Source organism: Kitasatospora sp. NPDC048286 (assembly GCF_043201735.1).
In the GTDB taxonomy this organism is placed as follows: domain Bacteria; phylum Actinomycetota; class Actinomycetes; order Streptomycetales; family Streptomycetaceae; genus Kitasatospora.
Genome location: NZ_JBICZE010000011.1, coordinates 144,786 through 247,636, shown reverse-complemented (window position 1 = coordinate 247,636; position 102,851 = coordinate 144,786). Strand labels below are relative to the sequence as shown.

Sequence of the window (102,851 nt, the reverse complement as noted above, 5' to 3'; positions counted from 1 at the left end):
CGGGCCCGGGGGGGCCCGTGGGGGGGGCGGGGGGGGGGCGGGGCGGCCCCCCCCCCCCCCCCCCCCGGCCCCCCCCCCCCCCCCCCCCCCCCCCCCCCCCCCCCCCCCCCCCCGGGGAGGGTGGTTCAGGGCCGCAGGGTCTGCCCCTGGGCGGGGCCCTCGACGGCGGTGAGGTAGGCGCGGGCGACGTCGGCGGCGGGGGTGCCGCCGGCCGGGTCCATGCCGAGGCGCTGCAGGGTCTCGGCGATCCAGCCGGGGCTGACGACGTTGATCCGCAGGCCGCGCGGCAGTTCGGCGGCGGCGTTGCGGACGAAGCCCTCCAGGGCGGAGTTGACGGTGGCGCCGAGTGAGGCGCCGGCCAGCGGGGTGGCGAAGTTGCCGCCGGTGAGGGTGATGGAGCCGCCGTCGCGCAGGTGGTGCTGGGCGCGCCGGGCCAGGGCGATCTGGCCGAGGAGCTTGCCCCGCATTCCGGCGAGGAACTCCTCGTCCGTCACGGAGGCGAGGTCGACCATCGGGCCGGAGGCGGCGCAGCTGACGACGGCGTCGAGGTCGGGCAGGTCGGCGAAGAGGGTGTCGAGGGTGGCCGGGTCCTCCAGGTCGACGGTCACCGGGCCGCTGCGCGAGGCCCGGACGACCTGGTGGGTGGTCTCCAGGGTGTGGGTGACGGCGCTTCCGAGGGTTCCGCCGGCTCCGATCACAAGTACCTTCATGCCGACGATCATCACAGCGACCGGCCCGTTCAGGCGGGCTTTTCGGCGAGGGTGTGGGCGACGAGGGCGTTGGCGTGGCCGTGGCCGAGGCCGTGGTCGGCCTTGAGCCAGGCGACGAGTTCCATGTGCCTGGTGAGCGGGGAGGTGCGGATGAGGTCCTTCCACTCCTCGATCGGGCGGCCGTACTTCTTCTCGATGGACGGGAAGTACGAGGCGGGGCCCTTCACGGCGGCGGCGGTCATGAGCGTGGTCCTCTCGAAAAGCGCGGTGCGGTCACGGGGGTAGACCGTGACCGCACCGCGAACTCATCGCCCCCGAAGGGTGATCCCGGTCACACCCCGGCGGTGGCCCGGCCGCGGCCGCGGCGCCGGCCGGCGGGCGGGGTGGGGTCGGCGTTCCAGGCGGCGACGGGGTTGCCGAGCCAGCGGGTGGCGCCGGGGACGTTCTCGCCGCGCATGACGAGGGAGGCGGGGCCGACGGTGGTGCCGGCGCCGAGGGTGGAGTTGAGCAGGACGATGGAGTGCGGGCCGGTGGTGGAGCCGGCGGCGAGGTGGACGGGGCCCAGGCGCATCACCCGGTCGTGGAAGAGGTGGGTCTGCAGGACGGTGCCGCGGTTGACGCTGGCGCCGGCTTCGACGGTGACGAGGTCGGTCTCGGGCAGCCAGTGGGTCTCGCACCACACGCCGCGTCCGATGCGGGCGCCGAGGCTGCGCAGCCAGGCGTTGAGGTAGGGGGTGCCGGTGATGGTGTGGCCGCCGAAGGGCATGGCGAGTTCCTCGACGAAGGTGTCGTAGAGCTCGTTGCGCCACACGAAGGAGGACCACAGGGGGTGTTCGGCGACGCGGAAGCGGCCGACGAGCAGCCATTTGGCGGCGGTGGTGACGGCGCAGGCGACGACGGCGGCGGCGGTGAGGACGAGTCCGGCGGCGGCGAGGGCGGTGCCGAGTCCGTAGTCGTCGCGCAGTTCCTGGAGGGCGGCGAGGACGAGGTCGCCGAGCAGGGCGGCGAGGACGATCGGCAGCAGTCGGCAGAGTTCGACGCCGGCGCGGGCCCACATCAGGCGCCGGGGCGGGTTGTAGGTGCGGCCTTCGGCGCCGGTGTCGGCGACGCGGGGCAGGGCGAAGGCGGGGCGGCCGAGCCAGGAGGAGCCTTCGGGGGCGTGGGCGGGGGTGTCGGACAGGACGCCGACGAGGGAGCCGGCGGGCAGGTGGCGGTCGGGGCCGACGATGCCGGAGTTGCCGACGAAGGAGCGGCGTCCGACGTGGGAGGGGCCGAGGTGGAGCCAGCCGCCGCGCAGCTCGTAGGGGGCGACGAGGGTGTCGTCGGCGAGGAAGGCGCCGTCGTCGACGCGCATCAGGCCGGGCAGGGCGAGCACGGTGGAGGCTTCGACGCGCCGTCCGACGCGGGCGCCGAGCAGGCGCAGCCACACGGGGGTGAAGAGGCTGGCGTAGAAGGGGAAGAGGGTGCGCCGGGCGGTGTCGCTGAGGCGGCTGACGGCCCAGGCGCAGAAGGCGACGCGGCCGGTGGCGGGGTGGAAGCCGGGGCGCAGCGGGCGGGAGAGGAGGCGTACGAGGAGCGCTATGAGGGTGGCGTAGCAGGCGAGGGTGAGGGCGGCGAGGGGGATGGTGGCGGGCAGGAGTCGGACGAGGGCGCCGGCGAGGGTGGTGTCGGTGTCGATCATCGGGTAGACGATGAACAGGGCGGGCAGGGCGGCGAGGATGGGGACGAGGCCGAGGACGGCGAAGCCGGCGCCGTAGGCGAGGTTCCAGCCGCGGGAGACGGGGGCCGGGGCTGACGGCCAGTCGGTGGGGGCGTCGGTGGCGGGGCGGGCCGGGGAGCCGGTCCAGTGTTCGCCCGGGGGGACGGTGGCGGTGACGCAGGAGCCGGGGGCGATCTCGGCGCGGGCGCCGATGCGGGCGCCGGGCATGAGGGTGGCGCGGTGGCCGATGCGGGCGCCTTCGCCGATGTCGAGGTGGCCGACGTGGAGGGTGTCGCCGTCGAGCCACCAGCCGGCGAGGTCGGCTTCGGGTTCGACGCAGGCGTTGGCGCCGAGGCGGGCGAGGCCGGTGACGGGGGGCAGGGTGTGGAGTTGGACGCCGGGGCCGACGCGGCAGCCGAGTGCGCGGGCGTAGCGGGGGGCCCAGGGGGTGCCGGCGAGGGCGGCGGTGGCGAACATGGCGGTGTGGCGTTCGGCGGCCCACAGGCGCAGGTGGACGTGGCCGCCGCGGGGGTGGCTGCCGGGGCGGATGCCGGCGGTGAGCAGGCGGGCGCCGGCGGCGGCGAGCAGGGTGCGGCCGGGGGCGCTGTAGAGGAGGAGGAGTCCGGCGGCGACGGGCCACCAGGAGCTGTGGGGGGCCCAGGCGAGGTGGCTGCCGGTGAGGTTGTCGAGGGCGATGAGGACGAGGATCCAGCGCAGTCCGGCGAGGGAGAACATGCCGAGCAGGAGCAGGGTCTGCCACAGGCCGGCGCTGCGGGGGGTGCGGCGTACGGTGCGGGCGCGGACGGCCGCGGTGGCGGCGGTGGCGGCGGTGGCCTCGGGTGGGGTGGTGGGGGTGAGGGTGTCGAGGTAGGCGGCGAGGTCGGTGAGGACGGGGTGGGCGTACAGGTCGGCGACGGAGACGCCGCCGTGGCGGGTGCGCAGGTCGGAGACGAGGTGGGCGGCGGTGAGGCTGGAGCCGCCGAGGGCGAAGAAGTCGTCGCCGGGGCCGGGGGGTGTGCCGAGCAGGCGTTCCCAGTGGCCGGCGAGCCAGCCGGCGGTGCCGTCGAGGGTCTCGGCCGAGGAGGTGGCGGAGGCGGTTGCGGTGGTGGCGAGCGGCCAGGGCAGGGCGCCCCGGTCGACTTTGCCGGAGGTGCGGGTGGGCAGGGAGTCGACGAGGGCGAGGACGGGCACCAGCGGGGCGGGCAGGCGTTCGAGCAGGTGCCGGCGGGCGCTGGTGAGGTCGGGGGTGGTGCCGGGGTGGGCAACGAGGTAGCCGACGAGGAGGTCGGCGCCGGCGGGGGTCTTGCGGACGGCCGCGGCGGCGGCGCGGATGCCGGGCAGGGCCTGGAGGGCGGCGTCGATCTCGCCGAGTTCGATGCGGCGGCCGCCGAGTTTGACCTGGTCGTCGGCGCGGCCGAGGAAGACGAGGCCGTCGGGGTCGTTGCGGACGAGGTCGCCGCTGCGGTAGACGCGGGGTGAGGCGAGGGCGGGGTGGGCGCTGAACTTCTCGGCGTCCTTGGCGGGGTCGAGGTAGCGGGCGGTGCCGACGCCGGTGATGAGCAGTTCGCCGGTGGCGTGCCAGGGGACGGGGTGGCCGGCCTGGTCGACGACGGCGATCTCCCAGCCGTCGAGGGGGGCGCCGATGCGTACGGGCCGGCCGGGGAGCATGCGGGCGGCGGTGGCGACGACGGTGGTCTCGGTGGGGCCGTAGGTGTTCCAGAACTCGCGGCCCTCGACGGCGAGGCGTTCGACGAGTTCGGCGGGGCAGGCCTCGCCGCCGACGATGATCAGGCGCACGGCGTCCAGGCACTCCTGCGGCCACAGGGCGAGCAGGGTGGGGACGGTGGAGACGGCGGTGATGCGCCGGGTGACGAGCCAGGGGCCGAGGTCGGTGCCGGCCTTGACGAGGGCTCGGGGGGCGGGGACGAGGCAGGCGCCGTGGCGCCAGGCGAGCCACATCTCCTCGCAGGAGGCGTCGAAGGCGACGGAGAGGCCGGCGAGGACACGGTCGCCGGGGCCGAGCGGGCGGGTCTGCAGGAACAGGCGGGCCTCGGCGTCGACGAAGGCGGCGGCGCTGCGGTGGGTGACGGCGACGCCCTTGGGGCGGCCGGTGGTGCCGGAGGTGAAGATGATCCAGGCGTCGTCGGCGGGGGCGGGCCAGGCGGGGCGGCCCGACGGGTGGGCGGCGGGGCCGGCGTGCAGGGCGCGGCCGGGGCCGAGGACGGCGCACACGGCGGCGTCCTGCCAGATCATCTCGGCGCGCTCGTCGGGGTCGTCGGCGTCGACGGGGACGTAGGCGGCACCGCAGCGCAGCACGGCGAGGATGGCGGTGTAGAGGTCGGCGGTGCCGGAGGGGATGCGGACCCCGACGCGGTCGCCGCGGCCGATGCCGTGGCCGGCGAGCTGTCCGGCGAGGGTGTCGACCTCGTGGAGCAGGGCGCGGTAGTCGAGGACGGTGTCGCCGGTGTCGAGCGCGGGCGCGTGGGGATGGGCGTCGGCGGTGGCGGCGATGACGTCGAGCAGGCTGCGGGGGTGGGCGGCCTGGGCCACCGGCCAGCCGGCCGCGGGGCCCTGGTGGGGGCGGTGCAGTGTGCCTGGGCCGGCCGTGTCGGGGCGTGCGTCCATGGATGGGTTTCCTTGGCTCCGGGGTCCTGGGGGCGCGTACGGGTGTACGGGTGTGGTGTCGGGTTGACGGGTGACGGGTGGTCACCCGCGGGAGAGCGCCCACTCACCATGACTCTGCTGGGAGTCGGCTGGATGCAGCGAGGATTCGATCAAAGGAAATTCTCATCATCGATGCCGCAATGGAGCGACGACGGTATGAATCGAATGACATTTCGCGGGTTTTCGCTCGTTTTCGCTGGTGCAGAGTAATCGCCGAATACCGGAGCAGCGCGACGGGAGCGGGAAGAGTGATGAACGCCATGGCGACCGGAACGGTACAGGTAGTGAGGGGGACACCGCCGAATCGGGGGGTTCTGGTCGGATCATCAGGCTGTTCACGGTTTTCACATCTTCATGTGGGAGTCTTTCGCACCCCGCACCGCGGAGCCTCGCTGTGAACGGCCCGGGAAAAGGCCGCTCCGGCTGGGATTCCACTGAAGACGGCGGCCCCCGGAAGAGTGCCGGCGGCCGGAACGGGAGCATGCTCGTCTGGTACGTGGCGTACGCCTCGAACCTGCACGCCGCCCGCCTCGCCTGCTACCTGCGCGGCGGGCGCCCGGACGGCGCCGCGCACGCCCAGCCCGGCAGCCGCGACCCCAGCCCGCCGCGCCGGACGGTGGCCACCGCACTGCCGGGCACGCTCTACTTCGCCGGGCGCTCGCTCACCTGGGGCGGCGGCTCGGCCTTCTACGACCCCGCCGGGACCGGTGAAGTTCCGTGCCGTTCCTACCTGGTGACGGTCAGTCAGTTCAGCGACATCGCCGCCCAGGAGATGCGCCGCTCCCCCGGCGCCGACCTCGACCTCACCGCGGCAATCGCCACCGGGCGCGCCGAACTGGGCCCGGGACGCTACGAGACCCTGCTGCGCGTCGGCGAGTCGGCCGGGCACCCGCTGCTGACCTTCACCTCCGCCCGGGGCGTGGCCGGCGCCGAGCTCAACGCCCCCACCCCGCCCTACCTGCGCACCCTGGCCGCCGGGCTGGCCGAGTCCCACGGCTGGGGCCCCTGGCGCACGGCCGGCTACCTCGCCACCCGGCCGGGCGCGGCGGGGCACTGGACGCCGCGGACGGTGGCGGCGGTGCTGGACTGAGCCGGCGGCCCCTTCCCCCCGGCCCCTTCCCCTTCCCCGGGCCCCTTGCCCGGGCTCAGCCCTGTTCGGCGACCCGGCACGGCTCGATGCGCGACGGGCACAACTGGGGCTGGAGGTAGGCGGATCCCGGGGTGTGGGCCGCCGGCGGGACCGACTGCGGGGACTGCTGCGGGGCCTGCGGGTCGCCCGCGGCCGGTGCGGGCTTCGCGTAGCCGTAGTGGACGACGGTCACCGCCTTCCCGCCGCCGAGGTCGAGCAGCCGCTGGTGCACCGGCCCGAACAGGTGGAGGTCGTCGCCCCGCAGTTCGACCGTCCCGACGTCGCCGGGGAAGAAGGCGAGGAGCACCAGCCGCCGGTAGTCGCCGATCATCATCGGTTGGCGCCGGGCCGTGAGGGACGCGACCCGGTCGCCGGTGACCTCGCTGGACAGCGCGCCGTCGACCCGGGTGATCGAAGCGAGGCACAGGTAGGAGTCGTCCAGGGGCCACAGCACGTCCGCCCGGTCCCGGCCGTCGTCGTCGTCCAGCACGACCAGGTTCGCCAACGACGGCGCGGAGCAGGGGTTGTCGCTGAGGTCCATCGTGCGCAGCTCGTCCACGATCCACTGCTTGGACGCCGGGGCGGGCTCGGGCAGCACCACCGGGTGCGCCGTCGGCGCCGTCGGCGCCGCGGACGCGGCGGGCACGGTGGCCGGCGGCGCCTGCCCGCCGCCGCCCTGCCCCGTACAGGCCGCCACCCCCAGCGCCAGCACCACCGCCGCCGCCGCGTACCCGCCCCGGACCGTCCGTCGCATCACGCCTCCCCCGTCGCTTCCCCGCTGCCCCGCTGCCCCGCTGCCCCGCTGCCCCGCTGCCCCGGGGAGCATGATCATGCCCGACCGGGGCCCGCGAGAGTGTCCGCGAACGGCAACAGCCCCGTACCGGAGCAGTAGGGGCGGCTCAGCCGGCGGGCGGCGCGGGCACCAGGCCGTCGGCGACCAGCCCGGCCAGCACCGCCTCGCCCAGCGCGTGCACGGCGGAGCGCGGACGGACCATCACCGTGAACTCCTTGATCAGGCCCTGCTCGTCGACGTGCAGCAGGTCGATGCCGTGGATCTCCCGGCCGCCCGCCACCGCCCGGAACACCAGCACGGCCGAGGGCGCCTCGCCGCCGTCCGCGCTGGTCTGCGCGGTGCCGGTGTGGTCGCCGACGTAGCGGAAGTCCTCGAAGACGCGCAGCAGCACGCCGAAGAGGCCGAGCACCATCGCCTTGCCCTCGAAGGGCGCGAACTTGACGGGGCTGTACAGGCGGATGTCGTCGGCGAAGAGGCCGTCCAGCGCGGCGAGGTCGCGGCGCTCGACGGCGGCGCGGAAGCGCTCGGCGGCGGCGGTCGCGAGGGCGGTGGAGGTGTCGGTGGCGGTGCCGGTGTCGGTGGCGGTCATGGGCTCACTCCCCGGTTGGACAGTCATGGATGTGACTACTCAGATTCATGACTACCATGGCAGACCTGACGGGCGGTAGACGGGCGAGGGAAGGAGAACGGGGCGATGGCACTGCGGCACGCCGTACTGGCCGCGCTGCTCGACGGCGAGACCAGCGGCTACGACCTGGCCAAGGCCTTCGACCTGGGGGTGGCGAACTTCTGGTACGCCCAACCCCAGCAGCTGTACGCCGAGTTGACGAGGCTGGAGAAGGACGGGCTGGTCACCGGGCGCGAGGTCGTCCAGGAGAACCGGCCCACCAAGCGGCTGTTCAAGGTGACGGACGCGGGGCTGGCGGAACTGGAGGCGTTCGCCGCGGCCTCGGCCAAGCCGTCCTTCGTCCGCGACGACCTGATGGTCAAGGTCCGCGCCGCCGACCGGCTGGACCCCGACGTCCTGGTCGAACAGCTCGCCGAGCGGGCCGAGTTCGCCCAGGCCAAGGTGGACCTGTTCGAGCGGATGCTGCACGCCATGCGCGCGGGCCGCGAGGAACGGGAGTTCCTGCGCGAGGGCGGGCGGATCGGCCCGTACCTGACCTGCCTGCGCGGCCTCGCCTTCGAGCGCGGCAACCGGGACTGGTGCCGGGAGGCGATCGCCGTGCTGCGCGAGCGGCAGGCCGCCCGTTCGGGGCGGTGAGCCCCCGCGCAGACGCGGCACCGAACAGCAGCCGGACGGCGGGGCGCGGCGCTGTCGGCGGGCGCCGCTACGGTGCCGCCATGACCACTGACCTCACCGCACCCGTGAACTCCCCTGCGCCGGAGGCCGACTGGGACCGCCGGCTCGCCGGGGCCTTCGCCGTCCTGCTCGGCCGGCCGCTGGAGGAGTACGACCCGAAGGCCGTCTACGCCGCCCGCGTCAGCGGCAACCTGATGGACGAGTCCGGCTTCGAACGCGACGCCGCCTGGGTGCACCCGGCCGCGCTGCGCGGCGAGCGCCCGGTCGCCGCGGACCTCTACCTGTTCGACGAGGCCGAGCGGACCCCGGACTTCGACGCGAGCCGGTCGCTCTTCGAGTTCCGGCCGTCCGACGCGCCGCGGGCGGACCTGCCGGAGGGCTTCGCCGCCGCCGTCGAGGCCGCCTGCTTCACCCGCGCCCTCGTGCGCGGCGCCGACCTCGGCGCGCTGGCCGAGCGGTACGGCGTCGACCTCGCCTCCCCCGCCCTGGCCGGCGCCTGGAGCGTCCACTTCGCCCGGCTCGTCTGCGACGGCACCCTCCTGGACGCCCTGCGCGCCGCCCTCGGCACCGGCCGCACCCCCGAGGAGCTGACGCCCTTCTCGGCGGAGCCCGAGGAGGACTGGGAGGAGGCCCTGGCCGCGATACCCCACCCCGGGCTCCGCGCCCACCTCGGATTCTTCTGCACCGACGGCGACGAGGGCCTGATGCCCCTGGCGCAGGACGCCACGGCGTACGGCCTGGAGGACGAGGGCTGCGAAGCCGTCGCGGGCTGGGAGGACGGGCACGGCCAGCTCGACATCACCGTGGTCCGCCTCAGCGACCTCGTCGCCGGCCCGCGCCGCTGACCTTGTCCCACCACGGCGGGGCCGGACGGCAGTTCGCCGGGCGGCCCCGCCGCGACCACCCGGCCCTGTGACGCAACGGCTCCGCGACACAACGACTCTGTGACACAACGGTCATGTTCCGGGAAGGGCGGGCTGATACCGCGTTCCTAGCGTGGCGGCTCCTTGATGTCGTTCGAAGGAGTTGCCGTGATCACCGAACCGATGGCGGGGCGCGCGCCGAAGGCCGCCCGACGCCGGGGGCGCGCGCGGGAGGGGTCACCGGGCGGGCGCCTGCCGGCGGTCGACGTGCTGCGGGCCCTGGCGATCCTCGGGATGGTGTGGATGCACTTCGTGCCGACGGGCTGGCTGGAGCCCACCCCGCCGGGGCACGACTGGCCCGGGGTGCTGGAGTGGCTGAACGGGTTCCTCGACACCCGCGCCCGCAGCGTCTTCTTCCTGCTGGCGGGCGTGTCCGTCGCGCTGATGACCGGCGGCGCACGGCCGTTCGCCGGGACGGCGTTGCGCCGGGCCCGTGGCCGGATCGCCGTACGGGCCGGGGCGCTGCTCCTGCTGGGCCTGGGCCTCGAACAGGTGTCCGGGACGCCCAACATCATCACCGCCTACACCGGCTGGCTGCTGTTCCTGCTGCCGTGGACGCGGATGCGGGCGCGCCTGCTGTTCGCGGCGGCGGGGGTGTTCGCGGTGGCGGCGCCGGTGTTCCAGATCGCCCGGGCGAACCACGGCCGGGGCTGGGGCTTCCTGCCCGAGGTGGGGCCGGGCGCGCCGGAACTGCCGCAGGGCCTGGCGGTGTTGGCGCACCCGGGCGACTGGCTCGCGGTGTTCCAGTCGTACGTGTTCAACGTGGACACCTTCTACGCGCTGCCGCTGCTGCTGGCCGGCCTGGCGATCGGCCGCCTCGACCTGCGCGAGCGCGCGGTGCGGGTGCGGATGGCGCTCACCGGTGCGGGGATCGTGGCCGGCGGCTGGCTGGCGTCGTGGCTGGTGCTCGGGCCGCTGGGGCTCGGCGCGGCGATCGACCGGTTCCAGGCCGAGCTGATGGCCCCGCCGCCGATGCCCCCGATGCCGGCGCTGCCCGCTGACGGCGCGCTGCCGGACGTGCCGCCGGAGCTGCCGGAGCTGCCGCCGATGCCGAAGGTCCCGTGGGCGGAGCTGTGGGCGATGTCCAAGCCGGGCCCGGGCATCGCGGAGTACAGCGCGCTGCAGATCCTCTGGCTGGTCGGCGTCTGCCTCGCCCTGCTCGGCGCGCTGCTCCTGCTGACCGAACGAGGCCCGTGGCAAAGGGTGTTGTGGCCGGCGGCCGCGATGGGCTCGATGGCGATGACCTGGTACTTCGTCCAGGACGTGATCACCAGCCGGTTCCTCGGCGAAGGCCCGGGCGGCTTCGGCCACGCGCCGCAGTCCCTCGTCCCGTACGCGCTGTTCGCGGTGGCGGCCCTGGTGGGCTCGGTGCTGTGGCGGCGGTTCTTCCGCCGCGGCCCGTTGGAGGCCCTGGTGCACCGGGCCACCACGGCGGCGGTGCCGCGCCGCTAGGGACCGCACATGAACGGGCCCGGTACGCCCGCTGCGGCATACCGGGCCCGTTCATGTGCGGGCGGTCAGCCGGTGCGGTGCAGGTCGCACTGCTGATGGATGGCGGAGGGGGCGTCGCTGCTGACGATGGCGACCTTCGGCACGGAGCCGGACTCGGCCGGGGCGTCCTCGGCGGTGCAGGCGAGCTGCTGGATGGCGGGGGCGGAGAGCAGCGCGGCGGACCAGTTCAGGCGCAGGGTGACCACCCCGGGGGTGGTGGTGACCTGGACGCGGCCGTAGGCGGGCAGGTCGCTGTAGAGGCCGACGCGGGTCTCGGCCGGGGCGGGGCCCGCGAGCAGGGTGTCCAGGGTCTGCTGGAGGTCCTCGCGTTGGGCGTCCGGCCGGATGGCGAGCTGGATGCCGTGCTGGCCGAGGAAGTAGAGCCGGGTGCCGGGCTGGATGCCGGTGGCCGGCCGGCCGCTCTTGACCGGGCCGGTGGCGGAGATCGAGCAGCCGCAGAGCGCCGGCAGCGCGGCGAGGGCGGTGAGGGCGGCGGCGAGCCGGTGTCGGGCGGTCACGGGGTTTTCTCCTCGACGAGGCCGCGGGGCAGGACGAGGGTGAACACGGCGCCGCCGGTCGGGGCGTTGGCGGCGTCGATGAGGCCGCCGTGCAGGCGGGCGTTCTCCTGGGCGATGGCGAGGCCGAGGCCGCTGCCCTCGGAGCGTCTGCGTGCCTTGTCGGCCTTGTAGAACCGGTCGAACAGGTGCGGGAGTTCGGCGGGCGGGATGCCGGGGCCGCGGTCGGTGACGGTCAGCAGGAGGTCGTCGTCCGCGGCGCGCAGGGCGACCCGTACGGGCGGGCGGCCGTGGCGCAGCGCGTTGCCGACGAGGTTGGCGACGATCACGTCGAAGCGGCGCGGGTCGAGGCGCACGGGCAGGGCGGTGGGCAGGTCGAGTTCGACCCGGTCGTTCCAGCCGCGCAGGTCGAGGGTCTCGCGGACGGCGGTGGCGGCGTCGACGGTCTCGGTGTGCAGGGGTGCGGCGCCGGCGTCGAGGCGGGAGATCTCGATGAGGTCGTTGACGAGGCGGGTGAGGCGGGTGGTCTCGTTGCTGATCATGCGCAGGGCGGTGGCGGTGTCCTCGGGGAGTTGTTCGGCGTCCTCGTCGAGGATGTCGGTGACGGCGAGCATCGCGGTCAGGGGGGTGCGCAGTTCGTGGGAGACGTCGGCGGCGAAGCGCCGGCCCTGGGATTCGATGGCGCGCAGTTCCTCGATGGTGCCCTGGAGGGTGCGGGCGGTGTGGTTGAACGTCTTGGAGAGTTGGGCGAGTTCGTCGTGTCCGGTGACGGTGAGGCGGGTGTCGAGGCGGCCCTGGGCGAGGTCGCGGGCGGCGTCGCCGAGGGCGCGTACGGGCCGCAGGACCTGGCGGGCGGCGAGCAGGGCGAGGCCTGCGGCCAGGATCGCGGCGAAGGCGCCGGCTCCGGCGGCGGCGGCGAGCAGGGCGTTGCTGGCGCTCTGCTCGCGGTCGAGGGGGAGCAGGGCGTAGACGGTGAGTCCGGAGGGGGCGTTGGGTGCGGCGGCGTTGGTGACGGGGATGCCGGTGGCGAGCCAGGGCCGGCCGTCGGCGGTGAAGCGCTGGAAGGCGGCGTGGCCGCGGTTGACGGTGGCTTCCAGGGCGGGCGGGAGGGCGACGGGTTGGGTCCACTCGGAGTGGTCGTTGCCGTGGGCGGCCAGGATGCGCCAGTCGCGGAATCCGCCGGTTCCGGACAACTGGCTTGCCAGGCGGTCGAGTTCGCCTGCGGTGGGTGGGAACGGCAGGGCGGGGGCGAGGGTGTCGACGCGTCGGCGCAGTTCGTCCAGGGTGGTGTCCTGGGTGAGTTCCAGGGTGGAGTTGGTGGCGGCCCGGTAGGTGAGTGTGGCGGTGGCGAGCGCGCTGAGGGCGGCGACGGCGACGAAGGCGGCCAGCAGGCGGGGCCGCAGTCCGGCGACGGCGCGGCGCAGCCGGATCCGGCGCGGGACGGGCTGCGGGGAGGCGGGCTGCGGCGGTTCGGACTGCGGGACGACGGGCTGCCGGGGTTCGGGCTGCGGCGGTTCGGTGGTCACAGCGGCCCGAAGCGGTAGCCGAAGCCGCGCACGGTCTGGATGTAGCGCGGCGCGGAGGGGCTGTCCTCGATCCTGGCGCGCAGCCGGTTCACTCCGGCGTCGACCAGGCGGATGTCCTCCTGGCGCCCCAGCCCCCAGACGGATTCCAGGAGTTGCTCGCGGCTGAAGACCCGCCCGGGGGCGGCGGACAGCTCCAGCAGCAGCCGCATTTCGCTGGGTGCCAGCGGCAGCGGGGCGCCGCGCTTGGTGACGGTCAGTGCCGCCCGGTCCAGGACGAGGTCGCCGTGGGTCTCGCGGTCCGCCTCCGGGCCGGTGCCGCCGCCGGCGCGGCGCAGCACGGCGCGGATGCGGGCGTCCAGGACGCGGGACTGCGCGGGTTTGACGACGTAGTCGTCGGCTCCGGCCTCCAGGCCGAGGACGGTGTCGAGGTCGTCGCCGAGGGCGGTCAGCATGATCACCGGGGTGGGTCCGGCCCGGCGCAGCCGCCGGCACACCTCGAAGCCGTCGATGCCGGGCAGCATCAGGTCGAGCACCACGAGCTCCGGCGGTTCCTGCCGGGCGCGTTCCAGTCCCTCCTCGCCGGAGGCGGCGGTGCGCACCTCGTGGCCCTGGCGGCGCAGGCCCAGGGCCAGGGCCTCGCGTACGGAGTCGTCGTCCTCGATCAGCAGTAGCCGTGCCATGGGCACCAGTATCCGGGCCCGACCTGCGGAAACGGGCCCGTGGCGCAGGTGCGGGCCTGCTTGTTGCAAAACGCTCATCTGCAGATCACAGCGCCCGTAACCGCGCGGCGGACAGTGGTGGGCACCGACACCCGAGCCCCGGACGAGGAGCACCGCCATGCGCGACCACCACGAGCAGACCCCCGCCGAGCAGACCCCCATCGGCGAGACCCCGCGCAGCTGGTACCCGCGGGCGGACCGGCTGGTCCGCCCGCCTGGGACGTCCGGGCGCCTGCGCACCGCCCTGGGCGTGGCGGCACTCGGGGCGGCGGCCCTGACCCTGCTGGGCGTCGCCGGCGCGGTGGACCGGCCCGCCGTGTCCGCCGCCGCGAGCGACACGGCCTCGGACCCGGCCCCGGCCCCGGCCCCGGGCCTGCCCGCGCCGGCGGTGGACATGAGCATCTCCCGCCAGTCCGAGGACCCGGGCAAGACCGTCAACCTGACCATCGACGACGGCCCCGACCCGCAGTGGACCCCGCGGATCCTGGACGTCCTGGCCCGCAACAACGCCAAGGCCGTCTTCTGCATGCTCGGCCCCAACGCCCGGGCCCACCCCGACCTCGCCCGCCAGGTCGTCGCCGCCGGTCACCGGCTGTGCGACCACAGCGTCAGCCACGACACCGCGATGGACCACAAGGACGTCGCGTACCAGGAGAAAGAGATCGTCGACGGCCTGCGGATGATCCAGGACGCCACCGGCGGCGCCCCCGTCCCCTACTACCGCGCCCCGGGCGGCGCGTTCACCCCCGAGAGCCGCCAGATCGCCGCCGCCCACGGCATGCGCCCCCTCGGCTGGAACGCCGACACCCGCGACTTCGAACGCCCCGGCGTCGAGAGGATCGTCGAGACGGCGAAGGCCCAGCTGCGCATCGGCCCCACCGTCCTGCTCCACGACGGCGGCGGCAACCGCGCCCAGACGCTGGAGGCCCTGGAGCAGCTGCTGCCGTGGCTGCGGGACAACGGCTACGCCTTCAGCTTCCCGCGCGTGTGAGCGGCCACCGGCCGGGCCCGCCGTCAGGGCCCGACCCTCCTGCCGCCACCGCCGCTGCCCGTCAGGTCAGTTGAGGAACGGCTCGGGCCCGAAGCGTCCCCAGGCCACGAAGGCGGCCAGCAGGACGTAGACCGCGTCCACCGCCACCAGCCGGTACTCCCGGCGGCGCCAGCGTACCGCCGCCGCACCGGCCATCAGCAGCACCAGCCCGACGGCCGCCCACGGCACCAGCACCGGCGCGATGCCGAGCACGGCGGGCAGCACCAGCCCCGCCGCCGCCAGCACCTCGACGGCGCCGATGGCCTTCACCCCGCCGGCGCTGAAGTCCTCCACCCAGTGGCCGCTGGCCCCCGCGGCGGCGATCCTCTCCTTCGGCGCGACCACCTTGAAGACCCCGCCCAGCAGGTAGACGGCGGCCAGCAGTCCGGCGACGATCCACAGTGCGACGTTCACGGCACGTCCTCTCCGTTCTCGGGTCCGCGGCCGCTCAGTGGCCGTACATACCCACCTCGTAGGTGCCGCCGGGCTGGCGGATCATCACGTTGGCCCGGTTGAAGGCGTTGATGATCGCGATCACGCAGACCAGCGCCGCCAGCTGCTCCTCGTCGTAGTACTTGGCGGCGTTCGCCCACGCCTCGTCGCTCACCCCGCCGGCCGCGTCGGCGAGCCGGGTGCCCTCCTCGGCGAGCTCCAGCGCGGCGCGCTCGGCGTCGGTGAACACGGTGGCCTCGCGCCAGACGGCGACCATGTTCAGGCGCGCCGGGTCCTCCCCGGCGTGCACGGCCTCCTTGAAGTGCATGTCGACGCAGGGGCCGCAGCCGTTGATCTGGCTGGCGCGCAGCCGCACCAGCTCCTGGACGGCGAGCGGCAGGCTCGACTCGGTGGTGGGCTTGCTGGCCGCGATCAGGTGCTTGACGACCTTGCCCAGGATCGGGTTGGTGAAGACGTCGAGGCGGGGTTCCATGGTGTGCTCCTCGGTCGGTGTTTTCCGTTGCTGTCATGAAGACAAGACAGCCCGCCGGTTTGTGACAGCCCCCGGCCGCCCGCGCACCGTGACCCGCGTCACACCACCCGCGCGCGGGCCGCGAACGGCCTCGCACTAGCCTGCTGGCCACGCACGGGACAGGGGGATTCCATGACGGGTGACACGGATGTGGCGGGCACGGCCGCCGGGTACCGGCCGCTGCTGTTCTCCATCGCCTACGGGATGACGGGCTCGGTCGGCGACGCCGAGGACCTCGTCCAGGACGCCTTCCTCGGCCTCGCCCGCGCCGAGCGGGCCGGCACCGCGATCGCCGCCCCCAGGGCGTACCTGACCACGGCCGTCACCCGCCTGGGCATCAACCACCTCACGTCCGCCCGGGTGCGCCGCGAGACCTACGTCGGCCAGTGGCTGCCCGAGCCCGTCGTCAGCACCGCCGAGCGCCCCGGCCCGGCCGAGCACGCCGAGCTGGCCGACTCGCTGTCGATGGCGTTCCTGGTGCTGCTGGAGGCCCTCTCCCCGGTCGAGCGTGCGGTGTTCACGCTGCGCGAGGCGTTCGGGTACGGCTACCCGGAGGTCGCCGGGATGGTCGGCCGCAGCGAGGCGAACTGCCGTCAGATCCTCGCCCGCGCCCGCAAGCGCCTGGCCCTCAAGGACGACGCCCCTGCTCCCCCGGCGCGCCGCGCGGAGGGCGAGGAGCTGGCCCGCCGCTTCTTCGCGGCCGCCGAGGGCGGCGACCTGGACGCCCTGCTCGGCCTGCTCGCCCCCGACGTCGCCTTCCGGGGCGACGGCGGCGGCAAGGCCCGCGCGCTGGCCCACTGCCTCACCGACCCGCGCCGCGTCGCCCAGCTGCTCGTCGGCGGGCTGCGCCGCCTGCGCCGCCTGGGCGCGCACCTCGTACCGGCGCGGGTCAACGGCCGCCCCGGCGCGGTGGTGTACGACGCCGAGTGGCGCGTGGCCAGCGTCATCGGGCTGGACGTCGACGCCGGCGGCACGGTGCGGGCCGTCCACGCCGTCTCCAACCCCGACAAGCTCGCCCACCTCGGCCCGCTCTCCGGCCTCGGACTGCTGCCGCAACCGCAGGCGTAGGCCCCGGCCCGCCGGACACGGAACGGCCCGGGCCCGAAGACGCCGGGCCCGGGCCGTTCGCCCGAGAGGTCAGGGGGTGGTGCAGACGGCGTTCGCCGACAGGGACTGGGCCGTGGTGCCGGTGTTGGTGCCGCGGATGACCCAGGAGCTGCCGCTCGGGTAGGAGTCGGTGAAGAAGATGTCGAAGCCGCTGGTCTGACCGCCACCACCGGTGGGCACCTGCCCGGACGGGCAGGTCACGGTGGCGATCCCGTGGCCACCCGCGGGCACGTCGACCGGGTTGCCGAAGACCGGGGTGTGCGCGGCCAGCAGGGCGGGGTCGGCGGCGGCCTGGTCGGCGGGGACGACGACGCTCGGCTTGACGGCGGACCCGCCGTCGGCGAAGGCGACGGCGGCACTCGCGGACAGGACGGTGACGGCGGTCAGAGCGGTCAGGGCGAGGGATTTCGTGCGAGCCACGGCGGCCTCCTGAGGGCGTGGGGGGGTCGGACTGGCGTCGGCGGGGGCTGCTCCCCGCACCGACCTCCGATACGTGCCCGAACCACCCTTTCCGTGGACGGGGGAACGGCTCCGGCGACCCGGGCGGGGGAATGCCGGTGCCCGTCCGGGCTAACCCGGGCTACACTCCCCGACTTGATCAACGAACCGCCAACGGGGGAAGCATGAGCAGCCGTCACATCGACCGGTTCCGCCGGCTCGACGCCGCCGCACGCGCCATCGGCCGGCGCAACGCCCTGCGCTACGTCGCGCTCGGGGTGGGGTCCGCGCTGGTCGCCGCCTGCTCCGGCAGCGGTGGCGACAGCGGCGGCGGCAGTAGCGCCAAGACGGACGCCGCTCCCCCGGCCTCGCCGACCGGCACTCCCGCCCCCACCGGCTCCCCCACCACCCCTACCGCCCCCGCCGCCAAGCCGACCGTCGGCGAGCGCATCTTCGACTCCTTCGTGACCGGCACCTGGGCGATCGAGTCCACCAGCACCCGCGGCGACAAGGCCCACGGGAAGATCACCATCGAGTCCAGCGGCCGCAACGGCGGCTGGACACTCGTCTGGAACGACCTCGACGGCAAGCCCGTCACCTGGCGCGGCAGCCTGCTGCTGCGCGGCGGGCACCTGTCGCTGAGCCTCTTCGAGGGCCCCAAGAAGCTGATGGCCGGGCACCCCGAGGCCCTCCAAGTGCCGGACGCCGTGGGCGACACCGTCCAGCTGACCTTTCCCTGGGCGCCGCCCGGCGCCACCGCCGCGAGCAGCAAGGACAAGCTGGACGTCAGCTACGCGAACAACGTCCTGACCATCGCCCACACCTCGGGCGGCAAGCCCACCACCCACGTCTGCACTCGCCTCTGAGCCCGGGTCACACCTGTGCGACAGGGCGGCGGGTACGGGTGAACCAGCAGGCCAGCAGCAGGTTGGGCACCCAGCACAGCCAGGCGATGGCCGTGTAGGAGGTACGGAAGTCCAGGTGCGAGGCGGTGGCGGCGAGCAGCATGAGGCGCAGGGTGACGGCGGCGAAGGTGAGCGCGAAGCTGCGGATCATCCAGCGGCGGTGGTCGGCGACCCGGCCGTCGAGGACGGCCCGCAGCCCGGCGCCGCCGGTCACCAGCCAGGCCACGGCCAGGCAGGCGAAGCCGGCCCCGGTGACGGCGCCGCCGTACGCGACGGGCGCCAGCAGCAGCGCGCCGATGGCGCCGACCAGGCAGGCGAGCAGGTAGGTGGCGCCGGTGCGGCGGTGCAGGCGCGGGTGGCGCTCGCGCAGGCGGCGGGAGAACTGCCAGGGCCCGACGGCGAGGGCGGTGATGGCGCCGAAGACGTGGAGGTAGAGCGGAAGTTGGTGGCTCAGGTAGGTGGCACGCTGGTGGCGGAAGAACGTCGACGGGTCGAAGCTGAAGTACTTGGCGGAGATCGCGACGATGAACAGGGAGAGCACCGTCATGACGGCCCAACCGGCCCGAGTGATGCGCATGCGTCAAGTCTCGGGCCCGGCAGCCCCTACGGCATCCGGGTCGAACCCGGATAGCACCCTCAGATAACCCCCATCTCCCCTACACACCAAGGGACTTGACCGCTCAAAGGGCCGACTCGGACCGGCACCGGATCGAGCACGAACGCCCGGGCCGGCCCGGTGGCCGCGAAGGCGACCGACCAGGACCGGCCCGGGCGTTGCACCGGCAACCTGCCGATCGGAGCCGACCATTGGCATCAGCTGGGGCTGTCCGGTGCGGTCCCGCCCCGGCGCCGGCTACCAGGTGATCAGCGCGTAGCCGGGTCCTCCACGCTGTGCGGCCGACCCGGATGTGCCGCCGGCTCCGGCGGCACCGTTGTTCCCGCCGCTCAAGGCGCTGCCGCCGCCGTTGCCCCCGTTACCGCCGTTGCCGCCGGTGCCGGCATCGCCGCCACGGCCGCCGACGCCGGTTCCCCCGGGCGGGGTGAACATCGTGCCGGCGGGTGCGGCGCCGCCCGCACCGCCGGCGCCTCCCGCCCCGCCCCTCCCGCCGGCTTCGCCCTGGCCCGCGACGCCTCCGCGGCGGCCTTCGCCGCCGGTCACGCCTGCGGCGCCCGCGCTGCCGTTCTGGCCGGCGGACGCGGGCCCGCCGGACACGAGGGTCTCGTTGGAGCCGCGACAGTAGCCGCCTCCCCTGTTCAGGTTGCCGGCGGCGCCGCCGCTGGACGTACCGCCCGGCGTCCCGCCGGCGCCGCCGGGGCTCCTCAACTCGGTGACCTCTGCGCCCTGTCCGCCGCTGCCGCCGCCTCCCGCCGCGCCAGCAGTTCCCGGATTGCCCGTACTTCCGCCGAACGCTCCGGCGGTGACGTAGGTGTTTTCGTCGGTCACGTCGACGCTCGTGCCGACCGCAGAGCCGAAGCCTGCAGAGCTGCCCTGGTGCCCGGCGCGGCCCGACGACCCGTTGCCCATCACGCCTCCGCCGGAGCCACTACCGCCTCCGGTGCCGCCACCGCCCGGCGCGGACACGGAACTGGAGGTGAAGAAGCTGACCGCGATGGGGTCGCCGGGGGCGACGGGAAGCATGCACACGGCGTAGCCGCCACCCTCACCGCCACCGCCGCCACCACCACCGCTGCCGCCCGCCCCTCCTCCGCCGCCGCCACCACCCAGCGTGTCAGGGATTCCCAGGTTCGCCCCACCGCCGCCGCCACCACCGCCGCCGCCGCCCGCACCGCCACCGGCAGCACCGTCGCCTCCCCCGCCCCACAGGTACAGGGTCAGCGACGTCACGCCCGTCGGGACGGTGAAGTTGCCGCTGTCCGTGAAGGCCATCTGGCCGTGGGCCGCCTGACGGGCGGTCCCCGGGCCGCGCCCGGTGGCCGCCTGCGCGGTGAACGGAGCGGTGGCCACCGCGGCGGTGGCAGCCAGGGCGACGAATGCCGCCGAGACGGCACGAAGCCGTCGTGCCGCCCTCGGGGTCGTTGATGCGAGCAGGATCTTCATCGAGACTCTCCTTACTGCGGCCGCACTCGTCGCGCAGCCGCGTCTCGTCGATCGCACCGCGCCGTGGCCTGGCTGACATCACGCAGGCCAGGCTGTGCAAGTCCTTCTCCGGGGGGGGAGAGCCGAGAGAGACGCCCAGGGGCATGGGTGTCCGTAGCCGGTCCCAGGATCAGCCGGCGACACCCCGATTGTCGCTGCTCCGACGGCTCTCGTTCCCGCCCAGTGGCATTCCCGCCGTCAGCCGAAGGATGCAAAGTGCCACACCTTCGAGTGATACAGCCATAAGCGTTGACGTCATGGATCGCCGATCACCGCACAGCGGTGGGGCATGCCCGACCGGGAATCGCCCCGCAGGGCGGCGCCGTTCGCGCACGTGGTCGAAGGGCGTCTCCGCAGCGGTCAGGTGCTCACACTATCGGGTGATCAGGCTAGAAAGGAGTACGCCGGAGGAGCTCGGGCCGGGCAGCGTCGCACTGTCCCAACTGTCCTTTCATGGAAGGAAGTTCAGCATGCGTCGACGACTTCACCGGGCCCTGGTCTCGGCGGCCGGCACCGCGGCCGTGCTCGCCGCGACGGGGGTGGTGGCAGCGCCTGCGGCCCACGCCGAGGCCCCCGCCCCGGCGGTCGCGCAGACCAAGGTGTTCAGCTCGCCGGGCACGGTCGACTTCCCGGTCCCGGCCGGGGTCACCAGGATCGCGGTCGCCGCCCTCGGCGCGGGCGGTGGAGGCGGCGGGGGCGGCGGCGCGGAAGTCGCCGAGTACGGCCGCGGCGGCGGGGGTGGCGCGGGAGGCGGGGGCGGCGCCCTGGTGAGCTGCGTCCTGGACGTCAGCCACGCGAAGACCCTGAGGATCACCGTCGAACCCGGCGGGCGCGGCCGGGGCGGCGGGACGGGCGGGCTGTTTCCCACGAGCGGCACGAACGGCAAGGGCGGTGACCCGTCGACGGTCCGGGTCGACGACTCGAAGAAGGTCTCCGCCGACTGGGGCGGCGGCGGCGAAGGCGGCCGCAAGGGGATCACCGGCGGCTCCGGCGGTAGCCCCGCCGCCCCCGGGCAGAAGGCGGACAGCCGCTGCGACGGCGCCGACGCCGATCTCCAGGACGGCGGACGGGGCGGCCACGGCGGGAAGGGCGCCCTGGCCAAGAAGGGCGGCCACGGCGGCGACGGCGGAAACCCCGGCGCCAGCCACCCGCCCGCGGGCTGCCCCGGGACGGCCGGCCGTGGCGGCCACGGCGGCCCGGGCGGCACCATCGCCGCCGGTGACATCAACGACGGCAAGTCGGGGCTCGCCGGCCAGGCCGGCTGCGTCGTGCTGACGTACAGCGCCGGGCCTTCCTGACCGGCAGGACCCGTACAGGCCCACACAGGAGCAGCGGGAACACCTCGGCCCGGTGCGGGAGCCCCGCGCCGGGCCGGGGCACGTCCGGGCGGGGAGCGCGTCGCGGCGGGCGCACGACCGCCGTTCAGGTGGACCGACGGGCCCGCGGTGGGGCCGGTTCCGGGACGGGGTAATCCGTCGCCGGGAGCGATGGGGCGCCGGCCGGTCCGGGGCCTCGGGGCTCCCACCGACGAACGCCCACCCAGTACGGGAGTCTCCTCATGCGCATGCGCTTCAGCCCCCGCGCCGTCCTCGCGGTCACCGCCGGCGTCCTCGCCCTGTCCCTCGTCAATGTCTCGACCGCCTCGGCGGCCCCCGGCGTCGTGATCCAGGAGAACGGCAGCCAGTTCACGCAGACCCGGGATCCGAAGGCCGGCCAGTGCTACCCCGGCCTCGGCGCCGACATCGCGGTCGCCAACCGGACCGGCGGCACCATCCTGCTGTTCCCCGACGGCAACTGCCAGACGAAGATCCTCAACCCCCTGGGGCCGGGCGAGTTCCGGCCGGACGAGCACGTCGGCAGCTTCCTCGCCCTGGACTGACCTCGGCTTGAACGCCTCGGCCCGGCGCGGGAGTTCCGCGCCGGGCCGAGGCGATGTGCGGGTTCGGGCGGCTCGCCGGCCGTGGCGGAGGACGGGCAGGGGGCGAGGGATCCCCCGGGCGGCCCGCGGGATCACCCGGCGGACGCCTCGCTCGGGTCGGCCGGCCGGGTCGGCAGCGCAGGTGCGGGGTCAACGCCTCCGGGGCACCGGCCTCGCCCCCGCGCCGAACCGGTGCGGGGCGGGGCGGGGAGAGAACGAGGAGGTGTCGAGGGTCAGGGCAGGCGGGCGGCGACGGCGACGTTCACGGTGCCGGTGGTGCTGCGGCCGAACACGTCCGTGACGGTGTACGTGAAGGTGTCGCAGCCGGTGAAGCCGACCTGGGGGGTGTAGCGGACCTGGCCGCTGACGGTCTCGGCGGTGCCGTTGGCCGGGGCGGACACCGCGGTCAGGGACAGGCCCCTGGAGTCGGTGCGGCCGGCGTTGGTGTCGTTGGCGAGCACGTCGACGGTGGTCGCGGTGCCCTGGACGGTGGACGCGCCGTCGGTGCGGGCGATCGGGAGCTGCGGCACCTGGGTGCTGCCGTAGTAGGTGAGGACGGAGTAGGTGCCGTCGCCCTGGTCGACCAGTTCGAGGCTCTGGGGCACCACACCGGTGTACGGGCCGGAGCTGACGGCGCCGGTGTTGGAGTAGACGTTGAGGGCGTCACCGGAGTAGGTGTTGCGAATGCCGGTGGAGCCGTCGCCCTGGGGGTAGAGGTTGAAGCTCTGCGACGGGGAGCCGTCGTAGGGGGCGGCGTTGACGCTGCCGTTGTTGGTCGCCAGGACCAGGTTGCTGGCGGGGTTGCGGAGCCCCCAGGAACCGTCGTTCTGGCGGACGAGGGCGAACTTCTGGGCGCCGTTGCCGTTCTGGTACGGCGTACCGGCGAAGCCGTTGCCGGAGACGGTGAGGGCCGTGCCGCTGATCTGCTGCGCGGTCAGGTGGTTGACCGCGGAGACCGCGATCCGGACGGTCGCGGTGGACCGCTGGCCGAAGATGTCCTCGATGGTGTAGGTGAACGAGTCACAGCCCGCGAAGCCCGAGTTGGGGGTGTAGCGGATCTTGCCGTTGACGACGTTGACGGTGCCGTTGCCCGGGGTGGAGATGCCGGCGATCGTCAGGTCCAGCGGCTGGGTGGTGCCGGTGCCCGAGTCGTTGGCGAGGACGTCGATGTCGACGGACTGGCTCTCGGCGGTGGAAGCGGCGTCGTTGCGGGCCTGGGGAGCCTGCGGGACGGTGCTCGGGCCGGGGTAGAAGGCGCGGATGCCCCAGGAGCCGTCGGCCTGCCGGACGAGCTCGAAGCTCTGGTTCTGGGTGCCCTGGTACGCCTGACCGGAGACCGTGGGGTTGGTCATGGTGAGGACGACGTTCTGGTAGAAGCCGCGGATGCCGAAGGAGCCGTCGGCCTGCTTGACGATGCTGAAGCTCTGCGGCTGGGTACCGGCGTAGGGCTTGCCGGCGACGGAGGAGCCGTTCATGTCCAGGACGGAGTTGGTGCCCTGGTAGAAGCTGCGGATGCCGAAGGAGCCGTCGGCCTGCTTGACGATGCTGAAGCTCTGCGGCTGGGTGCCGGCGTAGGCCGCGCCGGTGACGGACGAGCCGTTCATGGTGAGAACGGTGGCGGTGGACGCCGCGGCCGGGGAGAGCGGCACGGCGATGCCGATGACCGCGGAGCAGAGGAGGGCGGCGGTTGCGCGCGTGCGGCCGATGAGGGTGGTCATGTGGCCCCGTCCTTGGAGAGGGATGTGGGTGGGGTGGGACGCACGCCGGCCTGCCGAGCGGGAGGGCGAAGATCCGCCCCGACCCAGCCACGAGCATCGACCTCGGATATGTCCCGGCCCGCGAGCGGCCCAACGAGCGACCCCGAAAGCCGTCACTGCACGCACCGTTGCAGTACTGGCCGGCCTCGTCGACCCGCCGGCTCTCACGCAGTCCGGGCCGGTGTCACCGCAGGTCGTGGCCCCGCCGCCGCCCTGTCGACGCCGGCAGTGCCCCGGCCCGGCGCGGGGCTCGCGCCGGGCCGAGGGGGCGCACCGGTTCAGGCCGCGCGCTGGCCGTGGAGGAGGACGGGCAGGGAGCGGTGAGCGAGGGCCTCGGTGGCACGGGCGGCCTGGGAGGGAGCCATGAAGTCCGGCAGGTCCGGCGCCGGGACGAAGCGGGCGCCGAGCAGGCCGCTCCGGCGCTGCGACGAGACGGTGATCCGGGTGCTGTCCGGGACGGTGCCGCCGTCGAAGACCAGGTTGAGGCGCTGCAGGTAGCGGTCGGCCGGGGTGAAGTCGACCGCGAGGACGTCGGTGAGACGCACGATCAGCCCGGTGTCCGCGTGGAGGTGGCGGGCGGCGGCCAGGTGCGGGGGCTCGTTGGGACGGGCGGAGCCGCCCGGCAGGATCATGCCGTCCATGTAGTCCGGGTCGACGAGCAGGACGTCGCCGCGCTGGTTGCGGATCAGGACGAGGCAGCCGAGCCGGCAGACGGGGGGCTTGGCAAGAAGGCGGGGGTCTTGCATCGGGGGTCGCTTTCAGACGTCGAAGGTGAGGCGCTCGTAGCGCAGGCCCTTGCGGAGCAGGTCGACCATGCGCAGGAGGTCGACGGGGCGGGCGGTGAGGTGCAGCAGGTAGCTGCACGTCAGGCGGCCGGTGTCCCAGTCGACTTCGAGGGTCGGGAGGTGGACGCGGCCGAGGGCGAGGACGGTGGTGAGGTCGTCCAGGACGTCCGCGGCCTTGCGGCGCTGCTCGGCGGTCGCGCGGGAGAGAGTGGACATCTCACCGCTCCCCGGGGCGCTTGTGGACCTCGAAGGTGCGCCAGGCGCTGTAAGCGTCGCCGAAGAAGACGAAGGCGGCGAGGTCACCGCCGGGCCGGCGCAGCCACTCGCCGGTCATCTCGTTGCGGACCCGGTAGCGGTCGGCCTCCGGGTCCCAGCGGACGCCGTAGCCGTGGAGGCGCGGGAGTTGGTCGTGGGGCATGGAAATGGAACCCTCTGCGATCGGAGTTTCACGTTCTGTGCACATGGTGGCGCACGGTCCCCTAGGATCAGAAGTGGCTTGCTACTTGCCATGAGGCACCACGGGAGTTGAGGGCTGCCATGAACAAGAAGAAGATTGACCCGGAGTCGAGCCCCTGGGCGCCCTTCGGAATCCAGCTCAGGGCCTTCCGAGAGGCCAGGGACCTCCTCCAGGAAGAGCTGGCCCCGCTCATCGGGTGCTCCCCCTCGCACCTCTCGTACATCGAACTTGCGCACCGGCCGCCGACTCGCAAGCTCGCCGAGCTGTCCGACATCGCGCTCGACACGGGCGGCACGATGTTGCTGATGTGGTATCAGCTGAAGAACGCCGCGATCCTGGAGGGCTTCCCGGAGTTCTCCCGCTACGAGGCCCTTGCCGAAGAGATCAGGATCTTCGAGGCCACCGTCATCACCGGACTGCTGCAGACCCGCGCGTACACAACCGCGCTCCAGATGGGTAGCGTCAACCTGGGCCTCTCGCCCCAGAAACTGGCCAACGAGCGCATCGAATTCAGGATGGCCCGGCAGCAAGTCCTGCAGCGGACCCCTCCCCCAGTCCTGCACGTGGTGCTGGACGAAACCTGCCTCAGGAGGGTCGTCGGCGGACGTGACGTCATGGTTGAACAGCTGCTTCATCTTGAGGAGTTGTCTGCTCGACCCAACGTGATTATCCAGGTGGCCCCGTTCACCTTGGGCGCGAACCGGCCGTTCACCCACATGGCGACCCTCCTTACCATGCCGAACCGCAAAGTTCTCGCTTACGGCGAGGTTGAGCAGCGCGGTTACATCGACCGCGATTCCAAGTCGGTTGCCGAGCTGGCCAAGAGCTACGATCGGCTGGCGGTCGAGGCCCTTGGTCAGACCGAATCGTTGACTTTCATGCGTGCGGTGAGGAGGGATCTGGAGTGGATGTCGACCTGACGGAGGCTTCCTGGCGGAAGAGCTCGTACAGCGGCCCAAACGGCGGCCAGTGCATCGAGGTGGCCGACGGCTTCCGTGGCGTCATGCCGGTACGCGACTCCAAGGACCCCTCCGGCCCGGCGCTCCTCTTCCCCTCCGCCGCCTGGCAGGCCTTCGTCATCGCAGTCCGCACCGGCGAGTTCGACACCCACTGACCGTAACCACTGGCCCCGCCACCCCATCCCCGGGACGGCGGGGCCGAGCTGTGCGCACCCGCAGTCACTCACCCGAATGGAGTACACGGGCCGCCTGCTCCCGGCGCGCGTCGGCGTGTGCGGATTCCTACGGTGGAAGAAGGGGGCAACCGGGACCGAGGATACGGGCGACCGCTACGGCTGTCTCTCCGGTGCGAAGGCGTTGCCGCGGCGTCGCAGCGAGGACGGAGCGACCCCATGACGACCGCATCCACATGGCACATGCCCGCGGAGACCGAACGGCAGGCGCGGACCTGGATGGCCTGGCCCGTCGCCGACTACGGCACGCCCGCCGAGGAGGCGCGCCGGGCCTGGTCGGCGGTGGCCAACGCGATCACGGAGCACGGCGGTCAGCCGGTCACCATGCTGGTGACGGCCGAGGAGGAGCCGTACGCCAGGAAGTTGCTCGACGACGAGGTCACGCTGCTCGTGACCGGGCTGGACGACGGCTGGGCGCGGGACACCGGGCCGACCTTCGTCGTCGACGCCCAGCGGAGCCGCCTGGGCGCGGTCGACTGGGTGTTCAACGCCTGGGGCGCGCAGTCGTGGGCGAGTTGAGCCTGGGACGCCCGGGTGGCGACCACGATCGCCGACGAGGTCGGCGCCGAGATCATCCCGTCCGAGATGGTCGCCGAGGGCGGGGGCTTCCACACCGACGGCGAGGGGACGTTCCTCGTCACCGAGACCGTGATGCTGGACCCGTACCGCAATCTGGGTTGGACCCGGGACCGGGTCGAGAGGCACTTCCGCCTCGCGTTCGGTGACTGCAAGCTCGTCTGGCTGCCCCAGGGGCTGACCCGCGACTACGACCAGTTCGGCACCCGCGGGCACGTCGACCTCGTGGCCACCTTCCCCGAGCCCGCCCACGTCCTCGTGCACACCCAGGGCAACGCGCAGCACCCGGACCACAAGGTGTCGCAACGCGTCATCGAACTCCTGAAGCAGGCGACCGACTTCAAGGGCCGGCAGCTGACGGTGACCGAGGTGCCCGCACCGAGGACCCTGCACACCCCGGACGGGGGCTGGACGGACTACAGCTACCTGAACCACGTGGTGTGCAACGACGCCATCATCGCCTGCAACTTCGCCGACGACACCGACCACGAGGCCAACGAGATCCTGCACGCGGCCTACCACCGCCCGGTCGTCCCGGTCGACGCCCGGCCGCTGTTCGCCCGGGGCGGCGGCGCCCACTGCATCACCCAGCAGGAGCCGGCCATCAGCTAGGCGCGGCAGCGCAGAGTCCGGAGCCCGGAGGACGGAGATGAACAACAAACCCGATCTCTCCAAGAAGATCAGCGAGTTGAAGAAGCAACTGGTCGCCGACCTCATGGATCTGGTCAAGATCCCGTCGGTCTACGACGGCGAGACCTTCAAGCTCCAACCGGTGAAGGACGCCGCCAACAAGTGCGTGGAGCTGTTGAAAGCGGCGAAGGTCACCGACGTCGAGCAGAAGTGCATCGGTGACGAGAAGAAGAACGCCCCCCTCGTGTACGCCCGGTGCGGGCCCGCCAACCCGCCGAAGGACACACCCACGGTGCTGCTGTACGCCCACTACGACGTGGTGAAGCCCGGCAGCTGGAGCGAGGCCTTCAAGCCGGTGATCAAGGGCAACCGCGTGGTCGGGCGTGGCGCCGCCGACGACAAGTCGGGGGTCATGATGCACGTCGGCGTTCTGCGGGCGTTCGACGGCAAGCCTCCGGTCAACCTGAAGGTCGTCCTGGAGGGCGAGGAGGAGTCGGGCGACACCCTGGAGACGTACGTCCGGAAGAACCCCGACCTGTTCAAGGCCGATGTCATCGTCGTCGCGGACGCTGGGAACTACAAGCTCGGCGAGCCGACGTTCACCACGAGCCTGCGCGGTGTGGTGGACGTCGACGTCACGGTCAGCACCCTGGGGATCCCCAAGCACAGCGGCGTGTACGGCGGCCCGGTGCCGGACGCCTTCATGGTGCTGGTGCGCATGCTGGCCAAGCTGCTCGACGACGCGGGCGACGTCGCGGTGCCGGGCCTGGTCCGGGAGCACTGGCAGGGCCACGAGCCCGACGAGAACGGGTTCCGCAAGGAGGCCGGGGTGCTGGACAGCGTGCGCCTGATCGGCACGGACACGCTCGGCAGCAGGCTGTTCGACAGGCCGTCGGTCAACGTGGTGGGGCTCGACGGCGTCCCGTCGATGAAGGACGCCGTCAACCTGCTCCGGGACACGGTGACGGCCCGTGTCAGCCTGCGCATCGCCCCGAAGCAGAATCCGGCGGACGCCGTCTTCCTGCTCAGGCAGTTCCTGGAGCAGGGCGCGCTGAACCCGTGGGGCGCCGAGGTCACGGTGAAGGCCGTCGACGCGGGCGGTGCGGGCTTCGAGGCGGACACCACGCTGCCCGCGTTCACGGTGGCCGGCAAGGCCATGAAGCACGCCTATCCCGGCAAGGAGGTCGCGTTCACCGGCGACGGCGGGTCCATTCCCCTGGTCGCCCAGCTCCAGCGGATCAACCCGAAGGCGGCGCTGCTGCTGATCGGCTGTCAGGAGCCGACCTGCCTCATCCACTCGTACCCGGAGAGCGTCGACATCGACGAGCTGGCGACGATGACGCTCGCCGAGTGCTACCTACTGGACCTGCTGGCTCCGGGGGCGAAGGCGACCGGACTGGAGGCCATGGCGCCGACGGCCGTCCCCGCGGGCACGGTCTGACGTCCACGGCCTCCGCAGACCTCGCAGGTCGGAAAGGACATCCCATGGCACTCATCGCCCCCGCAGTCGCGGGTGAATGGCTCCCCTCGGACCAGGGCTTCCTGAGGGACTGGCTGGACGACCAGATCGAGAGCATCGATCCGAAGGCCCTGCTGAAGCCGTCCGTCGAGGCGTTCCGCAAGCTGATCGATGACGACCCCCAGGTGTACATGCTCTTCAACGACATGCTGATCCAGCTGTCCCACCGGGAGACGCCGACCGGCTCGCCCCAGGTGAAGTCGGTCGACGACCTGCTGCAGCTGTTCAACCAGAACATCCAGGACGCGCCCAGGTTCAACGAGACCGGGCTGGTGGGCTTCCCCCTCAACGCGATCCTCAACTGGGCCATGGGCACCCAGGCGGGCTTCGCCGCGTTCCTCGACGACAAGGTCAACGCCTGCTTCAAGGACATGCTCGACGAGTGGGACGCGTACCTCACGAGCGAGGCCTCGAAGGACGTGCTGGACAAGGAGGACCCGGACGGCTGGTTCGGCAAGAAGGCGCTGGAGGCGATGCCGGGCTTCGAGGAGACCTTCGTGTGCGACCCCGAGGACCGGTACTACGGGTTCACCTCCTGGGACGACTTCTTCACCCGCAGGCTCCGGCCCGGCGTGCGGCCCGTCGCCACCGGTGTCGGGGAGGTCGCCAACGCGTGCGAGTCCGCCCCCTACCACCTGGCCAGGAAGAAGGCCCAACTGCGCGACACGTTCTGGCTGAAGGGCCAGCCGTACTCCCTCGCCCACATGCTCGACTCCGCCCACCGGACGTCGGCCGAGCCGGCCGCCGAGGACTTCGTCGGCGGCACCGTCTACCAGGCGTTCCTGAGCGCGCTCAGCTACCACCGCTGGCACAGCCCCGTCGACGGCACGGTGAAGGCCGTGCGCAACGTCCCCGGCACGTACTACTCCCAGACGCCCGTGGCACTGTGCGACGTCGCCTCGCCCGACCTGTCCCAGGGCTACCTCGCCCAACTCGCCGCCCGCGCGGTGGTCTACATCGAGGCCGAGGAACCGAACGTCGGGCTGATGGCCTTCGTCGCCATCGGCATGGCCGAGGTCTCCTCCTGCGAGGTCACGGTGGACGTCGGCCAGGAGGTCAGGCGGGGCGAGGAGATCGGCATGTTCCACTACGGCGGCTCCACCCACTGCCTGGTCTTCGGACCGGACGTGGACCTGGACTTCGTCCCCACCCAGTACCCGGGCGGCTCCAACCTCCTCGTCAACTCCAAGGTCGCCGGCCTGGAGTAGGCAGCCCGGCCACAAACCCATGTCACTCGATCGGGTGAATGCACGTATGCCAATGGATCTACGTGGGCAGCGTGGACCCGACAATCGAACCCGCCCCCTCTGCGCTGAAGGCATGACATGACCTTTGAACTCAAGGACCGCGTCCGGACCACCGACACGATCAAACTCACGTCGCAGAGGGTCCTTACGTATGTCACCCGCCAGACGGCCACCAACGGTGTCGAGGGCGTTGACGACGAGGCCTTCGTGTCCGCGCTCGCTCTGGCGAAGGGGCAGGAGGGCACCATCACCGCCATCCGGACGAGCGACGACGGCGGCGGCTACTACGAGGTGACCTTCGACAACGGCTTCGTGCTCGACGCGGTCTTCCTCTCCAACAACGACCGCCACCGCACCAACGTCGTCGAGAAGATCTGACGAGCCGTTTCCCGAAGGGCCCCGGGCCGCCCCGGCCCGGGGCCCTTCGCCTCGTCCCCTCCCGTCTCGTCTCGTCCCGCACGGCGCTCAGCCCTCGGGAAGGTCGGCATGTAGGAGGCCGGTACGCTCCCGGGATGACCGACCACGGCATCGCCCAGCCCTCCTTCCGCCTGCAGGTCGTCCAGGCGGTCTCCGCGCTGGCCGACCCGGCGTTACCGCGTGAAGTGCGGCTCGACCCCGGCAAGTTCGAGGACCTCGACTACACCGCCTGCGTCCTGTTCGACGACTTCTGCGACGCCGACGAACCCTTCCCCTGGCTCGGCCGGAGCCTGCGCACCGAGGAGGAGGTCGAGCTGATGGCCGCCCTCGGCGTCGCCTACACCGCCGTCCAGGACGCCCACGGCCCCTCCACCGCCGGCGCCGGCTACCTCGACGCCCCCGGCTGGCCCGCCGTCACCGCCGCGGCCGCCCGCCTCGCACCGCTGCTCGCGGCCAACGACGCTGCGGCGTAAGGGCCGTGTGCGCCTGTACGCCCGTGCGCGCCGTGTGCGTGGGAAGTCGGCCGGGCCGACTTCCCACGCCCCACCCGCCAGACTGCCCGCCGGAGCGCGCCCGTAAATCCGGTGCGCCATTCGCTACGCGCCGGTAGCCTGCCCCTCCATGGCATCGGAACTGAAACGCCCCCCGCTCCTCGCGGACGAACGCACCGCGATCACCGGCTGGTTGGACCTGCAGCGCAGGATCCTGCGCTGGAAGTGCGAGGGGCTGAGCGACGAGGACGCGCACCGCTCCGTCCTCCCCGACTCGCCGGCGATGACGATGGCCGGCCTCCTGTCGCACATGCGCTGGACCGAACACCTGTGGCTGGAGGTGCTGTTCCTCGGCGGCGACGAGAAGCAGAACCCGTCGTTCGACGAGTCGACCGAGGACGCCGACTGGCACACCGGCGGCCGCCCCCTGGCCGAACTGCTCGCCGAGTACGAGGCGCAGTGCGCGCGCAGCGACGAGATCGTCGCGGCGGCCTCCCTGGACGACGTCGGCCAGCACACCGGCTACCGCTCCGGCGGCGCCAACCTGCGCTGGATGCTGATCCACCTCGTCGAGGAGACCGGGCGGCACGCGGGGCACGCCGACATCGTGCGGGAGCTCCTGGACGGGGCGAAGGGCTACTTCTAGGGGCGACTGTTCCCGGGCCCGGAGGCGTCAACTCGACGTCCTCCGGGCCCGGTTCGTTGTGGGCGCGGCGCGCGGTGTGGCTGGTTCTCGCTCTGGTGACGGCGGTCACGGGCTGACATGATCTGTGCGCCGACCAATTACGTTGAGCATCTGTTCGATTTCGCTCCGTGATCGGTCGGCTCGCAGTCGCACGGGTACCCCAGTCCGCGCCGGGCCTGCTCCCGGCCGTACGAGAGGAACAGACCCTTGACCGATTCCACGCCCCGCGAGCCCCAGCCGGCGACGTCGCTGACGGCGGATCTGAACGCCGCGGTCGTCGTCCCCTCCCCGGACCAGGACCCGGAGGCGGCGTTCGCCGCCCAGGGCCTGATCGAGGCCCTGTCCGCGGACTTCACCGTGGACCGGGCCGGCAGCGACCTCCCGGCGTGGAGCCTGGCTCCGTACGCGTTCCTGACCGGGCCGGCGCCCGACACCGTCAACCCGAGCCTGTGGCGCAACGCGCTGCTGAACATGAACACCGGCCTGTTCGAGGTCGTCGAGAACGCCGTCTACCAGGTCCGCGGCATGGACCTGTCCAACATCACCTTCCTGGAGGACCCCACCGGGGCCGACCCGCGGATCGTGGTGGTGGACCCGCTGGTCAGCGAGGAGTGCGCGAGCGCGGCCCTGGACCTCTACCGCGCGCACCGCGGGCAGGACCGCGAGATCTGCGCGGTGCTGTTCACCCACTCCCACATCGACCACTACGGCGGTGTGCTCGGCCTGTTCCCCGACGGTGTGGTGCCCGACGGGGTGGAGATCATCGCCCCGGACGGGTTCCTGGAGCACGCGGTGAGCGAGAACGTCTACGCCGGCAACGCGATGCAGCGCCGGGCGCTGTTCATGTACGGGTCGCTGCTGGAGCGCTCCGCCCACGGGCAGGTCGACGCCGGGCTGGGCAAGACCAACTCGAACGGCTCCTCCGGCCTGCTGGCGCCCACCTTCAACGTCGACTCCACCGTCGCCGTGCAGGGCCAGGTGGTGGCCTTCGGCCCGGTGAACCTGGAGTTCCAGCTCACCCCGGGCACCGAGGCGCCGGCGGAGATGAACTTCTACCTGCCCGACGTGCGGGCCCTCTGTATGGCCGAGAACGCCACCCCGACCCTGCACAACCTCTACAGCCTGCGCGGCGCCCAGGTGCGGGACGCCAAGTCCTGGTCGGAGTACCTGCGGCAGTCCATCGAGTGGTTCGCGGACCGCTCCGACACGCTGTTCGCCAGCCACTTCTGGCCGCGCTGGAACAGCACCGAGAACCCCGATGTGATCGTCTCCTTCCTCACCAGCCAGTCCGACCTGTACCGCTACCTGCACGACCAGTCGCTGCGGCTGGCCAACCAGGGCCTGACCATGACCGAGATCGCCGAGGACCTCGACGGCAACCTCCCCGAGGGCCTCGCCGGGCAGTGGTTCAACCGCGGCTACTACGGCACCGTCAGCCACGACACCAAGGCCGTCTACCAGCGCTACCTGGGCTGGTACGACGGCAACGCCGCCCACCTGCACACCCTGCCGCCCGAGCAGGCCGGCCCCCGCTACGTCGACGCGATGGGCGGCGCCGCCAAGGTCGTGGACCTCGCCCGGCAGACCTACGAGAACGCCAAGGGCGCCGAGGACTACCGGTGGGCGGCCGAACTGCTGAGCCACGCCGTGTTCGCCGACCCCACCGACACCGACGCCCGGGAGCTGGAGGCCGACGTCCTGGAGCAGCTCGGCTACCAGGCCGAGAGCGGCCCCTGGCGCAACTTCTACCTCGCCGCCGCGTTCGAGCTGCGCAACCGGCCCGCCGACGGCGCCCCGCCCGGCCTGCCCAACCCGCAGCTCATCACCCCGCCCGTCCTGGCGGCCATGTCGCTGGAGATGCTCTTCGACTACGTCGGCATCCGCCTCGACGGCCCCGAGGCCGCGGACTCGCCGCTGGCCATCGGCTTCACCGTCACCGGCGGCCTGGCGGGCGACCCGGACCAGTGCACCGTCCGGCTGCGCAACGGGGTCCTCGTCTACACCCCGGCGCCCGCGGACGACGGCACCGACGCCACCTACACCGTCACCCGCGACGGCCTGAACCGCCTGGCCGTCGGCGACGCCACGCCCGCGCAGCTCCTCGCGGACGGCGACCTCACCGTCGTCTCCGGCACGATCGACACCCTCGACACCCTCAACGGGCTGCTGGAGACCTTCGAGTACTGGTTCGGCCTGACCACGCCCTGACGCGAGGCCGCGAGCCCCTGCCCCGTTCCCCGCGGATTCCGGCCTGCCGGAATCCGCGGGGAACGGGCGCCCGCGTTTGCTGATCAAGCGTCACATCGCCTTGGAAACACGGTGGTTGACCTACCAGGATAGCTAAACGGAAGATCGTCTTCAGCACTTCGGGAAACCGCTCCCTCCTGCCGATCGCGCTGCCACGATGGCCGCAGGCGTCACGTCCGGGCCGCCGGCCCGGCGGGCGCGTCATGTCCGCTCTGGGGAGGGACCCTTCGATGTCATCGGATACACGCACGGGCCTGCGGGGCCGAGGAGCCCGGCTGCGCCGCCGCGCGGCGGGGCTGGGCGCGGCCGCGCTGCTGGCCGCGGCCGGGCCGCTCGGCGCGGGGGCGGGTGAGGCCGCCGCCTCGGCGCCCGCGCCCGCCGCTCCCACGGCCGCCACGGCCGCCGGCGCGACGCACCCGTTCGTCTACGTCGCCAACAGCGGGAACAACACGGTGACGGCGTACGACACCGTCACCGGCACGGTCGTGGCGACCATCCCGGTCGGCGCGACCCCGTACGCGGTGGCCGGCAGCCCGGACGGCGCCCGCGCGTACGTGCCGAACCTCAACGGCAACACGGTGTCGGTGATCGACACCGCCACCGCCACCGTGACCGCCACCATCCCGGTCGGCGTCCGGCCGGACAGCGCGACCGTCTCCCCGGACGGCAGCCGGCTGTACGTGGTGAACTTCGGCTCCGCCTCCGTGTCGGTGATCAGCACCGCCACCAACACCGCCACCTCCACCATCCCGGTGGGCCGCAACCCGTACACCGTCGCGATCAGCCCGAACGGCGCGAAGGCGTACGTGTCCAACGAGTTGGACAACACCGTCTCGGTGATCGACACCGCCCGTGGCGCGGTCACCTCCACCGTTCGGGTCGGCACCCTGCCGGTCGGGATCGCCTTCACCCCCGACGGCGCGAAGGCCTACGTCGCCAACCACAGCAGCGACAGCCTCTCGGTGCTCGACACCGCGACCGACACCGTCAGCGCGACCGTCCCGCTCGCCTCCGGCAGCGTGCCGATCGGCGTGGCGGTGAGCCCCGACGGCGCGAGCCTCTACGTGACCGGCAACGGCTCGGGTGCCGTCTCGGTGCTCAACACCGCCACGAACGCCGTCACCGCCACCGTCCGCGTCGGCTCCGGCCCGCAGTTCGTCGCCCTCGACCCGGCCGGCACCTCGGCGTACGTCACCAACCGCGGCTCCAACAGCGTCTCGGTGATCAGCACGGGCACCAACACCGTCACCTCCACCCTCACCGGGCTGAACTCGCCGGTCGGGCTGGGCTTCGTCAACGTGCCCCAGCCCGTCGTCACCGGCCTCGACCCCGCCTCCGGGCCCAGGACGGGCGGCACGCGCGTGACCGTCACCGGCTCCGGCTTCACCGGCGCGAGCGCCGTCAAGTTCGGCTCGGCCCCCGCGGCCTCCTTCACCGTCGACAGCGACACGCAGATCACCGCCGTCGCCCCGCCCGGGGCCGTCGGCACGGTGGACGTGACCGTGGCCAAGCCGGCCGGCACCAGCGCCACCGGCCGCGCCGACCGGTACACCTACCTCCCGTTGGCGCCCGCCGTCACCGCCGTCGACCCCGGCCACGGCCCGCGCAGCGGCGGCACGACCGTGACGATCACCGGCACCGACCTGGCCGGCACCACCGCCGTCGCCTTCGGCGGGGTCCCCGCCGCCTCGTTCACCGTCGTCTCCGACACCCAGCTCACCGCCGTCACCCCCCGACACGCCGTCGGCACCACCGACGTCACCGTCACCACGCCCGTCGGGACCAGCGCCACCGTCCCCGCCGACCGGTACGCCTTCGACAAGGTCGCCTCCCTCGGCACGGTCTACACCGCCGACAGCGGCGACGACACCGTCAAGGTCTACGACTCGGCCGCCGGCGCGGTCGGCGCCAGCATCCCGGTCGGCTCCAAGCCGTACGAGGTCAGCGCCAACCCGGCCGGGACCCAGGTGTGGGTGTCCAACTCCGGCAGCGGCACCGTCTCGGTGATCGACACCTCCTCCAACCTCGTCATCGGCACCGTCCCGGTCGCCACCACCCCGACCGCGATCACCTTCAGCCGCAACGGCGCCACCGCCTACGTCTCCAACTCCGGCAGCGGCACGATCTCCGTCGTCGACACCGCCACCCGCGCGGTGACCGCCACCATCCCCCTCATCGGCGAGCCGCGCGACTCCGCGCTCACCCCCGACGGGTCGACCCTGTACGTGGTCGAGCACACCTACGGGCTGGTCGTGTCGATCGACACCACCCTCAACCTCGTCAAGGGCGCCGTCCCGCTGTTCCAGACCCACCCGGCCGCGCTGGCCGTCACCCCCGACGGGCGCAGCGTCTACGTCGCCGACGACGGCGGCAGCACGGTCAGCGTCATCTCGACGGCGACCAACCTGGTGACCGGCACGGTCGCGGTCGGCTCGCGTCCGAGCGCGGTGGTGATGACCGGTCAGGGTGCCGCGTACGTGGTGAACAGCGGCAGCGACAGCGTGTCGGTGGTCGACACGGCGCGCGGCACGGTGACCGCGACCGTGCCGGTCGGCGCCGGCCCGCTCGCCGCCGCGGCCAACGCCGCGGGCAGCACGGTGTTCGTCACCAACGGGACGGACAACACCGTCTCGACGCTCGACACGGCCACCAACACCGTCACCGAGTCGGCGGCGGGCTTCTCGACGCCGCGCGGCGTGACCGTCCTCGGCTGATCCGGGCGGATGCTGCGGTAGCCGCACGGTGGGGGCGCGGATCACCCGATCCGCGCCCCCGTTCTGTTCGCGGGCCCTGCTCGCCGCCGGAGTCGAAGGCGGTATTCCTCCAACCTGTCCTGCGCGCAGTGCACTTGCCGCGCCATAAAGGCTCGCCTGCGGTCCCGATCCGGTGCGGGGTCGCGAGAGGCCGGGGGGCAAGGGGTGGACTGGGCCGAGGCTGCGGGCTACGGGGCCGTCGGTGGCGTGCTCGTCGAACTGCTGGTGGCCAACGGGCGGTTGCTGGCCTGGCAGGCCGACCGGCACCGGGCCCGCAGCGAGAAGCGGCGACGCATGCCCAGGCTGCGGACGTACATCGACCCGCCGTCGGACATCGCGGCGGTCGCCGCCGGGGCGTCCGCTCCCGCGATGCTCCGCCAGATCGGGTCGTTCACCAGCGTGCAGGGGTTGATCCGCGGGGAGGAGGCCGCCGGAGCCGGCCCGCCCGCCGCCGAGGAGGCGGTGGAGTCCGGCGGCGCCGCCGACCGGGAGGTGCGGCCGTGAGCTTCGGCCGGCGGTACCTGGAGTCGCTGCTCGCGGTGGACCGCGGTCGCGCGGGCGCACGGGAGCCTTTCGTTGCGCGGGTGGAAGTGCCGTGGTGGCGCCGGTACCTGGCCTCGCTCGTCGACGTGCGGCCGGCCGGCCCCGGCCGGCTCGACGGAGCGGTGGCGGTCGGGTCTGACCGCAGGCCTGCGGTTGGGCCCGACCGAAGGCCCGCGGCCGGTTCGGGCGCGGCCTGGGGACGCGCCCTGCCCGTGCCTCGGCAGCCGAGCCCCCGCCCGGTCGCCGCAGGGCCGGCACCGTCGCGCCGCCGGAACCCCGGCCGCCGCCTGGTCGGGGTGATCGCCGCCGAGCTCCTGCCCAGCGGGGTCTCCTACACCTTGATCCCGAGCACTCACGGCAGACCCGCCCCGCTCCCCTCCGGTGACTGCGCCGGCAGCTCCCGGACGAGGATCACCAGCGCGAAGACCGGCCTGCCGCTGGGGTTGGCGGACGCCGACCGGTCGGCGGGAAGCCCGGTGGTTCTGGACGGCATCGCGCGGTACGGCTGGGTCAGCACCCACAGCGGCCCGCACTGGCGCTACAACGCATGCACGGCGGACGGCCCGTCCCTCGTCCAGAACGCGGACGACACCGTGTCGTTGGGCCGGGGAGGCCCCGAGCCGGACATCTGGACGGTCGAGCCGGCGGCGGACCCCGGCACCTACACCATCGTCGGCCGGGGCGGCTGTGTGACGGCCGGCATTCCTGGCCGACAAGTCAAGGTGCAGGAGTGCGTCGCCGGAGATGCGGCGCAGCAGTGGAGGTTGTCGGACATCGGGTGAGGGCCCGGGTACGCCTGCGCCGGCGGTCCGGAGTGGGAAGTCGGCCGGGCCGACTTCCCACTCCTGTGCTGCTGCCGCTGTTGCGGGCTCAGCAGGCCGTAGCAGCGTCCGGCGTGCGGCTCGGCGCGTCGGACGGGTTCTGGAGCGGGTCCGACAGGTAGTGCCCCTGGTTCTGCCTCGCCTGCGCCGGTGGCTGCGCGGGTGCGGCGGGTCCGTGGGCCTCGTAGGCGGCCGTGACGGGCGCCTTCTGCTCGGCGGCGTGCGACGGCGTCGCGTAGCCGAGCATCGCGGTCGCCACGGCGGCACTCGCGACGGCCATCTTCGCGAGCCCTCCGGTCATCTCCGGCATGTGGTATCTCCCCCGTTCGTCACCCGCCCCACCGGCGGGCGCTGACCCGGACAGCGAACCACCGCCGGGGACGGGCGACAACCCTCCCCGGCGGCGTACTGCCGGATGAACTCTCCGGCAGCCCGTGTCGGTTCGGCCACTCGGCACCTGCCGCGAGGTGGCACGCGAGGGCCGGAGTAGGAAGTCGACCAGACCGACTTCCTACTCCTCCACTGCTGCCGTCAGCCCGTCTCCATCAGCAGCTGCGGACTCGTGGACCTGGTAGGCGGCCGTGACGGGCGCCTTCTCTTCGACGGCATGCGACGGCGTCGCGTGGCCGAGCAGCGCGGTCGCCACCGCAGCGCTCGTGACGGCCGCCTTCGCGAATCCGCCGGTCCAAGACGGCATGTGATACCTCCTCCATTCGTGACCCGCCCCACCAGCGGGAGCGGGTGACAACCCGCTCGCAGCGTGCTGCCGGATGAACTCTCCGGCGACCCACGCCGGTTCGACTGCCCCGAGGCGTCTGACGCGAGGTAGCGCGAGAGCCGGAGCAGCCGTCAGTCCGCCTCCGCCAACGACTGCGGTTGCTCGGGCTCGTGCGCCTCGCTCGCGGCGCTGACGGGTGCCTTCTGCTCCGCGGCGTGCGACAGCGTCGCGTGGCCGAGCAGCGCGGTCGCCACAGCAGCACTTACCACGGCAGCCTTCGCGAACCCGCCGGTCATGTCCGGCATGTGATACCTCCCCCGTTCGCCACCCGCCCCACCGGCGGGCGCTGACCCCGACAACCAACCACTGCCGGGAACGCCCGACAACCCTCCCCGGCGACGCACTGCCGGACGAACTCTCCGGCAACCGGTGGCGGTTCGGCCGACCCGACGCCTGATGCACAGGAAGTCGGCCGGGCCGACTTCCTGCTCCTCCACCGCTGCAGCCGTCAGTCCGCCTCCACCAGCGGCTGTGCGAGCGCGTTGGGCTCGTGGGTCTCGTAGGCGGCGGTGACGGGCGCGTTCTGCCCGGCGGCGGGCGCCGCGTGCGACGGCGTCGCGTGGCCGAGCAGTGCGGTCGCCACGGCGGCGCTCACGATGGTCGCTTTCGCGAACCCTCCGGTCCACTCCGGCATGTGGTGCCTCCCCCGTTCGTCGCCCGCCCCTGCGGCGGGCGTCGGCCCCGACAGCGAACCACCGGTGGGGCCGGGCGACAACCCTCCCCGGTGGCGTACGACTTGATGAACTCTCCGGCAACCGGGGGCGGTTCAGGCACCCCGACCCCAGAAGTCTACAGCTGTATACTTTCGGGAGGGGCACTTCACACGGGAGGGAAGCACGAGATGGATCTCAAGCTGATCGGCAGGCGCGCGCTCGTCACGGGTTCGAGCGCGGGTCTCGGCAAGGCCATGGTGAAACTGCTGGCGGCAGAGGGGGCGGCGGTCGTGGTGCACGGCCGGGACGAGGACCGCACGGAGGGCGTCGCGCGGGAGGTCCGCGAGGCCGGCGGGACGGCGCACGCGGTGGTCGGCGACCTCGCCGACGACGGTGGCGCCGAGGAGGTCGCCCGCGCCGCCACGGCGGACGGGCCCGTGGACATCCTGGTCAACAACGCGGGCTTCTACCGGCACCTTTCCTGGGCCGAGGCCACCCCCGACGAGTGGTGCGAGACCTACAACGCCAACGTCGTCTCGGGCGTGCGCATGATCCGGCACCTGGTCCCCGCGATGCGCGAACGCGGCTGGGGCCGGGTCGTCACCATCGGCGGCGGGCTCGCCTCCCAGCCGGCGGACGCCTTCCCCCAGTACAACGCCAGCCTGGCGGCCCGGCACAACCTCGCCGTCTCGCTCGCCCGCGAGCTCAAGGGCACCGGCGTCACGTCCAACGTCGTCTCCCCCGGGGCGATCCTCGTGGACGCCACCCGGGACCTCATCACCCGCATCGGACCCGACCACGGCTGGGGCGAGACCTGGGAGGAGATCCGGCCCAACGCCGTCCGGGCCATGATCCCCAACGACCAGGAGCGCTTCGGTGAGCCCGAGGAGATCGCCGCGGCCGTCGCCTACCTGTGCAGCGACTACGCCCAGTACGTCAGCGGGGCCACCATCCGCGTCGACGGCGGGCTCATCCGCTCCGCGTTCTGAGCACCCGCCCCCGCGCCCGGGAGGACCGCGGTGACGAAGGCGCGAAAGCGCCAACCACCCTGGCCCTGGCGGGAGTTACCCTCCGATGACTCCCGGACACCGACACACCGGCCTCCGACAGTCCGGCGGCGGACGGAAGCCGCCGACGGCAAGTCGGAAGGCCAACCGCCCTGGCCCTTGCGGGAGTTACCTGCCGGCGGCAGGCACCTTCGCGGCCGACGGCGCGGCGACGACCGGTTCCAGCATGCCCGCGAGCAGTTCGGCCAGGCGCCCGTCCTCGGCCGTGGCGAGCGCGGTGGTGCCGACGACGCTGCGCAGCAGCCAGGTGCCGGCGACCAGGGCGAGGGCGAGCTGTGCGCGCACGTCGGCGTCCGGTCCGTCGAGCAGCCGCGCCAGGCGGGCGCCCACATGGGTCTCCACGCCCCGACGCAGGATGGCCGCGGCCTCAGGGTCCGGTGCGGAGCGCAGCAGCAGGAGGAAGGGGTCGAGCGGGTCGGCGCCGGCGGCGGTGCGCCGGGCGAGGGTGTGGGCGAGGGTGTGCGCGAGGGCGGCGTTTTCGTCGCCGACGACGGTCGGGGGTGCGAAGGCGCGGTCGACGGCCTGGGTGAACAGGCCTTCCTTGGAGCCGAAGTAGCGGTTGATCATCATCGCGGTGACGCCGGCCCGTTCGGCGATCTGGCGCACCCCCGCCGCGGCGTAGCCGTGTTCGGTGAACTCGACGACCGCGGCCGCGAGGATCGCCTCGCGGGTCGCGGCGCCGTCGCGCTTGCGGGTGGGGGGTGCGGTGCTCATGGGCAGGAGCATACGGGGCCGGGTGTGGCGCGCCGCGCGGCGCTTACGCGTCCCGGTCCCAGGCGGCGCGCGGGTCGAGGACACGCGGGTCGCCGTCGAGCTTCAGGGCGTCGACGGGGTTGCGGCTGGTCAGGAACTCGTCGACGCCGTCGAGGGCGACGTCCTCTGGCAGCGGTTGTGCGGCGCCGGCGGTGAGGTGGGCGTCGTGGTGTGGAGCGCGGTCTCCTGGAGCTGGTGGCGGGCGGCGGCGGCGTTCCGGGGGGCTGGGAGGTGTCCCAGCAGGTCCAGCGGCCGCCGTCGGGGCCGGCCTGGCCGGCGGGGCCTCGCGCTCGCGGGGCTCGGCCGGGGCGTCCTCGGGGGCGGGCTGGGCCGTCGGGTGGCGGCCCTCGCCGATGTGCCGGGCCGGGTCGCACAGCGCCCACTCGGGGCAGGTGGGCACCTGGGTGTCGAGGGCAGGCGGCGCGGTGGCGATCGCGGTACGGAACGGAAGGCGGTCAGGCGGTCAGGCGGCGAGGCGGTCAGGCGGGGACGGCGTCGTCGGGCAGGGCGGCGACAATCGCCTCGACGGCCGCCGCGGCGCCGTCCACCTCCTGCAGCCGGCCGTCGTGGAACCGGATGCGGTAGGTGTGGTCGCCGGTCGGCATGACCCTCGGCAGGTCGCGGCAGATCGGCGGCGCCGCCCGGCGGCTGAAGGTGATCCAGGACATGCTCTGGCCCGGGGACAGGGCGCGCAGCCTCGGGTGCGCGTAGGCGGCCTCGACGAGTTCGCGCAGTGCGGGGACGTTTCTGTGGCGTGCCGTGGTCCTCTCGTCCGCGGTGTGTTCGCGCAGCTGGCGCCACCGTACGGGGATGGCCTCGCCGCGTTCGTGGGCTTCGGCGAGTTCGGAGGTGTGTAGGAAGGGCCGGCGGGCGAGGAGTTCGGCGATGCGAGCCCCGCTGTGCCAGGTGTGCATCGCGCCGGTCACTTCGGCGAGGTCGTCGGTGCTGCCGGTGGCCGTGCGGATCTCGCCGGTCCAGCAGCTGACGCTGAAGCTGCGTACTCCCGGTGCCATCCAGACGTGCGTCGACCGGTCCCCGGCCCTCACGTGCGCCTCCCTCCGGCTCCGGCCCGGCGAGGAGTCCGGCGAGGAGTCCGCCGGGGTGTCGGGCTCGACGGCGAGCCGGTGGCCCGCCCGGTCGGCCTGCGCCCGCAGGGCGTTCGTCAGTGAACCGGCCGACGCCACGTCGGGATAGTGCGTCGCGTACTCGCACTGGGCGTCGTCGGGGGCCGCGCCGGTTTTCTGTTCGGGCATGCGGTCGAGTCTGCCAGGGCCCGGCGCCGTCGCGGCGGGCGAAGCCGGGAGGAGTAGGAAGTCGGCCGGGCCGACTTCCTACTCCTCCCGGTCCCTCCCCCGGTCGGACTGCCCGCCGCGATCGTCGGGCAGGCCGAACAGCGGCAGGCAGGGCGTGAGCCCGTCGAGTGTGACGGGGACGCTGTGCCGCTGCTGCCAGCGTTCGCGGGTCAGCAGCAGGCGGCGTTCCGTCACCGCGCGGCCGCGGACGGCGTGGTGGGTGGTGCCGTCGGGTTCGTAGCCGTGTTTGCGGGAGACGGCGTAGGAGGTGGGGTTGTCCTCGAAGGCGCCGGATCTGGCGTGCCGGGCGTCGAGGCCGGCGAAGGCCAGGTGCAGGACGGCGGCGCGCATCTCGGTGCCGATGCCCTGGTGTTGGTGGCGGGCGCCGAGCCAGGAGCCGGTGGAGACCTGCCGCAGGACGGCGAAGTCGCGGGCGGCGAGGGTCTGCAGGCCGACGACCCGGCCGTTCTCGAGGACGGCCAGGTTGAGGGCCCAGTCGTGCGGGGACCAGTTGCCCAGGCGCAGCCAGTGGTGCTGGACGACGGAGCGTGCCCGCCGGGCGGGGGGCTGGTCGGTCCACGGCACGATGAAGGGCATGCGGTCCGGTTCGTGGACGCCCGCGGCCGCGAGGTCGGCCAGGGCGGCGAGTTCGTCGTCGTCGGGCAGGCGCAGTTCGAGGCGGGGGGTGTGCAGGCGCAGGCCCAGCAGCGGCCAGTGGTCGGTCAGCATGGGCCATTGTCGGAGGTGGTGGCGGTGGCGGTCATCCGGATTTTCGGGCCCCCTGCGCCGCACGCCCCCCTGCTGCGGAGCGGGAGGTCGGCCGGGCCGGCTTCCCGCTCCGCAGCGGCCGCACGGCGCTCTACTCGACGACCTGGGCCTTCACGAGGACCACGTCCTCCTTGGGGACGTCCTGGTGGCCGGACTTGGAGCCGGTGGGCACGGCCTTGATGGCGTCGACGACGTCCTGGCCCTCGACGACCTCGCCGAAGACGGCGTAGCCCCAGCCCTGGACGTTCTTGCCGCTGTGGTTGAGGAAGTCGTTGTCGGCGACGTTGATGAAGAACTGGGCGGTGGCGGAGTGCGGCTCCCCGGTGCGGGCCATCGCCACGGAGTACCTGACGTTCTTCAGGCCGTTGTCGGCTTCGTTCTGGATGGGGTCGCGGGTCTTCTTCTGCGTCAGGCCGGGCTCCATCCCGCCGCCCTGGACCATGAAGTTGTCGATGACCCGGTGGAAGACCGTCCCGTCGTAGAAACCGTCCCGGACGTACCGGAGGAAGTTCTCCACCGTCGCCGGGGCCTTCTCCGCGTCGAGGCGGAGGACGATGTCGCCGTGGTTGGTGCTCAGCTTGACCTTCGACATGACTACCTCACTGTCTGCATGGTTGCGGCTACGGAACGCTCACGGGGCATTGTGGCAGGAGGGACTGCCGTGAACCGGTGCGACCCGAGGACGCCATGGCGTGCTGTTTTGCGGGTGATGGTGAAGACAAACCACATTTGTGTGCCTACCACCCATTCGGATGATCTGTCACGGTATCCACGGCTGCCCTCCGTATGTCCCGCCCATCCTGTTCGCGGGCGTGCGCTCCCGCACGGCCCGCGTTCGGCAGCCGGCGGTCTCGGCCGGCGCGGCGAGGAGGAGAAGAGTCCATGACGGTGATGCGGACGGGTTCGGGACGGGTCTCGCGAATGGTCGCGGCCGCGGGAGCGGTCGCGTGCGTCGCGGCCCTCGGCCTGCCGGGGGCCGCCCAGGCCGCCTCGGTGCGGGCGGACAGCTTCAACTGGCACTGCGCCGACGAGTCGGGGTGGCACTACCCGGAGAGCACCTTCGAGGTGCGCACGCTGCTGTGCCTCGGTGAGAGGTTCGGGCAGCTCACGCCGACGCTCACGTGGGAGTGCAAGGTCAACGGGAACTGGGGCTGGGCTCCGGCCTCGTGCGACGCCAAGGACATGCGCTTCCGGCTCACCGATCCGAACGGGCAGGTGTTCAACGGCTCCATGCCCGACGGCACGGCGTACAACAAGGACAACTTCGGGACGCCCGAGGTGCCGTGCGTCGTCGGGGACTGGAAGTTCGAGCAGTCCTCCACCCACCGCAGGTACGGCGACAGCCCCACCTGGAACCCGCCCGGCCCGTGGGGGGACACCTCCTCCACCAGGACCGTGCACGTCAGCGCCTGCACCTGACGGGCCGCGCGGTGGGAGGCCGGGCCCCCTCGGGGTGCCCGACCTCCCACCGGTACGGGAACTCAGTGGGCCAGACTGAAGTCGCCGCCGACGGGGGCGGCGAGCTTGTCGATGCCGGTGAGTGCGGTCAGGGTGGGGACCGGGGTGGTGCTGTCGGTGGTGGTGCCGTCGCCGAGCTGGCCGGAGCCGTTGCTGCCCCAGGAGTGGACGGTGGCGCTGCCGGACAGGGCCACGGTGTGTTCGCGGCCGGCGGCGACCAGGCGCACGCCGGTGAGGCCGGGGACGGTGACGGGCAGGATGCGGAAGACGGTGGTGCCGTCGCCGAGTTGGCCGGCGGTGTTCTGGCCCCAGGCCTTGAGGCGGTGGTCGGTGTCGACCACGGCCATGCTGTGGTTGCAGCCGGCCGCGATCCGGGTGACGCCGCCGGTCCAGGTGGCCTGGGTGGTGACCGGGGTGAAGCGGTTGATGGTGGTGTTGTCGCCGAGTTGGCCGGTGGCGTTGTAGCCCCAGGCCTTCACCGTGGCGCCGGCGCCCGGTGCGCCGACCAGGACGAGGTTGTGGCCGGCGCCGGCGGCGATACGGCTGACCCCGGTCAGGCCGGCGACCGGGGCGGCGCTGCCGCGGCTGGACGAAGTGCCGTCGCCCAGCTGGCCGTTGCCGTTGTAGCCCCAGGACCAGACGGTGCCGTCCTCGCGCAGGGCCAGGCTGTGGTGGAGGCCGGCGGCGACGGCGACGATCCTGCTCAGGCCCTCGACCCGGACGGGGATGCCACTGTCGGCGGTGGCCCCGTTGCCGAGCTGGCCGTGGTCGTTGCGCCCCCAGGCCGCCACGGTGCCGTCGGCGAGCAGGGCGAGGCTGTGCGCGCCGCCGGCGGCGATGTCGGTGACGTCGGCGAGGTCGAGCACCTGGCCGGGCGCGTTGTGGCTGAACACCGTGCCGTCGCCGAGCTGGCCGGAGCCGTTGACGCCCCAGGACTGCACCGTACGGTCCGTGAGCAGGGCCAGTGCATGGCCGGTGGCGGCGCCGAACCCGCCGGCGGCGATCTTCACGACGTCGGTGCCGGTGAGCCCGTGCACGGTGGTGGCCGTGGTGCGGAGGTCGGTCCAGGTGCCGTCCCCGAGCTGGCCGGAACGGTTGTTGCCCCAGGACTTCAGGCGCTTCTCTGCCATGCGACGATGCCTCTTTACCTGTACGACAATAAGTCAAATCGTCGATACGTCAGTCGGGTTGACGATTCCACGATCATGAACCGACGCTACCCACGCACCCGTCACCGGCACGGGAAACAGCCGCCGGCCACCCGATCGGGTGACGGGGCCTGCCCAAGGCCGGAGACGGGCAGGAGGGGCAGGAAGGGGCGGCAGCGGGCGGCATCGGGCCGCGCCGCCCCCGGGGGCACGCTCCCGGGGCGCTCCGGGGGCCGTGCTCCCAGAGCGCTCCCGGGGCGCTTCCGGCGGCGCTACGCCGCGCCGAAGTGGCGCTTGGTGTCGGCGATCAGCGTGCGCAGGAACGCCGCCCCGGGTGCGTCGGTGAGTGCCGCGGGGCGGCGCAGGAACCGGGCGGGCTCGTAGGCGAAGGTCCAGGTGAAGCGGGTGCCGCCGGCGGCGAGGGGCTCGACCAGGTAGTCCTCGCCGAAGCGCCGGTAGATCGGCAGGCTGGCCTGGGTGACGCAGAACGCGTGCCGCCGGGCTTCCTCCTTCTCCTCCCAGTGCACGAACTCCTCGCGCAGCCGCAGCAGCCGAAGGGCCGTGACCTCCCGGGTCGTGCCGACGCCGTGCGGGGCCGGCGAGGTGTAGCGCCCGCCGGCCAGGCCGCGGCACCAGGACAGCGGGGTCCGTCCGGCGAGCCCCTCCCACACGGTGTGCGGCGCCACCGGCAGGTCCATCCGGAAGCGGTGGCGGTGCGGCGCGGTGTCGAAGAAGGACGCGTCGAAGCGCTCCAGCGCGAACCAGGGCATCGGGGGCCTCCTTTGAGCCGGGAAACGGTCCCGAGCGTATCGGGCCCGGGAAGAGGGCCAGGGAAGAGGGCCCGGGCGGCGGGCGTCGTATCAGGCCAGGCGGTGGGCCAGGCCCGGGTAGTCGGCGACCAGGCCGTCCGCGTCCAGCAGCAGCTCCGCCCGGTAGTCGCCGGCGGCGTAGCGGACGGTGGCGCCACCGTCCGGGTGGCGGCGCAGGTGGGTGTACGTCTGGCGGGAGGGCACGACGACGAGGTCGGGCACGCGGATCCAGGCCATCAGGAAGTGGTGCTCGCCGGGGCCCTGGTGGAGGGCGTGGCGCAGGACGGGCGGGGTGTTGGTGAGCGGGGACAGGCCGAGGTCGCAGTCGAGGGCGCCGTCGAGGTCGGGACGCGGGGTGCCGTCGACGCTCCAGCGGCCGGTGGCCTCGTCGCGGCGCAGGTCCAGGGTGCGGGTGGTCTCGGGGGTGCGGGCGGTGACGTGCATGCGGCGGGTGGTGAAGCCTTCGCCGGTCTCGAGTTGGCAGTCGAGCCAGTAGGGGGCGGGTTCGGCGGCGGCGGCGCGGCCGTGGGCGGTGAGGGTGGTGGGGCGGAGGTCGATCCAGGAGGTCTCCAGGCCGGCGGTCTCGGTGACCCGCCAGGGTCGGGACGGCGGTGTGAGTGGTGTGGGTGGCCTGGTCGCTGCGGGCGGCCCGGTCGGTGCGGTCGTTCATTCGTGCACGGTACTGCGGGCCTCCGACAGCGGCCCCGGCGGGCCGTCAACGCGGGGCGCTGCTCGGTCGTTCCTTCGTACGGGTGAGCGTGGGGGCGGGGCGTGCCTCGTGGCGGGCGGAGCGGGGGCCGGGGCGGCGGCGGGGCCGGTCGCGGGCTCCCCATAATCGCGTGGTGATCACATCCTGTGACGAAGCGTCGGCCCGTCTGCGGGCCGTGCCCGGGCTGTCGTGCTGCGCCCGCCCCCTGTTCCTGCTGCCCCTGCTGCGCACCGGCTGCCTGTCCGAGGTACTGACCGTGGAGGGCGCGGACGCGGGCTGGGCGGGCGAGTTCGGGGCGCGGTTCCACGCGCTGGAGCCGTACCGCGCGGTGCGCGACCACACCTCGCTGGGGGCGGGCGTCCACGAGGTGCTGCGCCGGATCGCCGAGGGCGACCGTACGCACGGCGGAACGGACAGCGGAACGGACGGCGGCAGGGACCCCGGCACGGGCGTCGGCTGGCGGGGCCGGGAGCTGGCGCTGCTGCCCTACACGGCGATGAAACCCGAGTGGCGCACGGCACTTGACGCGCTCGGCGCCCGCCTGGCGGAGCCGCCGGTGCAGCCGGCGCTGCCGGTACTGGGCGACAAGCGGGCGCAGCGCGCGTGGCTGCGGTCGGTGGGGGTGCTGACGCCGCGGGACGCGGTGGTCCCGGTGCTCGACCACCGGGAGCTGCGCCGGCGTTTCGGCGAGCGCTACGTGGTGCAGACGCCGCTCGGTTCCAGCGGCAAGGGCACCCACCTGGTCGCCGAGGAGGCGGACCTGGCTCCGATCCGCCGAGTCGGCGGCGGGCCCTGGCTGGTGAGCGGTTACGTGGAGGGCGCGGCGGTCAACGTGCACGTCCTGGTGTCGGCGGACGGCACGGTGCGGGTGCTGCGCCCGTCCGTCCAGCTGACCCGGGTCGAGGGGGTCGGCGCGCCGTTCGGCACGTACTCCGGCTGCGACTTCGCGGCGCCCGCGCTGCTGCCGGCGCGGGCACTGTCGCGGGCAGGTGTGGCGGCCCGGCGCGTCGGGGAGTCGCTGGCGGCGCTCGGCTACCGGGGGCTGTTCGGTGCGGACTTCGTCCTGGCGGGTGAGGAGGCGCTGCTGCTGGAGCTCAACTGCCGGATGCAGGGCTCGACCTGGCTGCTGGGCGAGCTGGAGCTGGCGGAGGACGCGTTGCCGTCGGCGCTGCGTCACGTGCTGGAGCTGTACGGCCACGCCACCGGCGGCGAGCCGCGCACGGATGCGGCCGGCGCGGTGCAGCTGGTGGTGCGGCACACCGGGGGCCCGGTGCGGGTGGCGGGTGCGCCGGGCGGCGGGCTGCACCGGCTCAAGGACGGGCTGCTGCAGTACTGCGGGGCCGGGTTCGGGCTGTTGGAGTGCGGTCCGGACGACTGTGTGCTGCTGCAACTTCCCGTCCCGGGAACGGTGTTGCATCCGGGGGTGCCGCTGGGCCGGATCGTCGCCCGGTACTCGCTGACCACCGCGGACGGCACCGCGCTCACCGAGCAGGGGCGGCGGCTGGTGGAGGCCCTGCGGGCGGGCTTCACGTTCGAGCCCGTCGAGGGGCTGCTGCCGTGCGCGGTGCCGTCCGCGGTGCCGTCCGCGGTGCCGTGCTGACGGCGCCGGGAGCGCTGTACGTCCGCCCGGCGGTGGCCGCCGACCTGCCCCGGTTGGCGGCGCTGCGGGCGGAGGCGGCCGCGTGGATCGCGTTGGAGCACGGCTCGGCCCAGTGGTCGTCCCCGTACGACCCGCAGCGCGGGCTGGCGCTGATCGCCCGGGGTGCGACGGTGGTCGCCGCGCTGGCGCCGCGGGGCGAGGCGGTCGCGACCGTGACGCTGCGGCCCACCGGCAGTCCGCGGCTGTGGAGTGGGGATGAACTGGCCTTTCCGGCGCGCTACTTGAGTTCCTTCACGGTGGACCGCCGGTACGCCGGGCAGGGTATCGGCGCCCGGCTGGGTGACTGGGCGGCCTGGCGGGCCGCGCGGGCGGGCGCCGGGCTGGTGCGGGTGAACGTGTGGAGCGACAACGCGGCCCTGCACGCCTACTACCGTGCGCGGGGCTGGCGTTGGGTGCGTACGGTGGCCGGCAGCCGCAGCGGCGCCCTGTTCGAGCGCGCCACGGTCGCGGTGGCGCTGCCGCCGCGGGTCCGGGAGGCGGACGGCCTGCGGGTGTGAGCCGGGCGGGGCGGGCCCGGCGGGCGGCCGTCCGGGCGGGGCACGCCCTCTCGACGCGGCCCGGCGCGGGCGAGCATCCTCGTGTCCCGGTGCGCGGCGTACGGCCGCGCGCCGCCGTCGCCGTGTCGAGTGGAGGAACCCGTGTCGCAGCAGGAGCCCGTGGAGCGTCTCGTACTGGACCCGACCGGCCGCGCCCGCGACGCCGAGAGCGCCGAGCTGTCCGCGCGCGGGGCGGCCACGCCCGTGGACATCCTGGGTGTGCGGGCCTGGTCGGTGTCCGACCCGGAGCTGCTGGAGGAGCTGACGAAGGACCCGCGCATCTCCAAGGACGGCTCGCAGCACTGGCCGGAGTTCGCCGAGGTGGTGCGGACCTGGCCGCTGGCGATCTGGGTGAGCGCGCACAACATGTTCAACGCGCACGGCGCCGACCACCGGCGGCTGCGCCGGCTGGTGGGCGGCGCCTTCACCGCCCGCCAGGTGGCGACCATGACCGCCGGTGTCGAGGAGCTGACCGACGCCCTGCTGGACGGCCTGGCCGCGGCCGCCCCCGGCGAGGTGGTGGACCTGCGCGACCGCCTGGCCTACCCGCTGCCGATCCAGGTCATCTCCCGGCTGCTGGGCCTGCCCGACGAGATCACCGGCACCTTCCGGAGCATGGTCGACAAGGTGTTCTCCACCGTCCTGTCCCCCGAGGAGTCGGCGGCCACCGTCACCGCGTTCCTGGCCCTGCTGGAGGAGCTGATCGCCGCCAAGCGCCGTGAGCCGGGCGAGGACATGACCTCGGCGCTGATCGCCGCCCGCGACGCCGAGAGCGACGGCGCCGCCGGCGCGCTGAGCGAGGAGGAGCTGCGCGACACCCTGCTCCTGATCGTCTCGGCCGGCTACGAGACCACCGTGAACCTGATCGACAACGGCATCACGGACCTGCTCACCCACCCCGACCAGCTCGCCCTGGTACGCGCGGGCAAGGCCGGCTGGGACGACGTGGTCGAGGAGGCGCTGCGCCGCGACGCGCCGGTGGCGCACCTGCCGATGCGCTACGCGGTGGAGGACGTCGAGCTGCCCGGCGGGGTGACGGTGCGCAAGGGCGAGGCGATCCTCGCCGCCTACGCGGCCGCCGGGCGCCACCCGGCGCGCTACGGCGACAGCGGCGCCGACTTCGACGTCACGCGGCCGGCCAAGGACCATCTCGCGTTCGGGCACGGCGTGCACTTCTGCCTCGGCGCGCCGCTGGCCCGTCTGGAGGGGCGCACGGCGCTGCGCCGGCTGTTCGAGCGCTTCCCGGACGTCGCCCTCGCTCCCGGGGCGCGGCTGGAGCCAGTCGACTCGCTGATCTCCAACGGGCACCGCGCGTTGCCGGTGCTGCTGGGGCCGCAGGCCTCCTGACGCCCGCCCGGGCCCGCCCGCCCCCGGCCCCGTGCCCCGCCGTGCCGTCCTCGCCCGGGTGGCGCAGCGGGGCGGGCCGGGGGTGGGCGGGCGTGTTAGCAATGGCCGGTGGGGGCGGGGGTCCACGCGGACACGTGCGAAGCACTCGCGGAGCACTCGACATCCGGAGGCCGTCTTGTCGCACCACCTCAGCGGACCGAACCTGCGCTCACCCGAGGGTGACGCGCGCCTGGACCTCGGGGTGCGCACCCGTCGCTGACGGCGTACTTCAACGAGGAGGACGTGAAGGACGCGTACAACGCCGGTGAGCCGGTGGACGACTGGGCGACGTACCGGGGGCGCGCCTGCTGTGCCGTCGGGCAAGCAGGCGCGCCCCTGTCGGATGTCAGGGACCGTTGCGGGCACCGGATTCCTAGGCTGGCGGGCAGTGGAGGGGCGGATCGTCCGTCCTCGTACCAGTCAAGGGAGAACCATCATGCGCAGGATCACCCGTGCCGTCGCCGTCCTGGCCGTGGCCGTCGCCGCCCTGACCACGACGGGGGTCGGCGGCGCCGGCGCCGCGGACGGCTCCTGGGCGGGCTGCCCGTCCGGGGCGGTCTGCGTCTACCCGCAGAACCAGGACCCGGCGTCCTCGCCCAGCGATGTCTACTGGAGCTACGGCGCGCACAACCTGAGCGGCCAGTACGGCAACCACTGGGTGCTCAACAACCAGAGCGGCGGGGCGCACGCCCACCTGTGCCGCGGTTCGGGCGGCGGCGACTGCGTCTACGACATCCCGGCGGGCAAGGGCGTGTACTACGACCTGGGTCCGATCAACTCGATCACGCTCGACCGGCCCTGACGTTTCGTCGGGTCGCAGGGGCGGGGTGCCCGCCGCACGAGGGGAGCGGCGGGCGCTCCGTCATGCCGTGCCGCTTGCCGCCCGGTTGCCGAGGCGTGTTCACGAAGATAACGAATAGTGGTGGATTTCCGGGAGGCTGGTTTTACTTATTGACGTCATGTACGCGTCCAGGGTTGACTCCCCCCACCCCGCCGCAACGCCGCGGCGACCCCAGGGAGAGGCCAACCGTATGAACGCCGTCCTGCGTCGCGCCCTCGTCTCCGCCGTGGGCCTCGCGCTGACCCTGTCCATGACCGCCGCCTGCGGCAAGGCCGGCGGCGCCAAGAGCGAGTCCACCTCCGCCGGCGACCCGAACGCCATCGGCCTGCTGCTGCCCGAGAACGCCTCCTCGGTGCGCTACGAGTCCTTCGACCGCCCGTTCATCGAGGCCAAGGTCAAGTCCCTGTGCGCGCAGTGCAAGGTGCTGTACAACAACGCCGAGGGCAGCGCCGCCAAGCAGAAGCAGCAGTTCGACACCCTGCTCACCCAGGGCGTCAAGGTGATCATCCTGGACCCGTACAACGCCGAGTCCACCCAGGGCTGGGTGCAGGAGGCCGCCGCCAAGGGCGTCAAGGTCGTCGCCTACGACCGCCTCGCGAGCGGGCCGGTCGCCGCGTACACCTCCTTCGACAACGAGAAGGTCGGCGAACTCCAGGGCCAGGCCCTGCTGGACGCGCTCGGTGCGCAGGCCGCCGAGGCGAACATCGTCATGATCGACGGCGACGAGGCCGACCCGAACTCCGCGCAGTTCAAGTCCGGCGCGCACAAGGTCCTCGACGGCAAGATCAAGAAGGTCGTCTACGAGCAGTCCGGGCAGTGGGACGCCACCATCGCCGGGCAGAAGATCTCCGCCGCCGTCACCGAGTTCGGCAAGAACGGCTTCCAGGGCGTCTACTCCGCCAACGACGGCATGGCCGCCGCCATCATCACCCAGCTCAAGGGCGCCGGCATCAAGATCCCCGTCGGCGGCCAGGACGCCGGCCTGGACGCGATCCAGCGCATCGTCAACGGCGACCAGGCGTACACCATCTACAAGGCCTACCGCCCGCTCGCCGAGACCGCCGCCGAACTGGCCGTCGCCCTGCTGCAGGGCAAGGACGTCAAGGCCGTCGCCGGCGCGAGCGTCGACAGCGCCACCGACAAGAACATCCCGGCCAAGCTGCTGGACGCCAAGGTCGTCACCAAGGACAACATCGCCGCCACCGTCCTGGCCGACGGCCTCTACAAGGCCTCCGACGTCTGCACCGCCGACTACGCCGCCGCGTGCGCCGCGGCCGGCCTCAAGTAGCCGCCCCCGGCCGCCACTGAAGCATCCCTTCACGTAGCCGACCAAGCAGTCGATCAAGTCGCCGCTCCCCCAAGGTGGTTGTTCCCGTGACAGGCGTACCCGTCCTGCAGCTGCGCTCGGTCTCCAAGCGCTTCGGCGCCGTCCAGGCCCTCACCGACGTCGACCTCGCCGTCCACGCCGGCGAGGTGCTCGCCCTCGTCGGCGACAACGGCGCCGGCAAGTCCACCCTCGTCAAGACCATCGCCGGCGTCCACCCCGTGGACGAGGGCACCCTCGCCTGGCACGGCGAGGCGGTACGCCTGGCCAGACCCCAGGACGCCGCCGCCCTCGGCATCGCGACCGTCTACCAGGACCTCGCCCTGTGCGACAACCTCGACGTCATCGCCAACCTCTTCCTCGGCCGCGAGAAACGCCGCCGCGGCCTGCTCGACGAGGTCGCCATGGAGCAGCAGGCCCGCCGGCTGCTGGACACCCTCGCCATCCGCATCCCCGACGTGCGCACCCCCGTGGCCGCGCTGTCCGGCGGGCAGCGGCAGGTGGTGGCCATCGCCCGCGCCCTGGTCGGCGAGCCGGCGCTGGTCGTCCTGGACGAGCCCACCGCGGCGCTCGGCGTCGAGCAGACCGCCCAGGTCCTCGACCTGGTGGAACGGCTGCGCGAACGGGGCCTGGCCGTCGTGCTGGTCAGCCACAACATGGCCGACGTACGGGCGGTGGCCGACACCGTCGCCGTGCTGCGCCTGGGCCGCAACAACGGCGTCTTCCCGGTGGCGGGCACCACCCAGGAACAGATCGTCGCCGCGATCACCGGCGCCACCGACAACGCCCACGCCCGCCGGGCCCGCCGCACCACCGAGCACACCGAGGAGGCCGAGGCCCTGTGAGCGCCCCCGACGCACCCGTCAGCCCCACCGCCGCCCAGCCCGCCGGTCCCGCCGTCGATCCGCGGCTGCAGCAGACCGCGCCGGGCCTGGCCGGCCAACTGCAGGCCGCCCGTCGGCGCCTGGCCTCCGGCGAGCTCGGCTCGCTGCCGGTCGTCGTCGGCCTGGTCGTCATCGCCGTCGTCTTCCAGTCCGTCACCCACCACTTCCTGCAGGCCGACAACCTCACCAACATCACCCGCTTCATCGCCGGGCCCGGACTGATCGCCGTCGGCGTCGTCTTCGTGCTGATCCTCGGCGAGATCGACCTCTCCCTCGGCTCGGTCGCCGGCGCCAGCGCCGCCGTCGCCGCAGTCCTGACGGTGCGTCAGGGCTGGAGCGAATGGGTGGCCATCCTCGCCGCCCTCGGCGCGGCCTGCGTCATGGGGCTGCTGCACGGCCTGTTCTTCGCCCGCGTCGGCGTGCCCGCCTTCGTCGTCACCCTCGCCGGGATGCTCGCCTGGAGCGGCCTGCAGGAGTACGTCCTCGGCGACGGCGGCACCGTCAACAACCACCACGACGGCATCGTCGCGAGCCTGGACAGCACCTTCCTCGGCGACGGCGACATCGCCTACGCCTGGGCCCTGGCGATCCTCGCCCCCGCCCTCTACCTGGCCGCCCGCCTGCACACCGCCCGCCGCCGCCGCGCCGCCGGCCTCACCGCGGCCCCCGCCGCCGACAGCGCCATCCGCGCCGGGGCGCTGGCGGTGCTGTGCCTGGCCACCGCCTACGCCCTCAACCAGGACCGCGGCCTGCCGCTGTCCCTGGTCGTCCTGCTCGGCGCCGTCCTCGCCACCGACTTCGTGCTGCGCCGCACCCGCTACGGCCGGCAGGTCTTCGCGGTGGGCGGCGGCGTCGAGGCGGCCCGGCGCGCGGGCGTCAACGTCGCCCGGGTCCGGATCTCCGTCTTCGTGCTCTCCGCCTTCCTGGCCGGCCTGGGCGGCCTGTTCTACGCCTCCCAGCAGGGCTCCGCCGACAAGCAACTGGGCGGCGGCAACGTGCTGATGAGCGCGATCGCGGCGGCCGTCATCGGCGGCACCAGCCTCTTCGGCGGGCGTGGCAAGACCTGGTCCGCGCTGCTGGGCATCCTCGTCATCCAGTCCATCACCACCGGCCTGGACATGGTCCACGCCGCCCAGGCCATCCAGTACATGATCACCGGCGCCGTCCTGCTCGCCGCCGTCGTCCTCGACTCCCTCACCCGCCGCACCCGCGCCACCGGGCGCGGATAGCCCTGGCACGCACCGCAGGGCCCCCGGCGCGCGCCGGGGGCCTCGGTGCGTGCCGGGGACCTGTTCAGGCGAAGGTGATCTCCAGCCAGGGGCTCATCATGATCCCCCGCGCGCCGTCCGGCTCCTTGGCCAGATCCCCCTGGGCGGCCTGCAGGTTCTGGCCCGGGCCCTGCCAGAACCGGTACGGCCCGCCGGAGTTCTCGGGCGGGATCAGCGCCCAGTACTGGTAGTGCGTCAGGGTGAGGTAGACGCGCTTGTTGACGTAGTCCAGCACCACCTTGACGTTGTGCTCCCAGTCGCTGCCCGTACCGGTGTACTCGGCGAAGCCGCGCGGGGCCGTGGCCGCGTTCTGGACCGAGGAGCCCGCGCCGGACTGCGAGTTGGCGCCGTAGTGGGCGTGCAGCGGCCCCGCGTGCGCGGGCACGGCCGCCGGGTCGAACCCGTTGTCGGGCAGCCGGCCGTAGTCGTCCTGGTGCCAACTGCGCAGCGTCCCAGGCTGGTTGGGGCTCTTGTCGCGCACCGCCTGCTGCGCCGGGCTCCGCTCGTCGATCACCGGCCGCTGCTGCCCGGGGTCCGGGTCCTCCAGCTGGTAGCGCACGTCGAAGATCAGGTTGAGCAGCGGGCGCGGCAGCATCTCGACGGCCTGCCTCAGCGTCAGCTTCTTCAGCGGCAGGTTCGCCCCGCCCCGTGGGTGGTTCTGCAGCCGGGGCTGCTCCTGCCGGGCCTGTCCCCCGGCGACGACCGGGCCGAGCGAGCGGGCGGTCTTGTCCCGCATCGTGTCGTCGTTGCCCCAGTACGGCTCCGTGTTCCCGGACAGGGAGGTGTGGTAGTAGCCGGTGTCCGCGGTGTTCGGCTCGGTCGCGTACCGGGTGTCCGCGTTCGGCACCGGCACCATGGCGCCCGGCCCGTCCTCGTGGTCCGGCGGGTTGTGGTCGGAGACGTAGGCCTGCTGGGTCTCCAGGAAGGTGTTCACGGCGGTGACGAGCGCGGTGGTCAGCCGGAGGGCCTCGGGCACGTCGAGGGTGGCCGGCTTGAGCCGCTCCCTGATCGCGGTGAGCCTCGCCTTGAACCCGCCCTGGGGGTCGAGCTTGTGGGCGCGGTTCACCTCGTCCTGCACGGCGATCGCCAGGTACCGCACGAGCTGGGGCACGGTCAGCGGCTGTTCGTCGGTGGCGCCCACGCCCCGCGCGTACATGCCGGGCGTGATCTTGACGATCCGCTGCACGGCGGCGGCCGGTTCGCCGGCCTGCGCGTCGCGTACGGGGGCGCCGTGGTCGTGCGCTTCGTCCGAGTGCCCGGCCATGACGCGCCGCGCGGTGGCCTCGGCCTCCCGTTCGAACCTGTCCGCGGGGTCGGAGACCTTCAGGCCGGCCCCGTTGTCGGTCCCGGCGACGGCGCCCCGGCGCTGCTGGATCACGTGCGCGAGCTCATGGGCCAGGGTGTGCCGGTCCGCGCCGCCCGCGCCGACGACGACGTGACTGCCCGAGGTGTACGCCAGGGCCCCCACCTCGGCCGCGGAGGACCGGGCCGCCGGGCCGCTGTGGATCCGCACGTCGGAGAAGTCGGCGCCGAACCGGGCCTCCATGTCGGCGCGCACGCCCTCGTCCAGGGGCCGCCCGGGGGCGCGCAGCACGTCGTGGACGGCGGAACGCTGCACCTCGGGCAGCTCGTCGTGCCCCTGGCCGGCCCGGCGCAGCATCTGCACGACGGCCCGGTTCCCGGCGGCCGCCTGCTGGGCCATGGGGCTCCAGGGCGCTGCCGTCGCCGCCCGTGGCCCGGTCGGCTGCCGGGCCGGTTCGCGGCTGGTGGTGGCGGCGCCGGTCGTCCTGGCCCTGCTGCGGTCGTGCATGCGCTCCCCATCCGATGGCGGCCTTCGGCTCGTCTCGCTCCTGCCTACCGGGCCGGGGGCGCCCGGACCAGAGCTGCCGGGGCAGTCCCGGGGACGGACCGGTTGCCCCGGCGCACCGCTGTTGCCGTCGGCGTGGCGCAGCGGCCCCGAACACCCCGCCCCAACCAGCCCCCGCGCACTGGAAGTCGGCCCGGTCGACGTCCTGCGCCATGGCCCGGTCACCCGAACAGCACCAGCCCAGCCATCGCACACGAGAAGTCGGCGGATTCGACTTCTCGCGCGCACGACACAGGCCCTCACGCACGGACCGCCCAACCCCAACCAACCCCCACGCACAGAAAGTCGACAGGCTCGACTTCCCACGCGATAGCCCGACCACCCGGACACCACAAGCCCAGGCAACGCTCTCCCAACCCACCGCCGGAACGCGCGGGAAGTCGGCGAGGTCGACTTCCCGCGCACGGGCCACAGGCCTTCAGGCACGAACGGCCCGAACAACCCACCCCAACCAGCCACCGCGCACAGGAAGTCGGCGGCGTCGACTTCCTGCGCGTGGGTGGGTTCAGGGCCACTGAAATGCGGTTGTACAGCCGGCCGAGACGGAACCTCGCCGCCCACCTGGCCTACCCGGTGGACTGAGCGGCCATCACCGCGGCTGCCAGGTCCCGAGCGCGCGGGCGAGCTGCCTGCTCTGCGCGGGTGTGATGCCGTGGGCGAGCTGCCGGGCGAAGCGCGGGCTTCCCGGGGCATCACAGTGGAGGATCCCGGCGAAGGCGCGCTTGCTCCCCGCCGCCCAGGGCCGGCCCCATCGCCGGCGGCCTTGCGGTGCGCTCCAGCGGGCGGGTGCCCAGAGCAGGTGCCGCAGGACGAAGGCCGCGAGGCGCGCCGCGTTCTGTGGCGGAGTCCCGACGGCGACCAGCGCCGCCCGCACCACCTCGGCGGCGTCCGGCGGAAGGCGGGCGTCGCCGAGCGTCGGTAGGAGGAGCAGCAGCCGCACAGACGGGTCGTGGACACCGGGCGCAGTGTGGTCCGGCGTGTCGGCGAGGTGGACCAGCTCCCGCCAGGACAGGCCCGGCCCCTGCTGGCGTTCCGGCTCCGGGAAGCGGGTGTCGACGGCGGCGAGACGGCCCCGCACCCGGCCCCAGCCGGGGTGGAGGACCAGGTACTCCGTTCCCCAGTCCGTCGGCAGGTCGCAGCTGTAGAGCAGCACCGTGTGCCCGCCCCCGAACGGCAGGCGCGCCTCCAGTCCCTCCAGCATCGCCGTCTCCCAGGCGGCGTCGGCCTCGGCGACGTCGGTGCCGAACCACCCCGCGACCAGCTCGCGCTCCGTGTCGGCGACCGCGCAGTGCCGGGTCAGGTACGCGGCCCACCACTGCGGTCGGGCCACTGTCCGGTTATCTGGTCCGTCGTGCAGCACCGGGCCAGGCTTTCACACCCCGTCACGTAGGACCGGTGCCCGCCATGGACCACCGGCCCCGGGCGGCTACCGGCCCGGGCGACCGTGCGGGGCCGGTGGTCGCACACAGGCGGCCGTGTCGGCCGCCGTCCGCTCAGCGGTGTGTCCCCTCGGGCGCTGTGCGCCGACGCGCAGCGGCAGCGCGTGGTCGGCTCCTGCCGCGCTGCACAGGAAGTCGGCAGGGCCGACTTCCTGTGCACGACACAGACCTTCAGGCGCGGGCCGCTCGGCCGGAGCGGCCCGCGCAACCCGACCACCGCCCCACCAACCCCCGCCGCGCGGGAAGTCGGCGGGGTCGACTTCCCGCGCGGCGGGGGGTTCAGGTGCGGGTGGCTTGGGTGCGGCAGTGGGTGAGGGCGTACTTGAGGCGGGGGTCGGGGTTGGGGGTGGTGGTGAGGAGTTCGCCGGCGGTGGTGAGGGTGGTCCAGTAGGTGGTGGGGTCGCCGGTACGGGGCAGGGGGTGGGTCGCGGCGAGGGAGAGGTACGCGACGGTGAGGTTGCCGGTGGTGAACCAGCGGGTGAGACCGTGCTGGTGGCCGGGGCGGATGCCGCCCAGGGCCTCGATCGCGGTGAGGAAGAGGTCGACGACGGCCAGGCCGGTGGCGTTGAGGGCGACGGGGATGTCGAAGACGCCGAGGGCTTCGAGGAGTTCGCCGGTGTCGGCTTCGGAGTTGGGGCGGGGGTCGGCGAGGAGGGCGTCGTGGCAGTCGGCGAGGCGTCGGGTGGTCTCGGCGTGGGGGATGTCGAGAGCCAGGCAGACGGCGCGGGCGACGGGCAGCGGCTGGTGGCCGAGGCGGGCGAGGAGGGCGTAGGTGGCGGCGGGGGTGGCGCCACGGGAGAGGGTGTGACGGGCGAGGGTTGAGAGGTTCATGGGGTTCGGGCTTTCAGACGGTGACGAGGGCGGGGACGGGGATGGGGGCGACGAGCACCCAGACGAACTTGCCGATCCCGCCCGGCCGGGAGGCGCAGCCCCAGCGCTCGGCGAGCTCGTTGACGAGGAAGAGTCCGCGTCCGTGCTCGTCGTCCGGGGTCGGCACGTGGAGGGCGGGGTGCCCGGAGCTGGCGTCGTGGACTTCGATCCTCAGACGGGAGTTGACCAGGGAGAAGCGGACCTCGATGTGCCGGTCGTCGGGCGCGTCCGAGTGCTGCACGGCGTTGGCGAACAGCTCCCCGAGGAGCAGTTCGGCGGTGTCGGCGTAACGCTCGCCCGAGGGCAGCCCGGAGAGGTAAGCGCGGAGCATGTACCGGGCCAGGGGCGTGGATTCGACGCAGGAGTCGAGGCGCGCGACGAACATACGGGGGCGACGGGCAGCGAGCATGGGGACCTCAGAAGAACGGAAGGGAGGCGTACGAAAGCGACTTGGGCGCAGGTGGTGGCCGCCGCTCGGGATTCCGCATGTCAGACATGGGACCTCCGCTGGTCGCACTGTGTCTCTGGCGAATCACCAGGCGTAGCCATGGTGGCGTGAGAGGCCCTACGATTGCCAGCGTCTTACCTTTGACAGCAATGTCATGTGAAGGAGCCGAAGGATCATGACTGAAGCCGTTGTTGACGCCCAGGCATCGCCACAGGTCCGCTTCGGTCAAGAACTTCGCAGGTCACGCCGGGCAAGGCGATGGTCGCAGACCGAAGCAGCCAAGCAGCTGGGGTACTCGGGCGCGCACATCTCATATGTCGAGAACGGGAAGCGTTCACCAACACGCTCTTTGGCTGTTAAGGCCGATGAGGTGTTCGGATCGGGCCAACGATTCTTCGAGTTGTGGCGGCGATTCAGCCGGGCGGCGCTCCTTGAGGGGTTCGCCGAGTTCGCTGATGCCGAAGCCCGGTGCCGACGGCTGCGTACGGTCGGCCTGATCATCGTTCCCGGTCTTCTCCAGACCCCTGCGTACGCAAAGGCACTGGCGCAGGCGGCTGTCCGGCGTGGTGCGATCACTCCGGTCGAGGCGGATGAGCGCACCGATTATCTGGCCCTGCGGCAAGAGATCCTCGACCAGAAGAATCCTCCGACGGTTCACGCGGTGATCGAGGAGGGGGTGTTGCTGCGCCCTGTCGGCGGCCCTCAGGTCATGGCCGAGCAGCTGCGGCACCTTGAGGACTTGGCCAAGCGTCCGAACATCACCGTGCAGATCGCCCCGTTCAGCATGGGCGAGAACCTCTCCTTCACACTGCCGGTCGTTCTGTTGAACCTCCCGGACCACACGGTCGTGGGGTACGCGGAGTCGACGGCGAGGGGTCACCTTGAGCGGTCACGCGCGACGGTTGCGGGATGGGAAAGTGACTACGATCAGCTTCTGGTGGAAGCGCTGCCGACGGCCGCATCCCAGGAGAAGATCCGCAGGGCCCGAAAGGAATTCCTCTCATGACCGACCGCGTAGACCTGTCCAGCGCTTCCTGGGCCAAGTCCTCGTACTCCAACAACGGCGGTGACTGCGTGGAGGTGGCCCCTGACTTCCCCGGTCTGATCCCCGTCCGTGACTCGAAGGACCCCGAGGGCCCCACCCTGGCCTTCCCGGCCGACGCCTGGTCCAGCTTCGTCGCCGCTGTCTGCAGCGGCGAGTTCGGCGAAGTCTGAGCCCTCGGTCCGGTATCCGCGGGCCCGGGCCGTTCGCGGCCCGGGCCCGCGATATGGTCCTTCGCTGTCTACCTGTTCAGCGACCTGCCCGGCGATGGAATCGCCTACACCGGCCAGCACCAGGCCTTCACGGACCGTCTCGCGAATCTCACCCGTCGCAGCCGCCCGTTCGAGGTCCTCATGCCCAGGCGGCTCAACCCCGCAGCGACCCGGTCATACTTGCAGGAAACCCTGACGCACAAGCCGAGTTGGGGACAACGGAGAGGATGACCATGCACGACGGCACCACCCTCGACCAGGGCGGCTACAGCTGGGCCAAGTCCAGCTACTCGGCCGGTGAGAACGGCAACTGCGTCGAGGTCGGCCGAACCCCGGCCGGCACCATCCCGGTGCGCGACACCAAGCAGCACCGGCGCGGCCCCGTCCTGGAGTTCACCCCCGCGGCTTTCCAGGCCTTCCTCGACGCCGTCAAGGCGGGCGAGTTCCCGGTCGAGCCGTAGCGGGTGAACGACGGGTGGGTGGACCCTGGCGCATCGGCCGCCGGAGCCACCCATGCCACCGACCGACAGCCCGGCCAAGACCGGCACCACCCGGCAGGGCGCTACTGGTTGTATTCGAACCAGGTCAGGATGGCCTTCACCCTGCGGTTGTCCTCGCCGGGGGGCATGCCGAGTTTCACGAAGACGTTCGCCACGTGTTTGCTCACGGCGGCGCCCGAGAGGACCAGCTGTGCCGCGATCTCCGCGTTGGAGCGGCCTTCGGCCATGAGGGCGAGCACCTCCTGTTCGCGGGCGGTGAGCCGGGTGAGCGGGCCCCGGGGCGGGTCGGCGCGGGTGACGTGGCGGACCACCTCGGGGTCGATCACCACTCCGCCGCCGGAGACCGTCTCGACGACCCGCAGGAAGTCGGCCACGCGGCCCACCTTCTCCTTGAGCAGGTAGCCGACGGCCCCGTCGGCGCCCGGGCCGTTCAGGAGCTCGCGCACGTACGGGCCCGTGACGTAGGCGGAGAGGACCAGGACCGGCAGGTCCTGGTGCCGCGACCGGATGTCGATCGCGGCCCGGAGCCCGTCATCGGTGTTCCCGGGCGGCATGCGGACGTCCGTGATCACCAGGTCGGGGGCGGCTCCGGCGGCGGCGAGCTCGTCGACGGCGGCGACCAGTTCGTCAGCGTCCTCGCATTCGCGGATCACGTCGTGGGCACTGGAGACCAGGATCTCCCGGATTCCGGCGCGTATCAGCAGGCTGTCGTCCGCCAGGATGATTCTCACGATCGATTTCCCATCGTTTTTCCCTGTTCAAGCTTTTCCCCGTCGATTTCCCGGTCGATTTCCGTCACCACGGGGGTTGGGCCGGGGCGGATGCCACGACCTCCGTTCCGCCGCCCGGCGGGCTGATGATTTCGAGGTTTCCACCGACGCTCCGCATGCGCTCGCGCAGCCCGGAGAGCCCGGATCCGGTGCTGATCAGCGCGCCGCCGGCGCCGTCGTCGCGCACCCGGACGCGGACGCCGCTCTCGGTGCACCGCAGGTCGATCCGGGCGCTTGCGACGCCCGCGTGCTTGGCGATGTTCGTCAGGGCCTCGGAGACCGTGAAGTACACGGCCGCGGCGACCGGCGAGGAGATCCAGGTGTCCGTACCGGTGCCGGTCAGTTCGACCCGCAGCGGTGATCTCGCCACCAGTTCCCGGACGGCGGCGATGAGGCCGAGGTCGCTCAGTTCGCTGGGGTGGATGTCGCGCACCGTCTCCCTCAGCCGTTCGAGCGCGCGCTCCGCCTGGGCCTGGGCCTGGCGGGCCAGCTGGACGATCCGTTCCTGGTCGGCGGCCGAAGCCGCCGAGGCCGGCGCCGCCGTGGCCGAAGCCGCGGCTTCCAGGATGCCCAGGCGCATGACGAGGGCGACGAGTTCCTGCTGGGCACCGTCGTGCAGGTCGCGTTCGATGCGTCGGCGCTCGTTCTCGAAGGCCGCCGTCAGCGAGGCCCGGCTGGTACGGAGTTCCTCCAGTTTCGCGAGCAGGTCGGGATTCCGGCTCCCCGAGAAGGCCCGCAGGAGCAGGTCGCGGAGCAGGGAGATACCGGCCAGCGCGCCCGCGGTGACCGCGCCGAGGGCGATTCCTGCGGGCACCGCAAGGAGGGATTCCGACAGGGAGGCCGGGGTGAACGGGCCGACTTTCGCGGCGATGCCGAAACCCCAGAAGACGGGGGAGAAAACCAGCGCGAGAGCACCGACGAATCCGAAGAATCCCACCAGCAGCGACAGCGCGGACAGGAGCGTGGCGGTGACGAACACGGGGAGGTCGGTCCTCCACACCGACCGTGCGCGCAGCCGGCCGGCCACCCACTGTGCCCAGCTGCGGTCGGCGGGTCGCAGGGGCATCGTCCGGACGCCGCACCACTGCGCCCTGGAGCGGTCCAGTTCGGCCACCACGGGAACCGAGACCGGCGCGGCGAGAACGGAAATCAGGAGAATCGGAAAGGCGGCCGCGGCGGCGGATTCGGTCAGCAGCCTCCGGGCAACATGAATCTGCGCCATGATCAATATTTTCGCACAGTTCGTATCGGTCGAGAGGTAGAGCCAGGTCTACCTCCAATCCCAGTACAGGCTCCCGTGCACTCCCCCACCCGGACCTGGTTGCCTTGATTCATGCCTTTCTCCACTACCGATTCCGTGCCGTGCATTCGTTTGCGCGGTCTTCGGACGGACTTCCCCATTCCCGGCCGCCGGGGCGAGACGACGCGCGTCCTGCACGACATCGACCTGGACATCGCCGAAGGCCGGCTGACCGCCGTCGTCGGCCCCTCCGGTTCGGGCAAGTCGACGCTCCTGCTCTGCACGGCCGGCCTGGAGCAGTCGACCGCGGGGTCCGTCGAGATCCTCGGGACGGACGTCCGCTCGCTCAGCCCCCGCAGGCAGGCCGCGTTCCGCAGCGAGAACATCGGCTTCGTCTTCCAGGAGTACAACCTCGTCAGCTCGCTGACCGTCGAGGACAACATCGCCCTGCCGGCGCGGCTGGCCGGCCGCCGGGTGCCCAGGGCGCGGGTCGAGGACGCCATGGCGCGGCTCGGCATCGCCAAGCACGCGCGGCGGCGCCCCGACCGCCTCTCCGGTGGCGAGCGCCAGCGCGTCGCGGTGGCCCGGGTGGTGGCGAACCAGCCGCGGATCGTCTTCGCCGACGAGCCGACGGGCGCGCTCGACCTCAAGTCGGGTCATGTGGTGCTCGACTGGCTGCAGGCGCTGCCCGCGCAGGGGAGCACGGTGCTCATGGTCACGCACGACCCCCATGCGGCCGCGCGGGCCGACCGGGTCGTGGTGATGGGGTCCGGGCGGGTGCACGCCGTCATCCCCGGTGGCGACTCCCGTGCGGTGGGCGACGCCGTCCTCGCGGCGCAGTCGGCGGACGAGGCGGGCGGGGAGGAGTCGTGATCCGGCTCGTACTGTCGGACATCCGCCTGCAGGCGTCGATGTGGTGGTGGACGCTGCTGTGCGCCACGGTCGGCGCGGCGTGCTCGGCGGGCTCGGCCATCGCGATGTTCAGCGCCGTCTCGGCGGCGCGGGCGGCGGGTGACGCGCGGATGGTCTCCGCGTCGATCGCCCTCGGCGGCAACATCGTCTTCTTCACCGTGCTCGCCGCCGTGGGCATCGTCGCCTCCGCGGTCGGTCTGACGTTGACGACCCAGCGGCGCGAGCACGCCCTGTGGGTGATCCTCGGGATTCCGCGCCACCGGGTCAGGCGCATCCTGCGCACCGAGCTGGTGGTGCTGGGCGCGCTGGCCGGCGCACTGGCCGCACCGCTCGCCCTGCTGGTCGCGGATGTCGCCCTCGCGCAGTGGAAGGGGACGGGCCTCGACCTGCACGGGGCCTCGGTCGGGTTCCGGTTCTGGTACGTCGGCGTGAGCGTGCTGTTCGGCATGGTTCCGTGCCTGCTCGGGGGCTGGGGCGTCACCCGGCGGGCCGCCAGGACGCCGGAGATGCGCGCCTTCCGGGACCACTCCGATGCCCCGGCGCGCCCGGGCGTCGTCCGCTGTGTCCTCGCCCTGTGCCTGCTCGCCGGTGTGGTCGGGATGTGGATCCCCGGCCTGGGCCTCGAACTCGCGGGCGGACTCGCGCAGCGCACGGCCTTCGCGTTCGCCGGGAACCTCTTCCTCGTCTGCCTGCTGCTGCTGATGGGGCCGTGGGTCCTCACTCCGCTGATGAGGCTCTGGACGGCGCTGGTGCCCTCGCGCGGCGTCGCCTGGCACCTCGCCGTGCAGTCGTGCCGGGCCCGCGCGACGAGGAGCGTCACCACGGTGCTGCCCTTCGCGCTCTCCCTGTCGTTCGTCGGCCTCTTCATGGTGATGGGGAACGTCATGCCCGGAGGCAGCGCCGGGCTGGACGACGTCCTGGTCGTGCTGGGCTGGGTCTTCGTCGTGTCCTGGGTCGGGGGCCTCGCCGTGATCGCCCTCGTCGGGCGGGAGCGCGCCCGGGACAGCGCCGTCGTGACGGTGGCCGGTGCGCGGCCGGGCGTGGTCACCCGGTCGATGGTCTACGAGGGGGCGATCTACGCGGGGACGGCGATCGTCTTCGGCGCGGTGTTCGTCGCCGTGTCGAGTCTGACCATCGCCGTGGGAGCGCGGACCGACGTCCTGCGGGTCCTGGCGGGCCTTCCCTGGGCCACTCTCGGGGCGCTCGCCGCCGGGACGCTGGTCACCACCTGCCTCGCGCTGGTCCTGCAGGCGGCCCGGGTGTCGCGCACGGTCGCGGTCCGGGCGCTGCGCTCGTGACTGGGGCACCGGAATCCACATCACTGGTTCGTTGGCGAAGGAAGAATTCGATGGAACTGACACCGCGCACGCTTCTCACTCTCGGCGGAGCCGCGCTCCTCGGCCTCGCCGCCACGGCCTGCACCACGGACGGCGCGTCGGCCGACGCGACCGTGGAATCGAAATCCTTCGATTTCGGCGGTGGCAGCCTGACCGTCAAGTCCGGTTCCGCCGACCTCGCGCTGGTGGCCGCCGACGTCGAGGGCGTTCAGGTGGAACGACGGGTCAGCGGCAGGAAGGCGGGCGGGGCGGTGGGGTCCGGCTGGCAGCTCGAAGGGGGCACTCTCACCCTCTCGCTGGACTGCACGGGGATCTCGGTGGACTGCGCCGCGAAGTACACCGTGAAGGTGCCGCGCGCCGTCGCCGTCACCGCCGAGAGCGGCAAGGGGCGCATCGAGGCCACCGGCTTCACCGCCGACTTCTCGGCCAGGACCGGCGGCGGCGACGTGCGGCTGTCGGACCTCCACGGCGCCAGGCTGGCCCTGGAAGGCGGCGACGGAAGCATCAAGGGCGACGGGATCTCCGCCCGGTCCGTCAGCGTCACCTCGCGCAACGGCGACGTCGACCTGGGCCTGGCCGCCGTGCCCGACCTGGTCGACGTGCAGAGCAGGGACGGCAACGTCGAGCTGGGCCTGCCGGAATCGACGTACGCGGTCCACACGGCCGCGAAGAAGGGCGACGTCACCGTGAGCGTCGCGAAGGACGACGCGAGCGGCCATTCCGTGGCCGTCCGGACCCGCAACGGCAGCATCGTCATCGGCACGGGCGGGAAGTCCTAGGGCCCGTCTCTTGGACCCTTGCCGCCGCGCAGCAGCCACGCCGGAAGCGTTCGATCGAGCGCGAAAGTCGAACAGGAAAGAACGAATGTCAAGCAACTCCCCCTCCGGAATCAGGGCACCTCGGGTGCGGCGGCGCGCGGCCCTGGCACTCGCCGTTTCAATAACGGCCGCCGTGGCGATGACGGCGTGCTCCCACAACTCCACGGACAGCTCGGCCTCTGCGGCACCGGGTGCCACCCGGGTGAGCGCCGGCCTGCAGAAGCTCATGAGTACCGCACCGTGGTCCTCGGGCCAGTGGGGCCTGCAGGTCGCCGATCTGCGGACGGGGAAGGTCGTCCAGTCCAAGAGCGCCGATTCCCAGTTCATGACCGGTTCGACGGCCAAGACCTTCGCGGTCAGTGCCGCGCTCGACGTCCTGGGTGACGACCACCGCTTCCGTACGCCCGTCGTGCACTCCGGTACGGTCTCCGCGGACGGGCGGCTCTCCGGCGACCTCATCATGGTCGGGAGCGGCGATCTGGCACTCGGCGGGCGGACCACCGCGTCAGGCGGACTGGACGTCCCCGACTTCGACCACTACGACGCCAACGCCGTACCCGGCATGGCGACCGTCACCGGAGAGGATCCGCTGGCGGGTGTCGACGAACTGGCCCGACAGGTCGCGGCCAGCGGAGTCCGCCATGTCGACGGCGACGTGGTGATCGACAACCGGCTCTGGGATCCGGTGTCGATCGGCGGGGTGCCCATCACTCCGACCATCGTCAACGACAACCTGATCGACGTGCTCGTCACGCCGGGCGCACCCGGCGAGCCGGCCAAGGTCGACTGGCGCCCGAAGACGGCCGCCTTCGGCGTCGACGCGCAGGTGACCACCACGCCCGCCGGAAGCAAGCCGGCGGTGACGACCGAAAGCGTGAGCCCCGGTCACATCCGGGTGCGGGGTTCCGTACCCGCGGACGCGAAGGCTCCCTTCGTGACGACCTACCAGGTTCCCGACCCGGCGGCGTTCGCCCGCACCGTCCTCATCGAGGCACTCGCCAGAAACGGCGTCAGCGTGTCCGCCCCCGCGCTGGGAGCGAACCCCGACAGCAAGCTGCCCGCGTCGGCGGAAGTGAACTCGATGCCCGTGTCGGCGACCTACACGTCCCCGCCCTTCAAGGAGTACGCCAAGCTGATCAACAAGGTCAGCCACAATCTCGGGGCGAACCTCCTGCCGCCGCTGATGGCAGCACACAACGGGCAGCGAACCTATGCCGACGGCATGAGGATCGAGAAGGAGTTCCTCACGCGCGCGGGTGTGGATCCGCAGGCGGTGAGTCTCGTCGACGCCCAGGGCCTGCCCGGCGACAAGGCGACGCCGAGCGCCCAGGTGGCGTTGCTGCGGCACCTGGCACGACAGGACGACTTCGACGTCTTCTACGACTCCATGCCGAGCATGGGCGTCGACGGTTCGCTGGCCGACGTCATCGGGCGCACCGATCCCGCCGCGGGACACATCCGCGCGAAGACCGGCACCCTGGTCAGTTCCTACCAGGGCAAGCTGGCCCTCGGCACCAAGGCACTCGCGGGCTACATCGACGCGAAGGACGGCCACCGCTACGCCTTCGCGATGTACGTGAACAACATTCCGGTGCCCAGTGGCTCCGTGAGCGATGCCATCGACCTCGCGCTCAAGGCCAACAGGCAACTGGGAGCGATGGCCGCCGCCGTCTACGAGTCGCCCAAGGCGTGACGGGCGGCCCGGTGACGTGATCGGTTCGGCGGCCGGAGACGGGCGCCGGATGCCGGCCGTCCGCCGCGGGGCGCGACCGCCTCCACCCGGTCGGCGACGCTCAGCTCGCTCCGGCGTCGGACGCGGTGATCGCGCCCGGTCCGGGGGTGCGGCGGACGTCGTGGGAGGCGAGGTGGCCGTGCCCCGCGGCGCACTCCAGGACGACCCTGACCGGGGCGTCGCACGGGTTCGTGTCGTCGGCGGGCCGGTGGCGGACGACGACCGACGGGCCCTGGGGGTCGGCGAGGTAGGTGTCGCCCCACTCCAGGAGCGCGATGAGGGTCGGGCGCAGCGCGTGGCCCTGGTCGGTGAGCTCGTAGGCGTAGCGCCGGCGGTCTCCGGGTTCGCGGTAGGGGACGCGGCGCAGGACTCCGGCGGTGACCAGGGTGTCGAGTCGGTTGGCGAGGAGGTTCTTGGCGATGCCGAGGCGGGTGTGGAACTCGCCGAAGCGGTGGGCGCCGTCGAGTGCCTCGCGGACGATCAGCAGGGACCAGCGCTCCCCCACCACCGAGAGGGCGCGTGCCACCGAGCAGTTCACCGGGTCGATCCGCCGTGTCTCCATGGGTGCGAGCCTAACGGTCTGGGTTTACGAACTGTACTCAGCGGCGGTAGCCTCCGGTCGGCGTCTGAGTTTAAAAACTAAACCCACAGGGGGTTCGGCCATGCCCATGCTCGACGTGTACGTTCCCGACGGTGCGCTGCGGCCCGATGCGGAGGCGGCGCTGATGGAGCGGATCACGGAGATCCTGATCCGCCACGAGGGGTTCGACCCCGCCGATCCGGTGGCCCGGTCCGTGTCCTGGCTGTTCCTGCACCGGCCGGCGGCCGTGTTCGTCGGCGGAAAGCCCGCGGACGCGCCCCGCTACAAGGTCGTGCCGTCGGTGCCCGAGGGGCAGCTCGACGAGCGGAAGCGGGCCGGTGTCATCGCCGAGGTCACCGAGGCGATCCTGGACGCCGAGGACGGCGCCTGGCCGCGCGATGCCGGCCGCGTCTGGGTCTTCCCCACGCAGATCCCCGAGGGCCACTGGGGCGGCTGGGGGCGGATCAGGCCGCTGGCGGCGATCCTCGCCCGGCTCGGCGGCGACGGCGACACCGGGCGCGCCCGGGCGCTGGCGCGTGAGCGGATCGCCGCCAGCCGCGCCGAACGCGCCCTGCTGCCCTGACCCCGGCGCTGCGGGCCGCGCCGTGCACAGGAAGTCGGCGGGGTCGACTTCCGGTGCACGGCGGGCCGCTCGGTGCTGCGGCCCGCCCGCGTCCGCCGGGGCGGTCAGGCCGGGTGGACGAGGCGGCTCTCGTAGGCGAAGACCACGGCCTGGATCCGGTCGCGCAGGTCGAGCTTGTGCAGGATCCGTCCCAGGTGGGACTTCACGGTCGCCTCCGCGAGGTACAGGGCGGCCGCGATCTCGGCGTTGGACAGGCCGCGGCCCACCTGGACGAGCACCTCGCGTTCGCGGGCGCTGAGCCGGGCCAGCCGTTCGTCGTTCTCGGCGCTGCGGCCGCCGGGCAGGTGCGGGCGGACGTTCTCCAGCAGGCGGCGGGTGATCCGCGGGGAGATCACCGCGTCGCCGGCGGCGACGTTGCGGATCGCGGTGAGCAGTTCCTCGGGCCTGGTGTTCTTCAGCAGGAAGCCCGAGGCCCCGGCGTTGAGGCCGGCGAAGGCGTACTCGTCGAGGTCGAAGGTGGTGAGGATCAGCACCCTGCTGCCCGGGCAGGCGCTGACGACCTGGCGGGTCGCCTCGATCCCGTCGGTGCCGGGCATCCGGACGTCCATGAGGACGACGTCGGGGCGCAGCTGCCGGGCGAGGTGGACGGCCTGGGCGCCGTCGGCGGCCTCGCCGACCGGGGCCATGTCGGGCTGGGCTTCCAGGACGGTGGCGAAGGCCATGCGCAGCAGTGCCTCGTCGTCGGCGATCAGGATGCGGATCGTCATGCGGGCACCGCCGCGCCGCTGTCGAGGGGGTCGGCGGGGGCGTGGGGGTCGAGGAGCAGGCGGGTGTGGACCGCCCAGCCGCCGCCGGGCCGGGGGCCGGCGCGCAGTGTCCCGCCGTAGGCGGCGGCGCGTTCGCGCATGCCGGGGATGCCGTGGCCGCCGGACGGTGCGCAGGCGGGCGCGGAGGCCGGGGCGGGGGCGGGGTGTGGCGGGTGGGGGCCGTCGTCGGTGACGTCCACGGTGACGGCCGCGGTCGTGCACCAAAGGCGCACCCTCGCGCGGGTGCCGGCGGGTGCGTGTTTGAGGGTGTTGGTCAGGGCTTCCTGGACCAGGCGGTAGACGGTGAGCCCCGCGGTGGCGGGGATGTGGGTGTGGCCGCCGTGGACGTCGAGGCGGGTGGGCAGTCCGGCGGCGCCCATCTGGTCGGCGAGGTCCCGGAGTTGGGCGATGCCGGGCAGTGGGTGGCGCTGCGCGTCGGGTTCGTCGGTGCGCAGGACGCCCAGGGAGCGCCGCATGTCGGTCAGGGCCTGCCGGCCGGTCTCGGAGATGCGGAGCATCGCGGTGGTGGCCCGGTCGGGCGAGCGGTGCTGCGCGTAGAGGGCGGCGTCGGTGAGCGCGACCATGACGGACAGGTTGTGGGTGACGATGTCGTGCATCTCCCGGGTGATGCGGGCGCGTTCCTCGGCGACGGCCAGTCGTGCCCGCTGTTCGCGGTCCCGTTCCAGGCGTGCGGCGCGTTCCTCCAGGGCGGCGAGGTAGGCGCGTGTGGTGCGGGCGTTCACGCCGAGGACGGCGGCGGCGACGGTCGTGGCGGTGAGGGCGACGAGGGGGGTCAGGAACGCGCCGTCCGGTGCCCAGCGCAGGCAGGCCAGCAGGACGCCCGTCTGTGTGACGGCCGCGGCGAGGAGCGTGCCGCGCCGGCCGGCGTGCGCGGCCACGGTGTAGAGGGCCACCAACAGGGCGATGTCGGCGGGAAGTTGGACGCCCGTCAGCCACTGGACGAGGGCCGCGGCCGCCACCGCGCCGAACACGGCCAGCGGGGCCCGGCGCCGCCACGGCAGGGGCAGGACGAGAGCGGCGGTCAGGGCGGTGGCCGCCGGCAGCTCGTGCGGCGCGCGGGTGGTGACGGCGTTGAGGAGCAGGAGCGCGGGCAGCAGCGCCTCCCCCACCGCGGGCGGCAGCCGGGAGGCCCGGCGCCCGGCCGCCGCCACCGGGCGCGCCGCGCGGGCGCGGGCCCGGTCGGCGCAGCCCGTCAGCCGTGGGGCCGTCCTCGCCCAGCGCGCCCGCGCCCGCGCCCGTGTCCGGTCCCAGCGGTGTAACCGGCGCGCCCGGTGGGCCTGATGGGGCTGCTGGGCCTGGCCGGGTTCGGCGGCCGCCTCGGTCATCACACGTCCCTGTCGATTCGGCGTCATGGCTCACGGCCGCCCCCACCGGGCCGGCCGCCGCGAACAGCCGGCCCCGGACCGGCCGGGTACGGGGACCGTACGCCGCGCGCGCCGCCCGGCACGTACCGCGGCTCTGTCACGGTAGGCCGCGGGAGCGCGCGGCACATGATCCCACCGTCGGAACGCACGGTGCCGGGGTACGACCGCAGGAGGAGCCCGGCCACCTCCCGTGGTCGCAGCCCGGCCGCCGCCGCGGCGTGCCCGGGTGCCGCCGCGGTCGTACGGGCCCTGCCGTACGCTGCGCCCCCGGTCGCAGTGCGGCGGCCACCGGTGGGCGATGCGGCGGCGCGTGCCCGGCGCCGAGCATGACCGGGTGACCGAGAACACCGCGGGACTGCCCATGTCCCCCCTGGAGACCCTCGCCCTGCTGGGCGCCCTCGCGCTGGTGGCGGCGCGCTGGCTTGCGCCCGCCGCCCGTCCGCGCGCCACGATCGCGGCGGTGGCGGTCCTCGTGCCGTGCGCCGTCGCGCTGGGCATGACGGGGATCCGCTGGCAGCTGCTGCCGGTGCTGGCCGGCGCCGCCCTCGCGCTGCCGTTCGCGCTCCTGCCCCTGCTGCGCCCGCTGCGGCGCCGCCGCGGGCGGCCGGCGTGGCGGGCCCGCTGGTGGCTGGCGCTGCCGGGATCGGCGGCCTGCGCCGGGCTGATCGCCGCGGGCCCGCTGGCTGCCTGGGCCTTCCCCGTGCCCGTGTTCCCCGAGCCGTCGGGCGGCTTCGCGGTGGGCACCCGCGTGGTGCAGTGGACCGACCAGGGCCGCCCCGAGACCTTCACCGCCGATCCGGACGACCGGCGCACGGTCGTGGTCCAGCTCTGGTACCCGGCGCGCAGGAGCCCCGCGGGCGCGCCGCGGGCCCAGTACCTCGGACGCACCCGGCAGGAGGCGCGCACCGTCGCCGGGGCGCTGGCCGGCGGCGTCGGCCTGCCGGGCTTCCTGATGGACGGTGTCGCGCGGGCCCGCAGCCGCTCGGTCCTCGACGCCCCGGTGGACGGCGGGGGCGGGCGGTTCCCGGTGGTGCTGTTCTCGCCCGGATCGGGCGGGGTGCGCACCCAGAACACCGCCTGGGCGGAGGAGTTGGCCAGCCACGGCTACGTCGTCGCCGCCCTCGACCACCCGTACGACTCCGCGGCCGTCGTCCTCGCCGACGGCCGGACGCTCACCTCCGAGACCTCCTCCAGCGGCGACCGCGACAAGGACGAGGAGCTGGCGGCCGGCTGGACGGCGGTGAGGGCCGCCGACCTCGGCTTCGTCCTGGGCCGGCTGGAGGCCCTGGACCGGGGCGAGGGCGCCGACCCGCTGACCGGGCGCCTGGACACCGGCCGGGCCGCGGTGGCCGGCCACTCCATGGGCGGCGCGGCCGCCCTGCAGGCGGCCCGTCAGGACCACCGCTTCCAGGCCGTCGTCGACCTGGACGGCTTCCCCCACGGCCCCGCCTCCCCCGCCCTCGGCCGGCCGGTGCTCGCGCTCACCCAGGCGCTCACCCCGGCGACCGACCCGCGCTACCTGCCCCGCCTCACCGAGGCGCTCGCCTCCGGCACCGCGACGAGCTACCGGCTCACCGTCCCCGGCGCCGCCCACCTCACCTTCATGGACGGCCCCCTGTACCTGCCGCCGGTGCCCTCGCTCATCGGCTCCCTGGGCCGCACCGAGGGCCCGCGCGTCGTCGCCGCGGCCACCCTCGCCTTCCTGGACTCCGCCCTGCGGGGCGACCCCGGCGACCCGGCCGGCGCCCTGCGGGCCTACGGCAGCCTCAGCGTCGTGCGCCCGGACGGGGGCGGGTGAGACCCGGGTGACGGGCGGGGCCGGACGTGCCGGGGCCCCGTCGACGGGCGCGCCGCGCCGCTCTGCAACGGAGTCCAGACCCCGGACGCGGTGGGCCGGGCCCCGGCGGGGGCTGCGCGGAAAAAGTGGAATCGGGCACCCCGGGGGGTCGCGAAACGGCCCCGTACGGGGCTTCGGCGGGGGCCCGGGCGCACCGCGGCACAGGCCCGAGGCAGCCGGGGCCGCCGCCCCGGGGCAGGCGCTCACGCGGCCGCCCACGCCCTCGATAAACAGGCCCTGACCTGGTGTTATGCGGAAATTCGCCTAGGCTGTGGAGCTCCGCCGGCCACCTTCTGGAGGGGACCTCGTGAACCTGGACACCAACCCGTACGACGGCATCCGCATCGAGGTGCTGGAGGGGTGGGAAGCCGTCAGGAAGCGGCCCGGGATGTACATCGGCTCGACCGGTGAACGCGGCCTGCACCACACGGTGTTCGAGGTCGCCGACCGGGCGGTGAACGAGGTCCTGGCGGGCCGCGCCGGCCGCGTCGACATCACCCTGCTGCCCGACGGCGGGGTACGCGTGGCCGACGACGGGCCCGGCGAGGCCGACCCGGAGGCCCTGCTGACCCGCATGGACTCCGCGGCGGGGCCCCGCGGCCGCCACAGCGTGGCGCCCCACGGGGCGGACGTGGGCCCGTTCGTCGTCAACGCCCTGTCGAGCCGGATGACGGCCGAGGTGCGGCGCGGGGGCGTGCGCCGGGAGCAGGAGTACGCGCGCGGCGCCGCTCTCACCCCGCTCACCGACACGGGCCCGGCCACCGGCAGCGGGACCGTCATCACCTTCTGGCCGGACGCCGGGATCTTCGAGACCACACGTTTCTCGTTCGACGCCCTGGCCGACCGCTTCCGCGAACTGGCGCTGCTGAACCGGGACTTGGATGTCTCACTGACCGACGAGCGCCACCCGGACGGCGTACGGTCGGTCCGCTTCCGGTTCCCCGGCGGCGGGGCGCGGGAGTTCGTCGCCCTCCTCGACGGCGACGGCGAGGGCGACGGCGAGGGCGAGGGCGAGCACGCGGCGCCCGCCGTCACGGACACCGTCGGCTTCGAGGCCGAGGACCCGCGGATGGCGGGAACGCTGGAGGTGGCCCTGCGGTGGCGCGACGGCGGCGAGGAGCGGGTGCGCGGCTTCGCCAACAGCCACCCCACCACCGGCGGCAGCCACGAGACGGGCCTGCGCGAGGGCGTGGCGGCCGCGCTCGACGCCTACGCGCGCCGGCGGCTCCTGCCGGCCCCGCCGGTCGGCGGGCCGGTCGGCGCGGGTCTGACGGCGGTGGTGTCGGTGAAGCTCGACGATCCCGAGTTCGAGGGCTCCACCCGCTCCGTGCTCGGCAACGCCGCGGTGCGCGGCTGCGTCGCCGAGGCCGTCCGGGAGCATCTGGGCGCGTGGCTGGAGGAGCACCCGGAGCAGGCCGCGGCCGTCGTCGGCCGCGCCCGCCCTGGGGGTGCCTGAGCCCCGGGCGTGTGAGCGCCGCGCCCCGCCGCTGCCGCCGGCCTTCGAGGAGGCCGACGGCAGCGGCAGGGCGTCTGCCGCGTCAGGCGGGGCGGATGCCCGGGTTGCCGGCCTCGGTGGTGAAGGAGGCGGCGGTGGACAGGGTGCCGCCGGGGCGGGTGATGTGGGAGACCACCCGGTAGTCGGCGCGGGCGCGGTGCTGGTCCAGGGTGAGCACGGTGTAGCCGCGGCGCCCGTCGTAGAACTTCATGTGGGCGTTGGCGGACATGAGGTTGTTCCAGTTGGACGGCTTCTCCTCGCCGTCGCCGTCGCTGCTGATCGAGGTGCCGACGAACTCCACGCCCACGGTGCGGGAGGTGGGGTCGTCGAAGTTGCGCTTGACGTCCAGGGCGTAGGCGACGTGCACGTCGCCGGTGAGCAGCACGAGGTTCTCGACGCCGGCCTGGTCGACGGCCTGCAGGAAGCGCTCGCGGGCGGCGGGGTAGCCGTCCCAGGCGTCCATGGAGAGCTTGGAACGGTCGGCGGTGGTGTTCTTGCGGCGGGAGAAGACGACCTGCTGGGGCACCACGTTCCAGGTGGCCTTGGAGTGGCGCAGCCCGTCGGCGAACCAGCGTTCCTGGGTGGCGCCCATCAGGGTGCGCTTGGGGTCGTCGGACTCGGGGGTGGGGTACTGCCATCCGTCGCCGTTGGCCTGGTCGTCGCGGTACTGGCGGGTGTCGAGGATGTCGAACTGGGCGAGGCGGCCGAAGTGGACGCGCCGGTAGAGGGTCAGGTCGGTGCCGTTGGGCTGGGGCATGCGCAACGGCTGGTTCTCCCAGTAGGCGCGGTAGGCGGCGGCGCGGCGGGCGACGAAGGGGGCCGGGTCCTGGTTCTTCTCGGGGATGCCGGCGGCGTAGTTGTTCTCCACCTCGTGGTCGTCCCAGGTGACGTACCAGGGGTGGGCGGCGTGGGCGGCCTGGAGGTCGGGGTCGGTCTTGTAGAGGGAGTAGCGCAGCCGGTAGTCCTCGAGGGTGGTGGTCTCGTGGTTGAAGTACGCCGGCAGGGTGCGGTCGGTGTACTTGCGGTCGCCGCCGACGGCGTCGATGCCGTACTCGTAGATGTAGTCGCCGACGTGGAAGACGGCGTCGAGGTCCTCGTTCGCGAGGTGGCGGTAGGCGGTGAAGTAGCCGTCCTCGTAGGCCTGGCAGGAGACGAAGGCGATGCGGGCGCTGTCGAGCTTCTTGCCGCGCGGCGGGGCGGTGCGGGTGCGGCCGACGGGGCTGGTCCAGGAGCCGACGGTGAAGCGGTACCAGTACGTGCGGGCGGCGTCGAGGCCGTCGGCGTCGACGTGGACGGCGTAGTTGAACTCGGCGTGGGCGCGGGCGGTGCCGCGGCGCTCGACGCGGCGGAACTTCTCGTCGCGGGCGATCTCCCAGCCGACCTTGACGGAGCCGGCGGGCGGCATGCCGGAGCCGGGCTCCAGGGGGCGCGGGGCCAGGCGGGTCCAGAGCACGACGGCCTCGGAGGTGGCGTCGCCGGAGGCCACGCCGAGGGTGAAGGGGTTGTCGCCGATGGCGCGCGGGGCGATCTCGTTGTCGGCGGCGTGCGCGGAGGGCAGGTTGACGCTGAAGGCGAGCGCGGCGGCGGCCGAGGTGACGGTCAGGAAGCGGCGCCGGTCCAGGCGGGCGGCGGCCTCGCGCAGCATCCGGTCGGGCGTGGGTCGGTCGGCGGGGCGGGTCATGGGGGTGGTGGCCTTTCGCGGCTCGGGGGTGTGCGAAGGGAATTGGAGTGGACCACCCCGTACTGCGGGGGTCGGGATTCCGGCAGCAGAGTGAGCATCTGATGGGAGACCCGTGAAGGTCCGGCACTTCGCCCCGAAGCGGATGAACCGTCATGTTCCGGGCTTTCCCCCGTGGCCGGGCCGGGTTCGCCCGGCGCCACCGCCCCGCCCGCGGGCCGTCCTGGGGCCGCCGGGGGCCCGGTGGGCGGTGTTCGCAATGGGCAGGTCAAGGCGCGCGCCCCGGGCCGCGTCGGGCGGGGTGCCGGGTGGTCAGACGACTTCGAGGTTGGCCATCATCCCCATGTCCTCGTGCTCGGCGTTGTGGCAGTGGAACAGGTAGCGGCCGCGGTGGCCGTCGAAGCGGGTGATGATCTCCACCGACTCCCCCGGGCGCAGCGAGACGGTGTCCTTGAGGCCGGCGTCGTGGGGCAGTGGGGGTTTTCCGGCGCGGCTGAGGATGCGGAAGCCGACGAGGTGGAGGTGGACGGGGTGGTGGACGTCGGCGATCAGGCGCCAGATCTCGGTGTCGCCGAGGGGGACGGTGACGTCGGTGCGGGCGGGGTCGAAGGGGCGGCCGCCGATGAGCCAGCCGTGGCCGCCGTTCGTGCGGCCGGCGCGGAAGGCGAAGTCGCGGGTGCGGACGGCGTCCTGGCGGTGCCAGTCGGGCAGGTCGGTGGAGAGGGTGGGCGGGATGCGGCTGTCGTCGGCGGCGGGGCGGCGGGTGATGCGGAAGGCCATGACGTCGCGGGTGCGGCCGGTGCCGAGGCGGTTGACGATGCGTACGAGGGAGCCGACGGGGGCGGTGGTGAAGTCGACGACGAGGTCGTGGCGTTCGGCGGGGGCCAGGGGCAGGGTCCGGTGGGTGACGGGGGCGGTGAGCAGGCCCTGGTCGGAGCCGATCTGGACGAGGTCGAGGCGGCGGCCGTCCTCGGTGCGGGCCTCGAGTTCGTAGTGGCGGGCGTTGGAGGCGTTGAGCAGGCGCAGGCGGTGGCGGGCGGCGTCGGTCTCGTGGACGGGCCAGGGGGCGCCGTTGACGAGGATGACGTCGCCGAGGACGCCGGCGAGGTGGGGTTCGGTGACGCCGGGGCGCTCGCGCAGGGTGGGGTCGAGGGAGGGGTAGGTGAGGGCGCCGTCGGCGCTGAAGGCGCGGTCGGCGATCATCAGGGGGATCTCGCGGGGGCCGGCGGGCAGGCCGAGGGCGTCCTCGGCGTCGTCGCGCACGATGTGCAGGCCGGCGAGGCCGCGCCAGATGGCGGGGGCGGTGAAGTCCATGCGGTGGTCGTGGTACCAGAGCAGGGTGGGGCGCTGGTCGTTGGGGAAGGTGTAGTCGCGGGTCAGGCGGCTGGTGACGGCGCGGGGGTCGGCCATGGCGCCGCCGCCCATGCCGTCCATACCGGGCATGGCGTCCATGCCGTGGGCGGCGGCCTGGGGCCAGGTGGCGGGCAGGACGAGGTCGGTGGGGTAGCCGTCGAAGGCGGCGGGGGTGCGGCCGCCGTGCAGGTGGACGACGGTGGGCACCGGCAGTTCGTTGCGGTGGGTGACGGTGACGCTGCGGCCGCGGCGGGCCTCGATGGTGGGGCCGGGGAAGGTGCCGCCGTACGTCCACAGGCGGGTGGTGAGGCCGGGCAGGATCTCGGCGGCGGTCTCGCGCTGGACGATCTCGTAGCGGTCGCCGGTGCCGTCGGTGGCGACGGGCTTGAGGACGGCGGGTATCGGCAGCGGTACCCGGTGGGGCGGGGGCAGTTGGGCGGTGCTGCGCAGGTGGGCGCCGGTGGTGGCGGGGCGGCGGGCGAGGGTGGCGGCGGTGGCGAGGCCGGTGGTGGTGAGCAGGCCGAACGCGCCGCCGAGGCCGAGAATCTGACGCCTCGTCAAACCGTCGCGGCGGAGGCGGGGTTCAGGCACGGTCGTCCTCCGTGGGGGCGGGGCGGCGGCGCGCGGGCAGCGGGGTGCGCCACAGGGCGATGGTGAGGACGACGGTGGCGGCGATGGTGGCCACGCCGAGCGGCAGGTGCAGCCACAGGGCGCCGTCGAGGCCGGCGAAGTACTGCGCGGTCTCGGCGGCGGCGACGGCGAGGGTCGCGGCGGCCGGCCAGCCGCGGCGCAGCCGGGCCCACAGGACGAGGGCGGCGATCAGCTGCAGGTAGCCGAGGGTGGTGACGGCGTCGGCGCCGGCGGCGTGCCAGTTCAGGGCGTCGTAGTCGCCGCTGAGGTAGACGCCGGCGAAGACGGGCTGGCCGAAGACGGCGGCGGTGTGGACGGTGGCCAGGGCGCGCAGGGTGTGTCCGGCGGGCCCGGTCCGCTCCCCCGTGGCGGACCGGGCCGCGGACCGGGCCGCGGGCTCGGGAGGGGTCCTGTCGGCGGCGATGGCCATGGGCGTCCTTCCTCACACTGGCTGGCGTCGGGCCGCGCGGTTCGGCGGTGTGCGGCCCTGCCCATGACGCTATGACCGTGCGGCTATCGTGTCTAAGATCAATATCGCTATGGCGTTATGACGCGTTGGGTATGGGGGCGTCGGTGGACCTGAACACGCTCGGGCAGTTCCTGGTGGTGGCGCGGCTGGAGCACCTGAGCCGGGCGGCCGAGGAACTGCGTGTCGCCCAGCCGTCGTTGAGCCGCTCCATCGCCCGGCTGGAGGCCGAGCTGGGCACCCCGCTGTTCGAGCGCGGCGGGCGGCTGCGGCTGAACGCGGCCGGGCACCTGTTCCGCGGCTACGTGGAGCGTTCGCTCGGCGAACTGGAGGCGGGCCGGCGGGCGGTGGCCGAGGCCGCCGGGCAGGGGCTGGGCACGGTGCGGCTGGCCTCGGAGACGTTCCTGGCCTTCAGCGGGCCGCTGGCGGCGTTCAAGTGCGCCCACCCGGGGGTGGAGATCGAGCTGCACCAGCTGCCCGCGCGGGAGATGGCGCGGCGGCTGCGCTCCCAGGACGTCGACCTCGCCGTCGCCTCGCAGCCCGTCACCGCCGAGGGCCTGGAGTCGGTGCTGCTGCTGGAGGAGGAGGTGGGGCTGGCCGTCCCGGTGGGCGACCCGCTGGCCCACCGCGCCCGGCAGGGCGCCCGGGTGGGCATCGAGGAGCTCGCCGGGCGGCCGTTCATCGCCGCCCGCCCCGGGCACTGGCAGCGCCGCCTGCTGGACCGGCTGTTCGCCGCCCGCGGCCTGGTGCCGCGGATCGTGTGCGAGAGCGACGAGGCGGGCGCCATCGCCGAGCTGATCAGCGCGGGCCTGGGCATCGGCCTGGTGCCCGACGTCGCCCGGCGCACCGCCACCCGCCTGCCGCTGGTGTGGGTCGGCGTCGACAGCCCGGACTGCCGGCGCTCCCTGACCCTGTTCTGGGACGCGCAGGTGCGCCTGCCCGCCGCCGCCCGCCTGCTGCGCGAGGCGATCGCCGGCTGGGACTGGACGCGGGGCGCGGCGGACGGGCCGGCGGGCGGTCAGGCTGACGGTACGGCGGACGGTCAGGCAGGCGGGGGCTTCTGACCGGGGCCCCGGGGCCCTACAGCTTGGCGGCCGAGAAGGTGTCGCACTGGGCGAAGTCGCCGCTGCGGTAGCCGGTGGTGAACCAGGCCTTGCGCTGCTCGGCGGAGCCGTGCGTCCAGGCCTCCGGGTTGATCCGGCCGGTGGCCTGCTGCTGGATCCGGTCGTCGCCGACCGCCGCGGCCGCGTCCAGGCCCTGGGCGATGTCCTGGTCGGTGAGCGAGGCGATCAGCGGACGGCCGGTGGAGGGCTGTGGGGTGGTGGTCGCGTGGTGCGCCCACACCCCGGCGTAGCAGTCGGCCTGCAGCTCCAGGCGCACCGAGCCGCTGGTGGCGCCCTGGCGGTCGCCCCCGACCTTCTGCATGGCGCCGGTGAGGGTCTGGATGTGGTGGCCGTACTCGTGGGCGACGACGTAGGACTCGGCGAACGGGCCGCCCTTGGCGCCGAAGCGGGCGGACAGGTCCTTGAAGAACCCGAGGTCGAAGTAGGCCTTCTTGTCGCCGGGGCAGTAGAACGGGCCCACCGAGGAGGTCGCCGGCCCGCAGGCGGTGGAGACCTGAGCGGTGAACAGCACCGTCTCGGCGTTCTTGTACGGGACCTTGGCGGCGCGCGGCAGTTCGGTGCGCCAGAACTCCTGGAGGCTGTTGGTGACCGCCACGATCCGGCAGTCCTGGCGCTTGTTGGCGTCCGCCCCGGTCTTGCAGGCCTGCTGCGCCTCGCCGCCGGTGCGGCTGCCGGAGGAGTCGGCGGAGGAGCCGGAGCCGGAGGACAGGCCCAGCAGCTGCGGGTCGACGCCGAGGACGACCGCGACCAGCACCGCGATCAGGCCCACGGCCCCGCCGCCGATGGCGAGCTTCCCGCCGGGGATGCCGCGCCGGTCGTCCACCTGCGAGGTGTCGAGGTCGCCCTGGTCGTCGAACTGCATGTGCCCCTGCCTGCCCGTTTCTGTCGTGTTCCGCCCCACTGGTGACGGTCTGTGCCACCGGCGGCCCGGCCCAGCCTACGGGCCCCGGCCCGGGCACGGGCGCAGCGGGGCGACGGTTCGGGCGGGCGCGGGGGTTCAGGCGGGTACGGGCGCGGGGGTTCAGGCGGGCGCGGGGGCGCCGACGGCGCGCAGCAGTTCCAGGCGGGAGGCGGAGTCGCTGCCGGGCGCGGCGGTGTGCACGAGCAGCAGCTGGCCGCCGCCGGCGGCGGCCAGCACCTCGCACTCCAGCTCCATCGGGCCCACGACGGGGTGCAGCAGCCGTTTGCGGCCGCTGCGCCGGCGGGCGACCTCGTGGCGCTCCCAGCAGGCGGTGAACTCCTCGCCGGTGGCGAGGAGTTGTTCGAGCAGCTGGGCGGCTCTGCGGTCGCCGGGGCGGGCGGTGCGGGCGGCGCGCAGGGAGGCGACGTGGGCGCGGGCGAGGTCGTGGTGGTCCTCGGGCGGGAACAGGGCGCGGGTGTCCGGTTCGGTGAACCAGCGCAGCAGCAGGTTGCGTTCCCGGGGCGCCCGGGCGGAGAGGTCGCCGAAGACGGCGGCGGCCATCGGGTTCTGGGCGAGGACGTCGCCAAGGTCGGAGACGACCTGGGCGGGTGTGTCGTGCAGGCGGTCGAGGATCAGCAGCAGTCCGGGGCGTACGTGTCCGAGCGGCCCGTGGCGGTGCGGCGGTTCGTGTCCGGCGAGGTGGAAGAGGTGGTCGCGTTCGTCCTGGGTGAGCCGCAGCGCCCGTGCCAGCGCGGCGAGCAGCTGCGGTGAGGGCTGGGGCCCGCGACGCTGTTCCAGGCGGGCGTAGTAGTCCACCGACAGTCCGGCCACCTGCGCCACCTCCTCCCGGCGCAGCCCGGGTGTGCGCCGTCGGGCTCCGGGCGGCAGTCCCAGGTCGGCGGGGGTGAGCCGGGCGCGGGCGCGGGTGAGGAAGTCGGCCAGTGCCGGTCGGTCGATCATGTGTCCAGCATGGCCCGCCGGGCCGGGCGCAACCAGGGATCGGCGGTCCCTGGTCGGGGAGGTCTCTGCCGTCGCGGGCGGTGGGCGGGCAGGGTGGCGGGGGTCGGAGGAGGTCGACTTCCTTGGAGGGGACGGGCGATGGCGAGGATCCTGGTGACGGGTGCGACCGGTTCGGTGGGCAGCCGGCTGGTGCCGCGGCTGGTGCGGTGGGCGGCGGCGGACGGCTCGTCGGTGCGGGTGCTGGCGCGTGACGCGGCGAAGGCGGCGGCCCTGGCGGATGCCGGGGTGGAGGTGGTGATCGGCGACCTGTGCGAGGAGGCGGACCGGGCGCGGGCGCTGGAGGGGGCCGAGGTGGTGCTGAACGTGGCGGCGGCGCTGCGCGGGGTGTCGGACGAGGCCGCGTGGGCGGTCAACCGGGATGCGGCGGTGGCGCTGGGCCGTCAGGCGGCGCGGGCCGGGGTGGCGCGGTTCGTCCACACCAGTACGAACCTGGTGTACGGGCGGGGGCTGGGGCGCCCCGCGGTGGAGGGCGACCGGCTCGCGCCGGATCCGGCGTGGGGGGTGTACGCGGCGTCCAAGGCGCGGGCCGAGGCGGGACTGCGTTCCCTGGGCGGTGAACTGCCGCTGGTGGTGGCGCGGTTGGCGTTCGTGTACGGGGAGGGTGATCCGCACCTGGCGCAGTCGCTGCGCTGGGCGGCCGGCTGGCCCGCGCACCGGCGTCTGGCGGTCGTGCACCACGCGGACGTGGCACGGGCGCTGTGGCGCGCGGTGGCGGTGCCCGGCATCGAGGGGCGCACGTACAACGTGGGCGACGACGCGCCGCTGACGGCCTGGGACCTGTACGCGCTCAACGGGCTTGCCCATCCTGGCGGTTCGGCCGCGGAGGCGTTCGACCCGTGGGAGGGCCAGGTGTCCACGGAGGCGGCGCGCCGGGAGCTGGGCTGGCGGCCGCTGTACCCGTCGGCGTGGGCGGCGGCCGACGCCGGGGCGCTGTAGCGGGCGCCGGGGTGCCGCCCGGCCCTCCTCCGGGGGGAGGGCCGGGCGGTGCGGGTCAGCCGGCCAGGGCGGGGGCCGGGGCGGGGGCGTAGCCGGCCGGGCGGGTGGTGAAGGTGCCGCGGCCCTGGGTGCGGCCGCGCAGGCGGCCCGCGTAGCCGAAGAGTTCGGCGAGCGGGACCAGGGCGCTGACCTGGGCGGTGGCGGTGGCGGGGCCGGGTTCGGTGGCCCGGATGTGGCCGCGGCGGGCGGCGAGGTCGCCGAGGACGGTGCCCAGGGCGTCCTCGGGCACGGTGACGCTCACCTCGGCGAGCGGTTCGAGCAGGTGCATGCGCGAGGCGCGCAGGGCCGCGCGCACGCCGAGGCGGGCGGCGGTGCGGAAGGCGAGTTCGGAGGAGTCCTTGGGGTGGGTGGCGCCGTCGGTGAGGGTGACGGCGACGCCGGTGACCGGGTGCCCGCCGAGCGGGCCGTCGGTCAGGGCGTCGCGGCAGCCGGCCTCGACGGCCTGGACGTACTCGCGCGGCACCCGTCCGCCGGTGACGGTGGAGGTGAACGCGAAGTCCTCCTCGGTGCCCGCCGGCAGGGGGTGGACGTCGAGGACGAGGTGGGCGAACTGGCCGGCGCCGCCGTCCTGTTTGGCGTGCCGGTAGGTGAAGCCGGTGACGCCCTGGAGGAGGGCCTCGCGCAGGGCGACGCGCGGGCGCCCGACGACGGCTTCGACGCCGCTGTCGCGCCGGATCTTCTCCACCGCGACCTCCAGGTGCAGTTCGCCCAGGCCGGACAGGGTGCGCTGGCCGGTCTCGGGGTCGGTGGCCACGCGCAGCGCGGGGTCCTCCTCGGCGAGGCGGGCGAGGGCGGTGGCGAGCTTGTCGGTGTCGGCGGCGCGGCGGGCCTCGACGGCGACGGTGACGACCGGTTCGGCGCTCACGGGGGCCTCCAGGACGATGGGGTGATCGGCGTCGCACAGGGTGGCGCCGACGCGGGTGTGCTTGGGGCCGGCGACGGCGACGATGTCGCCGGCGCGCGCCTCGTCGGTCTCGGTGTGGCGGCCGGCCGGGTCGGTGAGGATGCGGGCGACGCGTTCGTGGCGGCCGGTGGTGGTGTCGAGCACGGTGTCTCCCTTGTGCAGGGTTCCGGCGTACAGGCGCAGGTGGGTCAGGCGCCCGGTGGGGGCGGCGGTGACCTTGAACGCCAGGGCGGTCAGGGGCTGTCGGGGGTCGGCCTCGCGCTGCTGGGTGCCGTCGGCGGAGCGGGTGGGCGGGACGTCGAGCGGGGAGGGCAGGTAGGCGACGGCGGCGTCCAGGAGCGGTTCGATGCCGCGGTTGCGGTAGGCGGAGCCGCACAGCACCACGACGGCCTCGCCGGTGCGGGTGAGGTCGCGCAGGGCGGTGGTGAGGGTGGCGGCGCTCAGGGTGGCGTCGGCGCAGAACTCCTCCAGGGCGTCGGGGTGCAGTTCGGCCACCGCCTGCGCCAGGGCGTGGCGGCGCTCGGCGGCCTCGGCCTCCAGGTGGGCGGGGACCGGGCCCTCGTGCGGGGTTCCGTCGTCGTGCCAGGTGAGGGCGCGCAGGCGCACGAGGTCGACGACGCCGGTGAACGACTCCTCGGTGCCGATGGGTAGTTGGACGGCCAGCGGGTGCGGGTGCAGGCGTTCGCGGATGGCGTCGACGGCGGTGTCCAGGTCGGCGCCGGCGCGGTCGAGCTTGTTGACGAAGGCGATGCGCGGCACGCCGTGGCGTTCGGCCTGGCGCCACACCGACTCGCTCTGCGGCTCGACGCCGGCGACCGCGTCGAACACCGCCACGGCGCCGTCGAGCACGCGCAGGGAGCGTTCGACCTCGTCGGCGAAGTCGACGTGGCCGGGGGTGTCGATGAGGTTGATCCGGTGCCCGGCCCAGGCGCAGGTGACGGTGGCGGCGAAGATGGTGATGCCGCGTTCGCGTTCCTGGGGGTGGCAGTCGGTGACGGTGGTGCCGTCGTGGACCTCGCCGCGCTTGTGGGTGGTGCCGGTGAGGTAGAGGATCCGCTCGGTGACGGTGGTCTTGCCGGCGTCGACGTGGGCGAGGATGCCGAGGTTGCGGACGGCGGCGATGGTGTCGTTCGCGGCGGTGGTGGTGTGGGTGCGCATGGCCCGGGTGCCTTTCGAGGCGGTTCGCTTCCAGGGTGGGCGCGCGATCGTGCAGTGTCGCTGCTGATGGTCCGTCATGTCCGGTGCCATGGACGGCTCGTGCGAGAACGTGGCGGGGCGCTTCGGCTGTCAGACGGTGGCGGCACTGCTCCGGTGCCGGCCGCGCAGCGGGCACCGGGAGGGACGGGACACCAAAATCACCTCGTACCGCGACGCGGGAGAGGGGGCGGCGGCACTGCGCTTCGGCATGGCCGCCCGCCCCCTCTCCTCGTTGCTGTCGTCGTCGCGGTCGTCGCGGTTTGGCCGCACCTCGGGGCGCGGCCGCGTGGCGAGTGTAGGGAAGGCGGGCCGTACGGGGCGACGGGTTTTACGGCGCCCGGAAGCGCAGCACCGCCTCGGACCAGCCGTCGTCGCCCGCCCCGGCGTCCAGGGCGGCGCCGATGGCGCGTTCCTCGTACGCGAAGTGGGAGTCCATGATGGCGGCGAGACCGTCGAGTTCGCGTCCGACGGCCTCCAGGTCGGCGGCGGCGGTGGCGGCGGTGGCGGCCTGCTCAGCGAGGTCGCGTACCCGGGTGAGGATGTGGGTGATGAAGCCGTGGTCCTCGACGAGTTTGCCGATGGTCGGTGCCAGGTCGGGGCGTTCGCGCAGGAGTTGGGCGAACAGGCCGGTGTCCTCGCCCTGGTGGTGGTGGGTCAGGGCGGTGCAGAAGGCCAGGCAGTGGGCGAGGAGTGGGTCGTCATGGCCGTCCGGGCGGCGGGGGCGGCCGAGGCCGGCGCGCAGGTCGGCGAGGCGGCGGCGCAAGTCCTGGTGCGCGCGGGCGAGTTGCAGGCTGAGGGCGGCCGTACGGCCGGTGGGGCGGGAGGCCACGGGGGGCGGTCCCTTCGGTTGCGCACCTCCATGCCTGACGCGGTCCGTCACCGGCACGCGATGCTCACGCCATCCGATCACGCGTCCGGGCCGGCGGGCAAGCGCGGTGCCGGTGCCCGGCCGGTCTCCGGGCCGGTATCCGGGCCGGTATCCGGGCCGGCGCCACCGCCCGGCGTCACTGCCTGCCGTCACTGCCCGCCTGCGAGGTCGCGCAGGGTCGCCTCGGCCTTCGGGGTCGGGGTGAGCGGGCCCTTGCCGGTCGTCCACACGGCCCGCACGTCCAGGCTGCGCAGGCGCCAGCCGTCGGGGGTGCGCACCGCCTCGCCGGTGAACGTGCCGCCGACGTCGAAGTGGCCGCCGGGCTCCTCGCCGCGCGCCTGCTGGGTCGAGGCGAGGTGGACGTGGGCCATGACGGCGTTCCAGCGCACCGCGGCCCGGTCCCCGTCCAGGTCGATCATGTAGTTGGCGCCCACGTGCTGGGTCCGCTCGAACTTGCCGAGGGTGGCCTGCTCGGACTCGGCCAGCCCGTCGATTCCCTCGTGTTCCCCCACCGGCGAGGTGATCCGCACGTCGGGGGTGAAGTGGCGCCGCGCCCAGGTCTCGTCGAACCGCCCGCCGCCGGGCACCGCATCGAGGCTGAGCAGGTAGCCGTCGATGAGGCCGGTGATGTCGGCGCGGTCGGTGAGGACCCGGACCCGCTGCTCGAGGGCGGCGAAGTCCGCGGCGGTGGGCGCGGCGGCGCCGGGTGTGGCGGTGGTCATGGCGGTGCTCCCCGGGATCGCGGTGCGGGCCGCGGCCGGTTCGGCCGCGCACCACGGAGACTAGGAGTTCAAGTCGACTTGAGATCAAGGCCTCGGAACCCGCACCCGTCCCGCCCGTTGGCGGGATCGGACCCGGCGGCACGGGCGTGGGGGCGGTGCCCCACAGCGGGCGGTCGGCGGGCAGGTGGGCGTGGGTGACCCAGTAGGTACCAAGGCGGTCGCACCAGCGGGGAGGGCGGCGGCGACGGCGGGCCGTGAGAAGCTGACGCATGACCAGCGCACCGCCCCCGCCGCCGGACGCCCCGACGCCCTCCCCCGCTCCCCCGCCCGGCTGGGAGAATCCGGAGGTGCGGGCCGACCGGCGCCTGGTGGAGATGCTCCAGGAGCTGCGGGTGCTCCAGACCGGTGTGCAGATCGTCTTCGCCTTCCTGCTCGGTGTCGCCTTCACCCCGCGCTTCACCCAGCTCACCGACGCCCAGCAGGACATCTACGTCGCCACCCTGCTGCTGTCGGTCGTCGCCGCGGCCGTGCTGGCCACCCCGGTCGCGTTGCACCGCGGCCTGTACCACCACCCCGGCAAGCAACGGATCGTCACCGTCTCGGTCCGCATCGCCCAGGTGGGCCTGCTGCTGCTCGCCTGCGCGCTGACCGGGGCCGTGCTGCTGGTCCTGGACGTCGTCCTCGGCCCGGTGCCGGCGGTGCCGATCACCTGCGCGATCGCGCTGATCTTCGCCGTGCTGTGGTTCGTCCTGCCCTGGGCGGTGCGCCGCTGCGCCGCCCGCGACCGCACCTGACCCGCCCGGCCCCGCCGTCTCCCCCGCCCCTCGGGGCCGGCCCGTACCCCGGACCGTCTACCGTGCCGGTATGCATACCGACGAAAGCCCGTGGGACGTCCTGCTGATCGGCGGCGCGTCCGGCCTCGGCAAGAGCCGCGCCGCCGCCCTGCTGTCCGCCCGGCACGGCGCGTTCGTGGTCGAGTTCGACGACGTCGTGGCCGCCCTGCAGGCCGCCACCACCCCCGCCGGCCACCCGGGCCTGCACCACTTCGCCGCCGTGCCCGACCCCGACGCGCTGCCCGCCGACCGCGTCCTGGAACTGCAGATCGCCACCGCCCGCGCCCTGGACGAGGCGCTGCTCGGCGTCGTGCGCAACCGGCTCACCGTCGACGTGCCCGCGATCGTGGAGGGCGACTACCTCACCCCGGCCGCCGCCGCCCGCGCCGCCGCCGAGGCCGCCGGGCAGGGCCGGCGCGTGCGCGCGGTCTTCCTGCACGAGGACGACCCGCGGCGCATCGGCGCCAACTACGCCGACCGCGAGCCGGATTGCGGCCCCCAGCCCGAACGCGCCGCCGTCAGCGCCCGCTACAGCACCTGGCTCGCCGACCAGGCCCGCGCCCACGCCCTGCCCGTGGTCGACTGCCGCCCGTACGCCACCCTGCCCGAACGCCTGGCCGCCGCCCTGGCCTGACGGCCGCCCGGGCCAGGCCGGACCGGACCGGACCGACGAGCCGCCCTCCAGGAGTTCGCGTCCGGTGCCCGATGTGGCGGCCGCCGTACGGGAGTCGGTGCCCGGCGGGGCCACGGGGCGATCGATGCCGCGCTGCTCGGCGTACGCGCCTGGGCACGGGGCGCACCGCCACCCGGAGGCCGGAGGCCCGCGCGAACGGCCGGCGGCGGATCCGGACGCCCGAGAGGGCCGCGCCGCGCCGGGCGGCCTGAACCCCGGGCGCGGAGTGGGAAGTCGGACCCGCCGACTTCCTACTCCGGGGTGTCCTCGGCTGCCGTGGCGGGTTTGGTGTGGAGGACCTCGCGGGCCTGTTCGGCGGCGCGCACGATGCTCTCGCTGATGAAGTCGAGGAAGCGGGCGATGTTCTCCAGGCGGACGGCGGCGGGGGTGTCGGGGCCGAGGACGGCGACGCCCTCGCGGGCGGCCTCGATGACCCGGTCGTTGGCGCGGGCGCTGGCGATGACCGCCTGGTAGTAGAGCTCGTCGTCGACGATGTAGCGGTCGCGGCGGCGTTCGTCGCGTTCGCGGCGTACCAGGCTCTGGCTCTCCAGGAAGGCGATGGCCTTGGAGATGGAGGCCGGGCTGACCTGCAGGCGCCCGGCGAGTTCGGCGGCGGTGAGACTGCCCGCGTCGGTGGTGGACAGGCAGGTGACCACCCGGGCCGCCATCCGGTTCAGGCCCGAGCCCATGAGGACGGTGGTGAGCCGTTCCTCGTAGGCGGCGACGGCCTCGTCGTCGCGCCCGTGCGGGCGTGCGGCGGAGGTCGGCCCGCCGGGGGTGGCGGGGCGGCGCCGGGCACGGTGTTCGGTGGCGCGGTGGGCCAGGTCGGCACGGTAGGCGAGCGGGCCGCCGTTGCGCATGACCTCGCGGGTGACGGTCGAGGTGGGGCGTTCCAGGCGCCGGGCGATCTCGGCGTAGGGGAGGCTGTCGGCCAGCCCGAGCGCGATCTGCTGGCGTTCCTGCTGGGTGAGCCTGCCTCCCGGCATCGCGTTCCTCCTCGGTGGTGGGCGGGTGGTTCCCGCGCCGTCGCGCCCACCATAGCGTTCACCTTCCGCCCATTGCAATGATCGCCACCGTTGCCGTTGCATTACCGGACATGCCCGTTGCAACAGTTTCCCACCACCCACCTGCAGCAATGGCATTTTGATGCAACGAGCCAGTTGCCGAGACCTTGAAAGCAACGTAGCGTTTCCAATGTCGGAAACACCGATGGACCGCAGCGAAACAGGAGAGCACCGTGCAGAAGTTCGACACCCCCGCCCCCGTCACCGTCGTCCTGGACATCCCCGGCGGGCACGTGCGACTCATCGCCGCCGAACGCGTCGACACCACCGTCGAGGTCCGGCCCGCCGAGGCCGGCAGCGGCCGGGACGCGCGGGCCGCCGAGCGGACCACCGTCGACCTGGCCGACGGCGTCCTGCGGATCGTCACCGCCGCGGCCGGGCACCAGCTCGTGGGCCCCACCGGCTCACTGGAGGTCACCGTCCAGGTGCCGGCCGGCTCCGCCGTCCGGGGCACGGCCGCCGCCGCCGAACTGCGCACCGTCGGCCGCCTCGGCGCCGTCGCCTTCGACGGCGCGTACCGCAGCACCAAGATCGACGAGGCCGCGAGCCTGGAACTGAGCGCCGTCGACGGCGACGTCGAGGTCGGCCGCCTCACCGGCCCCGCCCGGATCACCACCACCCGCGGCGACATCCGCGTCACCGAGGCCCGACGCGGCACCGTCGAGCTGAGCACCCGGTCCGGGAACATCACCGTCGGCGCCGCCGCCGGCGTCAGCGCCGCCCTGGACGCCGGCACCGGCCACGGCCGCGTCGACAACGCCCTGCGCAACGACGGCACCCCCGCGCTCGCCGTCCGCGCCACCACCGCCCACGGCGACATCACCGCCCGCAGCCTCTGACACCCGCCCGGACCCGACACCATCCAGGGGGAAACGCCTTGACCGCCGACACCGCACCCACCACCACCGCGAAGGCCTGGACCGGCATGGTCCCGGTCGACGACACCGCCCTGGCCGTCACCGACACCGGCGGAGACGGCCTGCCCGTGGTCTACCTCAACGGCCAGTTCGCCACCCAGGGCTACTGGCGCCGCGTCATCGGCGAACTCGGCCCGCACCTGCGGCACATCACCTACGACGAGCGGGCCCGCGGCCGCAGGTCCCGGCGCTCCGCGGACTACTCCTTCGAAGCCGCCGTCCGCGACGTCGACGCCGTCCTCGCCGCCCGCGGCGTGCGGCGGGCCCTGGCGGTGGGCTGGTCCTACGGCGCGTTCGTCGCCGCGCACTGGGCCTCCCGCAACCCGCAGCGCGCCGTCGGCGCGGTCCTGGTGGAGGGCGCCGAGCCGCACGACTGGCTCGACGAGGAAATGGAACGGCGCATCCACCGCCAGTTCCGCCTGTGGTACCCGCTCATGGTGCTGCTGCGCCCCACCGGCCTGACCCCGCGGATGACGCCCCGGCAGATGGCGCAGTGCAACATCGAGCTGGGCACGATCGGCAGCGCCGGCGCGCTGGGCCCGGTCCTGGACGCCGTCACCGTGCCGACCCGGTACGTGCTCGCCTCGGGGGCCTCGCTGGGCAGCAAGGGCGACGAGCAGGAACTGATCCGCGCGGCGGTGCCGGCGGTGACCGAGCGCAACCCGCACATCAGGCTCAGCGCGAAGGTCCCCTCCACCCACGACACGATCCTGAAGAAGGACTTCCGCGCCGTCGCCGACGCCGTCCGCGAGGTCGCCGCCCTCGACCACCCCGGCCGCCCCGACCCCGGCCCCGGCCCCGACGGCCGCTGACGCCCAACCCCCCTGACACGGCCCCACCAGTGACACTGCGTCACACCCGGTGGGGCCGGTGCCGTGCGGGACGCGGAAATGCCGGTGCGCGGCGCGGGCCCGGTGGGCACACTGATCCGATGATCATCGACCACTGGCCCCTGCAGGGGCTGCGCGTGACCTCGCCCCGCCTGGAACTGCGCCTGCCCGCCGACGACGAACTGGCCGAGGTGGCCGACGTCGCCGCCCGCGGCGTCCACCTGCCCCAGGACCGCCCCTTCCTGACGCCCTGGGGCGAGCTGCCGGCCGCCGAACGCGCCCGGCACGTGCTGCAGTTGCACTGGGCGCGGCTGGGCCGCTGGAGCGCGGAGCACTGGGAGCTGAACCTGGTCGCCTTCCACGAGGGACGCCCGGTGGGCATCCAGGACATGCGGGCCAAGGAGTTCGGCGCGCGGCGCGAGATCGTCTCCGGTTCCTGGCTCGGCCTGGAGCACCAGGGCAGGGGCCTGGGCACCGAGATGCGCGCCGCGATGCTCCACCTGGCCTTCGCGGAGCTGGGCGCGCAGTCGGCGACCTCGCTGTCCTTCGCCGACAACCACTCCTCCCTGGCCGTCTCCCGCAAGCTCGGCTACCGCGACGACGGCATCGACCGCGACGTCCTGGACGGCCGGGTGGTGGTCTCCCGGCGCCTGCGCCTGACCCCCGAGGCCTGGGCCGAGCACGCCCGCACCCCGGTCACCGTCACCGGCCTGAGCGACGGCTGCCGCGCCCTGTTCGGCCTGCCCGGCTGACTTCCCGCACGAGCGGCCGACCCGCCCGGCCACCCCCGGCGCGCGGCCACGGCCCCGCACGAGCCCGGCACCATCGGCTCCCCCACGCCGGAAGTCGGCCCTGCCGGCTTCCGGCGCGGCTCGGCGCAGGAAGCGCGCGGAGGGGGTGTCTCAGGCGGGGAGGGCGGCGGGCAGAGCGGTGAGGGTGTGCAGGACGGGGATGTCGTGCTCGGCCGGGCTGGGGTGGGTGGCGGTGCGGTCGAGCCAGAAGGGGTGGAGGCCGGCGTCCAGGGCGGCGAGGGCGTCGAGGGTGTAGTTGTCGCCGACGTGGGCGACCTGGTGCGGGGGCAGGCCGAGGCGGGCGCAGGCGGCGAGGAAGATGCCGGGGGCGGGTTTGGCTTCGCCGTGCTCGTCGGAGCAGACGATGGCGGTGTCCTCGAAGTGGTGCAGCAGGCCGGTGGCGTGGAGTTTGCGGCGCTGCTGGGCGGTGGAGGAGTTGGAGACGATGCCGAGGCGGTGGGTGGGGGCGAGGGCGGCGAGGACGGGTGCGGCGTCGGGGAAGGCCGCCTGGGCGGCGTCGCGGTGGGCGGTGTAGCCGGCGAACCAGGCGGCGGCCCTCTCGTCGGGCATGGCAGCGGTGTCCTCGCCGAGGCGGGCGAGGAAGTGGCGGGTGCGTTCGTGCTGCTGTGCGGTGAAGGTCAGTTCGCCGGACAGGAAGCGCGCGTACTGCTCCCGCGTGACCTCGCGCCACAGCGCCACGGCGGCCTGGGGGCCGGGCAGGCGGCGCAGCAGGTCGAGGTGGTGCAGGTGGGCGAGGATGCCGGCCTGTTCGGAGCCGGAGTAGTCGAACAGGGTGTCGTCGACGTCGAAGAGCACGCCTCGGATCGGCATGTGGGGGTCCTTTTGTCGGTGCCTGTTCAGGCGTCGAAGCGGATCTCGGGCCAGTGCGGGGTGGGGCCGTCCAGCAGCGGGGTGGGGACGGCGCGCAGGTGGAGGTCGAAGTAGGCGGTGAGGTAGGCGCGTTGGGCGGCGACGGCGCGGCGGGGGTCGCCGGTGCCGAGGAAGTGCTCCAGTTGGTCGGGGGGCCAGGCGAAGGCGGGCTGGCCCTGGGGGACGAGCAGTTGGAGGTCGCAGTAGGACAGGTGTCCGGAGTGGGTGAGGGTCAGGCGCCGGCGCCAGCCGGTCAGGTGCGGCCACAGGGTGTCCCACATGGTGTCGCGGGCGGGGCTGTCCCAGGCGGAGGCCATCAGCAGCAGGGGGCGGGTCTGGTCGGCGGTGGCGGCGGGGCCGAACAGGGGGCCGTCCAGGATGGCGCCGGCGCGGATGCGCGGGTCGTCGTGGAGGGCCTGGGCGGTGGTGGCGCCGCCCATGGAGTGGCCGAACATGCCGACGGCGTCGAGGTCGAGGGCGGTGTCCAGGCCGGCGGGCAGCGGGCCGCCTGCGAGGTGGTCGAGGAGGAAGCGGACGTCGGCGGCGCGGTAGGCGACGATCTCGGCGTCGGTCATCGCCTGGACGCGGGCCTTGTCGCGTACTTCCAGGCGCCGGCCGGGGAATTCGACCTCGCCGGCGTCGTAGGTGTGGTCGACGGCGGCGACGACGTGGCCGTGGGAGGCGAGTTCCTCGGCGAGGGCGGTGTTGAAGGCGCTGTCGGCGCCGGAGCCGTGGGAGTTGAGGACGACGGGGTGGCGGCGGGTGCGGTCGGCGGGGGCGTCCGGGCGGGCGTGGGTGGTGGGCCAGGTGAGGCGGGCGTCGGGGACGCCGAAGTAGGCGGCCTGGAGGTGGGCGGTCTCGGCGGGGCTCATCCACGGCGCGTACGGGCCCCGGGCGCCGTTCTCGGCGGGGTACCAGAGGCGGGCGCGCAGTTCGCGCGGGCGCGGGGTGGGGGCCCAGGCGTCGGTGCGGGCGGTGTCGGTCAGGTGGAGCAGGGTGGTGCCGACGGGGCGCGGGCCGGTGGGCGCGGGCAGCCTCAGGCGGGGCTCCCCCGCCGCGCCGGCGGGAGCGCTGGCTGGAGCGCCGGCGGGCGCGGTGTCGGCGCGTGCGGGCCCGGCGGCGGTGGCGGCGCCTGCGGCGCCCAGGGCGAGTGCGCCGAGGACGCGGCGGCGGGAGGGCGGGCGGCCGGGCTGGGGTGCGGTCATGGGCGTGGCTCCTTCGGCGGGCGGGGCGGCGGGTGCGCGTCCACCGTGCCCAGTGGGCCGGCCCGGGCGCGTCCGCCCGCGGCAGGAGCCGCCCGGGGGCGGTTACGTCCGCGGGCCTACGCCTGCGGCGCCACCCCCGCGGCCCCTCCCCCTAGGGGATCAACCGGCGGCTACGGCACGGGAGTTGCCGCGGGTTTCACCTGAGGCCAGCAGTGCGTCGAGCAGTCCGGGGAAGCGGGCGTCGAGGTCGGCGCGGCGCAGGCTGACGAAGCGGTTGCGTCCGGCGACGCGGGTGGTGGTGACGCCGGCCTCGCGCAGTACCCGCATGTGGTGGGAGACGGTCGACTTGTGGAGGTGTTCCAGGCCCAGGCCGCGCGGGTCGCAGGAGTGCTCGCCGTCGTCGGCGTAGCTGAGCAGCAGGGTCATGCGCACGGGGTCGCCGAGGGCGTGCAGGACCGTGACGAGGTCGATGTCGGCGGTGGCGGGCTGGGGAAGCCGCTCGTCGTCGCTCATGGCGCACGCTCCTCGGGGGCCGCAGGGGGAACAGGACGGTTTGACAATCATCCACCAATGCCCGAGTGTTTGGCGAGCGTCAAACTGTTGCATGTCTATCCAACAATCCTTTCGCTTGCGCCCCGGGGGGCCCTCCCGTGCCCGTACGTCTGCTCCTGCTCGCCCTCGGCACCTTCGCCATGGGCACCGACTCGATGGTCGTCGCCGGCATCCTCGGCCCGATCTCCGCCGACCTGGGGGTGTCGGTGCCGGCCGCCGGCCAGCTGGTCACCGTCTTCGCGCTCGGCTACGCGCTGCTGGCCCCGGTGCTGGCCACGCTCACCGCCCGCTGGCCGCGCCGGCGTCTGCTGCTGACCGCGCTGGCGGTGTTCAGCGCGGCCAACGCGCTCAGCGCCCTCGCCCCCTCCTACGGGCTGCTGCTGGCCACCCGCGTGCTGGCCGCGGCCGGCGCCGCCCTCTACACGCCGACCGCCAACGCGGTGGCCACCACCCTGGTCGCCCCCGAGCGGCGCGGCCGGGCGCTGGCGACGGTGCTCGGCGGGATGACGGTGGCCACCGCGCTCGGCGTGCCGCTGGGCACCTGGGTGGGGCGCGCCGACTGGCGGATGACGATGTGGCTGGTCACCGCGCTCGGCCTGGCGGCGCTGGCCGGCCTGGCGCTGCTGCTGCGCGACCTGCCCGCCCCCACCGCCGCCCCCACCCTGCGCGCTCGCCTGGCGCCGCTGGGCCGGCCCCGGGTGCTGGGCGCCGCGGCCACCACGCTGGTGTTCTTCCTCGCCTTCCAGAGCGTCTACATCTACCTGGCCACCGCCGTCTCGGGCGCCACCGGCGGCGACGCCGACCGGCTGAGCGTCGTCCTGCTGACCTGCGGCGTGATGTCGGTGGCGGGCAGCTGGCTGGGCGGGCGCCTGGTGGACCGGATCGGGGTGCGGCGGGTGCTGCTGGCCGGCTCGGCGGTGGCCGCGGGCGCGTTCGCCGCGCTGCCGTGGCTGGGGCGCAGCATGCCGGGGGCGCTGGGGTACGCGCTGGTGGTGCCGTTGGCGGGGTGGGCGGTGTCGGTGGCGCTGCCGCACCGGCTGGCGTCGATCGATCCGGTGAACGCGCCGCTGCTGATCTCGTTGAACAGCAGTGCGCTGTACCTGGGGACGGCGGCGGGGGGTGTGGCGGGGTCGGCGGCGATCGCGGTGCTGGGCGGGCGGTGGTTCCCCCTCGCGGCGGCGGGGCTGGCGCTGGTGGCGTGTGCGGTGGCGGCGGCGTCGACCCGGGACGTGCGGGCGGTGCGGGCGGCGGCGGGCCAAGGGGCGGTGCGCGCCTGAGAGGGGCGGGGGCCTGAACGGGTGGGGCCCGGAAGGGGCGGGTGCCCCGGTCCGTCGGACGGACCGGGGCACCGGGCGCGGTGGCACTCCGTGGCGGTGGCACCCGTGCGGGGCCGGTGCCCGAAACGGGCCGGTGGGGGGGTCAGCCGCGCAGGACCTCGCCGACCAGGGCGCGGGCCTCGTCCTGGACGCGGGCGAGGTGTTCGTCGCCGTGGAAGGACTCGGCGTAGATCTTGTAGACGTCCTCGGTGCCGGAGGGGCGGGCGGCGAACCAGGCGTTCTCGGTGCAGACCTTGATGCCGCCGATGAGGGCGCCGTTGCCGGGGGCCTTGGCGAGGACGGCGGTGATCTTCTCCCCGGCGATCTCGCCGGCGCCGACCCGTTCGGGGGACAGTCGGGCCAGGCGGGCCTTCTGCTCGCGGTCGGCGGGGGCGTCGACGCGTGCGTAGGAGGGGGCGCCGTGGCGCTCGGTCAGTTCGCGGTAGTGGGCGCTGGGGGTGGTGCCGGTGACGGCGGTGATCTCGGAGGCGAGCAGGGCGAGCAGGATGCCGTCCTTGTCGGTGGTCCACACCCCGCCGTCGCGGCGCAGGAAGGAGGCGCCGGCGCTCTCCTCGCCGCCGAAGCCGATCGAGCCCTCGAGGAGGCCGTCGACGAACCACTTGAAGCCGACCGGGACCTCGACCAGGGGGCGGTGGAGGTCGGCGGCGACGCGGTCGAGCATCGAGGAGGAGACGAGGGTCTTGCCGACGCCCGCGTCGCCGGGCCAGTCGGTGCGGTGGCGGTAGAGGTAGTCGACGGCGACGGCCAGGTAGTGGTTGGGGTTCATCAGGCCGCCGTCGGGGGTGACGATGCCGTGCCGGTCGGCGTCGGCGTCGTTGCCGGTGGCGATGGCGTACTCGTCCCTGCGGCCGATGAGGGAGGCCATCGCGGCCGGGGAGGAGCAGTCCATGCGGATCTTCCCGTCCCGGTCCAGCGTCATGAACCGCCAGGTCGGGTCGGTCACCGGGTTGACGACGGTCAGGTCCAGGCGGTGGGTGTCGGCGATGCGCGCCCAGTAGGCCACCGAGGCGCCGCCCAGCGGGTCGGCGCCGATGCGCAGGCCCGCGTCGCGCACCGCGTCCAGGTCCAGGACGGAGGGCAGGTCCTCGACGTAGGCGGTGAGGTAGTCGTGGCGCCCGGTGGTGGCGGCGGCCAGCGCCCGCGCGTAGGGGACCTTCTTGACGCCGCGCATGCCCTCGCGGATCAGTTCGTTGGCGCGGTCCTGGATCCAGCCGGTGGCCTGGGAGCCGGCCGGGCCGCCGCTGGGCGGGTTGTACTTGAAGCCGCCGTCGCGCGGCGGGTTGTGCGAGGGGGTGACCACGATGCCGTCGGCCAGCGCCCGGGGGCTGCGCCGGTTGTGGGCGAGGATGGCGTGCGAGACCGCCGGGGTGGGGGTGTAGCCGTCGGCGGCGTCGATCAGCACCTGCACGCCGTTGGCGGCCAGCACCTCCAGGGCGGTGACCTTGGCGGGCTCGGACAGGGCGTGGGTGTCGGCGCCGAGGAACAGCGGGCCCGCGACGCCCTGTTCGGCCCGGTACTCGCAGATCGCCTGCGTGGTCGCGGCGATGTGGTCCTGGTTGAAGGCCGCGTCCAGCGAGGAGCCGCGGTGCCCCGAGGTCCCGAACGACACCCGCTGCCCGGGCTCCTGCGGGTCCGGGTTCAGCGCGTAGTACGCCGTCACCAGCCTTGCCACGTCCACCAGGTCGCCTGGCTGCGCCGGCTGCCCGGCCCGTGCGTGTGCCATCCGTCTTCTCCCGCCGAAAGTCGGTACTCGCGATACGTCGTCGCTCCGCGCTCACCGATCGTAGCCAGAACGCGACCGTGCCCCGAACCGCGCGAGCGGCCCGGGACACCGCTCACGGGCGGGGACGGACGGGGGCGGGCAGCCTTGAGACAGCCTTGAGGCGGTCTTCAGGCGGGCTTGAGGCAGGCGCCGGAACGGGCTTTGAGGCAAGCGGCCGAAGCGGGTTTGAGGCAGGCGCCGGGCCGGGCTTGAGGCGGGCCCCCGGAAGGGGCGTCAGGCGGGCAGTTGCTGGCGGTGGGCCGCCAACTCCTCGGCGGTGGTGGTGGCGAGGAACTCCGTCACCCGGTACTCGGTCAACCCGGCCCGCACGAACGGGTCGGTGGCCACCAGCGCCTCGACGCGGGCCCGGTCCTCGCCCACCGCGATGATCACCCCGCCGTCGCGCGGCACCTTGCGCCCGGAGGCGAGGAAGGTGCCCGCCGCGTAGTGCTCCCGCAGCCACTGCACGTGCTGCGGCAGCACGGCCTCGATCGACTCCAGGTCGGCGGTGTACGTCAGCTCCAGTACGAACATGGGGCCCAGGCTAGGGCCTGCCCGCGCGGCGCCCGCCGGGAGGGTGCCGACCCCCATCCTGCCAGCTCGCGCAAGGGTCGCGGTAGGACCCAGCACACCCCGTTTTCGCCTTGCCGCGCGCGGTCGCGCGCCCGCAGACTCGTGGCTCATCCCCCGTCGCGCCCACCGCGCCGCCGCCCCTTGCGGGCGCCCGGCGCGCACGGCGTGCTGCCCGCGCACGGGCACGGGGGCCGGAGGAACGACGAAAAAGGGGGACGGGCGGATGCGCGTGCACGAGGACCTGGTGACGAGGGCGCGGGTGCGGCTGCTGCTGAGCGACCACTGGATCCTGACCGGCGAGGACGCGCTGTGGGTGTACCGGACGCTGTTCGCGGTCAGCCCGCGCGTGTACGCCCACAAGCTCGTCCACACGCTGCTGGACGCGAGCCGCTCACCGCTGGTCGCCGACCTCCCCGCGGCGCGGCTGGCCCTGCTGGAGGAGGCCGCGGCCGCGACCGCGTGGATGGACAACGACCGCGACCCGTACGCGCCGATGGTCGTGGACGCCGTGTTCCACGGCCTCGCCGCGCTGAGGGAGCAGCAGAACATCTGTGCAAGGCAGTAGGTGATCACCCGGAGGGTGCGGTACAAACGACAATCCTTTATTTGACGACTGATCGGAGAAGACCTGATATGAGCAGCTCAGGGCTGTCGCGCCGCGCCCTCCTCGCCTCCGCCGGCGCCGGGGCCGTCACCGCCGTCATCGGCTGGAACACCGCCACCGCCGCGTGGGCCACCGAAGCCGACGACGGAGCCGTACCCGACATCGCCCGACTGCCCGCCCTGGACGGCACGGTGACCCTGCAGGGCCAGGGCCTGGAACGGTTCTCCGGCGACTTCGGGCACCTGGTCACCGCCGCGCCCCGGGCGGTGCTGCGCCCCGGTTCGGTGCGCGACGTGCAACAGTTGGTCGCCTTCGCCCGCCGCCACCGCATCCCGGTGGCCGTCAACGGGCAGAGCGGGGACCTCGCGCAGCTGGGCGAGGAGGGGCTGGAGTCGCACTCCAGCTTCGGCCAGGCCAACCCGCGCGGCGGCGTGGCCATCGACGCCCGCGGCCTGTCCAAGGTCGTGTCGGTGAGCGCGGGGCGTGCCGTGGTGGAGGCCGGGGCGACGTGGGCGCAGGTGACCGAGGCGGGCCTGGCGGCGGGCTGGGTGCCGCCGGTGCTCACCGACTACCTGCACCTGTCGGTGGGCGGCACGCTGAGCGTGGGCGGCATCGGCGGCGGTGTGCAGCGCTACGGCATGCAGGTCGACAACGTGCTGGAGCTGGACGTGGTGACCGGCACCGGCGAGCTGGTGACGGCCTCCCCCACCCGCAACCGGGAGCTGTTCGAGGCGGTGCTGGCCGGCGGCGGCCAGGTCGGCGTGATCGTGCGCGTCACCCTCGCCCTGGTGAAGGTGCGCGAGCGCGCCCACGTGTTCTCGCTGTACTACGACGACCTGGACGCCTACCTCGCGGACCAGGAGAAGGTGCTGGCCCGGCGGCGCTTCGACTTCCAGGTCGGTGACGTGGTGCGCAGCGCGGACGGTTCGCGTTGGCGTTACAAGGCGGAGCTGGTGGCGTTCGCGGACGCCGGGCAGCAGGTGGACCGGGCGGCGCTGCTGGCGGGGCTCGTCCCGGTGGAGACGGAGGTGGTGGAGCAGAGCTGGCGGGAGTACGCGTACCGGGTGGACGGCTTCTCCGGGTACCTGCGGGCGGCGGGGTTCTGGGCGCTGCCCAAGCCGTGGCTGAGCGTGTTCCTGCCGGCGGCGTCGGCGCGGGCGTTCATGGCGCGGGCCGCGGAGGTGCTGACGGCGGCGGACCTGGGGGCGGGGCTGCTGCTGTTCTACCCGTACCTGCGCTCGAAGGTGCGGGCGCCGCTGGCGGTGCTGCCGGGGCAGGAGGAGGTGGGCTGGCACTTCGACCTGCTGGCGTTCCCGGGGCCGGGGGCGGACACGGCGGCGATGCTGGAGCGCAACCGGCTGCTGTACGACCTGGCGGTTCAGCTGGGCGGCAAGCGGTACCTGATCGGGGCGGTGCCGGGGATGACGCGGGCGGACTGGCAGCGTCACTACGGGGGGCTGTGGGATCGGGTGGTGGCGGCCAAGCGGCGCTGGGACCCGGCGGGGATCCTGACGCCGGGGCAGGGCATCCACGCGTCCTGACGCGCCGGCGGGCCGGCGGGCGCTGAGCCGCCGGCGCCGGTGCCCGGTTGTGTGCGCCCGGTTGTGTGTGCGCCCCTCTTCCTCGGGCGAGGAAGAGGGGCGCGTGGGGTGCTCGGCGGGTGGCCGGCGGGTGTGGTCAGCGGGTGGTGGAGGCAGTGAGGGCGGTGGCACCTTCGAGGCCGCCGGGCACGTCCTGCCAACCACCGTTCCACTGGCCGGTGTTGTAGTCGGCGTCCATCGTGTAGACGCGTCCGGTGGAGCCGAGCGCGTAGACGTGCATGGTGGTGCCGGTGACCGTGCTGGTGAGCGCCTTGAGGCCGGAGCCGCCCATCGGCACCCAGGAGCCGGACCAGCCGGCCCCGCCGTACTCCCCGTCCGTGGCGTGCAGGGCGCCGTCCGAGCCGACGATGCTCAGGTGTACCCAGTTCCCGGTGGTGGAGGCGGTGAGGGCGGTGGCGCCTTCGGCGCCGCCGGGGACGTCCTGCCAGGCGGTGCTCCACTGACCGGTGCCGTAGTCGGCGTCCATCGTGTAGACGCGCCCGGTGGAGCCCAGGGCGAAGACGTGCATGGTGTCCCCGGTGGCCGCGCTGGCGAGGGCGGTGAGGCCGGAGCCGCCCAGGGGTGCCCAGGAGCCGGACCAGCCGGGGCCCGCGTAGTCGCCGTCGGTGGCGTGAAGGGCGCCGTCCGAGCCGACGATGTTCAGGTGGATTCGGTTGCCGATGGTGGTGGCGCTCAGGGCGGTGGCGCCTTCGGCGCCGCCGGGCACCTCCTGCCAACCGCTGCTCCACTGGCCGGTGTTGTAGTCGGCGTCCATCGTGTAGACGCGTCCGGTGGAGCCGAGGGCGAAGACGTGCATGGTGGTGCCGGTGACCGCGCTGGTGAGCGCCTTGAGGCCGGAGCCGCCCAGGGGTGCCCAGGAGCCGGACCAGCCGGGGCCCGCGTAGTCGCCGTCGGTGGCGCGCAGCGCGCCGTTCGCGTCGACCGCGCTGAGGTGGACCCTGGAGGCCGGGGCGGGCGCCGGTGCGGGCGGCGTCATGGCGGCGACGATGAGCTGGGCGTCGGCGGCCTGGGGCTGGTAGGCGCCGGGGAAGGCGGAGACCTGGACCTTCTGGCAGACGGTGCCCACCGGCTGGGTCTTCCAGCTGCCGTTGGGGTAGGCGCGCAGCATCGCGTCGAGGAAGGCGTTGGTGGAGTAGGCCGGGTCGAGGCGCTCCTCGAAGCTGCCCCACCAGGTCTGCTGCTGGAAGAGGCCGACGCTGGTGTGGTCCAGGACGTTGGGGTTGTTGCGCAGTTCGGACTCGACGATGGCGGTGGTGACGGCGATGACGGCGGCCTGGTCGGGCAGGCCGCGGGCCCGGGTCGTGGCGACGATGGCGCGGGCGCAGGAGGCGCGGTAGGCGGTCATGGCGTGGGCGAGTTTGCCGGTGAGGACCGTGTTGAGGCTCGCGGCGGCGGCCGTGTCGGCGCTGGTGACGGTGCCGCAGGAGCGGTCGGGCTGCAGCGCGGCGTGGGCGGGGGTGGCGGTGAGGGCCAGGGGCGACAGGAGGGCGGCTGCGGCGAGGACGGTGGGCAGGAGCGTGCGGAGCGGCTTGGTCACGGGAGTGTGGCTCTTCCTGGGTCCGGGGCACGGATGCGGGCGGGCTCGGCGGGGTGCGGGGCGGGGGCGGGGTGCGGGCGCGGGGGCCGGGGGGGCATGTCCGGTGAGCGGCGGCCGGACACGCCCCGGCACAGGGGTGGTGGGCCGGCGGGCGGCCGGCGGGTGGTGTCAGCGGGTGGTGGAGGCGGTGAGGGCGGTGGCGCCTTCGATGCCGCCGGGAACGTCCTGCCAGGCGGTGCTCCACTGGCCGGTGTTGTAGTCGGCGTCCATGGTGTAGGCGCGCCCGGTGGAACCGAGGGCGTAGACGTGCATGGTGTTTCCGGTGACGGTGCTGGCGAGCGCCTTGAGGCCGGAGCCGCCCAGCGGCACCCACGTACCGGACCAGCCGGAGCCGCCGTACTGCCCGTCCGTGGCGTGCAGGGCGCCGTCCGAGCCGACGATGCTCAGGTGCACCCAGTTCCCCGTCGCGGAGACCGTCAGCGCGGTGGCGCCTTCCGCGCCGCCGGGGACCTCCTGCCAACCACCGCTCCACTGGCTGGAGTTGTAGTCCGCGTCCATCGTGTACACCCGCCCCGTCGAGCCCA

The 102,851-nt window shown here is 73.8% G+C and carries 101 protein-coding genes and 3 pseudogenes; 50 read left to right on the top strand and 54 right to left on the bottom strand.

Features of this window, described 5'->3' with window-relative positions; genetic code table 11:
* Positions 1 to 125: 125 nt before the first annotated feature.
* The 3 genes from ACGF13_RS26390 to ACGF13_RS26380 all read right to left on the bottom strand — a co-directional run bounded on the left by ACGF13_RS26390 (position 126) and on the right by ACGF13_RS26380 (position 5,034).
* Positions 126 to 710 carry a short chain dehydrogenase gene (locus ACGF13_RS26390; protein ID WP_392879380.1) on the bottom strand — a complete coding sequence of 195 codons (585 nt, stop codon included), beginning with the start codon at positions 708 to 710 and terminating at the stop codon, positions 126 to 128.
* A gap of 29 nt (positions 711 to 739) precedes the next feature.
* A complete protein-coding gene (locus ACGF13_RS26385; protein WP_392879377.1) occupies positions 740 to 952 on the bottom strand; it encodes a DUF4287 domain-containing protein in 213 nt (70 codons plus the stop codon).
* An 89-nt stretch (positions 953 to 1,041) separates the two neighbouring features.
* On the bottom strand, positions 1,042 to 5,034 hold the full coding sequence (locus ACGF13_RS26380; RefSeq protein ID WP_392879375.1) for a Pls/PosA family non-ribosomal peptide synthetase: 3,993 nt from the start codon (positions 5,032 to 5,034) through the stop codon (positions 1,042 to 1,044).
* 520 nt (positions 5,035 to 5,554) lie between these two features.
* Here ACGF13_RS26380 and ACGF13_RS26375 point away from each other — a divergent pair.
* Positions 5,555 to 6,163, top strand: coding sequence for a histone deacetylase (locus tag ACGF13_RS26375; protein WP_392879372.1), 609 nt, complete (start codon positions 5,555 to 5,557; stop codon positions 6,161 to 6,163).
* A gap of 55 nt (positions 6,164 to 6,218) precedes the next feature.
* Here the strand turns inward: ACGF13_RS26375 and ACGF13_RS26370 are convergent, their stop codons facing one another.
* Positions 6,219 to 6,956, bottom strand: coding sequence for a hypothetical protein (locus ACGF13_RS26370; RefSeq protein WP_392879370.1), 738 nt, complete (start codon positions 6,954 to 6,956; stop codon positions 6,219 to 6,221).
* A gap of 145 nt (positions 6,957 to 7,101) precedes the next feature.
* Positions 7,102 to 7,584, bottom strand: a complete 483-nt coding sequence (locus ACGF13_RS26365; protein WP_392879368.1) for a nuclear transport factor 2 family protein — start codon at positions 7,582 to 7,584, stop codon at positions 7,102 to 7,104.
* Between the two features lie 105 nt (positions 7,585 to 7,689).
* On the opposite strand from ACGF13_RS26365, the gene ACGF13_RS26360 reads away from it, so the two are divergent.
* The 3 genes from ACGF13_RS26360 (at position 7,690) to ACGF13_RS26350 (ending at position 10,673) form a co-directional block, all read left to right on the top strand.
* Positions 7,690 to 8,259, top strand: a complete 570-nt coding sequence (locus ACGF13_RS26360; protein ID WP_392879365.1) for a PadR family transcriptional regulator — start codon at positions 7,690 to 7,692, stop codon at positions 8,257 to 8,259.
* A gap of 80 nt (positions 8,260 to 8,339) precedes the next feature.
* Entirely contained in the window at positions 8,340 to 9,143 is an 804-nt protein-coding gene (locus ACGF13_RS26355; RefSeq protein ID WP_392879363.1) for a hypothetical protein, read from the top strand.
* Between the two features lie 186 nt (positions 9,144 to 9,329).
* The gene (locus tag ACGF13_RS26350) at positions 9,330 to 10,673 is read left to right on the top strand and encodes a DUF418 domain-containing protein (protein ID WP_392879361.1); all 1,344 of its coding nucleotides are present in this window, start codon (positions 9,330 to 9,332) and stop codon (positions 10,671 to 10,673) included.
* A gap of 65 nt (positions 10,674 to 10,738) precedes the next feature.
* Here the strand turns inward: ACGF13_RS26350 and ACGF13_RS26345 are convergent, their stop codons facing one another.
* Genes ACGF13_RS26345 through ACGF13_RS26335 form a run of 3 tightly spaced genes read right to left on the bottom strand, consistent with a single transcriptional unit; the run spans position 10,739 to position 13,433 of the window.
* Positions 10,739 to 11,230, bottom strand: coding sequence for a hypothetical protein (locus tag ACGF13_RS26345; protein WP_392879358.1), 492 nt, complete (start codon positions 11,228 to 11,230; stop codon positions 10,739 to 10,741).
* Positions 11,227 to 12,753 (bottom strand): sensor histidine kinase, encoded by a 1,527-nt coding sequence (locus tag ACGF13_RS26340; RefSeq protein WP_392879356.1) that lies wholly within the window; start codon positions 12,751 to 12,753, stop codon positions 11,227 to 11,229. The genes ACGF13_RS26345 and ACGF13_RS26340 overlap by 4 nt, the downstream gene beginning before the upstream one ends.
* Positions 12,750 to 13,433 carry a response regulator gene (locus ACGF13_RS26335; RefSeq protein ID WP_392879353.1) on the bottom strand — a complete coding sequence of 228 codons (684 nt, stop codon included), beginning with the start codon at positions 13,431 to 13,433 and terminating at the stop codon, positions 12,750 to 12,752. The genes ACGF13_RS26340 and ACGF13_RS26335 overlap by 4 nt, the downstream gene beginning before the upstream one ends.
* A 157-nt stretch (positions 13,434 to 13,590) precedes the next feature.
* Here ACGF13_RS26335 and ACGF13_RS26330 point away from each other — a divergent pair, with 157 nt between their 5' ends.
* On the top strand, positions 13,591 to 14,463 hold the full coding sequence (locus ACGF13_RS26330; protein WP_392879350.1) for a polysaccharide deacetylase family protein: 873 nt from the start codon (positions 13,591 to 13,593) through the stop codon (positions 14,461 to 14,463).
* A 66-nt stretch (positions 14,464 to 14,529) separates the two neighbouring features.
* Here ACGF13_RS26330 and ACGF13_RS26325 read toward each other — a convergent pair whose 3' ends face one another.
* Both ACGF13_RS26325 and ACGF13_RS26320 read right to left on the bottom strand, forming a co-directional pair.
* Positions 14,530 to 14,916: a DoxX family protein gene (locus ACGF13_RS26325; protein ID WP_392879348.1), complete on the bottom strand. Its 387-nt coding sequence runs from the start codon at positions 14,914 to 14,916 to the stop codon at positions 14,530 to 14,532.
* Positions 14,917 to 14,950: 34 nt separating this feature from the next.
* The gene (locus ACGF13_RS26320) at positions 14,951 to 15,427 is read right to left on the bottom strand and encodes a carboxymuconolactone decarboxylase family protein (protein WP_392879346.1); all 477 of its coding nucleotides are present in this window, start codon (positions 15,425 to 15,427) and stop codon (positions 14,951 to 14,953) included.
* A 171-nt stretch (positions 15,428 to 15,598) separates the two neighbouring features.
* Between ACGF13_RS26320 and sigJ the strand changes: the two genes are divergently transcribed.
* A complete protein-coding gene (sigJ, locus tag ACGF13_RS26315; RefSeq protein WP_392879344.1) occupies positions 15,599 to 16,534 on the top strand; it encodes an RNA polymerase sigma factor SigJ in 936 nt (311 codons plus the stop codon).
* Positions 16,535 to 16,603: 69 nt separating this feature from the next.
* Here the strand turns inward: sigJ and ACGF13_RS26310 are convergent, their stop codons facing one another.
* Positions 16,604 to 16,993, bottom strand: a complete 390-nt coding sequence (locus ACGF13_RS26310) for a hypothetical protein (protein ID WP_392879343.1) — start codon at positions 16,991 to 16,993, stop codon at positions 16,604 to 16,606.
* 203 nt (positions 16,994 to 17,196) lie between these two features.
* Between ACGF13_RS26310 and ACGF13_RS26305 the strand changes: the two genes are divergently transcribed.
* Positions 17,197 to 17,877, top strand: coding sequence for a hypothetical protein (locus tag ACGF13_RS26305; RefSeq protein ID WP_392879340.1), 681 nt, complete (start codon positions 17,197 to 17,199; stop codon positions 17,875 to 17,877).
* A gap of 7 nt (positions 17,878 to 17,884) precedes the next feature.
* Here ACGF13_RS26305 and ACGF13_RS26300 read toward each other — a convergent pair whose 3' ends face one another.
* Positions 17,885 to 18,493, bottom strand: a complete 609-nt coding sequence (locus tag ACGF13_RS26300; protein ID WP_392879337.1) for a DUF2306 domain-containing protein — start codon at positions 18,491 to 18,493, stop codon at positions 17,885 to 17,887.
* A 276-nt stretch (positions 18,494 to 18,769) separates the two neighbouring features.
* Positions 18,770 to 19,975, bottom strand: a complete 1,206-nt coding sequence (locus tag ACGF13_RS26295) for a hypothetical protein (RefSeq protein ID WP_392879334.1) — start codon at positions 19,973 to 19,975, stop codon at positions 18,770 to 18,772.
* A 509-nt stretch (positions 19,976 to 20,484) separates the two neighbouring features.
* Between ACGF13_RS26295 and ACGF13_RS26290 the strand changes: the two genes are divergently transcribed.
* Entirely contained in the window at positions 20,485 to 21,312 is an 828-nt protein-coding gene (locus ACGF13_RS26290) for a hypothetical protein (protein ID WP_392879331.1), read from the top strand.
* A gap of 260 nt (positions 21,313 to 21,572) precedes the next feature.
* A complete protein-coding gene (locus ACGF13_RS26285) occupies positions 21,573 to 21,893 on the top strand; it encodes a hypothetical protein (RefSeq protein ID WP_392879328.1) in 321 nt (106 codons plus the stop codon).
* 272 nt (positions 21,894 to 22,165) lie between these two features.
* On the opposite strand, the gene ACGF13_RS26280 is transcribed toward ACGF13_RS26285, so the two are convergent.
* From ACGF13_RS26280 to ACGF13_RS26265, 4 genes are all read right to left on the bottom strand, one after another.
* The gene (locus ACGF13_RS26280) at positions 22,166 to 23,650 is read right to left on the bottom strand and encodes an Ig-like domain-containing protein (protein WP_392879326.1); all 1,485 of its coding nucleotides are present in this window, start codon (positions 23,648 to 23,650) and stop codon (positions 22,166 to 22,168) included.
* 317 nt (positions 23,651 to 23,967) lie between these two features.
* On the bottom strand, positions 23,968 to 24,435 hold the full coding sequence (locus tag ACGF13_RS26275; protein ID WP_392879323.1) for an NUDIX domain-containing protein: 468 nt from the start codon (positions 24,433 to 24,435) through the stop codon (positions 23,968 to 23,970).
* A gap of 12 nt (positions 24,436 to 24,447) precedes the next feature.
* Complete coding sequence (locus ACGF13_RS26270) at positions 24,448 to 24,690, bottom strand: hypothetical protein (RefSeq protein ID WP_392879320.1); 243 nt, start codon at positions 24,688 to 24,690, stop codon at positions 24,448 to 24,450.
* Position 24,691: 1 nt separating this feature from the next.
* Positions 24,692 to 24,892 carry a hypothetical protein gene (locus ACGF13_RS26265; protein ID WP_392879317.1) on the bottom strand — a complete coding sequence of 67 codons (201 nt, stop codon included), beginning with the start codon at positions 24,890 to 24,892 and terminating at the stop codon, positions 24,692 to 24,694.
* Positions 24,893 to 25,011: 119 nt separating this feature from the next.
* Here ACGF13_RS26265 and ACGF13_RS26260 point away from each other — a divergent pair, with 119 nt between their 5' ends.
* The 12 genes and pseudogenes from ACGF13_RS26260 (at position 25,012) to ACGF13_RS26205 (ending at position 38,013) form a co-directional block, all read left to right on the top strand.
* A complete protein-coding gene (locus tag ACGF13_RS26260; protein ID WP_392879314.1) occupies positions 25,012 to 25,851 on the top strand; it encodes a Scr1 family TA system antitoxin-like transcriptional regulator in 840 nt (279 codons plus the stop codon).
* Complete coding sequence (locus tag ACGF13_RS26255; RefSeq protein WP_392879311.1) at positions 25,836 to 26,045, top strand: DUF397 domain-containing protein; 210 nt, start codon at positions 25,836 to 25,838, stop codon at positions 26,043 to 26,045. The genes ACGF13_RS26260 and ACGF13_RS26255 overlap by 16 nt, the downstream gene beginning before the upstream one ends.
* A gap of 237 nt (positions 26,046 to 26,282) precedes the next feature.
* A pseudogene (locus tag ACGF13_RS26250) lies at positions 26,283 to 27,311 on the top strand (agmatine/peptidylarginine deiminase).
* A 37-nt stretch (positions 27,312 to 27,348) separates the two neighbouring features.
* Positions 27,349 to 28,770, top strand: a complete 1,422-nt coding sequence (locus ACGF13_RS26245) for a M20/M25/M40 family metallo-hydrolase (RefSeq protein WP_392879308.1) — start codon at positions 27,349 to 27,351, stop codon at positions 28,768 to 28,770.
* A 44-nt stretch (positions 28,771 to 28,814) separates the two neighbouring features.
* Positions 28,815 to 30,056 (top strand): phosphatidylserine decarboxylase family protein, encoded by a 1,242-nt coding sequence (locus ACGF13_RS26240; RefSeq protein ID WP_392879305.1) that lies wholly within the window; start codon positions 28,815 to 28,817, stop codon positions 30,054 to 30,056.
* Positions 30,057 to 30,173: 117 nt separating this feature from the next.
* On the top strand, positions 30,174 to 30,473 hold the full coding sequence (locus ACGF13_RS26235) for a hypothetical protein (RefSeq protein WP_392879304.1): 300 nt from the start codon (positions 30,174 to 30,176) through the stop codon (positions 30,471 to 30,473).
* Positions 30,474 to 30,607: 134 nt separating this feature from the next.
* Positions 30,608 to 30,985: a hypothetical protein gene (locus ACGF13_RS26230; RefSeq protein ID WP_392879302.1), complete on the top strand. Its 378-nt coding sequence runs from the start codon at positions 30,608 to 30,610 to the stop codon at positions 30,983 to 30,985.
* Between the two features lie 148 nt (positions 30,986 to 31,133).
* On the top strand, positions 31,134 to 31,649 hold the full coding sequence (locus tag ACGF13_RS26225) for a DinB family protein (RefSeq protein ID WP_392879300.1): 516 nt from the start codon (positions 31,134 to 31,136) through the stop codon (positions 31,647 to 31,649).
* A gap of 246 nt (positions 31,650 to 31,895) precedes the next feature.
* Positions 31,896 to 33,896 carry an alkyl/aryl-sulfatase gene (locus ACGF13_RS26220; protein WP_392879298.1) on the top strand — a complete coding sequence of 667 codons (2,001 nt, stop codon included), beginning with the start codon at positions 31,896 to 31,898 and terminating at the stop codon, positions 33,894 to 33,896.
* A 269-nt stretch (positions 33,897 to 34,165) separates the two neighbouring features.
* On the top strand, positions 34,166 to 36,649 hold the full coding sequence (locus ACGF13_RS26215; protein ID WP_392879295.1) for a beta-propeller fold lactonase family protein: 2,484 nt from the start codon (positions 34,166 to 34,168) through the stop codon (positions 36,647 to 36,649).
* Between the two features lie 204 nt (positions 36,650 to 36,853).
* Positions 36,854 to 37,192 carry a hypothetical protein gene (locus ACGF13_RS26210; protein WP_392879293.1) on the top strand — a complete coding sequence of 113 codons (339 nt, stop codon included), beginning with the start codon at positions 36,854 to 36,856 and terminating at the stop codon, positions 37,190 to 37,192.
* 251 nt (positions 37,193 to 37,443) lie between these two features.
* Positions 37,444 to 38,013 (top strand): RICIN domain-containing protein, encoded by a 570-nt coding sequence (locus tag ACGF13_RS26205; protein WP_392879291.1) that lies wholly within the window; start codon positions 37,444 to 37,446, stop codon positions 38,011 to 38,013.
* A gap of 88 nt (positions 38,014 to 38,101) precedes the next feature.
* Here the strand turns inward: ACGF13_RS26205 and ACGF13_RS26200 are convergent, their stop codons facing one another.
* The 4 genes from ACGF13_RS26200 to ACGF13_RS26185 form a co-directional block, all read right to left on the bottom strand.
* A complete protein-coding gene (locus tag ACGF13_RS26200; RefSeq protein ID WP_392879289.1) occupies positions 38,102 to 38,362 on the bottom strand; it encodes a hypothetical protein in 261 nt (86 codons plus the stop codon).
* A 201-nt stretch (positions 38,363 to 38,563) separates the two neighbouring features.
* Entirely contained in the window at positions 38,564 to 38,749 is a 186-nt protein-coding gene (locus ACGF13_RS26195; RefSeq protein WP_392879286.1) for a hypothetical protein, read from the bottom strand.
* Between the two features lie 152 nt (positions 38,750 to 38,901).
* Complete coding sequence (locus ACGF13_RS26190; RefSeq protein ID WP_392879284.1) at positions 38,902 to 39,075, bottom strand: hypothetical protein; 174 nt, start codon at positions 39,073 to 39,075, stop codon at positions 38,902 to 38,904.
* 203 nt (positions 39,076 to 39,278) lie between these two features.
* Positions 39,279 to 39,464 carry a hypothetical protein gene (locus ACGF13_RS26185; RefSeq protein WP_392879281.1) on the bottom strand — a complete coding sequence of 62 codons (186 nt, stop codon included), beginning with the start codon at positions 39,462 to 39,464 and terminating at the stop codon, positions 39,279 to 39,281.
* Positions 39,465 to 39,671: 207 nt separating this feature from the next.
* On the opposite strand from ACGF13_RS26185, the gene ACGF13_RS26180 reads away from it, so the two are divergent.
* Complete coding sequence (locus ACGF13_RS26180; RefSeq protein ID WP_392879278.1) at positions 39,672 to 40,472, top strand: SDR family NAD(P)-dependent oxidoreductase; 801 nt, start codon at positions 39,672 to 39,674, stop codon at positions 40,470 to 40,472.
* Between the two features lie 186 nt (positions 40,473 to 40,658).
* Here the strand turns inward: ACGF13_RS26180 and ACGF13_RS26175 are convergent, their stop codons facing one another.
* The 5 genes from ACGF13_RS26175 to ACGF13_RS26155 all read right to left on the bottom strand — a co-directional run bounded on the left by ACGF13_RS26175 (position 40,659) and on the right by ACGF13_RS26155 (position 43,955).
* A complete protein-coding gene (locus ACGF13_RS26175; RefSeq protein WP_392879276.1) occupies positions 40,659 to 41,264 on the bottom strand; it encodes a TetR/AcrR family transcriptional regulator in 606 nt (201 codons plus the stop codon).
* Between the two features lie 43 nt (positions 41,265 to 41,307).
* Positions 41,308 to 41,703, bottom strand: a complete 396-nt coding sequence (locus tag ACGF13_RS26170; protein WP_392879273.1) for a hypothetical protein — start codon at positions 41,701 to 41,703, stop codon at positions 41,308 to 41,310.
* A 79-nt stretch (positions 41,704 to 41,782) separates the two neighbouring features.
* Entirely contained in the window at positions 41,783 to 42,556 is a 774-nt protein-coding gene (locus ACGF13_RS26165) for a DUF6193 family natural product biosynthesis protein (protein ID WP_392879271.1), read from the bottom strand.
* Between the two features lie 78 nt (positions 42,557 to 42,634).
* A complete protein-coding gene (locus tag ACGF13_RS26160) occupies positions 42,635 to 43,324 on the bottom strand; it encodes a GNAT family N-acetyltransferase (RefSeq protein WP_392879268.1) in 690 nt (229 codons plus the stop codon).
* Between the two features lie 130 nt (positions 43,325 to 43,454).
* Positions 43,455 to 43,955 carry a peptidylprolyl isomerase gene (locus ACGF13_RS26155; RefSeq protein ID WP_392879266.1) on the bottom strand — a complete coding sequence of 167 codons (501 nt, stop codon included), beginning with the start codon at positions 43,953 to 43,955 and terminating at the stop codon, positions 43,455 to 43,457.
* A 290-nt stretch (positions 43,956 to 44,245) separates the two neighbouring features.
* Here ACGF13_RS26155 and ACGF13_RS26150 point away from each other — a divergent pair, with 290 nt between their 5' ends.
* A complete protein-coding gene (locus ACGF13_RS26150) occupies positions 44,246 to 44,782 on the top strand; it encodes a hypothetical protein (RefSeq protein WP_392879264.1) in 537 nt (178 codons plus the stop codon).
* A gap of 62 nt (positions 44,783 to 44,844) precedes the next feature.
* Here the strand turns inward: ACGF13_RS26150 and ACGF13_RS26145 are convergent, their stop codons facing one another.
* The 3 genes and pseudogenes from ACGF13_RS26145 to ACGF13_RS26135 form a co-directional block, all read right to left on the bottom strand.
* Complete coding sequence (locus ACGF13_RS26145) at positions 44,845 to 45,951, bottom strand: RCC1 domain-containing protein (protein ID WP_392879262.1); 1,107 nt, start codon at positions 45,949 to 45,951, stop codon at positions 44,845 to 44,847.
* 290 nt (positions 45,952 to 46,241) lie between these two features.
* Positions 46,242 to 46,739, bottom strand: a complete 498-nt coding sequence (locus ACGF13_RS26140) for an SRPBCC family protein (protein WP_392879260.1) — start codon at positions 46,737 to 46,739, stop codon at positions 46,242 to 46,244.
* Positions 46,740 to 46,829: 90 nt separating this feature from the next.
* Positions 46,830 to 47,363, bottom strand: a pseudogene (locus ACGF13_RS26135) (putative glycolipid-binding domain-containing protein); the annotation flags it as partial.
* Between the two features lie 257 nt (positions 47,364 to 47,620).
* Here ACGF13_RS26135 and ACGF13_RS26130 point away from each other — a divergent pair.
* The 7 genes from ACGF13_RS26130 to ACGF13_RS26100 all read left to right on the top strand — a co-directional run bounded on the left by ACGF13_RS26130 (position 47,621) and on the right by ACGF13_RS26100 (position 55,347).
* The gene (locus ACGF13_RS26130) at positions 47,621 to 49,087 is read left to right on the top strand and encodes an ATP-grasp domain-containing protein (RefSeq protein ID WP_392879257.1); all 1,467 of its coding nucleotides are present in this window, start codon (positions 47,621 to 47,623) and stop codon (positions 49,085 to 49,087) included.
* Positions 49,045 to 49,644 carry a GNAT family N-acetyltransferase gene (locus ACGF13_RS26125; RefSeq protein WP_392879255.1) on the top strand — a complete coding sequence of 200 codons (600 nt, stop codon included), beginning with the start codon at positions 49,045 to 49,047 and terminating at the stop codon, positions 49,642 to 49,644. Before ACGF13_RS26130 ends, ACGF13_RS26125 begins: the two co-directional genes overlap by 43 nt.
* Before the next feature lie 141 nt (positions 49,645 to 49,785).
* Positions 49,786 to 51,030, top strand: coding sequence for a cytochrome P450 (locus ACGF13_RS26120; RefSeq protein WP_392879253.1), 1,245 nt, complete (start codon positions 49,786 to 49,788; stop codon positions 51,028 to 51,030).
* 475 nt (positions 51,031 to 51,505) lie between these two features.
* On the top strand, positions 51,506 to 51,871 hold the full coding sequence (locus tag ACGF13_RS26115; RefSeq protein WP_392879250.1) for a hypothetical protein: 366 nt from the start codon (positions 51,506 to 51,508) through the stop codon (positions 51,869 to 51,871).
* Positions 51,872 to 52,100: 229 nt separating this feature from the next.
* Positions 52,101 to 53,198 (top strand): sugar ABC transporter substrate-binding protein, encoded by a 1,098-nt coding sequence (locus ACGF13_RS26110; protein WP_392879248.1) that lies wholly within the window; start codon positions 52,101 to 52,103, stop codon positions 53,196 to 53,198.
* Between the two features lie 86 nt (positions 53,199 to 53,284).
* Complete coding sequence (locus ACGF13_RS26105) at positions 53,285 to 54,079, top strand: ATP-binding cassette domain-containing protein (protein ID WP_392879245.1); 795 nt, start codon at positions 53,285 to 53,287, stop codon at positions 54,077 to 54,079.
* The gene (locus ACGF13_RS26100) at positions 54,076 to 55,347 is read left to right on the top strand and encodes a sugar ABC transporter permease (RefSeq protein ID WP_392879242.1); all 1,272 of its coding nucleotides are present in this window, start codon (positions 54,076 to 54,078) and stop codon (positions 55,345 to 55,347) included. Before ACGF13_RS26105 ends, ACGF13_RS26100 begins: the two co-directional genes overlap by 4 nt.
* A 64-nt stretch (positions 55,348 to 55,411) precedes the next feature.
* Here the strand turns inward: ACGF13_RS26100 and ACGF13_RS26095 are convergent, their stop codons facing one another.
* The 4 genes from ACGF13_RS26095 to ACGF13_RS26080 form a co-directional block, all read right to left on the bottom strand.
* Complete coding sequence (locus tag ACGF13_RS26095) at positions 55,412 to 57,196, bottom strand: DUF4157 domain-containing protein (RefSeq protein WP_392879239.1); 1,785 nt, start codon at positions 57,194 to 57,196, stop codon at positions 55,412 to 55,414.
* A 646-nt stretch (positions 57,197 to 57,842) separates the two neighbouring features.
* Complete coding sequence (locus ACGF13_RS26090) at positions 57,843 to 58,583, bottom strand: hypothetical protein (protein WP_392879236.1); 741 nt, start codon at positions 58,581 to 58,583, stop codon at positions 57,843 to 57,845.
* Positions 58,584 to 58,971: 388 nt separating this feature from the next.
* A complete protein-coding gene (locus ACGF13_RS26085; protein ID WP_392879234.1) occupies positions 58,972 to 59,523 on the bottom strand; it encodes a hypothetical protein in 552 nt (183 codons plus the stop codon).
* 13 nt (positions 59,524 to 59,536) lie between these two features.
* Entirely contained in the window at positions 59,537 to 59,971 is a 435-nt protein-coding gene (locus ACGF13_RS26080; protein ID WP_392879232.1) for an ATP-binding protein, read from the bottom strand.
* Positions 59,972 to 60,185: 214 nt separating this feature from the next.
* On the opposite strand from ACGF13_RS26080, the gene ACGF13_RS26075 reads away from it, so the two are divergent.
* From ACGF13_RS26075 to ACGF13_RS26065, 3 genes are all read left to right on the top strand, one after another.
* Entirely contained in the window at positions 60,186 to 61,016 is an 831-nt protein-coding gene (locus ACGF13_RS26075) for a helix-turn-helix transcriptional regulator (RefSeq protein WP_392879230.1), read from the top strand.
* A complete protein-coding gene (locus tag ACGF13_RS26070; protein WP_392879228.1) occupies positions 61,013 to 61,225 on the top strand; it encodes a DUF397 domain-containing protein in 213 nt (70 codons plus the stop codon). Before ACGF13_RS26075 ends, ACGF13_RS26070 begins: the two co-directional genes overlap by 4 nt.
* Positions 61,226 to 61,491: 266 nt before the next feature.
* Positions 61,492 to 61,725: a DUF397 domain-containing protein gene (locus ACGF13_RS26065; protein ID WP_392879226.1), complete on the top strand. Its 234-nt coding sequence runs from the start codon at positions 61,492 to 61,494 to the stop codon at positions 61,723 to 61,725.
* A 101-nt stretch (positions 61,726 to 61,826) separates the two neighbouring features.
* On the opposite strand, the gene ACGF13_RS26060 is transcribed toward ACGF13_RS26065, so the two are convergent.
* Both ACGF13_RS26060 and ACGF13_RS26055 read right to left on the bottom strand, forming a co-directional pair.
* Complete coding sequence (locus ACGF13_RS26060) at positions 61,827 to 62,498, bottom strand: response regulator (RefSeq protein ID WP_392879674.1); 672 nt, start codon at positions 62,496 to 62,498, stop codon at positions 61,827 to 61,829.
* Between the two features lie 61 nt (positions 62,499 to 62,559).
* The gene (locus ACGF13_RS26055) at positions 62,560 to 63,756 is read right to left on the bottom strand and encodes a histidine kinase (RefSeq protein ID WP_392879223.1); all 1,197 of its coding nucleotides are present in this window, start codon (positions 63,754 to 63,756) and stop codon (positions 62,560 to 62,562) included.
* Positions 63,757 to 63,906: 150 nt separating this feature from the next.
* Between ACGF13_RS26055 and ACGF13_RS26050 the strand changes: the two genes are divergently transcribed.
* The 4 genes from ACGF13_RS26050 to dacB all read left to right on the top strand — a co-directional run bounded on the left by ACGF13_RS26050 (position 63,907) and on the right by dacB (position 68,534).
* Positions 63,907 to 64,647, top strand: coding sequence for an ABC transporter ATP-binding protein (locus tag ACGF13_RS26050; RefSeq protein WP_392879221.1), 741 nt, complete (start codon positions 63,907 to 63,909; stop codon positions 64,645 to 64,647).
* Positions 64,644 to 65,984 (top strand): FtsX-like permease family protein, encoded by a 1,341-nt coding sequence (locus ACGF13_RS26045; protein WP_392879219.1) that lies wholly within the window; start codon positions 64,644 to 64,646, stop codon positions 65,982 to 65,984. The genes ACGF13_RS26050 and ACGF13_RS26045 overlap by 4 nt, the downstream gene beginning before the upstream one ends.
* 50 nt (positions 65,985 to 66,034) lie before the next feature.
* A complete protein-coding gene (locus ACGF13_RS26040) occupies positions 66,035 to 66,802 on the top strand; it encodes a DUF4097 family beta strand repeat-containing protein (RefSeq protein ID WP_392879216.1) in 768 nt (255 codons plus the stop codon).
* A 241-nt stretch (positions 66,803 to 67,043) separates the two neighbouring features.
* Entirely contained in the window at positions 67,044 to 68,534 is a 1,491-nt protein-coding gene (dacB, locus tag ACGF13_RS26035; protein WP_392879214.1) for a D-alanyl-D-alanine carboxypeptidase/D-alanyl-D-alanine-endopeptidase, read from the top strand.
* A 100-nt stretch (positions 68,535 to 68,634) separates the two neighbouring features.
* On the opposite strand, the gene ACGF13_RS26030 is transcribed toward dacB, so the two are convergent.
* The gene (locus tag ACGF13_RS26030) at positions 68,635 to 69,135 is read right to left on the bottom strand and encodes a winged helix-turn-helix transcriptional regulator (RefSeq protein ID WP_392879211.1); all 501 of its coding nucleotides are present in this window, start codon (positions 69,133 to 69,135) and stop codon (positions 68,635 to 68,637) included.
* Positions 69,136 to 69,235: 100 nt separating this feature from the next.
* Between ACGF13_RS26030 and ACGF13_RS26025 the strand changes: the two genes are divergently transcribed.
* Positions 69,236 to 69,736, top strand: coding sequence for a hypothetical protein (locus tag ACGF13_RS26025; protein WP_392879208.1), 501 nt, complete (start codon positions 69,236 to 69,238; stop codon positions 69,734 to 69,736).
* Between the two features lie 104 nt (positions 69,737 to 69,840).
* On the opposite strand, the gene ACGF13_RS26020 is transcribed toward ACGF13_RS26025, so the two are convergent.
* Together ACGF13_RS26020 and ACGF13_RS26015 are read right to left on the bottom strand one after the other, a co-directional pair.
* On the bottom strand, positions 69,841 to 70,503 hold the full coding sequence (locus ACGF13_RS26020) for a response regulator (protein ID WP_392879205.1): 663 nt from the start codon (positions 70,501 to 70,503) through the stop codon (positions 69,841 to 69,843).
* Positions 70,500 to 71,888, bottom strand: coding sequence for a sensor histidine kinase (locus tag ACGF13_RS26015; RefSeq protein ID WP_392879203.1), 1,389 nt, complete (start codon positions 71,886 to 71,888; stop codon positions 70,500 to 70,502). The genes ACGF13_RS26020 and ACGF13_RS26015 overlap by 4 nt, the downstream gene beginning before the upstream one ends.
* A 337-nt stretch (positions 71,889 to 72,225) precedes the next feature.
* On the opposite strand from ACGF13_RS26015, the gene ACGF13_RS26010 reads away from it, so the two are divergent.
* Both ACGF13_RS26010 and ACGF13_RS26005 read left to right on the top strand, forming a co-directional pair.
* Positions 72,226 to 73,725 carry an alpha/beta hydrolase family protein gene (locus ACGF13_RS26010; RefSeq protein WP_392879200.1) on the top strand — a complete coding sequence of 500 codons (1,500 nt, stop codon included), beginning with the start codon at positions 72,226 to 72,228 and terminating at the stop codon, positions 73,723 to 73,725.
* A 346-nt stretch (positions 73,726 to 74,071) separates the two neighbouring features.
* The gene (locus ACGF13_RS26005) at positions 74,072 to 75,220 is read left to right on the top strand and encodes a DNA gyrase subunit B (RefSeq protein ID WP_392879198.1); all 1,149 of its coding nucleotides are present in this window, start codon (positions 74,072 to 74,074) and stop codon (positions 75,218 to 75,220) included.
* Between the two features lie 82 nt (positions 75,221 to 75,302).
* On the opposite strand, the gene ACGF13_RS26000 is transcribed toward ACGF13_RS26005, so the two are convergent.
* The 3 genes from ACGF13_RS26000 to ACGF13_RS25990 all read right to left on the bottom strand — a co-directional run bounded on the left by ACGF13_RS26000 (position 75,303) and on the right by ACGF13_RS25990 (position 79,350).
* Positions 75,303 to 76,940, bottom strand: a complete 1,638-nt coding sequence (locus ACGF13_RS26000; RefSeq protein WP_392879196.1) for an alkaline phosphatase D family protein — start codon at positions 76,938 to 76,940, stop codon at positions 75,303 to 75,305.
* Between the two features lie 309 nt (positions 76,941 to 77,249).
* The gene (locus tag ACGF13_RS25995; RefSeq protein ID WP_392879194.1) at positions 77,250 to 78,881 is read right to left on the bottom strand and encodes a multicopper oxidase family protein; all 1,632 of its coding nucleotides are present in this window, start codon (positions 78,879 to 78,881) and stop codon (positions 77,250 to 77,252) included.
* On the bottom strand, positions 78,874 to 79,350 hold the full coding sequence (locus tag ACGF13_RS25990; RefSeq protein ID WP_392879191.1) for a hypothetical protein: 477 nt from the start codon (positions 79,348 to 79,350) through the stop codon (positions 78,874 to 78,876). The genes ACGF13_RS25995 and ACGF13_RS25990 overlap by 8 nt, the downstream gene beginning before the upstream one ends.
* Positions 79,351 to 79,493: 143 nt before the next feature.
* On the opposite strand from ACGF13_RS25990, the gene ACGF13_RS25985 reads away from it, so the two are divergent.
* On the top strand, positions 79,494 to 80,450 hold the full coding sequence (locus ACGF13_RS25985; RefSeq protein WP_392879188.1) for a LysR family transcriptional regulator: 957 nt from the start codon (positions 79,494 to 79,496) through the stop codon (positions 80,448 to 80,450).
* A gap of 16 nt (positions 80,451 to 80,466) precedes the next feature.
* Here ACGF13_RS25985 and ACGF13_RS25980 read toward each other — a convergent pair whose 3' ends face one another.
* Positions 80,467 to 81,372, bottom strand: a complete 906-nt coding sequence (locus ACGF13_RS25980) for a neutral zinc metallopeptidase (RefSeq protein ID WP_392879186.1) — start codon at positions 81,370 to 81,372, stop codon at positions 80,467 to 80,469.
* Positions 81,373 to 81,531: 159 nt separating this feature from the next.
* Positions 81,532 to 82,368: a helix-turn-helix transcriptional regulator gene (locus tag ACGF13_RS25975; RefSeq protein ID WP_392879673.1), complete on the bottom strand. Its 837-nt coding sequence runs from the start codon at positions 82,366 to 82,368 to the stop codon at positions 81,532 to 81,534.
* A gap of 141 nt (positions 82,369 to 82,509) precedes the next feature.
* Here ACGF13_RS25975 and ACGF13_RS25970 point away from each other — a divergent pair, with 141 nt between their 5' ends.
* Positions 82,510 to 83,367 carry an NAD-dependent epimerase/dehydratase family protein gene (locus ACGF13_RS25970; RefSeq protein WP_392879184.1) on the top strand — a complete coding sequence of 286 codons (858 nt, stop codon included), beginning with the start codon at positions 82,510 to 82,512 and terminating at the stop codon, positions 83,365 to 83,367.
* 55 nt (positions 83,368 to 83,422) lie between these two features.
* Here the strand turns inward: ACGF13_RS25970 and fusA are convergent, their stop codons facing one another.
* The 3 genes from fusA to ACGF13_RS25955 all read right to left on the bottom strand — a co-directional run bounded on the left by fusA (position 83,423) and on the right by ACGF13_RS25955 (position 87,118).
* The gene (gene fusA, locus ACGF13_RS25965) at positions 83,423 to 85,489 is read right to left on the bottom strand and encodes an elongation factor G (RefSeq protein WP_392879181.1); all 2,067 of its coding nucleotides are present in this window, start codon (positions 85,487 to 85,489) and stop codon (positions 83,423 to 83,425) included.
* A 367-nt stretch (positions 85,490 to 85,856) separates the two neighbouring features.
* Positions 85,857 to 86,357, bottom strand: coding sequence for a hemerythrin domain-containing protein (locus ACGF13_RS25960; RefSeq protein ID WP_392879179.1), 501 nt, complete (start codon positions 86,355 to 86,357; stop codon positions 85,857 to 85,859).
* Positions 86,358 to 86,545: 188 nt separating this feature from the next.
* Positions 86,546 to 87,118, bottom strand: a complete 573-nt coding sequence (locus tag ACGF13_RS25955) for a nuclear transport factor 2 family protein (protein ID WP_392879176.1) — start codon at positions 87,116 to 87,118, stop codon at positions 86,546 to 86,548.
* Positions 87,119 to 87,387: 269 nt separating this feature from the next.
* Between ACGF13_RS25955 and ACGF13_RS25950 the strand changes: the two genes are divergently transcribed.
* Both ACGF13_RS25950 and ACGF13_RS25945 read left to right on the top strand, forming a co-directional pair.
* Positions 87,388 to 87,912 carry a DUF6328 family protein gene (locus tag ACGF13_RS25950; protein ID WP_392879173.1) on the top strand — a complete coding sequence of 175 codons (525 nt, stop codon included), beginning with the start codon at positions 87,388 to 87,390 and terminating at the stop codon, positions 87,910 to 87,912.
* 70 nt (positions 87,913 to 87,982) lie between these two features.
* Positions 87,983 to 88,585, top strand: a complete 603-nt coding sequence (locus tag ACGF13_RS25945) for an AAA family ATPase (RefSeq protein WP_392879170.1) — start codon at positions 87,983 to 87,985, stop codon at positions 88,583 to 88,585.
* A gap of 290 nt (positions 88,586 to 88,875) precedes the next feature.
* On the opposite strand, the gene ACGF13_RS25940 is transcribed toward ACGF13_RS25945, so the two are convergent.
* The gene (locus ACGF13_RS25940) at positions 88,876 to 89,610 is read right to left on the bottom strand and encodes a helix-turn-helix domain-containing protein (RefSeq protein ID WP_392879168.1); all 735 of its coding nucleotides are present in this window, start codon (positions 89,608 to 89,610) and stop codon (positions 88,876 to 88,878) included.
* Positions 89,611 to 89,861: 251 nt separating this feature from the next.
* Between ACGF13_RS25940 and ACGF13_RS25935 the strand changes: the two genes are divergently transcribed.
* The 3 genes from ACGF13_RS25935 to ACGF13_RS25925 all read left to right on the top strand — a co-directional run bounded on the left by ACGF13_RS25935 (position 89,862) and on the right by ACGF13_RS25925 (position 92,187).
* Positions 89,862 to 90,527, top strand: coding sequence for a DUF4097 family beta strand repeat-containing protein (locus ACGF13_RS25935; RefSeq protein WP_392879165.1), 666 nt, complete (start codon positions 89,862 to 89,864; stop codon positions 90,525 to 90,527).
* Positions 90,528 to 90,565: 38 nt separating this feature from the next.
* Positions 90,566 to 91,417, top strand: coding sequence for an alpha/beta fold hydrolase (locus ACGF13_RS25930; protein WP_392879162.1), 852 nt, complete (start codon positions 90,566 to 90,568; stop codon positions 91,415 to 91,417).
* A gap of 119 nt (positions 91,418 to 91,536) precedes the next feature.
* Positions 91,537 to 92,187, top strand: coding sequence for a GNAT family N-acetyltransferase (locus ACGF13_RS25925; protein WP_392879160.1), 651 nt, complete (start codon positions 91,537 to 91,539; stop codon positions 92,185 to 92,187).
* Between the two features lie 150 nt (positions 92,188 to 92,337).
* Here the strand turns inward: ACGF13_RS25925 and ACGF13_RS25920 are convergent, their stop codons facing one another.
* From ACGF13_RS25920 to ACGF13_RS25910, 3 genes are all read right to left on the bottom strand, one after another.
* Complete coding sequence (locus ACGF13_RS25920) at positions 92,338 to 93,057, bottom strand: HAD family hydrolase (protein WP_392879157.1); 720 nt, start codon at positions 93,055 to 93,057, stop codon at positions 92,338 to 92,340.
* A gap of 26 nt (positions 93,058 to 93,083) precedes the next feature.
* Positions 93,084 to 94,301, bottom strand: coding sequence for an alpha/beta hydrolase family protein (locus tag ACGF13_RS25915; RefSeq protein WP_392879155.1), 1,218 nt, complete (start codon positions 94,299 to 94,301; stop codon positions 93,084 to 93,086).
* 159 nt (positions 94,302 to 94,460) lie between these two features.
* Complete coding sequence (locus ACGF13_RS25910) at positions 94,461 to 94,814, bottom strand: ArsR/SmtB family transcription factor (protein WP_392879152.1); 354 nt, start codon at positions 94,812 to 94,814, stop codon at positions 94,461 to 94,463.
* Positions 94,815 to 94,951: 137 nt separating this feature from the next.
* Between ACGF13_RS25910 and ACGF13_RS25905 the strand changes: the two genes are divergently transcribed.
* Positions 94,952 to 96,130 carry an MFS transporter gene (locus ACGF13_RS25905; protein WP_392879149.1) on the top strand — a complete coding sequence of 393 codons (1,179 nt, stop codon included), beginning with the start codon at positions 94,952 to 94,954 and terminating at the stop codon, positions 96,128 to 96,130.
* 142 nt (positions 96,131 to 96,272) lie between these two features.
* Here the strand turns inward: ACGF13_RS25905 and pgm are convergent, their stop codons facing one another.
* The gene (gene pgm, locus ACGF13_RS25900; protein WP_392879145.1) at positions 96,273 to 97,913 is read right to left on the bottom strand and encodes a phosphoglucomutase (alpha-D-glucose-1,6-bisphosphate-dependent); all 1,641 of its coding nucleotides are present in this window, start codon (positions 97,911 to 97,913) and stop codon (positions 96,273 to 96,275) included.
* Positions 97,914 to 98,186: 273 nt separating this feature from the next.
* Positions 98,187 to 98,486: a YciI family protein gene (locus ACGF13_RS25895; RefSeq protein WP_392879143.1), complete on the bottom strand. Its 300-nt coding sequence runs from the start codon at positions 98,484 to 98,486 to the stop codon at positions 98,187 to 98,189.
* Positions 98,487 to 98,748: 262 nt separating this feature from the next.
* Here ACGF13_RS25895 and ACGF13_RS25890 point away from each other — a divergent pair, with 262 nt between their 5' ends.
* Together ACGF13_RS25890 and ACGF13_RS25885 are read left to right on the top strand one after the other, a co-directional pair.
* The gene (locus ACGF13_RS25890; protein WP_392879141.1) at positions 98,749 to 99,090 is read left to right on the top strand and encodes a hypothetical protein; all 342 of its coding nucleotides are present in this window, start codon (positions 98,749 to 98,751) and stop codon (positions 99,088 to 99,090) included.
* Between the two features lie 68 nt (positions 99,091 to 99,158).
* Positions 99,159 to 100,670, top strand: coding sequence for an FAD-binding protein (locus ACGF13_RS25885; protein WP_392879138.1), 1,512 nt, complete (start codon positions 99,159 to 99,161; stop codon positions 100,668 to 100,670).
* A gap of 136 nt (positions 100,671 to 100,806) precedes the next feature.
* On the opposite strand, the gene ACGF13_RS25880 is transcribed toward ACGF13_RS25885, so the two are convergent.
* On the bottom strand, positions 100,807 to 102,267 hold the full coding sequence (locus tag ACGF13_RS25880) for a hypothetical protein (protein WP_392879136.1): 1,461 nt from the start codon (positions 102,265 to 102,267) through the stop codon (positions 100,807 to 100,809).
* A gap of 168 nt (positions 102,268 to 102,435) precedes the next feature.
* Positions 102,436 to 102,851 (bottom strand): annotated as a pseudogene (locus ACGF13_RS25875) (hypothetical protein); the annotation flags it as partial.

Bases quoted from the DNA above. Each gene is read 5' to 3' on its own strand.
- ACGF13_RS26390 (WP_392879380.1), bottom strand. From the start codon at position 710: ATGAAGGTACTTGTGATCGGAGCCGGCGGAACCCTCGGAAGCGCCGTC.
- ACGF13_RS26385 (WP_392879377.1), bottom strand. From the start codon at position 952: ATGACCGCCGCCGCCGTGAAGGGCCCCGCCTCGTACTTCCCGTCCATC.
- ACGF13_RS26380 (WP_392879375.1), bottom strand. From the start codon at position 5,034: ATGGACGCACGCCCCGACACGGCCGGCCCAGGCACACTGCACCGCCCC.
- ACGF13_RS26375 (WP_392879372.1), top strand. From the start codon at position 5,555: ATGCTCGTCTGGTACGTGGCGTACGCCTCGAACCTGCACGCCGCCCGC.
- ACGF13_RS26370 (WP_392879370.1), bottom strand. From the start codon at position 6,956: ATGCGACGGACGGTCCGGGGCGGGTACGCGGCGGCGGCGGTGGTGCTG.
- ACGF13_RS26365 (WP_392879368.1), bottom strand. From the start codon at position 7,584: ATGACCGCCACCGACACCGGCACCGCCACCGACACCTCCACCGCCCTC.
- ACGF13_RS26360 (WP_392879365.1), top strand. From the start codon at position 7,690: ATGGCACTGCGGCACGCCGTACTGGCCGCGCTGCTCGACGGCGAGACC.
- ACGF13_RS26355 (WP_392879363.1), top strand. From the start codon at position 8,340: ATGACCACTGACCTCACCGCACCCGTGAACTCCCCTGCGCCGGAGGCC.
- ACGF13_RS26335 (WP_392879353.1), bottom strand. From the start codon at position 13,433: ATGGCACGGCTACTGCTGATCGAGGACGACGACTCCGTACGCGAGGCC.
- ACGF13_RS26330 (WP_392879350.1), top strand. From the start codon at position 13,591: ATGCGCGACCACCACGAGCAGACCCCCGCCGAGCAGACCCCCATCGGC.
- ACGF13_RS26320 (WP_392879346.1), bottom strand. From the start codon at position 15,427: ATGGAACCCCGCCTCGACGTCTTCACCAACCCGATCCTGGGCAAGGTC.
- sigJ (WP_392879344.1), top strand. From the start codon at position 15,599: ATGACGGGTGACACGGATGTGGCGGGCACGGCCGCCGGGTACCGGCCG.
- ACGF13_RS26305 (WP_392879340.1), top strand. From the start codon at position 17,197: ATGAGCAGCCGTCACATCGACCGGTTCCGCCGGCTCGACGCCGCCGCA.
- ACGF13_RS26300 (WP_392879337.1), bottom strand. From the start codon at position 18,493: ATGCGCATCACTCGGGCCGGTTGGGCCGTCATGACGGTGCTCTCCCTG.
- ACGF13_RS26295 (WP_392879334.1), bottom strand. From the start codon at position 19,975: ATGAAGATCCTGCTCGCATCAACGACCCCGAGGGCGGCACGACGGCTT.
- ACGF13_RS26290 (WP_392879331.1), top strand. From the start codon at position 20,485: ATGCGTCGACGACTTCACCGGGCCCTGGTCTCGGCGGCCGGCACCGCG.
- ACGF13_RS26285 (WP_392879328.1), top strand. From the start codon at position 21,573: ATGCGCATGCGCTTCAGCCCCCGCGCCGTCCTCGCGGTCACCGCCGGC.
- ACGF13_RS26280 (WP_392879326.1), bottom strand. From the start codon at position 23,650: ATGACCACCCTCATCGGCCGCACGCGCGCAACCGCCGCCCTCCTCTGC.
- ACGF13_RS26275 (WP_392879323.1), bottom strand. From the start codon at position 24,435: ATGCAAGACCCCCGCCTTCTTGCCAAGCCCCCCGTCTGCCGGCTCGGC.
- ACGF13_RS26270 (WP_392879320.1), bottom strand. From the start codon at position 24,690: ATGTCCACTCTCTCCCGCGCGACCGCCGAGCAGCGCCGCAAGGCCGCG.
- ACGF13_RS26265 (WP_392879317.1), bottom strand. From the start codon at position 24,892: ATGCCCCACGACCAACTCCCGCGCCTCCACGGCTACGGCGTCCGCTGG.
- ACGF13_RS26260 (WP_392879314.1), top strand. From the start codon at position 25,012: ATGAACAAGAAGAAGATTGACCCGGAGTCGAGCCCCTGGGCGCCCTTC.
- ACGF13_RS26245 (WP_392879308.1), top strand. From the start codon at position 27,349: ATGAACAACAAACCCGATCTCTCCAAGAAGATCAGCGAGTTGAAGAAG.
- ACGF13_RS26240 (WP_392879305.1), top strand. From the start codon at position 28,815: ATGGCACTCATCGCCCCCGCAGTCGCGGGTGAATGGCTCCCCTCGGAC.
- ACGF13_RS26235 (WP_392879304.1), top strand. From the start codon at position 30,174: ATGACCTTTGAACTCAAGGACCGCGTCCGGACCACCGACACGATCAAA.
- ACGF13_RS26230 (WP_392879302.1), top strand. From the start codon at position 30,608: ATGACCGACCACGGCATCGCCCAGCCCTCCTTCCGCCTGCAGGTCGTC.
- ACGF13_RS26225 (WP_392879300.1), top strand. From the start codon at position 31,134: ATGGCATCGGAACTGAAACGCCCCCCGCTCCTCGCGGACGAACGCACC.
- ACGF13_RS26215 (WP_392879295.1), top strand. From the start codon at position 34,166: ATGTCATCGGATACACGCACGGGCCTGCGGGGCCGAGGAGCCCGGCTG.
- ACGF13_RS26200 (WP_392879289.1), bottom strand. From the start codon at position 38,362: ATGCCGGAGATGACCGGAGGGCTCGCGAAGATGGCCGTCGCGAGTGCC.
- ACGF13_RS26195 (WP_392879286.1), bottom strand. From the start codon at position 38,749: ATGCCGTCTTGGACCGGCGGATTCGCGAAGGCGGCCGTCACGAGCGCT.
- ACGF13_RS26190 (WP_392879284.1), bottom strand. From the start codon at position 39,075: ATGCCGGACATGACCGGCGGGTTCGCGAAGGCTGCCGTGGTAAGTGCT.
- ACGF13_RS26185 (WP_392879281.1), bottom strand. From the start codon at position 39,464: ATGCCGGAGTGGACCGGAGGGTTCGCGAAAGCGACCATCGTGAGCGCC.
- ACGF13_RS26180 (WP_392879278.1), top strand. From the start codon at position 39,672: ATGGATCTCAAGCTGATCGGCAGGCGCGCGCTCGTCACGGGTTCGAGC.
- ACGF13_RS26175 (WP_392879276.1), bottom strand. From the start codon at position 41,264: ATGAGCACCGCACCCCCCACCCGCAAGCGCGACGGCGCCGCGACCCGC.
- ACGF13_RS26165 (WP_392879271.1), bottom strand. From the start codon at position 42,556: ATGCCCGAACAGAAAACCGGCGCGGCCCCCGACGACGCCCAGTGCGAG.
- ACGF13_RS26160 (WP_392879268.1), bottom strand. From the start codon at position 43,324: ATGCTGACCGACCACTGGCCGCTGCTGGGCCTGCGCCTGCACACCCCC.
- ACGF13_RS26155 (WP_392879266.1), bottom strand. From the start codon at position 43,955: ATGTCGAAGGTCAAGCTGAGCACCAACCACGGCGACATCGTCCTCCGC.
- ACGF13_RS26150 (WP_392879264.1), top strand. From the start codon at position 44,246: ATGACGGTGATGCGGACGGGTTCGGGACGGGTCTCGCGAATGGTCGCG.
- ACGF13_RS26145 (WP_392879262.1), bottom strand. From the start codon at position 45,951: ATGGCAGAGAAGCGCCTGAAGTCCTGGGGCAACAACCGTTCCGGCCAG.
- ACGF13_RS26140 (WP_392879260.1), bottom strand. From the start codon at position 46,739: ATGCCCTGGTTCGCGCTGGAGCGCTTCGACGCGTCCTTCTTCGACACC.
- ACGF13_RS26115 (WP_392879250.1), top strand. From the start codon at position 51,506: ATGCGCAGGATCACCCGTGCCGTCGCCGTCCTGGCCGTGGCCGTCGCC.
- ACGF13_RS26110 (WP_392879248.1), top strand. From the start codon at position 52,101: ATGAACGCCGTCCTGCGTCGCGCCCTCGTCTCCGCCGTGGGCCTCGCG.
- ACGF13_RS26095 (WP_392879239.1), bottom strand. From the start codon at position 57,196: ATGCACGACCGCAGCAGGGCCAGGACGACCGGCGCCGCCACCACCAGC.
- ACGF13_RS26085 (WP_392879234.1), bottom strand. From the start codon at position 59,523: ATGAACCTCTCAACCCTCGCCCGTCACACCCTCTCCCGTGGCGCCACC.
- ACGF13_RS26080 (WP_392879232.1), bottom strand. From the start codon at position 59,971: ATGCTCGCTGCCCGTCGCCCCCGTATGTTCGTCGCGCGCCTCGACTCC.
- ACGF13_RS26075 (WP_392879230.1), top strand. From the start codon at position 60,186: ATGACTGAAGCCGTTGTTGACGCCCAGGCATCGCCACAGGTCCGCTTC.
- ACGF13_RS26070 (WP_392879228.1), top strand. From the start codon at position 61,013: ATGACCGACCGCGTAGACCTGTCCAGCGCTTCCTGGGCCAAGTCCTCG.
- ACGF13_RS26065 (WP_392879226.1), top strand. From the start codon at position 61,492: ATGACCATGCACGACGGCACCACCCTCGACCAGGGCGGCTACAGCTGG.
- ACGF13_RS26055 (WP_392879223.1), bottom strand. From the start codon at position 63,756: ATGGCGCAGATTCATGTTGCCCGGAGGCTGCTGACCGAATCCGCCGCC.
- ACGF13_RS26040 (WP_392879216.1), top strand. From the start codon at position 66,035: ATGGAACTGACACCGCGCACGCTTCTCACTCTCGGCGGAGCCGCGCTC.
- ACGF13_RS26030 (WP_392879211.1), bottom strand. From the start codon at position 69,135: ATGGAGACACGGCGGATCGACCCGGTGAACTGCTCGGTGGCACGCGCC.
- ACGF13_RS26025 (WP_392879208.1), top strand. From the start codon at position 69,236: ATGCCCATGCTCGACGTGTACGTTCCCGACGGTGCGCTGCGGCCCGAT.
- ACGF13_RS26020 (WP_392879205.1), bottom strand. From the start codon at position 70,503: ATGACGATCCGCATCCTGATCGCCGACGACGAGGCACTGCTGCGCATG.
- ACGF13_RS26015 (WP_392879203.1), bottom strand. From the start codon at position 71,888: ATGACCGAGGCGGCCGCCGAACCCGGCCAGGCCCAGCAGCCCCATCAG.
- ACGF13_RS26010 (WP_392879200.1), top strand. From the start codon at position 72,226: ATGCGGCGGCGCGTGCCCGGCGCCGAGCATGACCGGGTGACCGAGAAC.
- ACGF13_RS26000 (WP_392879196.1), bottom strand. From the start codon at position 76,940: ATGACCCGCCCCGCCGACCGACCCACGCCCGACCGGATGCTGCGCGAG.
- ACGF13_RS25990 (WP_392879191.1), bottom strand. From the start codon at position 79,350: ATGGCCATCGCCGCCGACAGGACCCCTCCCGAGCCCGCGGCCCGGTCC.
- ACGF13_RS25980 (WP_392879186.1), bottom strand. From the start codon at position 81,372: ATGCAGTTCGACGACCAGGGCGACCTCGACACCTCGCAGGTGGACGAC.
- ACGF13_RS25970 (WP_392879184.1), top strand. From the start codon at position 82,510: ATGGCGAGGATCCTGGTGACGGGTGCGACCGGTTCGGTGGGCAGCCGG.
- fusA (WP_392879181.1), bottom strand. From the start codon at position 85,489: ATGCGCACCCACACCACCACCGCCGCGAACGACACCATCGCCGCCGTC.
- ACGF13_RS25955 (WP_392879176.1), bottom strand. From the start codon at position 87,118: ATGACCACCGCCACACCCGGCGCCGCCGCGCCCACCGCCGCGGACTTC.
- ACGF13_RS25950 (WP_392879173.1), top strand. From the start codon at position 87,388: ATGACCAGCGCACCGCCCCCGCCGCCGGACGCCCCGACGCCCTCCCCC.
- ACGF13_RS25945 (WP_392879170.1), top strand. From the start codon at position 87,983: ATGCATACCGACGAAAGCCCGTGGGACGTCCTGCTGATCGGCGGCGCG.
- ACGF13_RS25940 (WP_392879168.1), bottom strand. From the start codon at position 89,610: ATGCCGGGAGGCAGGCTCACCCAGCAGGAACGCCAGCAGATCGCGCTC.
- ACGF13_RS25925 (WP_392879160.1), top strand. From the start codon at position 91,537: ATGATCATCGACCACTGGCCCCTGCAGGGGCTGCGCGTGACCTCGCCC.
- ACGF13_RS25920 (WP_392879157.1), bottom strand. From the start codon at position 93,057: ATGCCGATCCGAGGCGTGCTCTTCGACGTCGACGACACCCTGTTCGAC.
- ACGF13_RS25915 (WP_392879155.1), bottom strand. From the start codon at position 94,301: ATGACCGCACCCCAGCCCGGCCGCCCGCCCTCCCGCCGCCGCGTCCTC.
- ACGF13_RS25910 (WP_392879152.1), bottom strand. From the start codon at position 94,814: ATGAGCGACGACGAGCGGCTTCCCCAGCCCGCCACCGCCGACATCGAC.
- pgm (WP_392879145.1), bottom strand. From the start codon at position 97,913: ATGGCACACGCACGGGCCGGGCAGCCGGCGCAGCCAGGCGACCTGGTG.
- ACGF13_RS25895 (WP_392879143.1), bottom strand. From the start codon at position 98,486: ATGTTCGTACTGGAGCTGACGTACACCGCCGACCTGGAGTCGATCGAG.
- ACGF13_RS25890 (WP_392879141.1), top strand. From the start codon at position 98,749: ATGCGCGTGCACGAGGACCTGGTGACGAGGGCGCGGGTGCGGCTGCTG.
- ACGF13_RS25885 (WP_392879138.1), top strand. From the start codon at position 99,159: ATGAGCAGCTCAGGGCTGTCGCGCCGCGCCCTCCTCGCCTCCGCCGGC.